Raw genomic sequence first — 115343 nt, 5'->3', positions numbered from 1 at the left:
ACAAGGTTTGCGTGTTCTCGGTGTTAGCTACAAATCACAGCTTAATGAAAATGACGTCTTTAGTGTCGAAGATGAAAGTGATATGATTTTGACGGGATATCTTGCCTTCCTTGACCCACCAAAACCATCAGCAGCACCTGCTATCAAGGCTTTGGCGGAATATGGTGTGACCACAAAAATTTTGACTGGAGACAATGATAAGGTGACACAGGCTGTCTGTGAAAAAGTTGGTCTAGATGTGACGCACATTCTACTTGGAAGTGATCTTGATACCATGTCAGATCAAGATTTGGCTAAGGCTGTGGAAACGACAACAGTCTTTGCTAAGTTATCTCCAGACCAAAAGGCACGAATTATCCTAAGCCTTAAGGAAAATGGGCATAAGGTAGGCTATATGGGTGATGGTATCAACGATGCCCCATCCATGAAGGTGTCAGATGTGGGGATTTCTGTGGATACAGCTGTTGATATCGCCAAAGAAACTGCAGATGCTATCTTGCTTGATAAGGATTTAATGGTCTTGGAAAAAGGTTTGGTTGAAGGACGGAAGGTCTATGCTAATATGACTAAATATATCAAGATGACCGTTTCTTCAAATTTCGGGAATATCTTTTCTCTCCTCTTTGCCAGCATTTTCTTACCATTTCTACCAATGGCACCTGTGCATTTGATTGTCCTAAATCTTGTCTATGATATCTCTTGTATAGCCCTTCCATTTGACAATGTGGACAAGGAATTTCTTAAAGAGCCACATATCTGGGAAGCCAAATCAATCATGCGTTTCATGGCTTGGATAGGACCTATTTCGTCCGTATTTGATATTTTGACATATATCTTGCTCTATTTCATCATTGTGCCAATGATTTTGGGGCATAGCTATGTTCATGGTTCACCAGAAGCGTCAGCATTTATCATTATTTTCCAAACAGGTTGGTTTATTGAATCTATGTGGTCTCAAACCATGGTTATCCACATGTTACGTTCACCAAAACTACCATTTATTCAAAGTCACCCAGCACTATCAGTTGTTGTGACAACCTTATTTGCTGCTTTCTTTGTGACTTCTCTTCCATACAGTCCATTGGCTGGTCTCTTAAAACTCAGCCATCTAAACGGTCTCTATTTCATTCTCTTGTTTATCATCATTACTTTGTATATGCTTAGTGTTACCTTTGTGAAGCATATCTATATTAAGAAATACAAAGAATGGTTATAGGATAACTATACTTAGAAAAAGAGCGTCAGCTCTTTTTTCATTACCTTTCATTCTGCCAAAACCTTTTCATTTATGGTATAATAGGGCGATTATAGATAATCAGAGGCCTTTAGAATGACAGTTCTGGGGACATGTTTTCTAAGAAATAAGAGACTGTGTTTCCAAGGCCCTCTTCTTTCGTTGGCCATCCCAGTGGGAGGTTGAGGTCCTGAGATTTGGGGCTCAAGGCTAAGACCGTCACGAAAGAAATCATCACAAAAAATATTAAGAAGGAAAAAGAAAATGAGTAATTACGCTATTATCCTTGCTGCGGGTAAAGGAACTCGCATGAAATCAGATCTTCCAAAAGTATTGCACAAGGTTTCAGGTATCACCATGCTTGAGCATGTTTTTCGTGCAGTTTCAGCCATCGATCCAGTTAAAAACGTTACTGTTATTGGTCATAAGGCTGAGCTTGTTCGTGAGGTTTTGGATGGTCAATCTGCCTTTACAATGCAAACAGAGCAGTTGGGGACTGGTCATGCTGTTATGATGGCTGAGGCAGAGTTGGCTGGTCTTGAAGGTCAAACCCTTGTCATTGCTGGGGATACGCCTTTGATTACAGGTGAAAGCCTCAAAAATCTTATTGACTTCCACGTTAATCACAAAAATGTTGCCACTATCCTGACAGCGACAGCGGACAATCCATTTGGCTATGGCCGTATCATCCGTAATGAAAATGGCGAAGTGACTAAGATTGTAGAGCAAAAAGATGCCAACAAGTTCGAACAACAAGTCAAAGAAATTAACACAGGGACTTATGTTTTTGACAATAAACGTCTCTTTGAAGCGTTAAAAAATATCAACACTAACAATGCGCAAGGAGAATATTATTTGACAGACGTTATTTCTATTTTCCGTGAGAATGGTGAAAAAGTAGGTGCCTTCACTCTTCGTGACTTTGAAGAAAGTCTTGGGGTTAACGACCGTGTTGCCCTGGCAACAGCGGAAGATGTCATGCGTCGTCGTATTAACAAGGCTCACATGGTCAATGGTGTAACCTTCCAAAATCCAAATGCCACATACATTGATGTGGATGTGGAAATTGCACCGGACGTTGTGGTTGAAGCAAATGTGACACTTAAAGGTCAAACAAAAATTGGTGCAGAGTCAGTGCTTACCAATGGTACCTACATTGTTGACTCTACAATCGGTGCCCACACAGTTATCACCCACTCTATGATTGAGCATTCAGTGGTTGAAGATGGTGTTACTATTGGACCATTTGCTCATGTTCGCCCTGACTCTACGCTTAAGAAAGACGTTCACATTGGGAACTTTGTTGAGGTTAAGGGATCAACTATCGGTGAAAATACCAAGGCTGGACACTTGACTTATATTGGCAATGCGGAAGTTGGATCTAATGTTAACTTTGGTGCAGGTACTATAACAGTCAATTACGATGGTCAACATAAGTTCAAGACACAAATTGCCGATAACGTCTTTATCGGAAGTAATTCAACCTTGATTGCTCCGCTGGAAATCGGAGATAGTGCCCTTACAGCGGCCGGTTCGACCATCACTGAAAATGTGCCAGCGGACTGTGTAGCCATTGGTCGTGGTCGTCAAGTCAATAAAGAGGGTTATGCGGTGAAGAAACCTCATCACCCAAGTCAACGATAAGGCTTTATGAAGGTCACCTAATGGCGACTTTTTAGGCATCACATCAATTAAGTGGTAAGAAAAAAGGAGGAAAGCCATGAAATACGAAGAAAAAACATTAACACGCGATTCAAAATTTAAAGGAAATATTTTTGAGGTAGCTGTAGACAAGGTCCTTTTACCAGATGGTAAGACGTCTCGTCGTGAGCTCATTTTTCATAGAGGAGCTGTGGCCGTTTTAGCGGTTACTCCAGAAGGTAAACTTGTTATTGTTAAGCAATACCGCAAGGCTATTGAAGATGTATCGTATGAAATCCCTGCGGGTAAATTGGAAGTTGGTGAGGCTGGTGATGAAAAGGATGCGGCAGCACGTGAACTTGAAGAGGAAACTCAATATCAGGGTGATTTAGAGTTGATTTATGAATTTTACACTGCCATTGGTTTTTGTAATGAGAAAATTAAACTCTATGTGGCGACTAATCTCAAACCTGTTGAGAATCCTCGTCCACTTGATGATGATGAATTCCTTGAAATTTTTGAGTTGACCTATGATGAGTGTATGGAGTTAGTGAAATCAGGTGAGATTAAAGATGCTAAAACGATTCTTGCACTCCAGTACTATGCACTCCACTTTGGGGGAAAATAAGTTATGGGGAGACCGCTGTTAACTGACGATATCATTGAGCAGGCCAAGCGTGGGGAAATTGATTTAACTGACCACCCTTCTTATCAGGGCTACGATGAAGACTTTTATGATGAGGCCTTTGATGCTGATTATGAGCCTTCTACCTACAAGAGTCGTCGGATTGAAAATGCGAAACGCAACCAGTTTCAGCACAAACTCAATCGTATTCTCTTTTGGGTAGTCGTCCTCTTGATTATCCTCTTCATCGCTGTCTTTTATTTCTAATAATAGTCTAGGCTAGTTAGGCCTAATTCTCTTATGACAAGTGATTCACGCAAGATTACAAGCTAAAAAGGAACTATATGAAAATTGGAATTATCGCTGCCATGGAGCAGGAATTGGTGCTTCTAGTGGAGCAATTGGAAAATAAGGTTGAGGAAACCATTCTTGGAAATACCTACTACACAGGACGTTTGGGCAAACACGATGTGGTTTTGGTTCAATCAGGTGTTGGTAAGGTCATGTCAGCCATGTCTGTGGCTGTTTTGGCGGACCACTTTGAAGTTGAGGCCCTCATTAATACTGGCTCTGCAGGGGCAGTAGCGCCTGGTCTAAAGATTGGTGATGTGGTCGTGGCTTCAAAGTTGGCTTATCACGATGTTGATTTGACAGCCTTTGGCTATGATTACGGCCAAATGTCTATGCAGCCACTATATTTCGAGAGTGATGCAAGCTTCGTGACGACCTTTGAGAAGGTTTTGGCTCAAGCGTCAATTGACAGTAAGATTGGTCTTATCGCTACCGGTGATAGCTTTATTGCTGGTCAGGACAAGATTGATGCCATTAAGGGGCATTTTCCAGAGGTTTTGGCTGTTGAAATGGAAGGGGCGGCTATTGCTCAGGCAGCTCACAGTGTCAAGAAACCTTTTATCGTTGTGCGTGCCATGAGTGATACAGCAGCTCACGATGCCAACCTTACCTTTGACGAATTTATTATTCAGGCAGGGAAACAATCGGCTGCCATCTTGATAGACTTTTTGGAAGAACTTGACTAAATTGTTATCACACAATCCCTAAAAGCTACAGAAATTTAACCTGAGTTTTAGGTAAATTAGAAACTATTTGACAATTATTAATTATTTTCTTCTCATAATTGAATATTTTTGAAAATATTTTATAATATCACGAAAACACTAGCAATTGAGTTTAAAAGCTTTATTGTTAGTGTTTTTTGTGTGTTTTAGAAAAATTTTAGTAAAATTTAGTGCTTTTTTCTTACAAAAACAGGAAAAAGTGTTGCACAATTTACAAAAATGTTAATTAATTGTGACTTACATCTTGCAAAAAATTAGAATAGGAGTATAATGCTGGTTGGGAAAGATAAAAATGTTTTGTAAATGGAGGATATTATGAATAGGTTATTTAGTGATTCGAAGCAACGCTTTTCCATCCGTAAATTTTCAGTCGGTATTGCATCCGTTTTGATTTCAACTGCAATTTTTGGTATTGGTACAGCACAAGCCGATCAGGTGACAGAGGTTTCTAGTCAACCCGCTACAGATGTGGTGAATGTCTCAGCAAATCAGTCATCGTCAGAGGTTACAGTGCCATCAGTACCAACTACAGCAGTAAGTACTGAAAACACAGGTACATCAGTTGATGTTCCAAAGAATGTTAAAGCAGACAGTCCAGCAGCTTCATCTGTCAGTTCAGAACAGATTGAAGCTCCACATGGAAATGTGAGTAGCGAAGCATCAAATAGCTCTACAGCTTCAAATGCCACTGGTGTAACTAGTGAGCGTTCAGCTAGTGATTCAGCAAGTGTTGCTGATCACAAGTCAGCTGAACATGAAGCACCTGTAGAGGCTAAGAAATTGACGAATAGTAGTACTCCTACTAGTACTTCTGATACTCAAATAACCAAAACGGGAACTGAAATTCATGTTCAAAACCCTAATGTTGAGCTTCAATTTCCAGACGGAAATAGTATTTACTCAAGAAGTAAGGTTGTTTATCATGATATTTTATTCCCTAACGATATAGCTATTAATTCAGGTGACAAAGTTGTCTTCACTCTTCCAAGTGAATTGCAATTTAAGACAAGCTATAGTGTAAATGTTTACAACCCTAATAACGAAGTTGTTGGTATTGCTCAGGTAGATCCTAAGAATAACAGCGTTGTAACCACATTTAATCATTATTTCGAAGATCACCCTATTGGGAAATATATGAATTTAGAGTTAGATACACTCTATTCAGAAGCTCTCAAAGATGGCGAAAAATTGCACCTCAATTTCAATGGTCATGTCGTTAATGTGACAGTTGGTTCTGCAAATCCTATCCCTGGTGACGAAGTCATTGCTAAATGGGGTAGTCAGGACAAGAATGATCCAACCCTAATTAACTGGGGAATGCGTCTCAATTATGCAAGACGTGTGTTGAATAATCTTCAATTGATCGATACTTGGTCTGATAATCAAAGATTTGTTGATAATTCTTTAGAGTTGCGTTACATTGATTCTGCTGAGCCATGGGTTGATAAGGGTTCAGCTATGGAATTGATTAAGAGTTTCTCTCACGACGATACTAAATTTGAGTTAAATCTTGGTCGTTTGGACCGTATGGTTTATGTTTGGTATCAGACACGATTGACCAACCCAGCATCAGATTCTAATAATCCTACGAATAAAGTTGACCTTCATGCAGATGTTGAGTCAAAAACATATACTTCTGAAGTACGTTTGGTTGGGGGCCTTGGAAATGTCGGCGGTGAACAAGAAGTACGTTTCAATCTTGAATTAGCCAAAGAGTTGGCAGGTAGAGCCTTGAAAGATAAGGAATTCACCTTCAAATTGGTTGATATGACAGATAATAAGATGGTTGATCTTGGTGAAACAACCAATGATGCCACTGGTAAAATTGTCTTCTCAAATCTTGTTCTTAACCAACCTGGTACCTACCACTATCGTGTGACAGAAGTTCCTGGTAATGATAGTGACGTCGTTTATGATAAGCTTCAAGCTGATGTGACTGTCCAAGTGGCTAGAGAAACCACAGATGGCCGAGAAAAATTAGTGGCCAAAGTGGTTTATCCAGGTGACGTTATCTTCAACAATAAATTGGTCACACCAGCCAAAGCTAAGATTCAATTTAGCAAGGAATTGAGCAAGTCAGGTGTAAATCAAGCTTTGACTGCTAATGAATTCCAATTTGTCCTCAAGGATGAAAAAGGTAATGTTGTCCAAACTGTAGGTAATACAGCAGACGGTCATGTTAACTTTAGCGAATTGACTTTCGACAAGGTTGGTACTTACAACTATACCGTTGAAGAAGTTGCAGGTAAGGATGGCGCTATCGTCTATGATACGATGAAAGCTGCTGTTTCTATCACTGTGACACGTGATGGGGATGCTCTTGTTTCAACAGTTGTTAATCCAAAAGATACTATCTTTAACAACAAGTTTGCGACTCCAGCTCAAGCCTCTATCCAGTTCAGTAAGGAATTGAGCAAAGCAGGTGTTAACCAAGCCTTGACTGCTAATGAATTCCAATTTGTCCTCAAGGATGAAAAAGGTAATGTTGTTCAAACTGTAGGTAATACAGCAGATGGTCGTGTTGCCTTTAGTAACCTTAGCTTTGAAAAACCAGGTACCTACACTTATACTGTTGAAGAAGTCAAAGGTAATAACGAAGACATCATCTATGATGGTATGAAAGCAACGGTATCAATTACCGTGACACGTGACGGAGAAGCCCTAGTATCAACCGTTACAAATCCAAAAGACACTATCTTCAATAACTATGTCAAAGAATTGAAACCAGCTAAAGCTAAATTCGTATTGACTAAAGTTCTTGCAGGTCGTCAACTTCAAGATGGTGAGTTTAGCTTCGTCCTCAAAGATGAAAAAGGTAATGTTGTCCAAACTGTGACTAACGATGCTAAAGGTAACATCAACTTTGACAGTATTAACTATGATAAACCAGGTGTTTATTACTACACTGTCGAAGAAGTCAAAGGTTACGAATCTAATGTGGTTTATGACAGCATGGTAGCTAAACTTAAAGTGACGGTTACTAAGAGTGTTGGTGATAAGGAAAACTTGCTCGTAGCAGCAGTTGTCCTTCCTTTGGATACAGAATTTAACAATAGTTACATTCCACCAAAATCTCCAAAACCACAAACACCACCAACTCCAACAAGACCACCACATGTTCCACAAAAACCATCAGTGGTTTCTACAACTTCATCAGTGAACCCACAACCAGCTAAGCCAGTTCAATCTTCTGTGAAATCAGGACCTCAACTTCCAGAAACTGGTCAAGCCAGTGATAAAGCCTTGCTTGCTCTTGGAGTGGCAGCAGAAGTAGCTGCAGTCATGGGTATAGCCTATAACCGTCGTCGTAAAGACATTTAAGGTGATAACTAAAAACAGCTTGAAACTTTTGTTTCAAGTTGTTTTTGCTTTTTCAAGTTCGCAATTGTTATATTAGGACACGAACTCAATATAGGGAGTCTTAAGGAGTAAAATAAACTGTTTTTTGAAGATGTCAGGTGGCGTTGGAAATTCTTGAGAAATCCACAGTTGGATGATGTTAAGGATATTGAGGAGAAATAATTCTTGTAAGAAAGGCTTTGGTATTTGAAGGTCTAACTCTGTTGGACTTATATTTTCTTTGAGCCATTTTCCATAAGTGATTTGCAAGAAGCTTCGCCAACTTGGATCAGCTGCGGTCGTGTAAAGACATCTTAGCCAGGTTCTTTTAGAGTAAAGTAAGGGAATAATATTATCGCAAAAGAGTGTGATTGGATCTTTAGTGGTTAGATCCTGTTCGATATGAGAATGGATATCGGCATCAATCATTTCATGAATATACTGAATTAATTCATCATAATTGTTAAAATGATTTTGATAAATAGACTGCCTAGATATGCCTGCCTCCTTGGCAATTTGGGTTAAGGTAAAGTGAGTGCTAGAAGGGTGTTTAGAAGCGAGCGAGAAGAAGGCATTGATAATATTTTCTCTAGTTCCTTTAGGCATAAGAATCTCCTTAGTCTTTTATAATTTTATTATATTGAAATGCTTTTCAAAATCAATAGTCGTGCTAGCAAAAGAGGAATAAAAAGCTGACACCGTGTAAATTTGTGAGGCCTATCTATCCGATAAATTGAGAATTTCCTATGAGAAAGAGTAGGTTGGAAATTAGGCTTAGTTGTAGCAGTTACAGATTTAGAGATTACTTTTTTTGGGGAAAGGTCATTGACAGGACGTCATGTTTTTACTATTGATTGCACCGTTCTTGAGGCTTAATATAACTATAATACAAAGGAAAGAAGGTAATTCTGATGTTGGTTTGGCGAGTTGTGACGGTGGTGGAATTGCTTGTGTTTGCCCTTTTGGTAGCCTTTATCTTGCTTAGACCAGCAGATGCAACAGGTGTTGATAATAGCCTGACTATGCAGCTAATCAGTCTTGGTTTGATTGCCTTCTTATACTTGCCATTTCTCATAGGTCAAGTTATCTGGTACATTATCCTAAAAACAAGAAAGTCGTCTACCTCTCTCTGATGGTCAAGAGGAGGACTATTACTTTAATTGAAGAAGTTGATTGACTACTATTGCAATATCATAGAATAAAGAGGCAGAAATTGATTTTCTGTCTCTTTATATCTTTTATCGTCATGAGTTTAGTGTTTTTTCCTTGATTTTGAGAGCTTTTTAAGACTTGAGGAGCCAGCTTCCAGATGAAATTTCGTCCAAATTAGGCTATAATTGTTAATATGAAAGTTCTACTTTATCTTGAAGGAAAATCGGTTCTTGAAAAATCAGGAATTGGTCGGGCTCTCCACCATCAGATGCATGCCTTGGACTTGGCGGGGATTCCCTATACAACAGACATCTTGGGTGATTACGATGTTGTTCATATCAATACTTACGGACCACGCAGTTTGATGTTGTTGCATGCTGCCAAACGTCGTGGCAAGAAGGTCATCATGCATGGTCATTCGACACGTGAGGACTTTGAAAATTCATTCATCGGTTCCAACTTGATGGCCCCTCTTTTTGGGAAATACTTGGCCCACATGTATCAAAAGGCTGACTATGTGATTACGCCATCTGAGTATTCCAAAAAGTTGATTCAGTCTTACGGGGTAACTACGCCGATTATTGCTGTTTCAAATGGTATTGATTTGAAAAAATACGGTAAGGACCCACACAAGGAAAAAGTCTTCCGTGACTATTTTGGCATTAAGGAAGGACAGCCAGTTGTGATTTGTGCTGGCCTTTATTTTCAACGTAAGGGGATCGAAGACTTTGTCAAGGTTGCTGAGAAGATGCCGCATGTTCGATTCATCTGGTTAGGCAGTATCAGTAAGTGGTTGATTCCTAAGAAAATTCGAGACATTGTCAATGGTAAGCATCCTGATAATGTCAGCTTCCCAGGTTATTTTAAGGGGGCGGTTTTTCAGGGGGCTATGAGTGGCGCCAGTGCTTTCTTTTTCCCATCTTACGAGGAAACAGAAGGAATTGTGGTACTTGAAGCCTTTGCTAGTTATCAGCATGTGGTCTTGCGTGACATTCCAGTTTATGAGGGCTGGGTTGACGACACGGCTGCCACATTTGGACATAATGTGGATGAATTTGTAGTGGCCTTGCAAGATATTATTGATGGTAAAGTGGACAAACGTGAAGCAGGGTACAAGGTTGCGGAAAGTCGCTCGATTGATGATGTGGCTCAGAAACTTGTAGAAGCCTACAAAGAAGTATTGGAGATTTAAATGCGTATCGGATTGTTTACAGATACCTATTTTCCACAGGTATCCGGTGTTGCGACGAGCATTCGCACATTGAAGACGCAGTTGGAAAAAATGGGGCATACGGTCTTTATCTTTACAACAACTGATAAGGATGTTGATCGCTATGAGGATTGGCAGATTGTCCGTATTCCTAGTGTGCCTTTCTTTGCCTTTAAGGACCGACGTGTGGCTTATCGTGGCTTTTCTAAGGCACTGGAGATTGCCAAGCAATATAAGCTAGATATTATTCATACGCAGACTGAATTTTCTTTGGGTCTTCTTGGAATTGCGATTGCGCGTGAACTCAAGATTCCTGTCGTGCATACCTATCATACGCAATACGAGGACTACGTTCGCTACATTGCCAAGGGCATGGTGATTCGACCAAGCATGGTTAAGTACATTGTTCGTGGCTTTATGAGTGATTTGGATGGGGTCATTTGTCCGAGTGAAATTGTTTATGACCTTCTCCTTAAGTATAAGATAGCAGCTGAGAAACGTGTTATTCCAACTGGTATTGAACTTGAAAAATTCCAACGCCCAGAAATCACCGAAGAGGATAAGGAGGACTTGAGAGCCAAACTTGGTATTGCTTCTGATGAGATTATGTTGCTGAGCCTTTCTCGTATTTCTTATGAGAAAAACATTCAGGCAATCCTAGCAGCATTACCATCTGTCTTAAAGGAAGAAGAAAAGGTTCGTCTGGTTGTTGCCGGTGCTGGGCCTTATCTGGAAGACCTTAAGTCGCAGACTGCTAAACTTGGTATTGAGGACAAGGTGATTTTCACTGGTATGATTGCGCCTAGTGAAACGGCACTTTATTATAAGGCTGCTGACTTCTTTATTTCAGCATCAACCAGTGAGACTCAGGGCTTGACCTATCTGGAAGCCTTGGCAAGTGGTACCCCAGTTATTGCGCATGGTAATCTTTATTTGGATAATGTGATTACAGACCAAATGTTTGGAACACTTTATTATCATGATAATGACTTGGCGGGTGCTATTTTGGAAGCAGCCATTGCAACACCTCAAAAAGATGAGAATAAGTGGTCTAAAAAGCTCTATGAGATTTCTGCAGAAAACTTTGGAAAACGTGTTTATGAGTACTATTTGGATTTGACCATTTCTAAGGATTTCCACAATGATTTGAATGGTGAAGATAGCACCATGAAACGGTTGACTCGAATGGTGACCTATCTACCTACGAAGGCTATCACCCTGCCTGTTAACGGATCTGTTCGCATCCTCAAAGGGTCTGCCAAGCAGGTCAAGAAAATCCGCAATATTACAAGACTTTTGGATTAAGTAAGTGCTTAGCTTTTCATCGTTTTACAAAAATCTGAGAATTGCTTCATAAAAGAGATAATTAGCTTGAAAAATTACAGTTTCATGCTATAATAACGCATAGAGACATATCAGTCATGGGAAATCTTTTAGAGAGCGTGTGGTGCTGGAAATCACGCAGAGGACATGATTGGGACTACTCGATTAACTTTTTATGCAAACATAAAACGGTGGCCACGTTAGAGCCAATCAGAGGTGTAGGACAAACTCGTTTTTTGTCGTACACGAACTAAGGTGGAACCACGTTGCGACGTCCTTTTGAGGATGTCGTTTTTTATGTTGTATGAGGGTGCTTTAACAATTTTAAACTGTCTAGTTTAGCTAGGAAATTTTACTTTGTGATTCATGCTCTCTCTTTAATTACTGCAAGAGCTGTTTAGAGCACAAGGTGATATTATCTTTTTAGTTGAAGGAGAATATGATGGGGTTCAAATTTGAAGCTATCAAGGCCTACTTGATTGACCACGGTTTGGATGCTAGTCTTGCTGAGACCATGCACGCTATCTATGCTACTAGGAGAATCGGTAAGTCAACCTTTGCTAATTTCCTAATTGTTTTTACAGAAACAGAGGTTTTGATTATTTCTATAACTCTTTTAGGAAAATTAGGAGATATTATCGCCAAATTTCCTGAAGAGACGATTAAGTCTTATCAGTTTAAGAAACGCTTGTTTATTGGTTATAAACTTCGCCTATTTCTAACTGATGGTAAGGAGATAGACTTCAATGTCAACAAGATATTGATTGGAGCAGGTTGGCATAATACGGAATTGCAAAGCATCCTAGAAACAAACTACTACAACAAAAATAATTAATAGAAAGGACGAAGGGGCTCATCCTATAGAGCCCTGACATCTAAATTATGATTCACATTACTTTTCCAGATGGCGCTGTTCGTGAATTCGAATCTGGCGTTACAACTTTTGAAATTGCACAATCTATCAGCAATTCTTTGGCTAAAAAAGCTCTTGCTGGTAAATTCAACGGCAAATTGATTGACACAACTCGTGCCATCACTGAAGACGGGAGTATCGAAATCGTGACACCTGATCATGAAGATGCCCTTCCAATCTTGCGTCACTCAGCGGCTCACTTGTTTGCCCAAGCAGCTCGTCGTCTCTTCCCAGATATCCATTTGGGTGTTGGCCCAGCCATCGAAGATGGTTTCTACTACGATACGGATAATCAAGCGGGGCAAATCTCTAACGAAGACCTTCCTCGTATTGAAGAAGAAATGAAGAAAATCGTGAAAGAAAACTTCCCTTCTATTCGTGAAGAAGTGACTAAGGATGAAGCGCGTGAAATCTTCAAAAACGATCCTTACAAGTTGGAATTGATTGAAGAACACTCAGAAGACGAAGGTGGTTTGACTATCTACCGTCAAGGTGAATACGTTGACCTTTGCCGTGGCCCTCACGTGCCATCAACTGGTCGTATCCAAATCTTCCACCTCTTGAATGTTGCGGGTGCTTACTGGCGTGGAAATAGTGACAATGCCATGATGCAACGTATCTATGGTACAGCTTGGTTCGACAAAAAAGATCTTAAAACATATCTTAAACGTCTCGAAGAAGCTAAAGAACGTGACCACCGTAAACTTGGTAAAGAGCTTGATTTGTTCATGATTTCTCAAGAAGTCGGTCAGGGGCTTCCATTCTGGTTGCCAAATGGTGCGACTATCCGTCGTGAGTTGGAACGTTATATCGTTGATAAAGAAGTAGCAGCAGGCTACCAACACGTTTATACGCCACCAATTGCATCAGTTGAACTTTATAAAACTTCAGGTCACTGGGATCATTACCGTGAAGACATGTTCCCTCCAATGGATATGGGAGATGGGGAAGAATTTGTCCTTCGTCCAATGAACTGCCCACACCACATCGAAGTCTACAAACACCATGTTCACTCTTACCGTGAATTGCCAATCCGTATCGCTGAAATCGGTATGATGCACCGTTATGAAAAATCAGGTGCCCTTACAGGTCTTCAACGTGTTCGTGAAATGTCACTTAACGATGGACATACTTTCGTTGCTCCAGAACAAATCGAAGATGAATTCAAGAAAATCCTTCAATTGATTATTGATGTTTATGAAGACTTTAACTTAACGGATTACCGTTTCCGTTTGTCTTATCGTGACCCTGCAGATAAGCACAAATACTTTGACAATGATGAAATGTGGGAAAATGCGCAACGCATGTTGAAAGCGGCTGTTGATGATATGGGTGTTGAGTACTATGAAGCCGAAGGAGAAGCAGCCTTCTATGGACCAAAATTGGATATCCAAGTTAAAACTGCTCTTGGAAAAGAAGAAACTCTTTCTACTATTCAGTTGGACTTCTTGCTTCCAGAACGTTTTGACCTTCACTACATCGGAGCTGATGGTGAAGAACACCGTCCAGTCATGATTCACCGTGGGGTTATCTCAACTATGGAACGCTTCACAGCTATTCTGATTGAAAACTACAAGGGTGCTTTCCCAACATGGCTTGCCCCTCACCAAGTAACCCTTATTCCAGTATCTAACGAAAAACACGTGGACTACGCATGGGAAGTGGCTAAGGAACTTCGTGATCGTGGTGTCCGTGCCGAAGTAGATGAACGTAATGAAAAAATGCAGTTCAAGATTCGTGCTTCTCAAACGCAAAAAATTCCTTACCAATTGATTGTTGGTGACAAGGAAATGGAAGATGGAACTGTTAACGTTCGTCGTTATGGTCAAAAACAAACACACACTGAGACTGTTTCAGAATTTGTAGAGAATATCCTTGCTGATATCGCTCGCAAATCACGCCCAGATGCCGAATAAATAAAGGGTCGGTTAGCTAAGCTAACTGACTTTTTAGTAGGATAAACCATGCCTGTTTTTATGAAAAGACTTTGCTTTCTGCTGGGGGCATTCCTAGTCTTATTACTAACTAGCTTTACCTATCATAGATTAGCCTTGCAAAGAGAAAAGGCCTCTCTAACACCTAAAGGTCAACTGGTAGCTGTCAATGGACACAAAATGAGCGTCTTGGTAAAAGGAAACGGCCCGCAAACCCTAGTTTTTCTCTCTGGTGCTGGAACGGCTTCACCGATCTTAGATTTTAAAGATGTGTATGATGGGCTTTCAGACAAGTATAGAATAGTCCTTGTTGAAAGAGCTGGTTATGGTTACAGTGAGGACACGTCTCAGTCAAGGGATGTTGCTGTAGTCCTTTCTGAAACACGTCAAGCACTTGCCAAAGCTCATGTGTCAGGTCCCTATATCGTGATCTCTCATTCAATGGCCTCATTAGAAACGCTCCTCTGGCAGGAAAACTACCCGAGTGAAGTAAAAGCTGTTGTTGGTCTTGATTGGGCCTTTCCAGAAAGTTATTCCCATTTGAAGAGGCATCCTCAGATGTTGCGTCTGGCCCGTTGGGGAAGTCAATTAGGTCTGCTAAGATTACTGCCGAGACAATTATATATGCCCAATGAGAATCTAAGTGATAGTGACCGCCGTCTCTATCAAAAAATAGCTTACAGACAACTCTTGTCGCAAGCTATGTTAAATGAGAGCCTGTGTGTTAAAGAAAATGCTAAAAAGGTGAACTCCACTAGCATCAAGTCACAAATGCCCGTGCTACTCATGGTCTCTAATGGAAAAGGGACAGGATTCAGTCAGGAGCAGTGGCGACACTATGCGACCAGTTTTGCGAAGAATCAGGAAAATATCGAACTAGCGTTTTATGATGCTCCTCATTATTTCTACCACTATCAGACCAAAGAAGTGATTAGAAGCATAGAGGATTTCATACAAGAGACAACTGATTAAATGATTGAGGAGAGATGTGATGCTCATTGGTTCAAAAGCCTTTAATTGCTTATGGAAGGAATGGCAGGAAGAACACCAACCATTGCAAGTACTTCAGTTATTGCTGGCTTATATAGAGATGCCAGAAGACCTATCTGGGGAACTTAAAGAAACCCAAGACTTATTATCTTATTTTGATACTGACTTGGCACCTCATGATTCCTTTTGGAAGGATATTGTTAGGTTAGTAGATTTGGCTTTTCCTGGCGATAGCTTGTCTCAGGAAGGCCTTGTAGAGCGCCAAATTCATCAGCTACGTTACCTGATTTCGAGTCAACAGGCCCAGTATGTGCGGAGGCATTATAAAAAGTCAGGGATGACAGACAAAGAGGCTTTGGCTGCCTATCTCAGATGGAAGCCATTTACCATGTTTGATCAGGGGCGTTTGCACCAGAAGATTGCTGTCCGTGATGGGAAGGTGCTTTATCCTGATGGGATTCCAAGTATCAATCTCAAGATTCTCCTTTATAATCGCATAGAGTTTATTTTGGATAGTCAGGGAAATTTTCTCAATGAGGTCGATGCTGAGAAGGTGACGGAGAGTGGCGTGGTTAATGGCGCTAGTTTCAACTATGGCAATTATAAGCGCCATTGGCAACTGGATGTGGAACCAGTTCAACCACATGATCCCGACTATCGTAATCAGATGACAAAGGGTTTTCGATCTCCTAACAAATTGAGAAAGAAGTGGGGACGGAAAGCGCCCGAACAGTTTGATAAATCTTTCTACAATCCAGAAGGTATCTATGCCCAATCTCATAGGTCTTTAGCAAATGATGTCAAACGCCAAGCCAGAGCTTTTCTCGCTATGGTTTATGGCTTCAAACCGTTCCATACAAAGTAATCAAAGGAGTTTAATATGTCTAAACAACCCCAAAATAATAAGGGAACGGCGGTCCTAGGATCGCTAGTCTTTATGGCCTTATACGCCTTAGGTATTTGGCACAATGCTGTCCGAGGAAATATTCCCTTCCTCATTCTTTGGAGTGTCTTACTCCTTGTTAATATCAGCTATCTGATTTTCCGCTTGAAAAAATAAAAAATAAGACAGACCTGAATTATTGTGTATTCAGGTCTGGCTTATTTTTGTATATTCAATTATAGCTTACCACTTGCTTTCTTCTGGGATAATAATCCAGCAAATGATGTAGAAAAGAAAACCTGTTCCGAATAAGAAAATCGCTGCGGCCCAGATGAGGCGAATAATGACAGGGTCAATTTCAAGATAATTGGCGATACCAGAACAAACACCGGCGATGATCTTGTTGTTTGGATCTCGTCTGAGTTCTTTTTTCATATGATTTACCTCCGTATGGCCTTATTATATCATAACTATTTGAAACCTAGTATTAGTTTTAAGGAAGCATGAAATAGACGATTCCCATGTATTGAAGGGCTGAAGCCAACATGATAAAGAGGTGCCAAATCATGTGGAAGTATGGCTTTTTCTTAGCATAGAAAGCTGCGCCAACCGTGTATGACAATCCTCCAGCCAGCATGAGTCCCCAAAAGGCAGGTCCTGTCTTAGTGACGATAGCTGGAATAATGAAGATAACCAACCATCCCATCATCAGATAGAGGAAGAGAGAGAACTTTTCATTGATTTTTTTGGCAAAGATTTTGTAGAGAATACCAAAAATCGTTGTTCCCCATTGGAGGATGATGATGCTGTAACCTAGCCAACCGCCAACTAGCGAGAGGGCAACAGGCGTATAGCTCCCAGCAATGGCAATGTAAATCATGCTGTGGTCAATGATACGTAGGACCATTTTGTGGGGTGAGTTGTAATCCATGGCATGGTAGATGGCTGAGCTCAAAAACATGAGGAAGAGGCTGATGACGAAAACAGACATTCCTACAGCAGCAGTCATGCCATAACCGTTGTTGGCATGGACGGCAGTGATTGGCAATAGGACCAGCATGGCTATAGCTCCGACAGCATGAGTCACGCTATTAGCCACTTCCTCACCAAAGCTAAGTTTTTTACTGAGTTTGAGGTTGGGAGAAGTATTAAAAGTAGCAGTATTAGACATTGTTTCCTCCTTCAAGGTCGTTCAAAAGTTGATGGGTAGCTCGGTAGCACTGTAGGGTCTGACAGGCCGATAAGATGACTTGCGGTGCATCCTGGGGAATTTGACCATTCATGCAGGCGACAAAGTCATTGTAGTAGGCCTTCTGGCTTTCAGCATCTGTTCGTAGAATTTCCAAGGTTTTCGCAATCTCAGAAATCTCAAAAACGGTCTTTAGACTCGTAATCACAATAAGTCTGGCTACTTGAGTAGCATTGTATTTTTTCTTGATAGGTTTTGCGACATGGCCATGCTTGACATAATTATTGACCATAGAGGCGGTTAGCCCCTTGTCGTTTGGTCCCAAAGTGCTCTGGGTGACCTGATTGACATAGAGCAAAACCTGATCCAAATAGAGTTCAATCTCTGGTAATTCCTCCCAGAGAGGGTAGTGTTGTGTTGTCAAATTATAAAAACCTCTTTATCTAGTTTTCATAACTAGATTATAACATTATAGAAATTCAAGTCAAGTCAGAACTCGTGAGACATAAAAAAGATGTTGAAATAATATATCCAACATCTTTATTATTTATTCGATAAGATTATGTGATTTTTTGGACTATTCTTCTATCACTTTTATGAGTTTCTAAGTTTCTCTAGAATTGCTTGAGCAGTTTCCTGATTCATATGTTTGGCCTTGAGAAGCTCAGTCAAAACTTGAGGCATTTCTTCGGGACTAGCTCCGGCTAACAGGGCCAGAGATTTAGCTTGGAGTTTCATATGCCCTGCTTGGATTCCTGTTGAGGTCAATGCTTTCAGGGCAGCCAGATTTTGGGCCAGTCCAAGAGAGACGATGATACTGGCAAGGGTTCTGGCATCTGGATGGTTAAGTAAGTCGTGGGCGATAGAAACACTAGGGTTAAGTCCGATTGAACCGCCACGGGTTGCAATTGGCATGGGGAGGGTTAATTCTCCCACCAGTTCCTTAGCCTCCTGATCATAGGTCCATGTAGATAGGCCACGATAGCTACCATCCTTGCTAGCATAGGCATGGCTTCCCGCCTCAACTGCTCGCCAATCATTTCCGGTTGCGATAACTAGGGCATCGATACCATTGAAAATTCCCTTATTATGGGTAGCTGCTCGGTAAGGGTCCACCTGAGCCAGTTGGCTGGCTAGTTCTATCTTCTTGGCTAGGTCATGGGCTTCTTCCTTATTTCGACTGAGGAAGCGTGTGCTAAGACGGCAAGTCGCTGTCACAAGGCTTTCGGTAGCTAGATTTGAGAGAATGGCCATGAGGCTTTGACCTTGGGAGAGATTTTCCAATTCTGGTACCAGCGCTTCCATCATGGTGTTAACCATATTAGCTCCCATGGCTTCTTGGGTATCAACGGCTAGATAGACAATGAGGAAGTCACCCTTGGTGTCAGTCCAGAGCTTGCGTGGCCCTCCCCCACGTTTAACGATAGAAGGGTGGGCTTCTTTAGCAATCTCTATAAGCTCTTGACTAGCTGCATGAATTTTACTTGAAGCAGTGGCTTTATCGGGGACATCAAAGAGGGCGACTTGCCCAATCATCTGACGGTTATGAATCGTTGTTGTGAAACCGCCAGAGCGCTTAATGAGCTTATTGGCATAAGAAGCAGCAGCTACAACAGAAGGCTCCTCGGTAACCATGGGAACCTGATAGGTCACGCCATCAACCAACACATCTGGGCAAATGGCAAAGGGAAGTGTAAAGCGACCAATGACATTTTCAGCCATTTGATTGGCGGTTTCAAGAGAAAGTTGGTGATCATTATCCAGAAGGTTTTGCTTTTCCTGAGACAAAAGAGCATTATTTTTCAAATGCTCTTTGCGTTCTTGCGGTGTCTTCTTGGAAAAACCTGTCCAAGAGAGTTTAGTCATATTAATTTCCTTTATAGATACGTTGGTGTTCAGAGATTTCAGTCAGTCGGAAAGGGCCAGTTTGATATTCAGCGAATTGGGTAGAACCAGTGTCATCTAACTGAGCTTCTTCATAGAAAAGTTTTTCATAGTCGGCAACACTTAACTTTTGACGTTTAGCAAAGGTATCCAGACGATTGGAATGAAGCAGGTCTTTGTAGCCTTCAACCAGATATCCTGAGAAAATTTCAGAGACAGCTCCAGAACCATAAGAGAAGAAGCCAATCTTGTCTCCAGATTTAAGGTCTTGCGACTGTTCAAGCAAGGAAAGAAGTCCAAGATAAAGTGACCCTGTATAGATATTCCCGATTTGACGACTATAGGTAATAGAAGCTTCGAAGTTACTTGTGAGACGCTCTTTATTCTCTGGGTTCAAATCTTTTGGAATAATTTTATTAAGTCCCTTAAGAGCCAATTTGGGATAAGGAAGGTGGAGGCAGAAAGCTGCAAAATCAGCGAAATCTGCTTGATGACGTTCCTGATAAGCTGACCAAGTGGTTTTCAAACTGTCAAGGTACTGTTTGGTTGAGTAAATACCTTGAACATAAGGCGTTGAACTATAGTTGGGACGCCAGAAGTCCATGACATCACGAGTTTGTGCGACATTGTCATCAGCAAGCTCCAAGATACAAGGATCCTGACTGACTAGCATAGCTATAGCCCCAGCCCCCTGAGTAGACTCCCCAGAGGAACCTACGCCATAACGGGCGATGTCACTAGCGATAACCAGAACCTTGCTATCTGGATGGGCTGCTACATGTAATTTAGCGTAGTTCAGTCCGGCAGTTGCCGCATAGCAGGCTTCCTTCATTTCAAAAGAACGGGCAAAAGGTTGAATATTGAGAAGACTGTGGACATAAACTGCAGCAGCCTTTGATTGGTCAATGGAAGACTCGGTCGCCACAATGACCATATCAATGGCTTTCTTGTCTTCGTCACTTAAAATGTCAGCGACTGCATCAGAAGCAAGTGTCACGATATCTTCTGTAATCGGTGTAATGCTAGTTGCATCAAGCATCAACCCCTTGCTGAATTTTTCCGGCTCTGCCCCACGGGCAAGAGCTAGATCCGCCATGTTTAGAACATATTGACTGGTCGCAAAACCAATCTTGTCAATTCCAATAGACATATGATGTTTCCTTTTTTCTTCATTGTAGAGCACCCAGAGGATACTAATCTATAGTGATTTTACCATAAAAGAGCGCTTTCGCCTTGAAAAAACTTTGATAGTTAGTAATATCTTATTTTTTGATAAGGGCTAGAGGATTTTACAAGACTTTCCTTGGGGGAACTTGACCCTTTTGTTTCTCATTTGAAGTAGAATAAGGTAAAATTGAAATGGTACTCTACTATTTTTTAGCTATGTTAGAAAAGTAAAATTGTTGTTAGAGATTGAAATCATTGCGAACGTTAAGTGAGACTTTCCGCTGTGAGAGCAGTGTCTGTAAATAAAGTGTTTTGTTTACAGACACTCGGAATTTTTGAGACCATAGGCTTAAAAATTAGTCTTGGAACTTCGAAGAAGTTCCAAGACTTCCGTAAACACTTAAGGAAAGTCTCAAAAAATACTTTGTTTTTAAATAGAATAAAGAGGATAATCATGACAAAAGCAGATACTATTTTTAAAGAAAATATCACTAAAATCATGGAAGAAGGTGTTTGGTCGGAGCAAGCACGTCCCAAATACAAGGATGGTACTACGGCCAATTCCAAATACATCACAGGTTCTTTTGCAGAATATGATTTAAGTAAGGGAGAGTTTCCAATTACGACTCTTCGTCCTATCGCTATCAAATCTGCCATCAAAGAAGTGTTCTGGATTTATCAAGACCAGACAAACAGCTTAGATATCCTTGAAGATAAGTATAATGTCCACTATTGGAATGATTGGGAAGTTGAAGACGTGCCTGCTAATAATGGGGACAAGCGTTCAATTGGTCAGCGTTATGGGGCGGTTGTTAAGAAACACGACATCATTAATCGGTTACTAGCCCAGTTAGAGGCCAATCCTTGGAATCGCCGTAATGTCATTTCTCTTTGGGATTATGAAGCCTTCGAGGAGACAGCGGGGCTTCAGCCTTGTGCCTTTCAGACCATGTTTGACGTTCGTCGTGTGGGTGAGGACATTTATTTGGATGCGACCTTGACGCAACGTTCTAACGATATGTTGGTGGCTCATCATATTAATGCCATGCAGTATGTGGCCCTTCAGATGATGATTGCCAAGCACTTTGGTTGGAAAGTTGGTAAGTTCTTTTATTTTGTCAATAACCTCCATATTTATGACAATCAATTTGAGCAAGCCGAGGAACTTCTCAAGCGTCAACCGTCTGACTGCCAACCACGCTTGGTCCTTAATGTTCCTGATGGAACTAATTTTTTCGATATCAAACCAGAAGATTTTGAATTGGTGGACTATGATCCTGTTAAACCCCAACTCAAATTTGACTTAGCAATTTAATAAATGCTTATGATTTAAGCCCATAAAAAGCTGGCAAAGTTTTTCCAAGCTCTTTTTCTCTTTTTTTGTTAGAATGGATTGTAAACGTAAAAAGAAAAGGAAATACTGTGTCTAAACAACTCATTGCTATTTGGGCGGAAGCTCATAACCATGTTATTGGGAAGAATCACACCATGCCTTGGCACTTGCCTGCTGAACTGGCACATTTCAAAAAAACAACCATGGGTTCAGCTATTCTTATGGGGCGTGTGACCTTTGATGGCATGAATCGCCGTTGTCTACCAGGACGTGAAACCTTGATTTTGACACGAGACAAGGACTTTAGCTGTGAGGGTGTGAGAGTGGTGACTAGTGTTGAGGAAGCTCTAGCTTGGTTTGAACAGCAAGATAAGGACCTCTATATTGCTGGCGGTGCTGGTGTCTACAAGGCTTTTGATGGTCACTATGATGCACTCGTTAAGACAACTATCGAGGCTGATTTAGAGGGAGACACGTATTTTCCACAACTAGATATGACGGCATTTAATGAGGTATCACGACATCTAGTGGTTAAGGATGATAAAAATGCCTATGATTTTAGCGTAAGTCGCTATGAAAAAGAAGGAGACTAGGTTCATGCAACGTAGTGTTTTTGGATTATTTACTGCATTATTGGGAGTACTATGTGTATTGTCCGCCATCCCTGCCTTTCGTAAGAAACGTTATGGTTTAGCAGTTTTTCTCTTATTAAATGCTTTTACTAACCTTGTCAATACTATTCACGCCTTCTATGGCACCCTATTTTAGAAAAGAGTGAGGAATAAATGGCTGGAAATCGTAATGAAGAAATGGTTTATTGTTCGTTTTGCGGCAAAAACCAAGAAGAAGTAAAGAAAATTATCGCCGGCAATGGCGTTTTCATCTGTAATGAATGTGTGGCTTTGTCACAAGAAATTATTCGTGAAGAAATGGCAGAGGAAGTTTTGGCTGACTTGGCTGAAACACCAAAGCCAAAAGAACTTTTGGATATTTTGAACAACTATGTCGTAGGGCAAGATCGTGCTAAACGTGCCTTGGCAGTAGCTGTTTACAACCACTATAAACGTATCAACTTCACCGAAAGTCGTGAAGACAACGAAGTGGAACTGCAAAAATCAAATATTCTTATGATTGGACCAACAGGTTCAGGGAAGACTTTCTTAGCTCAGACTTTGGCTCGTAGTTTGAATGTACCTTTTGCAATTGCTGATGCCACTTCATTGACAGAGGCAGGTTATGTGGGTGAGGATGTGGAAAATATCCTCCTCAAACTCATTCAAGCCGCAGATTTCAATATTGAACGTGCGGAACGTGGTATCATCTATGTTGATGAGATTGATAAAATTGCCAAAAAAGGTGAGAATGTTTCCATCACTCGTGACGTTTCAGGTGAAGGGGTTCAACAAGCCCTCTTGAAAATTATTGAAGGAACAGTGGCCAGTGTTCCCCCTCAAGGTGGTCGTAAACACCCTAACCAAGAGATGATTCAAATCGATACGAAGAATATTCTCTTCATCGTGGGTGGTGCTTTTGATGGTATCGAAGATATCGTTAAGCAACGTCTGGGCGAGAAAATCATTGGTTTTGGTCAAAATAATAAGGCAATTGATGATGATTCATCCTATATGCAAGAAATCGTCGCTGAAGATATCCAAAAATTCGGCCTTATCCCTGAGTTTATCGGACGTTTGCCAGTCCTCGCTGCCCTTGAACAGTTAACGGTTGATGACTTGGTTCGTATCTTGACAGAGCCAAGAAATGCCTTAGTTAAACAGTATCAAACTCTCTTGTCTTATGATGGTGTTGAACTTGAGTTTGATCAGGAGGCGCTTGGGGCTATTGCAAGCAAGGCAATCGAACGTAAGACAGGTGCTCGTGGACTTCGCTCTATCATTGAAGAAGTCATGATGGATGTCATGTTTGAAATTCCGAGTCAGGAAGATGTCACAAAGGTTCGCATCACCAAAGAAGCTGTTGATGGCACTGCTTCACCTATTATGGAAACGGTGTAAAGGGGGATGTATGGCTGAAGAACAAGTCCTAAATACCCATAATGCTGAGATTCTGCTCAGTGCAGCAAATAAGAGCCATTACCCGCAAGATGACCTGCCTGAAGTTGCCCTTGCAGGACGTTCAAATGTTGGTAAATCAAGCTTTATCAACACACTTCTTGGTCGTAAAAACCTAGCCCGTATTTCTGGAAAACCTGGAAAAACACAATTGCTCAATTTCTACAATATTGACGACAAGTTACGCTTTGTGGATGTTCCAGGCTACGGTTATGCCCGTGTTTCCAAAAAAGAACGTGCCAAATGGGGGAAAATGATTGAGGAGTATCTCGTGACTCGAGACAATCTTCGTGTGGTTGTTAGCTTGGTTGACCTTCGACATGAACCAACCCAGGACGATATCCAAATGTATGAATTTCTCAAGTATTATGAAATTCCAGTTATTGTCGTAGCGACTAAGGCCGACAAGATTCCTCGTGGAAAATGGAACAAGCACGAATCCGTCATAAAGAAAAAACTTAATTTCGATAAAAATGACCATTTCATCGTCTTTTCATCTGTCACACGTGACGGTTATGATGAAGCATGGGATACGATTTTGTCAGAATTGTAAGAAGAGCTCGGAGAAATCCGAGTTTTTTTGTGATAGTTTGTGTCTATCTCTTTGATAGTTTCCACCTATTATCCAAGGGGGTAATATTGTGATAAGCTTGTTTTATTACATTTTTGGAGGAATTTATGGAAAACCATAATTATGAAAATGAAGGTCAGTTCCAACGAAAGATGACTTCACGCCACCTCTTTATGCTATCGTTGGGTGGTGTCATTGGTACTGGTCTCTTCTTGAGCTCAGGCTATACGATTGCACAAGCGGGTCCCCTCGGTGCTATCCTATCTTATCTTGTGGGAGCTATCGTTGTTTACTTGGTCATGCTTTCATTGGGGGAGTTAGCAGTAGCTATGCCAGTGACGGGGTCCTTCCACACCTATGCTACTAAGTTTATTAGTCCGGGAACCGGCTTTACAGTAGCCTGGCTTTATTGGATTTGTTGGACGGTTGCCTTGGGAACAGAATTTTTGGGTGCTGCTATGTTGATGCAACGTTGGTTTCCATCAGTTCCGGCTTGGATTTTTGCAGCCTTCTTTGCCTTAGTGATTTTTGGGATTAATGCTTTGAGCGTGAGGTCTTTTGCGGAAGCGGAATCCTTCTTCTCGTCAATAAAAGTCATTGCTATCTTGGTCTTCATCATTCTCGGTCTTGGAGCAATGTTTGGTTTGGTGAGTTTTGATGGTCACCATGAGGCTATTATGTTTAAGCATTTGACGGCTAATGGTCTCTTTCCAAATGGTGGTCTTGCCATTGTGTCAGTCATGTTGGCGGTTAATTATGCCTTTTCGGGAACAGAGTTAATCGGTATTGCAGCTGGTGAGACAGATAATCCTAAAGAGGCTGTTCCACGTGCTATTAAAACGACCATTGGACGCTTGGTTATCTTCTTTGTTTTGACCATTGTGGTCTTGGCTTCGCTTCTTCCCATGAAAGAAGCAGGGGTATCCTCAGCCCCTTTCGTTGATGTTTTTGACAAGATGGGGATTCCATTTGCGGCAGACATCATGAACTTTGTTATCCTGACAGCTATTCTTTCTGCTGGGAATTCGGGACTCTACGCTTCAAGCCGTATGCTTTGGTCTTTGGCCAATGAGGGAATGCTCAATAAAAAGCTAGTGAAAATTAATAAGCATGGTGTTCCAATGACAGCTCTTTTGATTTCCATGGCCGGAGCAGTTTTATCACTCTTTTCAAGTATCTATGCTGCAGATACGGTTTATCTAGCTTTGGTATCAATCGCTGGTTTTGCAGTTGTAGTTGTTTGGCTTTCTATTCCTATGGCACAGCTTAATTTCCGTAAACAGTGGAAGCTAGAACATTCTGAAGACGAACTGGACTATAAAACACCGTTTAATCCTGTCCTTCCTTATATCACAATCGTTCTATTGGCTATTTCTGTGCTTGGGATTGCTTGGGATAGTTCACAACGTGCGGGGCTCTACTTTGGTATTCCCTTCATGATTTTCTGTTACCTTTATCACTACCTTCGCTTTAAAAAATGGTAAGGAGGTCTTTTATGGCTATATTTAAAGATTATTTGGAAAATAAATCCCCCCTCATTCTTCATGGTGCACTAGGAACAGAGATGGAGAGCTTGGGTTATGATATTTCAGGCAAGCTCTGGTCAGCCAAGTACCTTCTTGAAAAGCCAGAAGTTATTCAAGAAATTCACGAAACCTATATAGCTGCTGGGGCTGACTTGATTACCACATCATCTTATCAAGCGACCTTACCGGGCTTGATGGAGGCAGGGCTTACTGAAAGAGAAGCGGAGCAGGTTATTGCCCTAACGGTCCAGTTGGCAAAGGCTGCACGAGATAAGATATGGGCAACCTTGGATGAGACTGAGAAAGCCAAACGCCCCTATCCTTTGATTTCTGGAGATGTTGGTCCTTACGCAGCCTATTTGGCCAATGGTTCTGAGTATACTGGAGATTATGGTCAGGTTACCGTTGAAACACTTAAGGATTTTCATCGCCCTCGAATTCATGTTCTCCTAGATCAGGGTGTCGATTTGTTGGCTTTGGAAACCATTCCTAATCATCTGGAAGCACAAGCCTTGGTTGAGCTTTTGGCTGAAGAATTTCCTGAGGTAGAAGCTTATATCAGTTTTACCATTCAAGTTCCAGATGCCATCAGCGATGGGACTTCTCTAGATGAAATTGCCAAGCTTATTTCTCATTCTGATCAAATCTTGGCAGTGGGAATCAATTGCAGTTCGCCGATTCTTTATGAACAAGCTCTACCTGTTCTCAAGAAGGCAGACAAGGCCCTTATTACTTACCCTAATTCGGGTGAAGTTTATGATGGTGACAGTCAAACTTGGAAACCTAAAGACAAGGATGCCCTCACCCTGCTCGAACATAGTAAAGATTGGCATGCTCATTTTGGGGTTCAGATTTTAGGGGGGTGCTGTCGTACACGTCCAAATGACATCAAGGCCTTATATCAAGAATTTAGAACCTAGTCAAATTTCTAATTATTTGTTATAATATGTGATTGTAAGGCCAAACGGCCTACATACTATCTGTAAAAATAAATCCAGCGTTAAGCTGGTTTTTAAAATGAAGAGGAAAATATGACCTACGAACAAGAATTTCTAAAAGACTTTGAAGCATGGGTTGTTACCCAAGTTAAAGTAAACGAAAAGGCCTTAGCCGCTAGTAAGAAAATTTGGGAAGAAGATGGTGATGAACGTGCCCGTGACGCAAGTTTCCGTTATGAAGCTAAATTAGATGCCTACAATTTCCTAATTGGTAAGTTTACCAATTATCGTGCCGGTAAAGGTTTCCATGATATGCCAGAAGGCTTGTTCGGGGAACGTCACTATTAATAGAAAATGATAAAGAAATGAGCGACGACCTTCTATAGGAAGAAGTCGTCTTTCAAAATGGGAGAAAAAACACATGGCAAAAGTAAAAAATAAAAAGAAGGCTTTTAAACACCGTTTGAAAAAACAAGGACTTTTCAATAATCTGAAAGCCCCTGTTCCACCAGTAGCCCCACAAGCGGTTGCTGAAACGCAGCCAGTTGCTAAAGAGGAAGTGGTCGCTAAAGACCTTAGTCTTGAAGCCTTTTCAGAACTTCCAGAAGTGGAAGGCCTTCGTTCAAACCTTGTAGAGACTCTTTACAATGAAGGTTTGACGTCAGCAGCAGCCTTTGCAGGTGTGACTGAAGAAGAAGTCCTAGCCCTTAAAGGTGTAGGACCTGCAACTGTTAAAAAATTGAAAGAAAATGGTGTCAGCTTTAAAGCCTAATCCTTAAAAAGATCCGAGGTGAAAACTTCGGATCTTTATTGTTTGCCTTATTAGCTATTTTGGTGATTGTCAGAACAGAAAACCACTAGCTTTTTGCTAGTGGTTGATAGATCTGAATTATTTATTTCTTTGGATTTTGTTTGGTTAAATTAAGTCCAAAAGGGACCAAGTTTTCTTGATGCTTGCGAATACGGGCCATATTCTCCGTGTGACGGAAAGTAATCACTAAAGCCATGATGATAAGAACAGCACTAAAGATTGGATCATACCCATCTAGTAAAAAATGGATAGCCGGGAAAGTAGCCAAGGTAATCAGCCCTACAACTGCAGCAGTGACACTTGAAAATGAAATCATGCTGGTTAGATAGAGCGTTAAAGCAAAGACCAAGAGCAGGAAGACGCAGTAGAGGGGGGCAAAACCAAGAAGCACCCCAGCACTTGTTGCAACTGCCTTTCCACCCTTAAAACTAGCGAAGATTGGGAAAACATGTCCAATGATGGCAAAGAAACCAATGATTAGAGGAGATACAGCTGTGACACCCAACCAAACCGGTAGGAGCACTGCCAAAGTCCCCTTAAGCATGTCCACTAAGAAAGTGATTGTGCCAGCCGTCTTACCAAGAACACGGAAGGTATTAGTTGTTCCAGTATTTCCAGATCCGTGCTCCCGAAGATTCGTATGAAAGAAAACTTTTCCAATCCAGAGACCAGTCTGAATGGAACCCAGCAGGTAGGCGATAAGAATTAATAATAAGATTTTCATGAGATAATTATAGCATACAGCTTAGTAATTGACAAAGTTGGTCAGATTTAAGATAAGCTAACAGCTTTCCTGATTTCCTTTGCAAATTCTTCTGAAAACCTATAAAATAATAAGGATGAAAATTTTGGAGGTCACTCTTGGCTAAAAAAGAAATAAATGTAAATAATTATAATGATGATGCCATTCAGGTACTGGAAGGGTTAGATGCGGTTCGCAAGCGCCCAGGAATGTACATTGGCTCAACGGATGGGACAGGTCTTCATCACCTGGTTTGGGAGATTGTCGATAATGCCGTCGACGAAGCTCTCTCAGGCTTTGGTGATGTCATCGCTGTCACCCTAAATAAGGATGGTTCCGTTTCTGTTTCTGACTCTGGACGTGGGATGCCGACAGGGATGCATGCCATGGGTAAACCAACAGTCGAAGTTATTTTCACCGTCCTCCACGCAGGTGGTAAATTTGGACAAGGTGGTTATAAGACTTCTGGAGGTCTTCACGGTGTGGGTTCCTCAGTTGTTAATGCACTGTCTAGCTGGCTTGAGGTAGAGATTACCCGTGATGGTAGCGTCTATCGTCAGCGTTTTGAAAATGGGGGTCACCCTGTAACAGGACTTGAAAAAATCGGCAAGGCACCTAAATCTAAGACAGGTACAAAAGTTACCTTTATGCCTGATGCTAGTATCTTTTCAACGACTGACTTCAAATTTAACACCATTTCAGAACGTCTCAAAGAATCGGCCTTCCTTCTTAAGAATGTCACTATGACATTGACAGACTTGCGTGGCGAAGAAGAAGTTCGTGAAGAATTCCACTATGAAAATGGGGTTCAAGACTTTGTAACTTACTTGAATGAGGACAAGGAAACGCTGACACCAGTCATCTATATTGATGGAGACCAGCAGGAATTTCGCCTAGAAGTAGCCCTTCAGTACAATGACGGTTACTCTGATAATATCCTTTCCTTTGTCAATAATGTCCGTACTAAGGATGGCGGTACTCACGAGACAGGCTTTAAATCTGCGATTACCAAGGCCTTTAACGATTATGCCCGTAAGACAGGCCTTCTCAAAGAAAAAGATAAGAACCTTGAAGGGTCAGATTACCGTGAGGGCTTGTCAGCAGTTATCTCGCTCTTGGTTCCTGAAGAACACCTTCAGTTTGAAGGACAAACCAAGGATAAATTGGGATCTCCTTTAGCTCGTCCTATTGTGGATAGCATCGTTTCAGAGCATTTGACCTACTTCCTTATGGAAAATGGAGATTTGGCTTCGAACTTGGTGCGTAAGGCTATCAAGGCCCGTGATGCCCGTGAAGCTGCCAGAAAAGCTCGTGATGCTAGTCGAAATGGCAAGAAAATAAAAAAGACAAGGGACTCTTGTCAGGGAAATTGACGCCAGCCCAGTCTAAAAATGCTAAGAAAAATGAGCTTTATCTGGTCGAAGGGGATTCTGCCGGCGGTTCAGCCAAACAAGGCCGTGATCGTAAATTTCAGGCCATTCTTCCTCTTCGAGGGAAGGTCCTCAACACTGAGAAAGCCAAAATGGCAGACATTCTCAAAAACGAAGAAATCAATACCATGATTTATACTATCGGTGCAGGAGTTGGAGCTGATTTTAACCTTGATGATATCAACTACGACAAGATTATCATCATGACCGATGCCGATACCGATGGGGCTCACATCCAAACCTTGCTTCTTACTTTCTTCTATCGTTATATGCGTCCACTGGTGGAAGCAGGACACGTTTATATCGCTCTGCCTCCTCTTTACAAGATGTCCAAAGGTAAAGGCAAGAAGGAAGTTGTCGAATACGCTTGGACGGACGGCGAACTTGAAGAACTTCGTCAAAAATTTGGTCGTGGCGCTCTTCTTCAACGTTACAAGGGGCTTGGTGAAATGAATGCTGACCAACTGTGGGAAACAACCATGGATCCAGAGACAAGAACCCTTATCCGAGTGACGATTGACGACCTTGCGCGTGCTGAACGTCGTGTCTCAGTCCTTATGGGAGATAAACCAGCACCACGCCGTCAATGGATTGAAGATAACGTTAAATTTACGCTTGAGGAAAGCGGCGTATTTTAGGTTGCAAGCCAGAAGGGAAAATTATAAGATAGAGTTAGGGAGAGCGCTTACTATCAATAGATACCTGAGTTTATAAAGAAATAAGTTAATTATTTTCTACATAGTTTATTAACTATTTGCAGTGTCATTGACTAGAAATCAATGGAGGTAGAAAAATGAATTTTAATGTTATCGATTACCTACTTTACCATGCAGATGTAGCTTTTCCTGCTATTATTCTTATGGTTATTGTTTCTACCATATACTTAATTTTTTATGGCATACGACCTATAAAAACACGCTTTTTTATCCTTTTTCTCTTATCTATAGTTTCCCTCCTAATCTTCGTGGTGGATAATCCCCTCTATTCTTATTTTGGTAGTACATTCTCAGGTTTATTATTTGTTTTTTACTATATGATGGTCTTTTCAGTGTTTTATGTGCCATTCTCGCTAATAGCTTTTATAAAAAGTCTTCTACATTTAATACGCTTTCAAACCAAATATTCAATCTTATTAGTTATTAATAGTTTCTTTGCCACATTACTGGCTTTCCTCAACCTGCTCTTTTTACAAGGGTCTTTGGGATTTCTCCCTGCTTCATCTATGTACCTTATTTTTCTTCTCCTAGCGATAATTGGTATTGTTCAAACTATAATAGGAGGAAAGGAAAATGAAAAAATAAAGACTATATTGCTAAGTCAGGAAAAGACAGTGTGAGGTAGACCTATGTTATCTAAGATATTAAGTTTTTTACTTTACTATCCTCAAGTGGTGTTTCCTGCATGTGGAGGGGCAATAGCTTATTTAAGCGTTTATAAAAAGAGACCACTAAAAACACACTTTTTGATCTTGCCTATACTAGTAGTGATAACCTTCCTTCTATCTTTGATAGATAATCCCTTCTCACAGAGGACCTACACGGGGTTGTTATTGACTTTCTACTATATCTATGTTTTTTCTCCCCTAAGTGTTGCTTGTAGTATCACATCACTTTTAAAAAGTATCTATCATTATAGGTTATTTCGTATCCCGCTAGCTACTGTTCTCGTAATCAACGCCTCTATAATGACTTGTTTAACACTTTTAAACTTTATCTTATTCTTTGGGGAACTTTCTACTTCATTGACTCTATCTTGTGTACTTTTCATTTTAATTGCGATAAGTACAGTGGTTCAATTTGTGATTGGTGAAATAGAAACTAGGAAGGTGAAAACCATTCTTCTACAGTTACAAAGTCAAGGAACAACATTGTAATTAGAGGTGTTGCAGTGAAGTAGGGGGTCTACTATTTGTCTTTTATATTATTTCAAATCATTACTTAAACTAAAAAATAAAGAGAAATCTTATGTCTAATATTCAAAACATGTCCCTTGAGGACATCATGGGGGAGCGTTTTGGTCGCTACTCCAAATACATTATTCAGGAGCGTGCGCTTCCTGATATTCGTGACGGTCTGAAACCCGTTCAACGTCGTATTCTTTATTCCATGAATAAGGATGGCAATACGTATGACAAGGGCTATCGTAAATCTGCCAAGTCTGTGGGTAACATTATGGGTAATTTCCACCCCCATGGTGACAGTTCCATTTATGATGCCATGGTTCGTATGTCTCAGGATTGGAAGAATCGTGAAATCTTGGTTGAGATGCACGGTAACAACGGTTCTATGGACGGTGATCCACCAGCGGCCATGCGTTATACAGAGGCACGCTTGTCAGAGATTGCGGGCTACCTTCTTCAAGATATCGATAAAAACACAGTCCCATGGGCTTGGAATTTTGATGATACAGAGAAGGAACCAACCGTTTTACCCGCCGCCTTTCCAAACCTCTTGGTTAATGGGGCTACAGGGATTTCTGCTGGTTATGCCACAGACATTCCACCGCATAATCTGTCAGAGGTCATTGATGCTGTTGTCTACATGATTGATCACCCATCTGCTAAACTGGATAAATTGATGGAATTCTTGCCTGGCCCAGATTTTCCTACAGGGGCTATCATCCAGGGTAAAGACGAGATTCGCAAGGCCTACGAAACCGGTAAGGGCCGTGTAGTTGTGCGTTCACGTACTGAAATCGAACAACTCAAAGGTGGCAAGGAACAAATCATCGTTACTGAGATTCCTTACGATGTCAATAAGGCTGTCTTGGTTAAAAAAATCGATGATGTTCGAGTCAATAACAAGGTTCCAGGCATTGCGGAAGTTCGTGACGAGTCTGACCGTACTGGTCTGCGTATTGCTATTGAACTTAAGAAGGATGCTGACAGCCAAACCATTCTTAACTACCTGTTGAAATATACGGATCTTCAGGTCAACTATAATTTCAACATGGTGGCCATCGACAATTTTACCCCACGTCAGGTGGGCTTGCAAAAGATTTTGTCTAGCTACATTGCCCACCGTCGCGATATTATCGTTGCTCGTTCAAAATTTGACAAGGATAAGGCTGAAAAACGTCTTCATATTGTGGAAGGACTCATCCGTGTCATCTCTATTTTGGATGAGGTTATTGCCCTTATCCGAGCTTCTGAAAATAAGGCTGATGCCAAGGAAAATCTTAAGGTCAGCTATGATTTTTCAGAAGAACAAGCTGAAGCTATCGTGACCTTGCAACTCTATCGTTTGACCAATACAGATATTGTCACTCTCCAAAATGAGGAAGCCGATTTACGTGAACAAATTGCGACCTTGGCTGCCATCATCGGTGACGAGCGCACCATGTTTAATGTCATGAAGCGTGAGCTCCGTGACATTAAGAAGAAATTTGGAAATGACCGTCGTTCAGAGTTGCAAGCAGAAACTAAGACCATTGAAATTGATACCGCAAGTTTGATTGTTGAAGAAGAAACCTATGTCAGCATCACTCGTGGTGGTTATGTCAAACGTACAAGCCCACGTTCTTTCAATGCTTCAACGATTGAAGAAGTTGGAAAACGTGATGATGATGACTTGATTCTGGTTCAGCAGGCTAAGACGACACAACATCTCTTGATTTTTACCAATCAGGCCAATGTGATTTATCGTCCAATTCATGAGTTGCCAGATATTCGTTGGAAGGATTTGGGAGAACATTTGTCACAAACCATCACTAATTTATCTAAGGATGAAGAAGTGCTTTATGCTGAAATTCTGGATGATTTTGAAGCTGGTACTTACCTAGCAGCCACTAAACTTGGTCAGATTAAACGTTTCGAACGCAAGGAATTTACTCCATGGCGTACCTACAAGTCTAAGTCGGTTAAATATGCTAAACTCAAGGATGCTAGTGATTGTATTGTCACAGTCACCCCAATTCAATTGGATGATGTCATGATTATCACGCAAAAAGGCTATGCCCTTCGTTTCAATGCTGACGAGGTACCAGTTGTTGGTGCCAAGGCAGCAGGTGTTAAGGCAATCAACCTTAAGGATGATGATACCGTTCAGGCCGTTTTTGTGGCAAATACCCAAAGTTTCTATCTTCTTACACAAAGAGCTAGTCTCAAAAGGGTAGCTACAGCAGATATTCCACAGGCTAAGCGAGCTGGTCGAGGTCTCCAAGTTCTTCGTGAGCTTAAGACTAAACCGCACCGTGTCTTTACGGCTGGTCCAGTCTTTACAGAAAATTCTGGTGGTGAGATAGATCTTCTAGCAACACCAGCGGAAGAGGCCCCTCAGACCTTGCTTGTCACAGCTACGACTGGTGAAACAGCAGAAGTTGATTTGGCCCTTCTTAATCTTTCAGAGCGTACTAGCAATGGAAGTTTCATTGAAGGACTAGCAGACAAGGAAGTCTTCGCTGCCAAGATTATTGAAAAATAAAGATAAGAAAGCTTTGTTCTCTTATTTGAGAACAGAGTTTTTTTATCGTTCAATCCTCCCAAAAAGAATTGTCAGAATTTTGCAACATAAACTTGAAATTTTCAATGAAAAGGACTATACTATAAAGCACATAGTAACAGAAAAGAGGACATACACATGACAGTTGATTTAGACTGGGAAAATTTAGGATTTAATTACCATAAACTTCCATTCCGTTATATTTCACATTACAAAGACGGAAAATGGGATGAAGGTCATTTGACTGAGGATGCGACTTTGCACATCTCAGAAGCATCCCCAGCTCTTCACTATGGTCAAGAAGCTTTCGAAGGACTCAAGGCTTACCGTACCAAAGATGGTTCAGTTCAATTGTTTCGTCCAGATGAAAATGCCAAACGTTTGCAACGTACAGCCGATCGTCTTTTGATGCCACAGGTTCCCGTTGACAAATTCGTAGATGCTTGTAAACAAGTAGTCCGTGCCAATGAAGAATATGTTCCACCATATGGAACAGGCGCAACACTCTATCTTCGCCCACTTTTGATTGGGGTAGGAGATATTATTGGTGTTCACCCTGCTGATGAATACGTCTTTACTATTTTTGCCATGCCAGTAGGGAACTATTTCAAAGGTGGTTTGGCTCCAACAAACTTCCTTATTCAAGACGAATACGACCGTGCTGCTCCACATGGTACGGGTGCTGCTAAAGTTGGTGGTAACTATGCAGCAAGTATGTTGCCAGGTAAGATTGCACATGACCGTAAATTCTCAGATGTTATCTATCTTGATCCTGCAACTCACACTAAAATTGAAGAGGTTGGTTCTGCAAACTTCTTCGGTATTACAGCTGATAACGAGTTCATCACTCCACTTAGCCCATCTATCTTGCCATCAATTACGAAATTCTCTTTGCTTTATTTGGCCGAAAAACGCTTTGGCATGAAAGCTATTCAAGGTGATGTTAAGATTGCTGAGTTGGACAAATTTGTTGAAGCTGGTGCCTGTGGTACAGCTGCTGTTATCTCACCAATTGGTGGTGTACAACACGGTGACGACTTCCATGTCTTCTATTCAGAAACAGAAGTAGGACCTGTTACACATAAACTTTATGATGAGTTGACTGGTATTCAATTTGGTGATGTTGAAGCGCCAGAAGGATGGATTTTCAAAGTTGACTAAATCATAAGAAATTAACGCTTATTTTAAGGCTTGCTCTTGCAAGCTTTTTTCTTTTCGGTAAAATTAAAGAGATACATTAAGAAAGGATGACTTGAGCCAAGTCTCAAGTGTAAATCTATGAGCAAAAAAGACAAAAAAATTGAAATTCAAGTTAAAGATGCCAAAGTAACTGTTAACAAGGCAATTATTGAAGGGTTTGAGCTTGTTGTTGGTAAAAAAGTTATCGGCCAAATTGTAGAAATTGATGGTAAATTTGCCGTTGTCGATAAAGAAAACGTCGCAGGCTTCCACAAGAAAATGGATCAAGCAGTAGCTGCCATTATTGAAGCCTATAATCTTAATCATTAAAATCCAAAGTAAAGGCTTGCTTTGGTCAAGAAACTGTGATATACTATTTCTTGTTCTTAAAAGGAGAGATAGCGAAGAGGCTAAACGCGGCGGACTGTAAATCCGCTCCTTCGGGTTCGGGGGTTCGAATCCCTCTCTCTCCATATCTAAGAGACTGAGTCGAATAGTCGATGTCAAGTACTTAGATGTTTTTTATGGCATTTTGCTATTGGGGTATAGCCAAGCGGTAAGGCAAGGGACTTTGACTCCCTCATGCGTTGGTTCGAATCCAGCTACCCCAGTCAAAGGTATCGGGTGCTTCGGCACCGCCTATGTCAACAATTGTCTTTGCGGGTACCTTGAAAAATATATTGTTATCAAGAGTCAGAATTGGCTGTCTCTTGTTGGAGGATCTTTTTAGAATGAACGAATTTGAAGAATTGCTAAACAGTGTTAGCGAAGTTAACACAGGTGACGTTGTAACAGCTGAAGTTATCTCAGTAGATAATGATCAAGCAAATGTTGTTATCGAAGGAACTGGTATCGAAGGTGTTTTGACACGTCGTGAATTGACAAACGACCGTGACGCAAACGTTGCAGACCTTGTTAAAGTTGGTGAAACACTTGAAGTGCTTGTTCTTCGTCAAGTTGTTGGTAAAGATACTGATACTGTAACTTACCTTGTATCTAAAAAACGCTTGGAAGCTCGCAAAGCTTGGGATAAACTTGTTGGTCGTGAAGAAGAAGTTGTTACTGTTAAAGGAACACGCGCTGTTAAAGGTGGACTTTCAGTTGAATTTGAAGGTCTTCGTGGATTTATTCCAGCTTCAATGATTGATACTCGTTTTGTTCGTAACACTGAACAATTTGTAGGTCAAGAATTTGACGCTAAAATCAAAGAAGTTGATCCAGCTGAAAACCGTTTCATCCTTTCACGTCGTGAAGTTGTTGAAGCCGAAGCTGCAGAAGCTCGTAAAGAAGTCTTCTCTAAACTTGAAGTTGGTTCAATCGTAACTGGTAAAGTTGCTCGTTTGACAAGCTTCGGTGCTTTCATCGACCTTGGTGGTGTTGATGGACTTGTTCACGTGACTGAATTGTCTCACGAACGTAACGTTTCACCTAAATCAGTTGTTTCTGTTGGTGACGAAGTTGATGTTAAAGTTCTTGCTATCGACGAAGAAGCAGGTCGTGTATCACTTTCACTTAAAGCAACAACACCTGGACCATGGGATGGCGTTGAACAAAAACTTGCTGCTGGAGATGTTATCGAAGGTAAAGTTAAACGCTTGACTGACTTCGGTGCTTTCGTTGAAGTATTGCCAGGTATCGATGGACTTGTTCACATCTCACAAATCTCACACAAACGTGTTGAAAATCCAAAAGATGTTCTTTCAGTAGGTCAAGATGTTACTGTTAAAGTTCTTGAAGTAAACGCTGATGCAGAACGTGTATCACTTTCTATCAAAGCTCTTGAAGAACGCCCAGCTAATGCTGAAGGTGAAAACAACGAAAAACGTCAATCACGTCCACGTCGTCCTAAACGTCAAGAAAAACGTGACTACGAACTTCCAGAAACTCAATCTGGATTCTCAATGGCGGATCTTTTCGGAGATATCGAATTGTAATATAGAAAAGAGGCATGGAAACATGTCTTTTTTATATTTTAGAGTATGCTATAATAGTATACTGTTAGCACCCTTAGTGTAATGGATATCACGTAAGATTCCGGTTCTTGAGATAGGGGTTCGATTCCCTTAGGGTGCAAAAAGACAAGAGCGTTGAGAGATTTATTCTTTCAACGTTTTTTAATCTGAGTCATATTTAGGTGCCATAAGATTTGTAGACTTTGAGCTTATGGTGTTTACAGTAGGTAATATTTTGCTATTTATTAAAAATTTTGCTATAATACTCAATATCTCATATTGGGGTCGTTACGGATTCGACAGGCATTATGAGGCATATTCTGCGACTCGTGTGGCGACGTAAACGCTCAGTTAAATATAACTGCAAAAAATACAAATTCTTACGCTGTAGCAGCCTAAACACCTGCTCGCGTGACTTCTAGCAGATTGCTTATGTTTGCTTAGAGGTTTTATTGATTTATAAGCTACGTTTGACCATTGCCTAGCTGGTCGAAAAGAGATTTATAGGCTCGCATATAGAAGGCTTGAGTTATGTGTCGCCTATCTGTTAAATGAAAGACATAACCTATGGTTGTAGACGAATATGTTGGCAGGTGTTTGGACGTGGGTTCGACTCCCACCGGCTCCATAAATACTTGAGGCGTCAGCCTTTTATTTGTGTATAGGAATTTATTATGAAAAAACTTTTGTCTTTGGCCGTTTTAGGTCTTTCACTTTTTACCTTAGCTGCTTGTGGACATTCTTCGTCTAAGACTGAGACAAAGGGGTCTGTGGATAATGAAGCTTCAAAGATTCTAACAGTTAAACATGGCAATGTTCGTCAGAACTTTGATAAAATTTCCATGGCAAATGCCTCTCAGGAATTTTCAGGGGGATCAAATCTTGATACTTTGAAAGGTTTGTTTGGGGAACCGTCATCGACTAGCCAAGAGCAGGCAGGAGATGCTAAACTGGATGTCTACAATTGGCAGTTTGATAATGTCGTTGTTACGGCTAAACTTTTCAATAATAGTACTGTTGTTAAGTCACTCTCAAACTTTTCTTTTGTCCGTGATCCTAAAATCACCTTGAAAATGTATGAAAACCTTAAAAATGGAACGAGCTATGATGATGCCGTTAAAACACTTGGTACACCAGATGTTTATTCTATTGCAGTATCTTCTGATGCTACAATGACACAGGCTCTTTGGTCATCAAATCTTGTCGCTAAAAAGGGTGAAACAGGTAGTCTTACTCTTAACTTCAAGAATGGTGCCTTGGAAAACAAATCTCAAGCAAATTTGATTAACAAGTAATAATAGGAAATGATGCCTTTCTAAATCAATGAAGGCATTTTTTTGTTATAATAAAAAGAGTGATTAAAACGATGGAGATGCAATGACCCGAAAAAGGATTTTTTTGTCGGAATTACTGTATTAATTCTGCTATTTTTATTACTTCTCTTACATAACATTTTCCCTTTAATCAGGTTTTGGGCCAATGCTAAGCATGACCAAGACTTCTTAAGAGAAGCTTTTAAGCAGGCAAATGTCCAGAATGCTCTTATCCTTATGGATCTTATGATTTTATCATCAGCTATTCTTGGAGTTTCAAGTTCGTTTTTTTGTATTTTCGTTGGTCTGCTTTACGGTCCCTTCTTGGGCATTCCTATGAATATCCTTGGGAATACTTTTGGAAATTTAACTAGTTTTGAAATCCTAAGAAGATTTGAAAAGCCCGGAGGTCTAAACGTATGGAGAAACTCCTAACCTATATTGAAAACTTTAATCATCGTTTTATTGGCATTTCTCTGGCTTTCTCTATTCCCTTTATCCCATCGGCTTTGGTCAATTATGCTTGTGTTCAGATGAAATTACCCACAAGGACAAGGATTTTAGCGACACTAATTGGAGTGACGCCACTCTCCGTTGTTTATGCCGTCAGTGGGGATTTGTTGCTAAATAGTCGCCCAATTCGAATACCATTAGTGGCAATACTTGCCCTTTTGTTGTTTATCTCACTCGTAATTTACGTTATCCATTTTAGGAAGGAAAAAAATGAGCTTCATTCAAGTAACTAAGGAAGAATTTAACACACATGCTCAACAGGTTTCAGAGCGTTCTTTTATGCAAACAGAGGAAATGGCTAAGCTTCTTGAAAAACGTGGATTTAGCATTAGCTATGTCGCTTGGAAAGAAGACAATCAGCTAGAAATCTCAGCAATTGTCTATAGTATGCCTATGACTGGTGGGCTTCGTATGGAAGTGAATTGTGGACCTATTCACTTCCATACGACTCATCTGAGCGACTTTTACCAAGGATTGAAGGACTACGCTAAAGCAAATGGTGCGCTTGAGCTGTTAATCAAACCTTATGATACTTATCAAACCTTTGATAGTAATGGGGAGCCAACTGGTGATGAGCAAAAGCAGCTGATTAGCCAATTGACTAACTTAGGTTATAGCTTTGATGGTCTGCAAACAGGTTATCCTGGTGGTGAGCCTGACTGGCATTATGTGAAGGATTTATCAGGGATTACAGAAAAAGATTTGATTAAGTCTTTCAGCAAAAAAGGGAAACCATTAGTTAAAAAAGCTAAAACCTTTGGTATCAAACTGAAAAAACTGAAGCGTGACGAGTTATCCATTTTTAAAGAAATCACTTCAGCGACTTCTGATCGTCGAGAATATAGTGATAAATCGCTGGATTACTACCAAGATTTTTATGATGCCTTTGGTGATAATGCTGATTTTATGGTTGCTACTTTGAATTTCCAAGATTACCTTGAACATTTAGAGAAGGATCAGGCTAAATTGGGAGCTAGAATTGTCAAATTGCAAGCTGATTTGGAAACTAATCCTAAGTCTGAGAAAAAACAAAACCAATTGCGAGAGCTATCAAGTCAGTTTGAAACTTTTGATGTTCGCAAGGGAGAAGCAACAGCCTTTATTGACAAGTACGGTCAGGAAGACATTGTTCTAGCCGGAAGTCTTTTCGTTTACACCCCTCAAGAAGCAGTCTATCTTTTTAGTGGTTCTTATCCTGAATTTAATAAGTTTTATGCTCCAGCACTCTTGCAAGAGTATGTGATGACACAGGCTATTAAACGTGGTATCAGTTTCTATAACTTCCTTGGTATCATGGGCATTTTTGATGGTTCAGATGGGGTTTTGCGTTTTAAACAAAACTTTAATGGTTATATCGTTCGTAAAATGGGAACTTTCCGTTATTATCCACAACCGTTTAAATATAAGGCCATTCAAGGAATTAAGAAACTGCTTGGACGTTCTTAAGATGTAGAGGGCTTCTATTGGAGTCCTCTTTTTTATAAGTCTTTCTTTGGAATGAGAAATAGAATAGAAATTAAGGAGGTAGGTTGATGAAACTGGCACTATTAGGTACAGGAATGATTGTTACAGAGGTCCTTCCTGTGTTAACGACTATTGAGGGAATTGAGCTGGAGGCTATAATGTCGACACCACGATCACTTGATAAGGCTCAAGCTTTAGCTAAGCAATATGGTCTAACTCAGGCGACAAGTGACTATGAAGCAATCTTGTCCAATCCAGATGTTGATACCATTTATGTTGGAACACCTAATCATACCCACTATGACTATGCCAAACAAGCACTTCTAGCTGGCAAGCATGTCATCTGTGAGAAACCTTTTACCATGCATTTGGAAGAGTTTGAAGAGCTGACTAAGCTTGCCCAAGAAAAAAAGCTTCTCTTGATAGAAGCTATAACCAATCAATATCTAGCTAATTTCACAGCGATTAAGAATTCTCTAGCAGAAATCGGTGATATCAAGATTGTGAATATCAATTATTCTCAATATTCATCACGCTACGATGCCTTTAAACGTGGTGAGATTGCTCCTGCCTTTAACCCTGAAATGGGTGGGGGAGCGCTTAGAGATCTGAATATCTACAATATCCATCTTTTGGTCGGACTTTTTGGAAAGCCTATTCGTGTGGAATACCTACCTAATGTGGAGAGAGGAGTGGATACGTCAGGAATTCTAGTTTTGGACTATGGTAACTTTAAGGCTGTTGCCATTGGAGCTAAAGACTGTAGTGCTGACATTCGTTCAACCATTCAAGGAGATAAGGGAGCTATCACCATTTTGGGTGCAACCAACACTCTCCCTGAGATTGGCGTCACCCTCAATGGTCAGAAAGAGAGAGTCGTCAATCTCAATAGTCTACAACATCGTATGCATGATGAATTTGTGGCTTTTGAAAAGATGGTGGCGACCAAGGATTTTGACAGTGTTGCCAAGCAGTTGGAGCATAGTCGTCAGGTTATGCAAGTCTTGGATCAGGCCTCTAAAGTTTTGTAAGATACTAAAAAACAAGCAGTGGCATTAGCCATTGCTTGTTTTGGATTTATACAGTTGTTGGGAATGAAATCTCAATCAATTTTTCGGTGTGTACTGTTTGGAGTTTGTCCATCAAAACGATGTCTTTGTCAATTTTGCGTTTGAGGAAGAATTCACGGATGATTTCTAATTCGTTATCCTTAACAGCACGGTGTTTATTTGAAATCAATAGTTCGTAATGTTTAGGTGCTTGTGTAAAGACAACATCTGTATTTCCAGCAGAATAGGTTTCTACGAGGAAGGCATCTGTATTATCAAGTTGGTTTTGTACAAGTTCTTGGTGTGTTTGCGTCGTGTTAATAAGTTTCATAGTTACCTCCTAGGATTTGGCAGTTCTTGTATGGCTAGCTTTCCATTGTTCGATTCCCCACTTATGGCTGCCGCGTTTAAGCTTGGAAATCGCTTCATCAATTGGGAACCATGCCAGCTTGTTGAAATCTTCTAGAGGGTTACCAATTTCTGAAAAATCTACAACTTCATAAATGTAGGCTGGATTGTAAAAGTAAGTGTCACGGTGGCTTGAATAGAAGTATTCGTCAGCCTGTCCATAGTACTGTCCTAAAGTGGCTGTATACCCAAGTTCTTCAATTAACTCGCGTTTTAAGGCACTAAAGTGATCCTCGCCTGCTTCGATTTCTCCACCTGGGAGAAACCAAGCCCCGTTAGGAGCTTGAACTAAAATAATCTTCGTCTTGTCTTGGTTAGGAATCACAGCATAAACACCGTAACGTGTCTGATAATGAGCTCCCTCAACCTTATCACCAAATGTTGGATTCATAAGTTGCTCCTTAGGTTTATTTGCCTATATTATACTAAAAAAATCCTCATTTTCCTATTGATTTAGGCAGAATTACAGAGAATTTTGAAAATGGAAAATTGAAAAGTGTGAAAAAAGGAGTAAGATAGAAGAAATTTTAAATGACGTTTCTTCTGTCTTACTCCCCTTAGGGTCAAACAAGCCTAGAAGCCTGTTTGAGATAGTAGATATGGAAAATGTTACCCCATACCTTGAGTTTTTCTGATTTGAAAATTATAGCACCTTGTCCTACTTCTAGACGATTTAGTCAGATTCTTTGGTCGTTTCAGTTTCTTGTGCAGTTTTTTCAACTTTTTTAGCAGATTTAATAGTGATATGACCCTTGGATGTCATGACTGCCTTGAGATCTTTTTCATTTGGATTTTCAAGGTAGAAGTCGGTAATGGCATCCTCAATATAATCTTGGATGGTACGGCGAAGTGGTCGAGCACCCATCTTAGGGTCGTAACCAAGGTCAACCAATTTTTCTTTGACTTTTTCAGTCACACTAAAGTGGATACCGTTATTGGCCAAGCGCTGGTTGACGCTATCAAGCATGAGGTCCACAATAGTTAGGAGGTTTTCCTTACTGAGGGCAGAAAATTCAACAATACCGTCAAAACGGTTCATAAATTCAGGACTAAAGAAGTCTCCGAGTTGGTTCAACACAGAGTTAGTGCGATTCTCACGAGCAGCTCCAAAACCAACACTAGCTTCAACTTTACCAGTACCGGCATTTGATGTCATGATAATAATGGTATCTTTGAAGCTTACAGTGCGACCTTGTCCATCAGTCAAACGACCATCATCAAGAACTTGAAGGAACATGTGAAGCACGTCTGGGTGAGCTTTTTCAACCTCATCAAGAAGAATCAGTGAATAAGGATTACGGCGGACTTTTTCAGTTAACTGACCAGCTTCGTCATAACCTACATATCCTGGAGGGGCACCGACCAACTTAGCAACAGCGTGTTTCTCCATGTATTCGGACATGTCGAATCGAATCATACTATCTGCTGATCCAAAGAGTTCAATGGCCAATTGTTTAGAGAGCTCAGTTTTACCGACCCCAGTAGGACCTACGAAGAGGAAACTACCAATTGGGCGATTTGGTGCGCCAAGACCAACACGATTACGACGGATAGCTTTGGCAATCTTATCAACTGCGGCATCTTGTCCAATAACATGTGACTTAAGGTCATCAGCAAGGCTAAGAAGTTGTGATTGTTCTTTTCTTTAAGGTCACCGACAGGAATGTTTGTTTTTTGTTCTACAATGGCTTCGATATGTTTTTCAGTGATGACAGGCATATCTTGGTCACTGATGGTTTGTTTTTGCATTTCCTTGTATTTGGCAATTTGATCACGGAAATAAGCAGCCTTTTCAAAGTCTTCGTCACGAGTGGCTTGAGCTTTGAGATTTTCCGCTTCAATCAAACGTTTATCAATATCTTTAGGATCAACAAAGTTAAGTGTCAAGTTCATCTTAGAACCAGCTTCATCAAGAAGGTCAATGGCCTTGTCTGGCAAGAAGCGGTCTTGAATGTATCGATTGGACAATTCTGCAGCTGCCCTGATAGCTTCGTCCGTATATTTGACATGGTGGTAGTCTTGGTATTTAGGTTGAATACCATGCAAAATTGTAATGGTTTCTTCAACGGTTGGTTCATCAACCTTAACCGGTTGCATACGGCGTTCGAGGGCAGCATCCTTTTCGATAATGCGATATTCGTTAAGGGTTGTTGCTCCGACAAGTTGAAGCTCGCCACGAGCAAGAGCAGGTTTTAGGATATTTCCAGCGTCCATATTGCCATCACCAGCATTACCAGCTCCTACAATTTCATGGATTTCATCGATAAAGAGGATAACATCCTGACGTTGACGAATTTCTTCCATAAGTTTTTGCATGCGTTCTTCGAATTGACCACGGATACCAGTACCTTGGACTAGGCTGACGACATCAAGACGGATAACTTGTTTGCCTTGGAGTTTTTGAGGTACACTACCATCAACGATTTTTTGAGCAAGACCTTCAACAACGGCTGTTTTACCAACACCAGGTTCACCAATAAGAACAGGGTTGTTCTTGGTACGTCGGTTAAGAATTTCTATAACACGAATGATTTCTTCATCACGACCAATGACAGGGTCAATATCTCCACGACGGGCAATGTCTGTGATATTAATTCCAAATTCCTCAAGTAAACCTTGTGGTTGTTGAGGCGCCTGTTGGCGAGGTCCTCCTGGACGTCCTGGCCCCTGTGTATTGCCACCGTTTCCTCGGTTTCCACCTTCCTGTGTTGGTGGTGTATTTGGAAGGTCTCCGTTTGAAGAACGGAAGTTGTTTAGGTCGCTGAAGAAATCATCAAAGAAGCTGGAACCCCCTGTTTGATTGAATTGATTGAGGGGGTTCTCTGGGTCAGATTTCATGATTTTATAACAATTTTGACAGAGGTCAACTTGTTGCTGATTACCATTTACGTTGGTATACAAATGGATACTAGCTTCATTTAGGTTACAGTTTTGGCAGAGCATATCAGTACCTCTTTCTATCTGGATTTGAAAGGACTCTTTTTTGAAGATAGCTTGGTCAAAAAAGGTCAAATCTATGTCTCCATTATAGCATGCAGTAGTAATATTGCAAGCAAAAAGCATTAGGGTTTGGCACTCTGTATAATCAAGTGCTAATTTTGAATTAAAATACAAAAATACTTGCATATTATACAAAAATAGACTATAATACCTTTTATATTATTCAGAATGAAAGTGAGAGCCCTATGACATTAGCAACATCCTTTTTGAAAGAAATTGACTTCACTAAACAGGAACTGGAAGAATTAATTGCGCTATCTCTTAAATTTAAAGAGTTGAAGAAAAATAGAATTCCTCATAAGTATCTAGAAGGGTTAAATATTGCCCTACTTTTCGAAAAGACATCAACAAGAACACGTTCAGCCTTTACTGTAGCTGGTCAGGATCTAGGGATGAATGTGACCTACCTTGGTGCAGGTGATATTCAGCTTGGTAAGAAGGAATCTGTAATTGATACAGCTAAGGTGCTTGGATCAATGTTTGACGGGATTGAGTACCGTGGTTTTAAACAAGAGGATGTTGAAGACTTGGCTAAATACTCTGGTGTTCCGGTCTGGAATGGTTTGACAGATACTTGGCATCCGACTCAGATGATTGCGGATTTCATGACCTTGAAGGAGCACTTTGGTAGTCTAGAGGGCTTGACCATTGCTTATATTGGAGATGGTCGTAATAATATGGCAAATTCACTTTTGGTGACATCGGCTATCTTGGGCGTTAATGTTAAGATTATCGCTCCAGAGGGTTTGCAGCCTGAGGATGATATTGTTGCCCTAGCTCATAAACATAATAATGGTGCTGATTTAACCATTACAGATGATATTTCAGAAGTTAAGGGAGTGGATATGCTCTACACTGATGTCTGGGTTTCTATGGGAGAAGAAGTGGACTTTAAATCTCGTATTGATTTGCTTCTACCTTATCAGATAAATGCAGACTTACTTGCCAAAACGGAAAATCCAGATGTCATCGTTATGCATTGCCTTCCAGCCTTCCATGACCTTAATACTCAAATTGGACAGGAAATGTATGACAAATATGGTTTGGCAGAGTTAGAAATTACAGATGAGGTCTTCCAAAAATACAGTGACATCATCTTCCAAGAAGCTGAGAACCGTATGCATTCTATCAAGGCTATCATGTACAATTCCTTGAAAAATATTTAAAATTCCCCCATTTTTTCCGTAAGTGTGATAAAATAAGTAAGAAATACACAATTAATAGGAGAAATAACATGGAATCACATTTGGTGAGAATCATTAACCGTCTTGAAATGATGGCGGCTGATGGTGGTAATTTAAAACGTAATTTTGAACGTGAAGGAGTGGTTGTTGCCGAAGTATCTTTCAGCAATGATCCAGAAAATGGTCCAGTTTTCACATTGCGTGACGTTGAAGCTCGTGAATCTTATTCATTTGATAGCATTGACTTGATTGCAATGGAAATCTACGACTTGCTTTACTAATCAATAACTTGAAACCGACTCTTTTTAGACTAGGGGTTTCAAAATCGTTAATGGGAGTGGGAAAGAGCATGTAAAATTGTTCTTACTCACTCTTTTTTGATTTTTATGTCTTTAAGCTACTTTTTATACTGAAATATCGCATTTATAAGAAAATACTTTATTATTATGCATCCTTCTGATATAATAATGAGGAATATTAATAAGGAGTATCTTGATGAACTTTTCATTTTTGCCACAGTTCTGGTCTTACTTTAACTATGGTGTCTTAGTAACAATTATGATTTCAGTCTGCGTGGTCTTCTTTGGGACCATTCTTGGGGTTTTGGTATCCCTGATTAAGCGTTCTGGAATCAAGCCATTAGAGTGGCTCGTAAGCCTTTATGTTTGGGTTTTCCGTGGAACGCCTATGGTTGTGCAAATCATGATTGCTTTCAACCTCATTCATATGAACCTTCCAACGGTTCAGTTCGGAATTTTGAACCTTGATTTGTCACGTATCGTTCCTGGTATTATCGTCCTTTCTTTAAATAGTGGTGCCTATATCTCTGAAAGTGTGCGTGCAGGGATTGAGTCTATTCCGAAAGGACAGGTCGAAGCAGCCTATTCACTTGGTATTCGTCCATGGAATACCATGCGTTATGTGGTCTTGCCTCAGGCTATTAAAAATATTTTGCCGGCCTTGGGTAACGAGTTCGTAACGATTATCAAAGATAGCTCGCTCTTGCAAACCATCGGCGTTATGGAATTGTGGAATGGTGCACAGACTGTTGCGACAACAACTTACTTGACCTTGACACCGCTTCTGTTCGCAGCCTTCTACTATTTGATTGTGACAACGGCTATGACAGCGCTTTTGAAACAAATGGAAAAACGACTTGGGGAGGGAAGTAAATAATGGCAAAAACAATTATTGAGATTAAAAATCTTCACAAGTATTTTGGTAAAAACGAAGTTCTCAAGGGGATTGATCTAGATATTAAAAAAGGTGAGGTAGTGGTTATCATTGGTCCTTCAGGATCTGGTAAATCAACCTTCCTACGCTCAATGAACTTGCTTGAAACGCCTACAAAAGGTGTAATTTCCTTTGAAGGTGTGGATATTACAGACAAGAATAACGATATTTTCAAAATGCGTGAAAAAATGGGAATGGTTTTCCAACAGTTTAACCTCTTCCCAAATATGACGGTTAAAGAAAATATTACCCTCTCTCCGATTAAAACTAAGGGAATTTCTAAAGCTGATGCTGAAGCTAAAGCCTTGGAACTTTTAGATAAGGTTGGCTTGAGAGAAAAGGCGGATGCTTATCCAAGTAGCCTATCAGGTGGTCAGCAGCAACGTATTGCGATTGCGCGTGGTTTGGCTATGGATCCAGATGTTCTCTTGTTTGACGAACCAACTTCTGCCCTTGACCCTGAGATGGTTGGTGAAGTACTTGCGGTTATGCAGGACCTTGCCAAGTCTGGGATGACTATGGCTATCGTTACGCATGAAATGGGCTTTGCCTATGAGGTGGCCGACCGTGTTATCTTCATGGATGGCGGTGTTATCGTAGAAGAAGGAACACCACAAGAGATTTTTGACCATACGAAAGAAGAACGTACAAAGGATTTCTTGAGTAAGGTATTGTAAGACTGAGATTAAATCTTGTTTGTGAAGGCTGGAATTATTCCAGTCTTTTTTGCTGTTTTACTTTTCTAGAATCATTCTTGTTTAGGGCGATTTTACGGAAACAATGGATAATTATGCTATAATGATGCCATACCAAAAATAATATAGAAGGTCAAGAAATATGCTTATATATGACACGGCCTTAAAAACCCCTTATAGGATTCTTGGAATTAACCTTCCTAAAGATAGTCTTTTGCACCTATCTAACTTAGGGTTAGCTCCTGGTGAAACCATTGAGGTGGTAACTAAGACCAAAAACAGTGCTATTATTATAGTGAAAGGGAGTCGCTTAGCCTTTGATGCATCGATTCTAGATAAGATTGATTTGACACCTGCTGAGGAAAATGAGGAGAAAATACCTCTTTCTGAACTACCAGTTGGGCGTTCTGCCATCGTCACTGATATTTTCGCAGCTAATGAAACCAAGCGTCGTCTCATGGATATGGGAATTACAAAGCGCACACGGCTTTTATTACGTAAAGTAGCTCCCTTAGGAGACCCTTTAGAAATTAGTTTGAGAGGCTATGAATTAACGCTACGCAAGTCGGAAGCGCAAATGATTAGTGTAGTCATGCTGGATGAGGGAGAGGAAAAATGATAGAAGTTGCTTTAATTGGTAATCCTAATAGTGGTAAGACTAGCTTATTCAACTTGATGACAGGGCATAATCAGCGTGTTGGTAACTGGCCAGGTGTTACAGTTGAACGAAAAAGTGGGCTGGTTAAAAAGCATAAAGATATCGAAATTCAGGATTTACCTGGGATTTACTCTATGTCACCCTATAGTCCTGAGGAAAAGGTGGCGCGTGACTATTTACTCAGCAAAAAGGCTGATAGCATCTTAAATGTGGTTGATGCGACAAACTTGGAACGTAACCTTTATCTGACAACACAGTTGATTGAAACAGGTATTCCTGTGACCTTGGCTCTTAACATGAGTGATGTTTTAGAAGCTCAGGGAAAAACAATTAATATCGATAAATTGTCTTATCATCTGGGTGTCCCGGTGGTTGCGACTAGCGCTCTCAAACAGACTGGTGTGGATAAGGTTGTGAAAAAGGCAGCTCATACGACGATCGCTAGTGTAGGAGACATCGCTTTTCCAATTTATGATGATAAATTAGAAGCTGCCATCTCACAAATTTTGGATGTTTTGGGAAATTCTGTGCCACAAAGGTCCGCACGTTTTTATGCCATTAAGCTCTTTGAACACGATGCTTTGGTTGAGGATGAACTAGATTTGTCAGCTTTCCAACGTAAAGAAATCAAAGACATCATACGTATCACTGAGGAAGTTTTCACAGAGGATGCCGAATCTATTGTCATTAATGAGCGTTACGCCTTTATTGAACGTGTTTGTAAGATGGCTCAGAGTCAGACAAAAGATTTTGCCTTAACCTTGTCAGACAAGATTGATAAATTAGTAACCAACCGTATTTTGGCTCTCCCAATTTTTGCGGTAGTTATGTATTCGGTCTATTATCTTTCTCTTCAGGGAAAGATGTGGACTGACTGGGCCAGTGATGTTCTCTTTGGCAAGTATGTTCCTGATTTGATTACCTCTGGGCTCACCTATCTTCATGTCCAAGATTGGCTTAAGTCTTTGATTGTTGATGGCGTTGTGGCTGGGATCGGGACGGTACTTGGCTTCCTTCCCCAAATCTTCGTGCTATTTATCTGCTTAGGTGTGCTTGAAGATATTGGTTATATGAGTCGTATCGCCTTTGTTATGGACCGTATTTTCCGTCGTTTCGGACTCTCAGGGAAATCTTTTATTCCGATGTTGATTTCAACAGGATGTGGTGTCCCAGCAGTTATGTCTAGCCGGACTATTGAAAATGAAAGAGATCGTCGGATTACTATTATGACGGCAACCTTTATGCCTTGCTCGGCTAAATTGGAAATTATCGCTTTGATTGCTGGGGCCTTCTTTCCTCACAATCCTCTGGTGGCTCCAAGTACTTATTTTATTGGGATGGCTGCCATCATTTTATCAGGTATTGCCCTTAAAAAGACGAGCTTTTTGGGTGGCTTGACCAGTCCTTTCATTATGGAGTTACCTTCTTATCATTGGCCTAAGGCTATGTCGGTCTTGCGTTATGCTTTTGGTAAGGCTATGAGTTTTGTGAAACGTGCAGGAACCATTATTTTCAGTTTGACTGTCCTGATTTGGTTCATGTCCAACTATAACTTTATGTTACAGACCGTTGATACAGAAGTGAGTATCTTAGCTACTTTAGGTAAAGGCTTGTCTTGGATTTTTACACCTCTGGGCTTTGGAAATTGGAAGGCAACGGTTGCTGCTCTCACAGGTTTAGCAGCCAAGGAGACCGTGGTGGCTACCTTCGGAATTCTCTATCATAACAGTAGTGAAGCTGGTTTGGCTACGGCCCTGCAAGCAGATTATTCAGCTCTAGCTGCTTATTCTTTCTTGATTTTTAACCTGCTTTGTGCACCATGTTTTGCAGCTATTGGGGCTATCAAACGTGAAATGGCTAATCTGAGATGGACGGTTGGAGCGATTGGTTTTCAAACAGGTTTGGCCTATTGTGTCAGCTTGATTCTATATCAATTTGGTCAAGTTCTCCTTTATGGTAAGCCGATAACTCCTTGGACACTTGTAGCAGTCTTGCTTTTAGTGACTATGATTTACTTCGTTGTTCGTAAACCGCGTCAAATTAAGGATAAGATTATTACCTTGGAAAATCTTCAAGAAGCTAATAGTTAGGAGAAGTTGTTATGTCTACATTTATTATTGCCTTTATTATTTTCGCTTTGGCTGGTTTAGGCATCCGTCACTATATCAAAGGAAAAGGATCTTGTGGTGATTGTGAGTGCTCTTGCGCGGTCAAAGAAGAAATGCATAAAGCTAATCATTAATAGAATATAAGAAAATGATCTCTTATTTGGATAAGAGGTCATTTTTACTTACAATTGTAAGGAATGTATAAAGATTGCCTAAGAGAAAGTGTGATATGATGACATTGAAAAAATCTAGCTTGATTTAACAAAGGAGAAATGAAAGGAATGGCATTGAACAGAGAGATTGTCCTAATTCACGGTACCTGGTGTGACGGTAATGTTTGGGGAGAATTCGCTTCAGGTTTGCGTCAAATGGGATATAAGGTGCATACTCCTAGCTTTCGTTATCATGATTTACCCTACCAAGATTGTCTAGCAAAGGTTGGGACAGTGACCTTGCAGAATTACCGAGATGATTTGGTGGACTTGATTGAAAGTCTAGATCAACCGCCACTTATTTTGGGACACTCTTTAGGATGTTTGGTGGCACAGATGGTTGCCGAAAAGACGGAAGTAGCTGGTATGATTCTTATGGGACCAGCACCTACGGCAGATATTTTTGCCTTTTACCCAACCATGCTGGCTTGTTTTGGTAAGCATTTTCTACGCTGGGGATTTTGGAAAAAGGCTATGCCTCCTTATAAAAAGGAGTTTTTCAAGTATTGTATGAATGAACAAGAAGAGTCCTTGAAAGAAGAAGTTTTTGCGACATTAGTTCCAGAATCAGGCAAGGTTTACACCCAGATGGCTCTTCCTTGGTTTGATAAAACGAAGGCAGCTTACGTGGACTTTAGCCAAATATCTTGTCCTGTTCTCGTGATTTCTGGAACCAGGGACAAGATGACTCACCCTAATATTGCAAGAAGAACGGCAAAGAACTACCATGATTCGGTGCTCATTTCACTAACTGGTGCTGATCATATGTATGAGAGTGGCAAATTCCAACAAAAGACCTTATGTGCCATTAAAGGATGGAGCCAGCAAAATAGTTTTGTCAATTAATAGCGAAAACGAATCAAAAAGTTGAAACAGTGTTTCGGCTTTTTTAGTACTCAAATGTGAACTGTTTTTTTGAAAATTTTGAAAATTAATTCACAAAGAGTCTTCCCTATGGTATAATTGAAAAAAAGTATGTATTGGAGAACACACATGGTGATAATGATGGACGGTAAAGCCTTAGCTCTTAAAATGCAAAATCAATTGCAAGAAAAGGTGGCTCGTCTTAAAGAAAGTGAATGGATTGTACCAGGATTGGTCGTTATTATGGTTGGCGACAACCCTGCTAGTCAGGTTTATGTCCGTAATAAGGAACGTGCGGCTATTAAGGCAGGTTTCCATAGCAAGACGGTCAATCTTTCAGAGAGAATAAGTGAAGAAGAATTGATTGAGGTCATTGAAAAGTACAATCAAGATCCGCTATTCCATGGTATCTTGGTACAATTACCACTACCTAACCATATCAATGAAATGCGTATTCTCTTGGCAATTGATCCTAAAAAGGATGTTGATGGATTCCACCCTATGAATACGGGGAATCTTTGGAATGGACGTCCTCAAATGGTGCCGTGTACTCCTGCAGGTATTATGGAAATTCTTCGTGAGTACAATGTTGAATTGGAAGGTAAGACAGCAGTTATTATTGGACGTAGTAATATCGTCGGCAAGCCCATGGCTCAGCTTCTTTTGGAAAAAAATGCCACAGTTACTTTGACCCACTCAAGAACACCACATTTGGCGAATGTTTGTAACAAGGCAGACGTTTTGATTGTGGCTATTGGACGTGCAAAATTTGTCACAGAAGACTTTGTCAAAGAAGGTGCCGTTGTCATTGATGTGGGAATTAACCGTGATGAAGAAGGCAAACTTTGTGGCGATGTTGATTTTGAAGGTGTGAAAGATAAAGTTGGCATGATTACGCCTGTTCCAGGTGGTGTAGGCCCTATGACTATTACCATGCTTATGGAACAGACCTATCAAGCTGCTCTTCGTAGTGCGAAAGGATAGCTTATGAAAGTAGATGGCGATTTAGCTAGGCAGGTGATTAGACCTCGTTTGAGAGAGTCTCATAAGGGATCTTACGGTCGTGTGCTTTTAATTGGTGGCCTCTATCCATATGGTGGTGCCATCATTATGGCTGCTATTGCCTGTGTCAATAGTGGGGCTGGCTTGGTTACGGTAGCGACTGATCGTGACAATATTCCAGCACTTCATGCCCATCTTCCTGAGGCTATGGCTTTTGATTTTGGAGAAAGGGACAGGCTTCTTGATAATCTTAGGGTTGCAAATGTGGTTTTAATCGGTTCAGGTTTAGGTGAGAGTGATGCAGCGAATCAAGTCTTGAATTTGGTCCTGGCAAATATCAGGCCAGATCAGAACGTGGTTGTTGATGGTTCAGCCCTTAACCTTCTTGCTAAGAAAATAAGGCGGATTTGCCAGAGTGTCACCTCATTCTTACCCCTCATCAGAAAGAATGGGAACGTCTTTCTGGCTTAGCTATTTTGGAGCAGACTGTTTCTAATACACAGAAAGCTCTGGCGGACTTTCCAGCTGAAACCATACTAGTAGCTAAGAGCCACCGAACGTCTGTCTACCAGAGTAAAGAAGTAGCTCATTTAGAGGTTGGTGGTCCCTATCAGGCAACTGGGGGCATGGGAGATACCTTGGCCGGTATGGTAACGGGTTTTCTTGCTCAATTTGCTTCAAATGACCGCTATAAAGCTGTTACGGTTGCCAGCTGGCTTCACTCAGTCATTGCTGATGACCTCGCAAAAAATGCCTATGTGGTTTTGCCGACACGCATCAGTAAAGCCATTCCAAGTTGGATGAGAAAATTGTCATTATAATCTAAAAAAACATGTCTCAGATTGAGGCAAGTTTTTTTAGATTTCGACATTTTTTTAAGTTTGCCTAGGCTGATTTATGATAAAATAAAAGAGAATTTTTATGAGAACATAGAGGAAAAAAAGTGACATCATTTTCAAAAAAACTCAATCAAAATTGGAAAAAATGGCGCCAAAAACAAAAAGACAAACGAGCCAATAAACCTAAGAAGCCAGTTAATATCTCACGTCGTGTTTACTTGCTTTTTGGTGTCGTTCTTGTTCTTTTTTTATTACTTTTTGCACGCCTTGCTTATATGCAAATTTCTAACAAATCCTTTTATGCAAAGAAATTAGAGGATAATTCCAAGTATACTGTTAGAATTGCTAGCGAGCGAGGTCAAATTTTTGATGCCAAGGGGGTTGCTCTGACGACCAACCAAAGTAAGGACGTCATTACCTTTACACGTAGTAATCTGGTCTCATCTGATACCATGAAAAAGGTTGCAGAGAAGTTGGCAACCATGGTAACTCTTACTGAAACTAAGGTAACTGCCCGTCAAAAACGTGATTTTTACCTTGCGGATTCTGCAACCTATAAGCGTGTGGTCAATAATCTTCCAAATGACAAGAAAACAGACAAATTTGGTAACAAACTTGCCGAAGCCACTATTTACAATAATGCTGTTGATGCAGTGCCTGATGAAGCCGTTGATTATTCTGAGAATGAACTTAAGATTGTCTACATTTATTCTCAGATGAATGCTGTGTCTAATTTCTCAACAGTCACATTAAAGACAGGAGAATTAAGACCTGATCAGATTGCGATTGTAGCGGCTAAACAAAAGGAACTTAATGGTATCACGGTTGCTAAGGATTGGGAACGTCATACAGCTGATTCGGCCTTATCTCCTCTGATTGGTAAGGTTTCAAGCTCAGAAGCAGGCTTACCTCAGGAAGATGCCAAAGAATACCTTAAAAAAGGCTATGCCCTCAATGACCGTGTAGGAACCTCTTATCTAGAAAAAGAATATGAGGAAAAACTGCAAGGAAAACATACGGTTCGTGAAATTACTGTAGATAAAGAAGGAAAGGTCGACAGTGATAAAATCACGCAAAAAGGTAGCAAGGGTAACAACCTGCAGTTAACTATTGACCTTAATTTTCAAAAGGGTGTTGAAGACATCCTAAGTCAACAACTTTCTTCAGAAATTGCTGAGAATAAGGCGACTTATTCTGAGGGAATGTATGCGGTGGTACTAAATGCAGACACCGGTGCTGTACTTGCAATGGCAGGACAAAAGCATGAGAAAGGGGCACAAGATTTTAAGGCGGATGCCCTAGGAACGATTACGGATGTCTTCATTCCAGGATCTGTTGTTAAGGGGGCTACCTTGACGGCAGGTTGGCGTTCGGGTGTCATCTACGGTAACCAAGTTTTGACTGACCAGCCTATTAATATTGCTGGTTCAGCTCCTATTACATCTTGGTTTACGGATCAAGGTAGTCGTGCCATTACGGCTACTCAGGCCTTAGAGTATTCATCAAATACTTATATGGTTCAGATTGCAATCAAACTCCTCGGCCAACAATATTATCCAGGTATGGCTTTGTCAACGGATAATATGGATAAGGCTATGAAAACTCTCCGTGATACTTATGGCGAGTTTGGTATGGGAGTTTCGACTGGTCTTGATTTACCTGGAGAATCTGAAGGCTATATTTCCAAGAAATACAATGTTGCCAATGTGCTGACAGAAGCCTTTGGTCAGTATGACTCCTATACAACCATTCAACTAGCTCAATATGTTGCTTCAATTGCTAATGGTGGTAAACGTGTGGCTCCCCATATTGTTGGAGGCATTTACGATGCTGGTGCAAATGGTAGTCTAGGTACCCTCTCTTCAACGGTTGATACCCGTGTGCTCAATACCCTTTCTTTAGATTCTGAGCAACTTGGTCTTGTCCAACAAGGGTTCAATGACGTTGTCAATTCAGGTTCTAGCCTTGCAACAGGTAAAGGAATGGCAAGTTCTATCATTCCAATTAGTGGGAAAACAGGAACAGCCGAAACCTATGCGACAGATAGTTCTGGTAATTCTGTAACCACAGTTAATCTTAATGCTGTAGCTTATGCAACAGCCAAAGATGGAACCAAATTAGCTGTTGGAATTATGTACCCACATGCGCTTGACTGGAAGAGTAAGGCCCATCAAGGTGCAGTCAAGGCCATTATGGAACTTTACCAAAACACTCACTAAAGTCTAAAATCTCTTGTGCCTTGCATGAGAGATTTTTCTATGATATAGTGTTTGGGTGTTTGTCCTTGGGGCAGCGGTTATCATGTCATAAGATAAAAAGTTAGAAATAGATTAAGAATAAAAAGAAATGGAGGCCTTCATGCTTTATCCTACTCCGATTGCTAAACTGATTGATAGTTTTTCAAAACTCCCTGGAATTGGGGCTAAAACGGCGACACGATTGGCTTTTTATACCATTAGCATGTCTGATGAGGATGTCAATGATTTTGCTAAAAACCTTTTGGCTGCTAAGCGTGAATTGACTTATTGCTCAGTTTGTGGGCGTTTAACGGATGACGATCCCTGTAATATCTGTACCGATGAGACTAGAGACCGTACTAAGATTTTGGTTGTCGAGGACTCAAAAGATGTTTCAGCTATGGAAAAGATTCAGGAATATCATGGCCTTTACCATGTGCTTCAAGGTCTTATTTCACCTATGAACGGTATAGGGCCTGATGATATTAATTTGAAGAGTTTGATTACTCGTTTGATGGATAGTGAGGTTGAAGAAGTCATTATTGCAACCAATGCTACAGCCGATGGTGAAGCAACAGCCATGTATATTTCCCGTGTCCTCAAACCAGCCGGCATTAAGGTAACCCGTTTAGCACGTGGTTTGGCTGTTGGTTCTGACATTGAATATGCTGATGAGGTGACCTTGTTGCGAGCAATTGAGAATCGTACAGAACTTTAAAAAGTCATTTAACGATGGCTTTTTTTCGCTATTTGTCGGATTTTGATACTGAAAGTTTTTAATAGTAAGGTGCTGATGAAGAAATGTAGGGACAGAGAAGTTAAAGGATTCTTTGGAAAAACGGTTTTTCTCATGGTTTAAATCGATAAAGGCTTGCTATATCATATTCTTAATAAAAGAAGCAGACTATTAGGCTTAAGTCTGCTTTTTCTGTATCCTTGTGATATAATGAAGTGATTGATATTGGACTGGAGTTAATCTGGGGCGATATTAACTGTGATTAAGTATTTGTAATAAAAAGCTAATTTGTTAGTGAAAGGAAACGAACGGTTCTGTCCTAAAACTGGAATCAATCGTTCGGAAAGATATGCTATGTACGTTGAAATGATTGACGAGACTGGACAGGTCTCTGAAGAAATAAAAAAACAAACCTTGGAGTTGCTTGATTTTGCAGCGCAAAAACTTGGTAAGGAAGACAAGGAGATGGCAGTTACTTTTGTAACTAACGAACGTAGTCACGAATTGAATTTAGAGTATCGTGATACGGACCGCCCCACTGATGTCATTAGTTTGGAGTATAAGCCAGAGGTAGATATCACTTTTGATGAGGAAGATTTAGCGGAAAATCCAGAATTGGCTGAAATGATGGGAGAATTTGATAGTTATATCGGTGAACTCTTTATTTCCGTTGATAAGGCTCACGAACAGGCTGAAGAATATGGACATAGCTATGAGCGTGAGATGGGCTTCTTAGCTGTTCATGGCTTTCTTCACATCAATGGCTATGACCATTACACCCCTGAAGAAGAAGCGGAAATGTTTGGATTACAGGAAGAAATTTTAACTGCTTATGGACTTACGCGACAATAATCCACAGAAAAAGTGGAAAAATAGAGAATTTACAGCAAGTTTTGAGTTTGCTCTGACAGGTATAATTACGGCTATTAAAGAAGAACGTAACATGCGCAAGCATTTGGTTTCTGCTGTTTTAGTGGTACTAGCTGGCTTGATTTTTCGTGTATCTGCGATAGAATGGCTTTTTCTCCTGCAGGCGGTTTTTCTAGTAATTGCTCTTGAAATTGTCAATTCTGCCATTGAAAATGTGGTTGATCTGGCTAGTAATTATCACTTTTCTATGTTAGCCAAAAATGCTAAAGACATGGCAGCGGGAGCTGTCCTTGTCGTATCTTGTTACGCACTCATCACTGGTATGATTGTTTTCATACCTAAGATTTGGAACTTAATTTTTAACTAGAACTAAAGAGAAAGAAAGTAAATGACATTTAAATCAGGTTTTGTGGCCATTCTTGGCCGTCCTAATGTAGGAAAATCTACCTTTTTGAACCATGTTATGGGGCAAAAAATTGCAATCATGAGCGATAAAGCTCAAACAACCCGTAATAAAATTATGGGAATTTACACAACAGACAAGGAACAGATTGTCTTTATAGATACACCGGGTATCCACAAGCCTAAGACGGCTTTAGGGGATTTCATGGTAGAATCTGCTTATTCAACCCTTCGTGAAGTGGATACGGTCCTTTTTATGGTTACAGCCGATGAACCTCGTGGTAAGGGTGATGATATGATTATCGAACGCCTTAAGCAAGCCAAGGTACCCGTTATTTTGGTGGTTAATAAGATTGACAAGGTCCATCCCGACCAACTCCTTGAGCAGATTGACGATTTCCGTACCCAAATGGATTTCAAGGAGATTATTCCAATCTCAGCCCTTCAAGGAAACAATGTCTCTCACCTTGTGGATGTTTTGAGTGACAATCTTGAAGAAGGTTTCCAATATTTTCCATCAGATCAGATTACAGATCACCCAGAACGTTTCTTGGTGTCTGAAATGATTCGTGAAAAAGTGCTACTCTTGACTCGTGAAGAAATTCCGCACTCAGTTGCTGTTGTTATTGATTCTATGAAGCGTGATGAAGAGACGGATAAGGTTCACATTCGTGCGACGATCATGGTTGAGCGTGATAGCCAAAAAGGTATTGTCATCGGTAAAAAAGGTGCCATGCTCAAGAAAATTGGTACCCTTGCTCGCAAAGATATTGAACTCATGCTTGGGGATAAGGTCTTTCTCGAAACTTGGGTTAAGGTTAAGAAAAATTGGCGTGATAAAAAACTTGATTTGGCCGATTTTGGTTATAACGAAAAAGAATACTAAGAAAAGCTGGGCACTTGCTCGGCTTTCTTGCTAGAAGGAGGAAGAGATGCCTGAGTTGCCTGAAGTAGAAACGGTTAGACGTGGTTTAGAAAGACTGGTCCTAGGGCGAACTATTTTGTCGGTTGAGGTCAAGGTCCCAAAGATGGTAAAAACGTCCTATCAAAGCTTTCTAAATGAATTACCTGGTCAAAGGATTCAAGCCATGCGACGTAGGGGAAAGTATCTCATTTTTGATTTTGGTCAGTTGATTATGATTTCCCACTTGCGTATGGAGGGGAAATACCTGCTGTTTACAGACCAAGTTCCTACCAACAAACACTTTCACTTATTTTTTAAGTTAGATGATAGCTCTACACTTGTCTATCAGGATGTTCGCAAGTTTGGAACTTTTGATTTACTATCTAAAAATCAAGAGGAAGCTTATTTTATGAAGAAAAAGCTTGGTCCTGAACCTACTAAGAAGGCCTTTAAATATGCATCGTTTGAGAGAGCTTTAATGCGTTCCGACAAGCCTATTAAGCCCTTACTCTTGGACCAGAAATTAGTGGCTGGACTAGGAAATATCTACGTTGATGAGGTGCTTTGGGCAGCCAAGGTTCATCCAGAGACGCCAGCAAGGGAACTCAGCAAGGCAGCCATGAAACGAGTTCACGATCAAACGATTGCCATATTACAGTTGGGGATTGAAAAAGGTGGTTCCACTATAAGGACCTATCGTAATGCCCTCGGTGAAGACGGGACCATGCAGGATTATTTGCAGGTTTACGGAAAGACAGGGCAACGTTGCGCAAGCACGATTGAGAAAATCAAGTTAGGAGGAAGAGGAACGCATTTGTGTCCTCATTGTCAAAAACGATGATTATAGGATTAACAGGAGGCATTGCTTCGGGAAAATCAACCGTTGTTGAAATGATTAAAGAGGCAGGTTACAAGGTCATTGATGCCGATCAACTGGTGCACGACATGCAGACCAAAGGGGGCAGGTTGTATCAAGCCTTGCTTGATTGGTTGGGAGAGGCTATCCTTCTTTCTGATGGAGAATTAAATCGTCCTAAGTTAGGGCAATTAATCTTTTCAAGTGAAGAGATGCGGCATCAATCTGATGAAATTCAGGGAAAAATTATCCGAGAAGAGTTGGCAGCCCAAAGAGATGGCTTGGCCAAGGAAGAGGACGTCTTTTTTATGGATATTCCCTTACTGATTGAAAATGATTATCAGGATTGGTTTGACCAGATTTGGTTGGTGGCGGTGTCTCCTGAGGTCCAGCGCCAACGCTTGATGAAAAGGAATCACTTAAGTGCTGAGGAAGCAGACATGCGTATTGCTAGTCAAATGCCTTTATCCGAAAAACTGCCGTATGCTAGTTTAGTTATTGATAACAACGGGAGCATTGATGATTTGAAGGAAAAGGTGAAGAGTGCCATCAAAGATTTAGCTAACCTCCTATAGTTAGCCATTGTGTTATAATGGATAGTGAATTTTAGAAAGAAGATGATGATTTGCGCCAAAAAGAGCTTAAAACCGCTGATTGGCAACGAAATCTTAAAATTGCTTGGATAGGAACTTTTTTTACTGGGGCTAGCTTTTCTATTGTCATGCCTTTCATGGCTCTCTATGTTGAAGAATTAGGGGTTAAAGGCGCTATGGTAGAATGGTATGCTGGTTTATCTGTCGCTCTGTCTGCCCTAGCTTCAGCCTTGGTTTCACCAGTTTGGGGACGCTTGGCGGACCGTTATGGCCGAAAACCCATGATGATAAGAGCCAGTATGGTTATGACCTTTACAATGGGAGGCTTAGCCTTTGTGCCTAATGTCTTCTGGATGCTTTTCTTGAGAATCTTGAATGGCTTGTTTGCAGGTTATGTGCCAAATGCAACAGCCTTGATTGCTAGTCAGGCTCCTCAGCAACGTTCTGGCTATGCCCTGGGGACCTTGTCCACGGGTCTCACGGCAGGTGTCTTGATTGGCCCCTTGCTAGGGGGTGCCTTATCTGAGGCCTTTGGAATGAGGGGGACCTTTTTATTGGTTGGACTCATTTTGTTTATTTGCTGCCTCTTGACTATCTTTGGTTTGCGCGAGGACTTCCAACCGATTGAAAAGGGAGAGATGATGAGTCTTTCGCAAGTATTTGCTAAAATTCCTAGCAAATCACTTTTAATTGGGCTCTTTGTGACTAGTATGATTATCCAAATTTCTGCCCAATCAATTGCCCCAATCTTGGCGCTTTACATTCGTTATTTGGGTCAAAGTGATAATATCCTCTTTTACTCAGGGTTAATTGTGTCCGCTATGGGCTTTTCAAGTCTTTTAAGCACTCCTTATTTAGGCCGACTGGGTGATTGCATTGGGAATCATCGTTTGCTCTTGATGGGGTTATTCTATAGTTTTCTCTTGTATTTCCTTTGTGGTTTTGCAGGTTCAGCCTTGCAACTGGGCCTTTTACGCTTTGCCTATGGTTTTGGTGTAGGTGCCCTGATGCCGAGTGTCAATTCTTTATTGACCAAGATGACCCCCAAAGAAGGAATTTCAAGAATATTTAGCTTTAATCAAAGTTTTTCATACATTGGACAAGTTTTAGGTCCTTTTGTGGGTTCAGCGGTTGCTACAGGACTGGGCTATCGTTGGGTTTTCTTTGTGACAGCAGCCATCGTCTTTGGAAATTTTGTTTGGTCCTTAATCATCTTTAGAAAATCGCTAGGAGTTAAGAATATAGGTGAGAGTTAAAATCAATTTAAAGTGTAGTGAGTGTGGGAGTATCAATTACCTCACAAGTAAAAATAAACAGAATCATCCTGAAAAAATTCAGGTTCCAAAATTCTGTCCAAAGGATAGAAAAGTAACCTTACATGTTGAATCTTAAAGGGTTCTATGGTAGAATAATAAGGACATTTTCGGAGGAATAACTATGTACGACTTATTATTAACGCTGCTCTTGGTGATGTCAGCTATTATTGTGATTGCGATTTTCATGCAGCCACAAAAAACCCAAGTAGCAATGTCTTTGATGGTGGTGGGTCAGAAGCACTATTTGAACGTAGTAAACCACGTGGTTTCGAAGCCTTTATGCAACGCTTTACAGGAATCTTGGTTTTTCTATGGATTGTAGATGCAATCGTCCTTTCCATTCTCTCAAGTAAGTAATGAGCTGACTGAGGTTGGCTCATTTTTTGCGTTATAGTCACTAGAAAAAAGGAAATCATGAAAGAAACTATTATAAATTACTTGAAAGAGCATGGAAAATCCAGTGTTAATGACATTGCCCATGCTCTTAATCAGGCTGGGGGAGAAAAGTTTCCACAGCTCATCAAGGCTATTTCAGCCATGGAAAGTAAGGGCCAGCTACGTTTTAACAAAGACGGTTCGGTGTCCTTGCGACCAAAGAAAGAGCATCCCAATCAAGTTACTGTCGAGGGTGTTTTTCGTGCCAATAAAAATGGTTTTGGCTTCCTACATGTTGATGACAATGAAGATGATATGTTCATCGGACGTAATGATGTTGGCCATGCCATTGACGGTGACACTGTTGCTGTAGTCATTAAAAAGCCAGCAGACCGTTTGCGTGGGACAGCAGCTGAAGCACGTGTTGTTGAAATTGTAGAACGCTCGCTCAAGACTGTTGTAGGGAAATTTATCCTTAGCGACGAGAAAGAACCTTATGCTGGTTACATTAAGTCTAAGAACCAAAAGATTCAGCAACCAATCTATATCAAGAAAGAACCGGTTGCCCTTGATGGGACCGAAATTATTAAGGTTGATATTGAAAAATACCCTAACCGTCACTACGATTATTTTGTAGGAAGTGTTCGTGACATTATTGGTCACCAGGGAGATACCGGTATTGATGTCTTGGAAGTCTTGGAATCAATGGATATTGTTTCAGAGTTTCCAGAGGATGTCATGGCTGAAGCAGAAGCTGTGCCAGATGCACCTAGTCAGGAAGACCTAGTTGGTCGTGTTGACCTTCGTCAAGAAGTGACCTTCACTATTGATGGAGCCGATGCCAAGGACTTGGATGATGCGGTCCATATTAAGCGTTTGCCAAATGGTAATTTTGAGCTTGGTGTTCATATTGCTGATGTGTCCTACTATGTCACTGAAGGTTCAGCTCTTAACCGTGAGGCCGTAGCACGTGGGACTTCAGTTTATGTGACAGACCGTGTGGTGCCAATGTTGCCTGAGCGTCTGTCAAATGGTATTTGTTCACTAAATCCCAACGTTGATCGTTTGACTCAGTCAGCCATTATGGAGATTACTCCAAAAGGTAAGGTGGTTAATCATAAGATTTGTCAATCTGTTATTAACACAACCTTCCGTATGACCTATAGTGATGTCAATGACATGTTGGCTGGAAATCCAGAAAAAATTGAGCAGTTTAAGCCAATCATGGATTCTGTATCAGCTATGGCAGAACTCCATAAGATTTTAGAAGACATGCGTGAGCGTCGTGGTGCCCTTAACTTTGATACGTCTGAAGCTCGTATCTTGGTTAATGAGAAAGGGATGCCAGTGGATATCGTGGTGCGTGAACGTGGAACAGCCGAGCGAATGATTGAATCCTTCATGTTGGCTGCCAATGAATGTGTGGCTGAGCACTTCGCTAAAGCCAAGTTGCCATTTATCTACCGTATCCACGAGGAACCTAAAGCCGAGAAATTGCAACGCTTCATGGACTATGCTTCTATTTTTGGTGTTCAAATCAAGGGAACTGCCAATAAGATGGATCAGCTAGACTTGCAAGAGTTCATGGCTCGAGTGCAGGGTAAACCTGGGGCGGAAGTTATGAACATGATGTTGCTTCGTTCAATGCAACAGGCCCGTTATTCAGAACACAACCACGGGCACTATGGCTTGGCAGCTCAATATTATACTCACTTTACTAGTCCAATCCGTCGTTACCCGGACCTCTTGGTTCACCGAATGATTCGTGAATACACCAACAATTTGTCTCAAGAAACACGTGAACATTTTGATGAGGTAATTCCTGAATTAGCGTCATCATCTTCAACGCTTGAACGTCGTGCTATTGATGCTGAACGTGTCGTTGAAGCTATGAAAAAAGCAGAATACATGGAAGAGTATGTTGGACAAGAATTCGACGGTATTGTCGGAAGTGTGGTTAAATTCGGTATGTTTGTGGAATTGCCAAACACCATCGAAGGTTTGGTTCACATCACGACCTTGCCAGAATTTTACAATTACAATGAACGTACCATGACGCTTCAAGGAGAGAAAACAGGTAAGACTTTCCGTGTTGGACAACCTATCCGTGTTAAATTGACACGTGCGGATAAGGAAACTGGAGATATTGATTTTCAATACCTTCCAAGTGAGTATGATATTATCGAAAAAGTGGATCATAAGGCCCGTCAAGAACGTGAAGAAAAGGCTAAAGCCTTCCGTCACAGAGGCCCTCGTCGTGACCGTCAAAATGGAGACTTCGAACGTCGTGGTAAACGTGGGGATAACCGTAACCGTCAAGATGGTAATGGTCGTAAAGGCTCTTATGACGAAAAACGTAAGTCATCTAAGAAACCAGACAAACGTAAAAATCAAAACCGTCCTCATAATGATAACAAGGGACGTGAGAGTGGTCGTCGTAAGAAAAAAGGGAACAAACCTTTTTACAAGGACGTTGCTAAAAAACGAAAATAGGATGAGAATGGAGGGACTGCTATGCCAAAGGGTGAAGGCAATGTTGTTGCTCAGAATAAAAAGGCTAGACATGACTATAGTATCGTTGATACTATTGAAGCGGGTATCGTACTGACAGGGACAGAGATTAAGTCTGTTCGTGCGGCCCGCATCCAACTTAAAGATGGCTATGCCCAAATCAAAAATGGTGAGGCCTGGTTACTCAATGTTCATATTGCCCCTTTCGAACAAGGAAATATTTGGAACCAGGATCCAGACCGTATCCGAAAATTATTGCTTAAGAAAAAGCAAATCGCCAAACTTGCAAACGACCTTAAGGGAACAGGTATGACCTTGGTTCCTCTTAAGGTTTACCTAAAAAATGGTTTTGCCAAGGTCTTGCTTGGTATTGCCAAAGGGAAGCACGACTACGATAAACGTGAATCTATCAAACGTCGTGAACAAGAGCGTGATATCAAACGTGTTATCAAGAGTGTTAACCGTTAAGACAGCGATCATCTAGGACCATTCAAGTCTTAGATGATTTTTTGCTTTTTAGCTTTAAGAAATGATATAATGAAAATGCCGTATGGTCTTTTTGTTAGGGTGTCTTTTGATGAGCACCTAACAATAGACTTGATCTTATGTAAGGAGATTAGCAATGCCAGTAAATGCAAAAATAAAATACAAGGCAAAGAAAACTAAGATTGTTTTCTTTGATATTGATGATACGCTTCGTGTCAAGAAGACAGGTTACATACCTGAATCTATAAAGGCTGTTTTCAAGGGTCTTAAAGAAAAAGGAATCTTGACAGGGATTGCTACGGGACGTGGCTATTATGGTGTGGTTGAGGAAATCCGTGACCTAGAGCCAGATTATTTTGTAACCATTAATGGAACCTATGTGATTAATCGAAAAACGATGAAATTTACAATCATCCCCTTCCACGTGAGATTACAGAAGCCTTCGTTGCATGGTGCAAAGAGATTGGGATTGCCTGGGGGTTTGCAGGTAAGGATAAGCCAGTTGTTTCAGAGCGTTCAGACTTGATTGATAATGCTATGAAACCAGTCTATGGTCTTTGTGATGTGGAGCCAGACTTTCACTTGTCGAATGATGTTTACCATATGTGGACTTTTGCGGAAAATGATGGTGACCTTGAATTACCAGAAGAACTGGCTGAACACGTGCGTTTGGTTCCTTGGCACGAACACTCATCAGATGTGGTGGCCAATGGTATCTCAAAAGCTTCTGGTGTTGGTCATGTCTTGGAACATGAAAATCTCAAACCAGAAAATGCTATGATGTTTGGTGATGGTCCAAATGATATGGAAATCTTTGACTATGTTGGTCTTAAGATTGCCATGGGTAATGCCACACCAGAACTGAAAGAAAAAGCAGATTACGTTACAAAAACAGTAGAAGAAGATGGCATTTTCCATGCCTTGGAGGAACTCGGATTGGTAGAAAAAGAACTTCATTTCCCACAACTTGACTTGGATTCAGTAGAAGGGCCAGTCGCAACGATTAAAACAAATCACGGCGATTTGGTCATCAAACTTTTCCCTGACCATGCGCCACTAACCGTTACTAACTTTGTCAATTTGGCTAAAAGTGGTTACTATGATGGTGTGATTTTCCACCGTATCATCAAGAATTTTATGATTCAAGGTGGTGACCCAACTGGTACTGGTATGGGTGGCGAATCGAGCTTCGGTGGTAGCTTCCAGGATGAATTCTCTAAAGAACTCTACAACCTTCGTGGGGCGCTCTCTATGGCCAATGCTGGACCAGATACTAATGGTAGTCAATTCTTTATCGTTCAAACACCAGAAATCCCATATTCAAAAAAGAATTGGAGCGAGGTGGTTGGCCAGCACCAATCGCTGAAGCTTATGCTGAAAATGGGGGAACACCTCACCTTGATCATCGCCACACAGTTTTTGGTCAATTGGTAGATGAAGCTTCTTATAAGGTACTTGATGAGATTGCGAGTGTCGAAGTTGGGGCTCAAGATAAGCCACTTGAAGATGTTGTCATTGAAACAGTTGAGGTAGCAGACTAAGATGAAAATTGGAGACAAGCTTAAGGGTGTTATCACAGGCATCAAGCCTTACGGAGCCTTTGTTTCCTTGGAAAATGGTACCACAGGCTTGATTCACATCTCAGAGATTAAGACAGGTTATATTGACAACATCTACAATACCCTAAAGGTAGACCAGGATGTCTTGGTTCAGGTCGTTGACTTTGATGAGTTTACACAAAAGGCCAGTCTTTCTTTGAGAACACTTGAGGAAGAAAAAATAAAATTCCTCATCGCCACCGTTTCTCAGATAGTCGATTGAACTATGGTTTTAAGCCCTTAGCTGCAGCCATGCCAGAATGGATTGAAGAAGGCCTTGACTATCTTCGACAAGAGCATGAGGAGAAATAGCAAAAGCTGACTCACGATGAGTCAGCTTTTTATATGGCTTTTGAATTTGAGTGCAAACGAAAAGGTCCTCAACTTAATTGAAGACCCTTGTGTTTTCATTAAACATCAAAATAGAGCAATTCTTTTGGTGTGTGTGTGAAGACTTCAAAGCCGTCTTTTGTAACATAACCACAGTCCTCGATACGGACACCGACTCTTTCAGGAATATAGATACCAGGTTCCACAGAGAAGCACATGCCTTCTTCGATGACCAAGTCATTGCCATCCATGATGGAAGGAAATTCGTGGACATCCATACCAAGACCGTGTCCCAGACGGTGATTGAAGTATTCACCGTAACCAGCCTTTTCAATAACCTGACGAGCAGCAGCATCAATTTCACTGGCTGTTACACCTGGTTTGATAAAATCAAGGGCTGTCAATTGAGCTTCCAAACAGATATTGTAGATATCTTTCTTGAATTGGTCGGGTTGACCGACAGCTACGGTACGAGTCATATCTGAGACGTAGCCTTGACTGACAACACCCAAGTCAAAGAGAAGAAGGCTGTTGTTTTCAATACGGTTAGTTCCAGGAATACCATGAGGGTTTGCGGCATTATTACCTGTAAGAACCATGGTTTCGAAGGACATTTGATTAATACCGATTTTTTTCATACCAAATTCAATTTGGGCAATGATGTCAGTTTCAGTCACATCAAGAGAAATATTGTCGAAACCGATATTTACAGCTTTATCTGCATAATCTCCAGCGCCAATCATTTTTTGAATTTCATCAGCTGACTTGATGACACGCATTTTTTGGATGAATGGTGTCAAGTTTTCAAAGCGACCTTCAAAGACTGTTTGCAATCCTTGGAACTTAGTCACATTGAGATTGTCAAACTCTGCATAAATAATAGAGCTGTCTGTACTTGCTAGACCAGCTTTGATTTTTTGCCATGGATTTTCAGAATCCACATAACCAAAGACTGGGAAGTCGAGTACAGCAGAGGCACGTGCAACCTCAAGAGCAGGAACAAAGAGGGCAGGTTCACGATTTTCGTAGACGAAGAGGAACATTTGGCGTTCATGTGGGTCACAATCAAAACCAGTAAGATAATTGACAGTTACAGGATCTGAAACAATAGCTAGCCCTGCTTTATTTTCATTCAAAAAATGACGAATGCGATCAAGTTTAGACATAGAAAAAACTCCTTTGTATTTCTTACACTCATTCTGTCACTTTTATAGGGAAAATGCAAGTTGTTTTTTGGCTTTTCATTAAATCATTTACTTTCATTGAGACTTTTTTAGGCTAGTTTTGTAAGCGATGGATAGTCTTGGAAACACGAAATGAGAGGCCTTTTTCTGAAATGGCTTTCTTCCTCGTAACCATAAAGAAGGAATCCCTTTCATTTTTTTGTAAAAAATCAGTCAAAATAATTGAAAGTGTTTTCAGAATCTGATACAATTAGCATGAATAAGTGAGCGTAAAATGAGAAAGGAAGTGTTTTTATGAATACTGATGAAACAATTACTATATACGACGTTGCGCGTGAAGCAGGTGTTTCGATGGCGACTGTGTCTCGTGTGGTAAATGGAAATAAAAATGTAAAAGAAAACACCCGAAAAAAAGTGCTTGAGGTCATTGATCGTTTGGATTACCGTCCAAATGCGGTTGCGCGTGGCTTGGCGAGTAAGAAAACCACTACTGTAGGAGTTGTTATTCCAAATATTGCTAATAGTTATTTTGCTACTTTAGCAAGGGGGATTGATGATATTGCAACCATGTACAAGTATAATATTGTTCTTGCATCTAGTGATGAAAATGACGATCACGAAGTTACCGTGATTAACTCTCTATTTGCCAAACAAGTAGACGGTATCATCTTCATGGGTTACCACTTGACGGAAAAAATTCGTGCAGAATTTTCCCGTACTCGTACGCCGATTGTCCTAGCAGGAACAGTGGACCTCGAACACCAATTACCGAGTGTTAACATCGACTATAAAGCTGCCGTTGAGGATTCTATAACACAGCTTGCCAAGAATAATGAAAAGGTTGCCTTTGTATCAGGGCCACTAATTGATGATATTAATGGCAAGCTCCGTCTAGCTGGTTATAAGGCTGGACTTGAAAAGAATAATTTGCGCTACAATGAAGGACTAGTCTTTGAAGCTAAATATAGCTATAAAGATGGCTTTGATCTAGCACAACGTGTCTTGAACTCTGGTGCCACTGCTGCCTATGTTGGAGAAGATGAATTGGCTGCAGGTCTCTTGAATGGCCTCTTTGCTGCAGGTAAATCAGTTCCAGAAGACTTCGAAATCATCACAAGCAATGACTCACCAATTACAAGCTACACACGTCCAAACCTTTCTAGTATTAATCATCCTCTCTATGATTTAGGGGCAGTTAGCATGCGTATGTTGACTAAAATCATGAATAAGGAAGAGCTTGAAGAAAAAGATGTTATTCTTAATCACGGTATTACCTTACGTCAGTCAACAAAATAAAAAAGGAGTTGGGACATAAGTTTGTCTCAACTTCTCTTTTTTAGAAAAAGGGAGAACCAATGACTTTTGAGGATGCTTATTTTAAAAAGAAAGTCCTAAAACCTGATAGCCTAGAGCCTTTTGGTTTTACAGCTACCGAGCAAGGCTATGAGTTCAGAAAAACACTGATAGCTGAAGAACTTGAAGCTCGATTGTTTATTGATTTAGAAGGTAAGCTGACGGGACAGGTTGTCGATAGTGATTTTGATGAGCCTTATGATATCTTCAGGAGTCCTCAGGCTACTGGAACTTACGTTGGTCAAGTCAGAGAAGCTTATGGAGAACTTCTGTCACAGGTAGCTGATTCTTGTTATGAAGATCAATTATTCTCATTTCCACAAGCTAATCGCCTGGCTAAATTTTTAGCTCAAGAATTTTCAGACCAAGCAGACCAACCTTTCGAGAAGGAACCAAGCTATCTATCTTTTAGAGTTGATGGTAAATGGTATGCCTTGTTTTTTCCTCTTAAGGGAGAAAAACTAGGGCTTGATGGAGAAAAGGCAGAATTAACATATGATGTGGTTAACCTCAAGGTTAATCCGACGCAAATGGATAAGCTCTTGAAAATGGATGGCGTTTTTCCTAGCTACCATATGTCCAAGAAGACCTGGGTTAGTCTTGTTTTAGATGAGACCTTGCCGGACCAGACCATTTTTGAGCTTCTTAGTGAAAGTCGTTCCCTAGTGGCTCCCAAACATCTTAGAAAGGCTTCGGAGCCTCATTATTGGATTATCCCGGTAAATTTGAAATACTACGATATTGGGGATGAGTTTTCCGCAAATGAGGAGATTCTTTGGACACAGAAAGCTAGTATGCAAAAGGGAGATTTTGTGGCTATCTATATTACGGCACCTACCAAGGCCATCCGTTACGTCTGTCAGGTTTTAGAGGCAAATATCCCTAATCAAGGTTATCGTGAAGAGGAGAGTATTAAAGAGTTGATGCGGATTAAGCCCTTATACACTTTTAATGACACTGACTTTGATAGTGATAGACTAAAGAGTTTAGGTATTAAAACTGTTCGGGGTCCTAGACATATGACGGAAGAGTTAGTTCAGGCCTTATCCCCTTACCTAAAAGAAAAATAGAAGGAGGACATCATGCGAATTTTGATTGCACCTGATTCATTTAAGGAAAGTTTATCTGCAAAAGAGGTCGCCTTAGCTCTCAAATCGGGCTTTGAAAATGCCTTACCCGACGCTGATTTTGACCTTATGCCAATAGGCGATGGTGGTGAAGGGACCTTAGATGCTCTTGCTGAAAATCTAAATCTTGAGAAGAAAAGTATCAAGATTCCTCATGCCTATACAAGTGATGGAAGTGTTTCTTTTGCCAGTAATGGTCAGACTGCCATTTTTGAAATGGCTGCGATTTGTGGCTTAGAGCATATTTCTAAGGAAAAACGAAATCCTCTAGCTCTAACGACACAAGGCGTAGGTGAACTAATTGTTCATTTGGTTCAATCTGGCATCCGAGAGTTTATTATAGGCGTAGGTGGATCTGCTACCAATGATGGTGGTATTGGTATGGCATATGGATTGGGTTATCGTTTTTATGATTCTGAAGGACAGGAGCTTGAGCCAATAGGTGCTAATCTTAGCCTTATCAAAAGGGTATCGTCGCAAGGCAAGATTGATTTGTCAGCCACGACCATTCGTCTAATCACTGACGTAGATAACCCTTTGTGTGGACTAAATGGGGCCACCTATATTTTTGGTGGGCAAAAGGGGTTAGATCCTTTGCAATTTGAAAGGGTTGATCAGTCTATGAAACAATTCTACAAGGCCTTTGCTCCTGAAGTCTTACATCTTACTGGTTCAGGTGCCGGAGGGGGTATGGCTGCAGGTTTAGTGGCCTTTGCTGGTGCTGAAATTAAATCAGGTATTGACTTTGTACTTGATTGTGTTAATTTTAACCAACGGGTTAAGTCAGCCGATTTGGTCATCGTAGGAGAAGGGCGTATGGACAGACAGTCTCTATCTGGTAAGGCGCCAGTTGGTGTAGCTAAACGAACACCATCAGGTATCCCTGTCATCGCAATATGTGGTAGTCTGAAAGATGACTTACCGGATTTTCCAGTAGCTGGGATTTCAGCTGCATTCCCTATTATTGGACAAGTAGCAGCTTTAGACCAAGTCCTAGCTTCAGCCAAGGAGAATCTCTATCGAACAGGACTCAATATTGGCAACCTCATCAAGTTGAGTCAAACCTTGTGACATAAGAAAAAAGCCGACCTAGTGTCAGCTTTTATTTTCCAAAAAGTTTAGCAAAAAATCCTTTTTTGGTAATAGCTTGCTGTGTTTTTTGAGGAGCAAGAATATCGGGATGAATCTCCGAGAAGAGGACCTTATCAAGATTTTCTGCCTTATCACTATGCACGATGATTCCATATGGTGAGTGTGCTTTGGCTTCATCCACAATAGTAGCGGAAATATTGAGTGCTTGAGCAGTTTTAATATAGGTGAATTGTGTCTGGTCGGCTAGATTGGGTGAAAGCTTGAGACTTAGATGAGGGTAAGCTAATGAAAGATCTTTTAAAATCTTTGGAAATTTCTCCATTACAGTTTTCTTTTCAGCATTTTCCAATAGAATAGCTAAGACGACACGTTCTGCATAGGTTCCAAAATAGTGACGTAATTCATCAGGTTTTAAGCGCTTCTCACCACTAGCCCATTGGAGCACCTTTTTTTCAAGTGAAGTCATAGAGTTCTCCTGTTTATTTTCTTGCTAGTATTATACAATATTTTGAATTCCTTTTCATCAAGATCTTTTTCTGATATTTTCAAAATTAATTGAAAATATTAAAAAATAGAAAATCGCTAGAAAATTCTGGTTTTAATTTGCTTAACCCTTGATATTGTGGTACTATAAAGGTGTAAAAAAATTTAACTCATAAGGAGAGTATTGTAATGTCAATTATTACTGATGTTTACGCTCGCGAAGTCCTTGACTCACGCGGTAACCCAACACTTGAAGTAGAAGTTTACACTGAATCTGGTGCATTCGGACGCGGTATGGTTCCTTCAGGAGCTTCAACTGGTGAACACGAAGCAGTAGAACTTCGTGATGGTGACAAAGCTCGTTACGGTGGTCTTGGTACTCAAAAAGCAGTTGATAACGTAAACAACGTTATTGCTGAACACATCATCGGATTCGACGTACGTGATCAACAAGGTATTGACCGCGCCATGATCGCTCTTGACGGTACTCCAAACAAAGGTAAACTTGGTGCCAACGCTATTCTTGGTGTGTCTATCGCTGTAGCACGCGCAGCTGCTGACTACCTTGAAGTTCCACTTTACAGCTACCTTGGCGGATTCAACACTAAAGTTCTTCCAACTCCAATGATGAACATCATCAACGGTGGTTCTCACTCAGATGCTCCAATCGCTTTCCAAGAATTCATGATTGTACCTGCTGGTGCACCAACATTCAAAGAAGCTCTTCGTTGGGGTGCTGAAATCTTCCACACTCTTAAGAAAATCCTTAAAGAACGTGGTCTTGAAACAGCCGTAGGTGACGAAGGTGGTTTCGCACCAGCATTTGACGGTACTGAAGATGCTGTTGAAACTATCATCAAAGCTATCGAAACTGCTGGTTACAAACCAGGTGAAGATGTATTCCTTGGTTTCGACTGTGCATCATCTGAGTTCTACGAAAACGGTGTATATGACTACACTAAATTCGAAGGTGAAGGTGGAGCTAAACGTACTGCCGCAGAACAAATCGATTATATCGAAGAATTGGTTAACAAATACCCAATTATCACAATCGAAGATGCTATGGATGAAAACGACTGGGACGGTTGGAAAGCTCTTACTGAACGTCTTGGTGGTAAAGTTCAATTGGTTGGTGACGACTTCTTCGTAACTAACACAGCTTACCTTGAAAAAGGTATTGCAGAACACGCTGCTAACTCAATCCTTATCAAAGTTAACCAAATCGGTACTTTGACTGAAACTTTCGACGCTATCGAAATGGCGAAAGAAGCTGGATACACTGCAGTAGTATCACACCGTTCAGGTGAAACTGAAGATTCAACAATCGCAGACATCGCAGTTGCAACTAACGCTGGTCAAATCAAGACAGGTTCATTGTCACGTACTGACCGTATTGCTAAATACAATCAATTGCTTCGTATCGAAGATCAACTTGGTGAAGTTGCAGAATACCGTGGTTTGAAATCATTCTACAACTTGAAAAAATAATCTCTTTACGAGATTAGGGGCTGTAAAGCCTTTAGATTAAGCACTTTGGGGCGCCTCCCCTTAGTGCTTTTTCTAATTTAATACCCTTTTTACTACCCCTAACTAATTTTAGGTATAGTAAGAGGGTAGCCCAGAAATGGGTCACCCTTATTTTTTATAAATTACTGATAGCTGTTTCATAATTTGAGACAGCTTTTTTTGCGTTTTCTTGGTTAGTATGCCAGTAAGTGTTTTCAGTCATCATTAAGCTAGAGTGTCCTAGTCTGTATTGCACATCTTTAGGGCTAGCTTGAGCGTAGAGCATCATAGTTGTATGTGTATGACGGAAACCATGAAATGATACATTAGGCACGTCAGCAGCCTTAAAATGCTTATCTAGGCGCTTTCTCAAATTACAAGCGAAAGCATACTTTGCTGTAAATACAGAGAATACAATCGTTTCAGAACGCCCTAACTGCCACGCTTGGGCTTGTTGCCTATTTTTGTACTGCTTTAGCATGAGTAACGTAGCCTTGTCAATCGGTATATCACGATAACCAGCGCTTGATTTAGGGGTGTTTATCTCTTGGTATCTGTTGAGTGTTTTATTGATACTGATAATACCATTGTCTAGGTCAATATCAGCCCATTCAAGAGCTAAAGCCTCACCAATACGGCAACCAGTAGCTAATAAAGTCTTATAAAGGACAACATCAAATAGGTTTTCATAGTTTGATTGATCTAGCGTATCGAGATAATCAAGAAACTTTTTTAATTCTTTGTTGTCTAAGTATTTTACAGATGCCTTTTCTTTTTGCTTTTTGCGTGGAACAATGACATCATTGGCAGGGTTGTATTGTATAACTTGAATAGCTACGCCATATTTTAAAATACGCTTATTCATGTTGTGAAGCAAGGAGTAGTTAGCAAATGCCCCTTTTTCGCCCTTATTCGCCTTGTTAGCCCATTTATTCACTTGCTGTTGAATAATAGGCGTAGTGAGTTTTGATAGCTTGTAATCGCCAAATACAGGCAATAAATGCACTCTAACCAAACCCTCCATAGATTGGCGAGTGTTTGGCTTAACTGTATTCTTGTAACTATCCCACCAAACTTTTGCAAGCTCTTTGTATGTTGTAATTGTTGGTTTGTCTTTAACTGTATAACCGTTTGCTACAAAAGCATTGATAACCTCTCTAGCTTTAATTTTGACACCCTTTTTAGTGGATGCTGTCACAGTTGTACGGGCTTTTTTGCCAGTTAGTTGATCAACGCCTAAATAAACGCTAGCACGGTATACAGTAGTACCGTTTTTCTTTTTGACTTCATTTATTTTCATGATATGAACCTTTCCATCAGCAGGCAAGCCGTTATTAAAAGGATTTTAGATTGAATTAGGTTTATATCATGCTGAGCGTTACGAGAACGCTTCTATTTTTGATTTTAAGTAGTCAGGTGGTAAATAATACTAGAGTAGGAAACAAGGCGGATACGGGGCTTATATGGGGAATAGAAAAAGTGTATCAACTAAAAAGCTGATACACTTATTTTCTTGTTGTAACCCTGACCTATATAGAGATACAGGCATAGAGCAGTGTAACCCAAAAGGGTTTCTTTTACGATTGGAAAATATAATATCACTTTTTAGAAATTTTTACAAGTGTTTTAACAAAATTTTTGTACATTTCTATAATTTTTGTATTTTGTTTGTAGTAATCTTCATGTTTTTTAGTACGTTTTGCAATTTTGATAAATTCTTTAAAACGCTGTTTTCCTAGTGCTTTACTACAATATTCACGATGCAATACTACGAGGGAAAATATATCATGTATTTTACGATATTTTATAATATCCCTAGAGATATTAAGCATAGAAGCAAGAGAAGTAATAGAACTTGAAGGGGATAGTGTTTGCTCTAACACATCCACCAGTATAACATTGCTATGGGCGCAAGCGTTACGAATATGGCGAGCATATTTCCCTAACTGCTTCGCTTTTTTTAGCCGTTTATTACTTGGATATTTATCACAATACATTTCAACCAAGTAGCATAGATTCCCAAAGTCCATGACTTCAATCAATACCCATATAGGGATATCATTTTTATGTTTGATATAAACGTTTTTTAGGTAATGATTATTTGATAAAGCGTTTTTAGTATTTGTAAATCCTATAGGATTATAGACAGCATAATCCTTTACTATATCGTATCCATCAACTTTTGGATTTTTCGTTATAACATCCATTAAAGCAGTTTTGATACTATGTTCAACGTCCAGACAAACATCCATTAGGAAGTAACGTATCTGCATATCAATTACAGCCAGGTCAGCTAACGTCGCAAATTCTATATTATATTTACCATCTACTTTATTGAAAAGTTTTCGATAGCTCGATATTTTATAGTAGTAGTTCCGTGTTTGTAATATGTTTTTGGCTGTGTTCTGATCAAAAATATTGAACAGAATACCATTTGCGACCATCTTATCTATCAATGCTTGGTAGCTTAAGAGTTGCTTTCTTTTATCGCTCATTATTCTCCTTTCTATTTGTCACTTTCGCTCATTTTTGCGCTTTAGTTTGTAAAATCGGCTTTCTATTCTTCAATTTCCCCTGTTTTTGCACAATAGAGAGTGGGAGAGTTATTTAATATTATTCTTCTCATTGTATTCCATTGTGGAATATTCCTCTTGCCATGTTTTACTGTATTTAAACAATTCCTTGAACTCAGTTTCTTTCTCATCTTTCATTTGTCCAAAGTATCTACCAGCCGTTATTACATTTAAATATTTGGTATTGATACTTGACATTGACTTCATTAGATCTTTGATTTGATTAATTTGATTATCTGAAAGATAGATAGAATATTTCTCTATAAATTTTATAAAATCTTTATCGAATTCTTTATCCTGTTGTTGCAACTGCGCTAATTGTTCATCACGCATTCTCCAACTCACTAGGTCTAGATAGTAATTTTTTGCTTCTGGACGTGCTTTTAATTCCTCTTTTTCTTCATCTGTTAAGTAGTGATCTGCTTGTTCCTCTAACTCCTTAAGAAAAATCTTTGATGGGCTATTATCGTAGCCAAGAAGATAGCCAACCGATACTCCAAAGTGTTTAGCTAGTAGCTGGGCTTTTTCTGGTTTGATTTGGCGTTCATCATTTTCCCAAGCTATAATGGTACGCTTTGAAACTCCTATTTCATTTGCTAATTTGGTTTGAGTCAACCCTTTTTCTTTTCTGAGGATTTTAAGCCTATTTTCTTGTTTTTCCATGTTTTACCTATTTTCTTTATCTTACGATGAAATTATAACATATTTCAAAGTGAAATAAAACAGCACTTTTTTGTTGACAAATAAAATAAAGTGCTATATAATGACACCATAAAATAAAAGTGACGAAAAACAGCACTTTTTTAGAAAGGAGGTCTTTTATGCAAATTACAAAAGACCAAGCGAAAGCCGTCCGCAGAAAGCAGGCGGATAATATGTTGACGGCTAAGGCAACGGCTGAAGCCATTGGTGTAACTGCTGTAACTTATCGCCGTATTATCAAAGGCGGAGAGTTTAAGAATAGAGTTTATGCTAAAGTCATGGAATGGCTAGCAAAAGATTATTAAGGAGGCGGTGAATGGAAAAAAATGAACAATGGAACGGACATAGTATCCGTTTTGTAGAACACAACGGCGAATGGTGGGCGGTATTGGCTGACATTGCTAAAGTGTTAGAGTTAGAACAAAGGTTTATAAAAAGACGTTTAGAAGATGACGTGTTTTCAAAACACCCCATCACAGATAATTTAGGACGTCAGCAAGAAATGCTTATCGTAAATGAGTTTGGTATTTATGAGACTATATTTTCTAGTCGTAAATCCGAGGCAAAAGCTTTTAAATTATGGGTGTTTGAAACCATCAGACAGCTAAGACAAGTAACTGGTTTAGAAGGTTTTGAAGTATTTAGAATGCTGGATAAGGAACACCAAAAGCAAGCGATGGCAAGGCTAAGTGAAGGGCTGGAACAAGTTTCCTCGAAAGACCTTATCAAAGCTAACACCATAGCTAATAAAGCCGTTTCTAACAAGTACGGTCTACCAAAGATGGTAGGTAAGTCTCAAATGACCGAGCCGATGTTGAAAGACAGAGAACCCCTACTGGAGGACACTGTTGAACTTATGTTGGTCAAAGAAAAATACGACTTAAACATCAGTATCTCAGACATTATTTATAGCAAAGCAAACTAAAAAAACGCACCACAAGGAGCGTGAGAGCAACAAAAAAAGGCTTTGAGAGCGACCAAACTATCAAGCCTTTCACACACTAACTAAAACACAATTAAGAGGCAGGCAAGCCGTTATTAAAAGGGTTTTAGTATATATTTGATACCTAGATTATACCATGATTTGGGGATCTTGACCATACGGAGGGACTATCCCTTAAAAATAGCAAGACGTAAGAAAGAGGATTATCAGGATGACACCGAACATAAACAAGACGACACAATCAGAGTTTGATAACTTCATGGTTAATTTAAAAGAAAACGAACCTAATCTATTCCAGTTTATCGTTGATTTTATCAATAAAAAAGTATCTATCCAGGAAGTAGTAGCTTTCCAAAAGATGGAACATGAAGAGCGACAGTTATATATTAAAAACTACAAAGCGAGGGCATAACATGAATGAGTTAAACCTAACACCAATACAAGCTCTAATACTCATCCCAATCTTACTTTATCTAGTTTGGAAGTTATGGCGCTATGAGAGCCCCATAGAGCTTGATATTAGCCCACAAATTGACAAGGTAGAGGAAAACACCACTGACCACGTGCAAGAGCGCTACGGTGCTTATATACATCTTGCCAACAAGCATTATAACTAGGAGGGCAGAACATGGGAACATTTTCAGTTGAATTTGAGCAGGGGCTACTTGATAAAGTGGATGAACTTGCTCAAAAGAAGTTGGAGCTAGAACGACAGCTACAAAATAAAACGGGCTTGATAAGCGCCAAGGTTTTAAAAGAAGAGCTTGGCATCACAGGAACAACGCTTGGCAATTGGATAAAAGCAGACTTGAAAGTCTATCAGTCACCGTTTGAAAGTAGTAAAAAGCAGTATTTTAGAGTTTCAGACGTGATCAACTTTCTGTCTGTACGCTAGAAAGAGGGTGCTAAAAATGCCTATTTATGAAAGCAAAGGGTTTGGGAATGACTTAAATTTATTTGATAAAAAAGCACCCTTTGACTATATAGCAGATTTTAGACCTTTCGGAGTCCCTAAAGGTGTAAATATTGACGATTTTAAGCGCAATTCAGCCCCCTACTGTATTGCTGGCATGGTGAAACAAGACGAGAACGGCAACTACAAACGCAATAACGCTAGTTTGGTTTACCGTAATTTGATTTTCTTAGACTATGACGAGCTAGAGGCTAATATAGACTTTCCTACCGTGGTCGATAAAGCTTTACACGGGTATTCTTATATAGTTTACCCAACTATTAAGCACACGGCTAATAAACCACGTTATAGGCTTGTGGTGAAGCCTAGTTTCGTAATGAACGAGCAAACCTATAGGCAGACTGTCCAAGAGATAGCAGACAAAATCGGGCTACCTTTTGACAGTACAAGCCTAACATGGTCGCAGTTACAAGGCTTACCAGTAACTACTGGTGACCCTGCTGACTATAAAAAGATTGTAAATAGAGGGCGTGATTATCCCGTAGCAAATACAGTTACGGCTAGTCAGAAACCACACTATCACACACCATGCCAAAGCGGTAATAAAACAATTACCATGCGTGTGCTTGATACCCTATTACATGGCTTTGGTGACGAGGGTGGGCGAAATGTTGCGGTAACTAGGTTTGTAGGGTTATTGTTGTCAAAGTGGGTTAATGCAGACGTAGCCACTGCCTATGAGCTAACAACCATAGCAAATAGCGTTACTAATAACCCTTTACCAGTCGAGGAACTAGCAAGGACTTTCGACAGTATTGTTAGGTCAGAAATCAGAAAGAGAGGTGTCCATGGAAATTGATATTGATGATTTGCAAAAAAAACTAGATGAAAGCAAGGCTATTGAGCCACCTAAAAAAATGAGGGAACTATACAACCTACTATGGGAACTTGGTGAGGTATGGCGTAACGAGCACAAAGAGGAAAAAGAAATCACTAGCGGCAAGAGAAAAGGCGAGGTAGAAACCAAAATACCACGCCCCAGCGTTGCTGAAGTTGCTAATATTTTACTTAGAAATTGCTACTTTACCTTTATTGGATACAGCAAGCTAACAGACAGTAGCCAGCTATATTTTTACCATTTGGATCTAGGCTATTACATTGCTAGCCGTGATATAGTCAATAAACTAATTCTAAAATTTGACAGCAGGCTAACATCTAAGCGTTTTACCGAAGAAGTGATTATATTTCTAAGGACAGAAACAAAAATCAAGCCTCCTATGCAGGAAAGCCATTTAATCCCTGTTAGAAATGGTATTTTTAATTTACATACCAAAGAACTTGAACCATTTAGCCCTAAGAATATCATCACCACTAAGATAGCAACAGCATACAACCCAGAGGCTCAAAAATCTTTACTTGGTAGCTGGTTTGATTTTGATGAGTGGTTAGAAGGTCTTGCTTGTGGAGATAAAGAAATCATTACCCTGCTTTGGCAAGTCATGAATGAGGCTATCAATCCTAACCGCACTCGCAAAAAGATGGTTATTTTAACTGGAGATGGGAACAACGGGAAAGGGACTTTTCAAGCCTTATTAGAAAATCTGATAGGCAAGGAAAACATCAGCAACCTTAAGCCCAACCAATTCCAAGAAAAGCACCTACTTTCAGCGCTTAATGGTAAGGTTTGTAATATTGGTGATGATATTTCTGATAAATACCTAGACAGTGTTTCCGACCTAATGAGTATTGTCACAGGCGACACAATACAAGTAAACCCTAAACATTTACAGCCCTATGAGGCTAGCTATCGCCTATTATGTATCTTTTCTGGTAATGGTATTCCTAGAAGTCGAAATAAGTCGCAAGGCTGGTACAGGCGTTTATGTATCGTCCCCTTTAACGCTGATTTTAATGGCACGGTTGAGCGCCCAGAAATCAAGGACGAGTTTATCAAGTCTAAAGAGTTGCTGGAGTGGGTGCTTTTCAAAATTCTAAACATGGCTGAGTTTGATAGATTTATAGAACCTAAAGCGGTCAAGGATATGTTAGATGAATACAAAGAAGATAACGACTTTTATTATTCTTTTGTAGTTGGTACATATATCCCTAACGGCTACCATGAGTTACGACATGTACCCTTACCCATCATCAAACAATGGCTTAAGGAATATACCGAAGATGAGGGGATCCAAAACGCTAATCTATACAGGTTTGGCAAGAAAGTGCTTGCTGTACTGAACAAGGAAAGTGATGGAACATATACCATAAAGACTGGTCGAGTACCACTAGAAGATTATAAAACATTAGATCCAAACGATTTCTATGACAGAAAGCTGAGGGGAGTCCCAAAAGGAATACATAGAGATGACAAAAAATAGTAAGAGGAATCAAAAGTTTGTGACCGTGTGACCAAGTTGTGACCAAGATTTTTTAAAGACAGTCACACGCTGAAACCTTTGATAATACTGAATTTTTTCCTTTTGTTTTTTATAAATGTGACCGTGTGACTATCTTTTTTATTTATATATATAAGGGTTAACAAGTTGTTATCTTTCTATATAAATAAATTTTTCAAAAGACGGTCACAAGATTTTGATACCCCCTAAAAACCTTGGTACTACTGACTTAAAAGGTGTGACCAAGATTTTTAAAAAGATGGTCACAATGGCAACTGTTAATGTAATTGATGTAAGACATTCAGAGGTTTGTTTGAGTGATGGTAAAAGATTTAAGGCATTTACCAATGTGAAGGTATTATACAAGTAGCAACACAGATGAAAGGGCAAGTAAATGGAGATACTAGATGGCTTTATTTATTTTAGAAATTATGGTAAAATAAAAATGTTAGAGATCCCGAAGTTTGGAAGCGTAACGCTAAAAACACAAGATGGCAAGATTGTCTCAAGCGTGGAATCTAAAACAACACAATATAAAAAAGAATACTGACTGAAAAAATCAGAGGTATAGCATAAAGTAGAGTAATCTATTTTGGCTATGCCTCTTTTGTTTTTGGAAAGATTGGAGGAAAAAAGAAATGCCAACATTGCAAGAAGTAAAAAACCAGATGGACAAAGTACGGACACAATTAGAGATTTTTGATCGCTTTGATGAGGAAATTGAGAAAGCAGAGAAAGAAGTCAAGGCTATTAAATCCAAGAATGCGGATGTACAAACATTTGAAGATTTTCAAGCTATTGATGCAAAAGAAAAGTATATTGCTGATATGAAAGCCCAAAGAACAAAACTTGAGAAAGAACGGATTGACTCAATCGTAGCAGACGCTAGAAAAATCGATGCCCCAGGTTATTTAGAAACAGCATTAGAGCAAGATGAAACCGTTAAGCGTCAGCGTCAAGAAATCAAGCAGAAATCTATTGAGCTTTTGGAATTGATTGCGAATTATAACGAAAACTACAAAAATACTGCTAAAAGATTGGCGGATGAGGTAAGAGAAACAGGGATTGAAGAATTATTTAACCGCCTGAATACGTCGCCAGAATATAGCGGAGCAAGTAAGCCTTATATCTCCAGTGGTGTAACCGGTTACATGGGTAATCAATACCGCTATTTAGATCCAAAAGCTGATTTGGCGTTTTTTGTGAATCGTGTTAACCATTTTGAAGGAGAATAATAAATATGATTGATAAAGAACTAATTTACAAACCTAAACGAAAATAGACACTTTCCAAGGGGGTGAGAAATCGCCCCCTTTATGAAGTTAAAAACCATGCTTGTCTTGACCAAATTTTCTAAGCGTGGTGATTAAAACAATTTGAAAAAACAGCCACAAGGGTAACAAAAAGGGTAGTATTTTAGAGAATACAACCTAAAAACCTAGTAAAATCAACGTACTAGGGGCATTCAGATTATAATAAATTCAAATAAAGGAGTAAAAACATGACTGACACCCCCCTTTATTTTTGTTTGGAGGTAACAGATGGCGAGAAACGATAAAAACAGCCTTACAACAAAGCAGATCAAGTTTATAGATGCCATGCTGACCGAGCCGACTATTGAAAAAGCGTGCTAAAAAGCAGGGGTATCAAGGGCAACAGGTCATAAGTATCTTAAAGTTGCAGCAGTTAAAAAGACATTGAGAATAAAGCAAGATGAGATGATGGATAAAACAACTCAAATGCTATATCTAGCATCGTCTAATGCCGTTACTGTACTTAGTGACATTATGCTAAATACCAAGGTTAACCCGTTCATAAGAACTCAAGCAGCAAAGGCAATACTTGAACAATCTTATAAAACCCATGAAATTTTTGGAGTAGTTAGACAAATTGAAGAATTGAGGTTGGAAATTGAGGAAGTATCTAAAGGAAATTGAAGAGTTACGAGAACTCAAGGAATTGTTAAGTAATAGGAGTATGCCAGAGTGTATTATTGTTGAAGGAAACGATGACCTGGGAGAATTTTTCCAAATTGATGGCGAGTTATTTAGTGATAATGAGCTTTTAGAAAACTTTAAAAAATGGCATGAGTGGGAAGTGCCAGTTATTATTGATGATTGGTGTAATCGTACCCTGAATGAAGATGAAACAGAGGTTTTATACTTTCCTACTCATGAGGATAAAATGGACTATATCCGATTTAACAAAGGTTTAGAACCTCTATGTCACACACTAGATAAACCTTATACAACAATCTCAAAAAGTGAATGGTTAAAGCTATTGGATTGATAGTCTAGGAGGTATCAATGACCGAGAAAAAAATTGAGCGTATTTCTGTAATACACCGAGAAAAGATTTTATGGCTCAAGTGGTACTTTATGAGAGATAAAGAGAAACCTAAGTATAGTGTCCTTGAACGTGAAATGTTTGATGCTGCTAAAAATCAAGATATGCTAGCCTATCAAAAATACGTTACTATCAAGCAGATAACAGATATTAGGGTACAGACAAGCCCAGAGGACGTGCTAGAGACCGTAAAAGAGGTTTACGTCTATAATCGTATGAATGTAATCGGAGCTTGTCAGAGGATACTATTTCTTACTCAATCATCTGCCTATGCTAAGCTGAATAAGTGGTTTGAGACTTATTCGGATTTGTATTTCAGTATTATACCTTTGCTTGATATGGAGGTATATCATAGGCTTGTTGATTAGTAATACAAAACAATCGCTTTAGGATAAAACTAGGGCGATTTTTTGATATTTTAGAAATCTTTTACGAATAGATAAGTAAGGAGGAAATAAAATGAGTGAAGTAAAATATATCTTTGATGAGGCAATTGAAAAAGGTTGGTTTGGTGACACGGTAAAAGTTGTAAGAAGAAATGGCAAGGTCTTTGATTTTGTGCTAGAAGGTGAGAAAGTACAGCCTCATGAGGTGGTTAGTATCGAGAGTTTGGGCAGTGTTATCCATGAAATTTCTTCTTATTAAATCTAAGAGTTTTAGATACGCTACTTTAATCGAGCCGCTAAACCATTTTTACTTACCAGATTGGCGTGAGATAAATCAGTTAATTCGATATAAAAATAGCACCTCATTGGGTGCTAATTTCTTGCCTGCTGAACTCATAAATTTAATACCTTTTTTACTACCCCTCAAAAATACCCTACTTGTTTGTACCTTGTCACTTTTACTAGATTAGACAAAATAAGCTCTTTAAAATTGTGCATTTTTTGGGGTACTATATAATAGGTAGATAACTTGAAAAAATAAAACGTTGATTTAACAACGTTTCTAAGGACTCTAGTTTAAAACTAGGGTTCTTTTTTGCTATCCGAGGGTCAAGAAAGGGGTAAGGTTGATAAACTCATAAAACGTCAGATATCCAACACTTTTCAATAAGTCTTCTGAATAAAAAATCCCCTCAACCCTAATGTGATTGAGGGGATTTAGGCTTAGAATAAGCCTTTAATCTTGTCTAAAGCACCACTAATCATTTCATTCCCAGAAACAAGAGCTTTTGCTTGGTCGAAGTACTCGCCTAAATTATCTTTATTGTCCTCGAAAAATGTTTTTGCAGCTTCGAAATCTTTTTTCTCGATCATTTCTTTCACTTGGTTAAATAATTCCAATGGATTCATGTCTGTTCTCCTCTAAAAGTTTTCTTATAAATCCTATTTAATCATGCTTGTAGAAAACTAGCAAGAAATATGTTTGAGGGGATTATCTAAAGAATCAGCATTTCATCTAAGTGTTGGTAAACTAAAAAAGGCAGTCCCAATTGGACTGCCTTAATGGCCTATTCTTGTACAGTGGATGAGCTTTGTTCGGAAGAACTAGAACTTGAACCAGAATTTTCGGGTTCTGTTGGGTGAAGCTCTTTGTAAGACGGTGTCTTGAATAGGTCAGCTGTTGAGTGATTGCCTTTTTCTTTATAAAGGCTAGTCGATTTGTCTTTCAGTTTTTTATTGATTTCTCTTAGTTGTTCCATTTGTTTGGTATAAGAGATGGTGCTTGGGTCAGTATGTTTTAAGCCATTAGGTGTGTAGAAACGAAGGAGGTCACCGGTCTGGACAGCGTCACTCATAGAAAGCTGAGTTGCCACTGCCTTTCGAATGGCTTCGTTGTTTTTCCTTGTCGTCTCATCAGGATTGGTGATTTCCTCACCTGTTTGAGTGTTATAAAGTCTACCAGAATAGCTAGTGTATTGAGGAGTCACATACTGTCCAGATGTTCTAAATGCGACGGTTTGCTTATTATCAGGTGATAAGAGGTCTTGCCCCATCTGAATGTATGAGCTAGTGTCGACACCGAGAATATGAAGAAGTGTTGGTAGGGCATCCACTTCGCCACCAAAGGTGTTAGAGATGCCACCACCGGTATATCCAGGAATATGGATCATATAAGGGACACGTTGAAGCATAGCTTTGTCATAGTTAGACCATGTTTCAGAATTTTTTCCAAGAAGATCAGCTAGATTACTGCTTCGTGTATCAGAGATACCGTAGTGGTCACCGTACATCACAATAATGGAGTTATCATAAAGACCAGTAGCCTTGAGGTAATCGAAGAAGTCCTTGACAGCTGAGTCAAGGTAGTTAGCTGTTGCAAAATATCCGTTAACGGTTTCATCTTTTGTTTCAGCAAGTGGGAAACCTTGTTCCTTTTCATCGCCTGACAACGAAGTGTATGGGTAATGGTTAGATACGGTTAGGTATTTAACGTAGAAAGGTTGTTGCATTTGTTCCAAGTATTTGATAGAACCTGGAAACATATACTTATCGTTTAGGCCATATTGGAAGGAGTTTTCCTCGGTTTTCTCAGTGAAGGCTGAGGAATCGAAGAAATAGTTATAACCCCACTGTTTGTAGGTGTTATTTCGATTCCAGAAGGAACCGGTGTTTCCATGGAATACAGCGGATGTATAACCACCTGTTTGAGCAAGAATAGATGGAGCAGCATAGGCAGTGTTTGTACCACCATAGTTTACCATATATGACCCTGTACTTAGTCCAAAGAGAGACGTTTCCATCAAGGTTTCGGCATCAGAGGTTTTCCCTGACTTGACTTGGTGGAAGAAGTTTGAAAAGGCAAGGGTCTCGTTTGAATGATAAATGGAATTGAGGAATGGGGTAACTTCATAAGACTTACCATCGACTTGGAGCTTGTAATCAATCAGGAACTGTTGGAAGCTTTCCAAGTGAATGACAATGACATTTTTTCCCTTGGCAATTCCGAAATACTTAGGATCTGGTGCAACGTAGTGTTCTTTGACATAGGCTTGAACCTTTTTCATATCCTCAGCTGTTGCAGAAGAACGAGCTTGCGAAGCCTGATAAGTCAGGTTACCAGAATAAGCGGTAAAGAAGGGAATACCCATAGCACGAACAATATAGTTGTTTGAGAAACCACGTGTTAGCAACTCACCCCGGTTAACTTCTGCTAAGAAAAGGTTAACCGATAGAAGGAGTGTCGCCAGTGCTGTAACGGCAAAACTAGCTCGTTTATTAAAGGGTTTACTGTCTGTTTGGAGTTTCTTTCTGAAACCAGCGTAAATGAAGAAAGGAATATCGATTAAGTAAAAGATATAACTTGGTTCAAAAAGGTTCTTGGCTGAGTCTCCAAGTCCTGCTGCTGAGCTGGAGCTCGCTAGTATGGTATTTACCGTGATGAAGTCCGTAAACTCTCCAAAGTAGACCACATTGGCAATGAGCAGAAGGTTAAGGATGACATAAATAGCAATCGTGATGCTATAAAAGAATCGTCGTTTCTTGAAGTAAAGCCCCAATCCTAGAAGCATTAACCCTAGCGGAATGGGATTAATCAGCGAAAGCATAACCTGATACTTGCTTTCCAACTCAAGATTAATATTGACGTAATAAGCGAATATGGTTTTTAGCCAGTAGAAAAAGAGCAACAAGAGGATGAATCCAAGTCTTGATGACACTCCTTTCCAAAAGGCGTCAATTAATTTTTTCAAAGCAATACTTCCTTTGATTCTGTATTATCCTAACTATTATACCAAATAACAAAATGACTCTCAAAAATTTACTGCCATCTGGTGTGATATTCCTTGACATATAATTGGTAAAATCTAGTTATGAAACGGAAATACGAGGATTTTTTGGTATAATAGTAACATGAGTATATTGACGGTAAGTCCCATTGCGGAGAAAAAAATCAAACAAGGAAAGCAATTGCTTTTGGCTGAAGATTTTCCAAATGTAAGTGAAAACAATCAGTTGATTTATCTTTATAACCAGTCTAAGACTTTTTTAGGAACGGGCTATTTGTCTAGCCAAAATAAAGGTATAGGTTGGTTTCTCTCTAATAAAAAGCAAAAATTGACTCTGGCTTATTTTCAGAGGCTTTTTGAACAGGCTAAGCTTAAACGCCAGACTTACTATGACAATGAGTTGACGACGGCTTTTCGTCTCTTTAATCAAGATGGAGATGACTTTGGTGGCCTCACCATTGATTTATATGGAGATTATGCCCTCTTTTCATGGTACAATGCCTTTGTTTATTCCTTGAAGGATGTTATTGTAGAGGCTTTTCAAACGGTCTTTCCTGAGGTTTTGGGAGGCTATGAAAAAATCCGTTTTAAGGGTCTTGATTTTGAATCGGACCATCTTTTTGGAAAAGAGGCGACTGATACTTTTACCATTTTGGAAAATGGAGTAACTTATGAAGTTTTCCTCAACGATGGGTTGATGACAGGGATTTTCCTTGATCAGCATGAAGTTCGCGATGGTTTAGTTAATGGTTTGGCTCTTGGCAAATCTGTCTTAAATATGTTTTCTTATACAGCAGCTTTTTCAGTTGCTGCTGCTATGGGAGGTGCAATTGAGACCACTTCAGTCGATTTAGCAAAGCGGTCACGTGAATTGTCCACAGCACATTTTAAGGCTAATGGTTTTAGTATGGACAATCATCGCCTCGTCGTAATGGATGTTTTTGATTATTTCAAATATGCCAAGAAAAAAGGTTTGACCTATGATCTTATCGTTATTGATCCACCAAGTTTTGCTCGTAACAAGAAACGCACCTTCTCAGCAAGTAAGGATTATCATAAGTTGATTGCGCAGAGTCTTGATATCCTGACAGAGCGTGGAACAATCATTGCAAGTACTAATGCAGCTAATATGACTGTGCAACAGTTTAAAAAGCAACTGCGTAAGGGTTTGGGTGATGTTTCGGCGGATTTTGTTAACCTGCAACAATTGCCAGCGGATTTCACCGTCAATCCTAATGATCCGGCATCAAACTATTTGAAAGTATATACAATAAGGGTAAATAAATGAAAATTGTAGTTCCAATTATGCCTACTAGCTTAGAGGAGGCACAAGCGCTTGAATTGTCTCGTTTTGCTGGGGCAGATATCATTGAATGGCGTGCAGATTTTTTGGATAAGGATAGTATTTTAACGGTTGCACCGGCCATTTTCGAGAAATTTGCCGGTTTTGAAATTATCTTTACCATTCGTACAACACGTGAAGGTGGAAACATTGAATTGACCGATGCAGAGTATGTGGCGCTTATCAATGATGTGTCTGCTATCTATTCGCCAGACTATATTGATTTTGAGTACTTTACACACAAGGCGCTCTTTGATCAGATGCTTGGGTATTCAAATTTGGTGTTGTCTTATCATAATTTCAACGAGACCCCAGAAAATCTTATGGAGCTCCTGTCTGAAATGACGAATTTGACGCCACGAGTCGTTAAGGTGGCTGTTATGCCACAACATGAGCAAGATGTTCTTGACCTTCTGAATTTCACACGTGGTTTTAAGGCCTACAATCCTAATCAGGAGTTTGCTACCATGTCAATGGGTAAACTTGGTCGTTTGTCTCGCTTGGCGGGTGATTTGGTAGGGTCATCATGGACCTTTGCTAGTCTTGACAATGCCAGTGCACCGGGCCAAGTTAGTTTGGCAGATATGCGAAAGGTTAGGGAGGTTTTGAATGCAGATTGATGGATATACACGCTTAGCTGCTGTCGTTGCCAATCCAATCAAACATTCCATTTCTCCTTTTATTCATAATTTAGCTTTTGAAAAGACACAAGTGAATGGTGTCTATCTTGCTTGGGAAATTCCAGAGTCAGATCTGGCTGAGACTGTTGAAAATATTAGACGTTATGATATGTTCGGTATCAATCTGTCTATGCCCTATAAGCAGAAGGTTATTCCTTTTTTGGATGAGCTTAGTCCTGCAGCACAATTGATTGGTGCGGTTAATACGGTTGTTAACCGTGATGGCCATTTGATTGGTCATAATACAGATGGTTTTGGTTTTTTTGCCAGCCTCAAGAATTTCAGTCCTAAAGGTGCTCATCTAATGATTTTGGGTGCTGGTGGAGCAGCTAAGGCTATTGTGACGCAAGCTGTTCTTGACGGTGCCAAAAAGGTCAGTATCTATGTTCGTCCCCAGTCATTGGATAAGGCAAAAAACAGTTTTAAGACCTTGATGGACCAAACGGATGGTCACTTGGAATTTCATGCTTTAAGTGATGTTGACTATTTTCAAGAAGAACTAGGCCAGGCCGATTTATTGGTGAATGCGACAAGTGTAGGTATGGATGGAAAATCCTTGCCAATCGCCAAAGATACTATATTTCCTAAGGGGCTTTTGATTGCGGATATTATTTATCAGCCTTTTGAAACGCCTTTCTTGGCCTTGGCTAGACAACAGGGGCTGGAAGCCGTAAATGGTTTGGGCATGTTACTGCATCAAGCAGCAGGTGCCTTTAAACTATGGACGGGTAAGGACATGCCAACAGATGCTATTTGGCAGGAATTAGAAAAGATATACAATAGCTAGGAGGGGACAGCGATGAAACTAGAGGTAAATTTAACACATAACCCTTATGACATTATCATTGAAAAGGGAGCTCTTAAGATGGTAGGTCAATGGGTCAAGTCACTTTGGAAACCACAAAAGATTGCACTTATTACAGACAACCATGTGGGTGGCTTATACGCTGAAAGAGTTAAGCTTAGCTTGGAGCATGAGGGCTTTGAGGTTGTCGTTTTTGATTTCCTAGAAGGTGAAGCAAGTAAAAATCTTAGGACTGCTAACAAGGCTTATGAATTTTTGATTAAGAATGGCATGACACGTAGTGATGGGATTGTCGCTCTTGGTGGTGGCGTTGTTGGCGACCTAGCAGGCTTTGTCGCTTCAACTTATATGCGTGGGATTCATTTTGTTCAGGTCCCAACTAGTCTAACTGCCCAGGTGGATTCATCTATTGGTGGTAAGACAGGTGTGAACACGCCTTTCGCTAAGAATATTGTGGGAACCTTTGCTCAACCTGATGGGGTCTTGATTGATCCTAATGTCCTTGAGACACTTGGTAAACGTGAATTGATTGAAGGTATGGGTGAGGTTGTCAAATACGGTTTGATTGACGATCCTGAACTTTGGCACCTCCTTGAGAGCATTGATGGTTCAGTTCACAGTATTTTAGAAAACTCAGAAACTATCATTTATCGTTCATGTAATGTGAAGCGTAAAATTGTCGTTGAAGACGAGTTTGAAGGTGGGGTTCGTATGTACCTAAACTTTGGTCATACGATTGGGCACGCTGTTGAACAAACCGCTGGTTACGGTAAGGTTATGCATGGTGAAGCGGTTGCTATCGGAATGGTTCAGATTTCACGTGTGGCTGAGGAAAAAGGACTAATGCCTCAGGGTATCACTCGTCAAATTGCCGAGATGTGTGCCAAATTTGGTTTGCCAGTGGATTATGAGCCATGGCGTGTTGAGGAGCTCTATACTGCTCTCACACATGATAAAAAGGCTCGTGGTAATAGCATTAAGACTGTTATCGTTCCAGAAATCGGTAAGGCAGCTATCAATCAGATTCCTTTGGTTGAAATGAAAGAATACTTGGAGAAATAAATGAGATATTTAACAGCAGGTGAGTCTCACGGACCACGTCTAACAGCAATTATCGAGGGTGTTCCAGCTGGTCTTCCCTTGACGGCTGAAGATATCAATGGTGATTTGAAACGCCGCCAAGGTGGTTATGGTCGTGGTGGCCGTATGAAAATTGAGTCTGATAAGGTTGAAATCACTTCTGGTGTTCGTCATGGGAAAACTACAGGGGCTCCAATTACCCTCCATGTCATCAATAAGGACCATCAAAAATGGTTGGATATCATGGCTGTGGAAGACATTGAGGACCGTTTGAAAACCAAACGTAAAATCACTCACCCACGTCCTGGTCATGCTGACTTGGTTGGTGGTATGAAATACCGTTTCGATGATTTACGTAATTCTTTGGAACGTTCTAGTGCGCGTGAAACAACTATGCGTGTGGCGGTTGGTGCTGTCGCTAAACGTATCTTGGCTGAGCTTGATATTGAAATTGCTAACCATGTGGTGGTCTTTGGTGGTAAGGAAATTGATGTGCCTGAGAATTTGACGGTCGCTCAAATCAAGGAATTGGCTCAACAGTCAGATATTTCAGTTGTTAACCAAGAGCGTGAACAAGAAATTAAAGATTACATTGACCAAATCAAAAAAGAAGGTGATACCATTGGTGGTGTCGTTGAAACGGTCGTTGGGGGTGTCCCTGTGGGTCTTGGCTCTTATGTGCAATGGGATACAAAACTTGATGCCAAGATTGCCCAAGCAGTTGTTTCCATCAATGCCTTCAAGGGTGTCGAGTTTGGTCTTGGTTTCAAGGATGGCTACCTCAAGGGTTCTCAAGTCATGGATGAGATTCTTTGGAATGAAGAAGACGGCTATACGCGTCGCACCAACAACCTTGGTGGGTTTGAAGGTGGTATGACCAATGGCCAACCAATTGTAGTCCGTGGGGTTATGAAACCCATTCCAACCCTTTACAAGCCTTTGATGTCAGTAGATATCGAAACACACGAACCTTACAAGGCAACAGTTGAGCGTTCAGATCCAACGGCCTTGCCGGCAGCAGGTGTTGTTATGGAATCCGTAGTTGCTACAGTCGTAGCTAATGAAATCTTGGACAAATTCTCTTCCGATAACATGGAAGAATTGAAAGAAGCGGTGGCACGTCACCGTGATTATGTGAAAAACTTTTAAGCAGCATCAATGAAAAGATGGGAGTAGTAATGAGTAAGAAAACGATTTATATCGCAGGCTTGGGTCTGATTGGAGGTTCTTTGGGTCTCGGAATTAAAAGAGATCATCCCGATTATGAGATTCTTGGATATAATCGCTCTGACTATTCTCGAAATATTGCGCTGGAGCGTGGGATTGTTGACCGAGCAACAAATGATTTCAAGGAGTTTGCTCCGTTGGCGGATGTGATTATCTTGGCTGTGCCTATCAAGCAAACAGTGTCCTACTTGAAAGAGTTGGCCAACTTGAACTTGAAAGATAATGTCATCATCACAGACGCCGGCTCAACCAAGCTTGATATTGTTGAGGCAGCTGAGCATTACCTAGCAGGAAAAAATGTTCAGTTTGTAGGTTCCCATCCTATGGCTGGTTCCCATAAATCAGGGGCTATTGCAGCCGACGTGACGCTTTTTGAAAATGCCTATTATATTTTCACACCGACAAGTCTGACAAGAGAGACAACTATCCCAGAGCTTAAGGACATCTTGTCTGGGCTTAAGTCACGTTTTGTGGAGATTGATGCGGCTGAACACGACCGTGTAACCAGTCAAATCAGTCACTTTCCCCACCTTTTAGCTTCTGGTCTTATGGAGCAGGCGGCTGATTATGCTCAGGCTCACGAGATGACTAATCACTTTGCGGCTGGGGGGTTCCGAGATATGACCCGTATTGCTGAGAGTGAACCTGGTATGTGGGCTTCCATTCTCATGACTAATGGGCCTGCCGTTTTGGATCGTATTGAAGATTTCAAAAAGCGTTTGGACCATATTGCTGATTTGATTAAGGCTGAGGATGAGAATGCTATTTGGGAGTTCTTTGACAACGGTCGCAAGAAACGCAAAGAGATGGAAATCCACAAAAAGGGTGGCGTGGAAAGTGCCTTCGATATTTTTGTGGATGTTCCTGACCGTGAGGACGTTATCCTCAGCATTATGGAATTGTTGCGGGGAACGTCTTTGGTTAACCTTCGGATCAATGAAGAAAATCGTGAAGATATTCACGGTATCCTTCAAATTACTTTTAAAAATGAAAAAGATCGCACGCATGCTAAGACTGTTATTGAAGCCAATACAGACTATCATGTGGTGATCGCCTAGGAGAATACAATGACAAATATTTATGATTTAGCAAATGAGTTGGAACGTGGCATTCGTGCCCTTCCTGAGTACAAAACTTTGGTAGAGAAAAAAGAAGCCATTGCAGCTGATGCTGAAGCTAGTGCGCTTTTCAAAGAGTTCACTGACTTCCAAGAGGATTTCTATGCCAAAATGCAAGCTGGCAAAATGCCAACGGCTGAAGAACAAGCATCTGTTCAAGAACTCGGACAAAAAGTGGAAGCTAACGCCCTCTTGAAAGAATACTTGGCTGCACAACAAGGTTTGTCAGTTTATTTGAATGATATTGAAGGTATCATCTTCAAACCTTTGCAAGAATTGAATAGTTAATAAGTGAAGCTTTGTCGATTGACAGGGCTCTTTCTGCATTAAAGGAGGTAAATTATGGCTCGTAAAATTGGAATTATTGGAATGGGAAATGTTGGTGCTGCGGTAGCTCATGGGGCAATCGCTCAAGGATTAGCCGATAGTTATGTCTTTATTGATACCAATGATAAAAAGGCTGAAGCAGATGCTCAGGATTTTAAGGATGCCATGGCTAATCTGCCTAGCTATGCTAAGATTGTTGTCAATGATTATGCAGCCCTTGAAGATGCTGATGTGATTATTTCATCGCTTGGTAATATTCAGTTGCAGCATAATGCTGGTGAAGATCGTTTTGCTGAATTTCCATTTACCCGAGAAGCAGTCTATCAAGTTTCTCAAGAACTCAAAAAGTTGGATTTTAAAGGTGTCCTTGTGGTTATTTCAAATCCTGTTGATGCCGTATCAGCTCTTTACCAAAAATTCACTGGTTGGCCAAGAGAACGTGTGATTGGGACAGGGACTTTACTCGATACGGCGAGAATGAAGGCAGCGGTAGGAGATGATTTATCAGTCAATCCCAAATCAGTATCTGGCTACAATCTTGGCGAACATGGGAATTCCCAATTTACAGCCTGGAGTCAGGTTAAGGTGAAAGGCCAAGATATTACAGCTTTAACAAGCCAAGAAGAACGTCAAGCACTCTTTATGACTTCCATGAAGGGTGGTCACAAGGTCTTTTATGGTAAGGGCTATACCTCTTACGGCATTGCCAGTGCGGCTCTTCGTTTGGTGTCTATTATCCTTTCGGATGCTCAAGAAGAAGTGGCAGTATCAAGCTATCAAGAAGCATATCAAACCTATCTTGGCTATCCAGTCATCCTAGGGCGTCATGGGGTGGCTGCTCCAGTTCGCTTGTCTTTGTCGGCTGAGGAAAAAAATCTTTTGCAGGAGTCTGCTAACTTGATTCGGAACCGTGTTCAAGAGGCGGTTGCCTTCTTGAAAGAAAAGTATGGCAATACAAACGAGTGAATATTTTGACAATTCAGTCTATGGTTGGGCTTTCGATTATGGTATAATGAGAGTAACTATAAAATTTTCAGGAGTAACCTATGAAACTAGAAACCAAGGCCCAAGGTCTTCATGGCAGCTTGCGTATCCCTGGTGACAAGTCAATCAGTCACCGTTCGATTATGTTCGGAAGTCTTGCCAAAGGTGTGACAACTGTTCGTGATATTTTACGAGGTGAGGATGTCCTCTCAACTATGCAGGTCTTCCGTGATTTGGGTGTGACTATCGAGGATGATGGTGATGTGGTACGCATTCACGGTGTTGGTTTTGATGGTCTCAAGGCTCCTCAAAACAAGTTGGATATGGGTAACTCTGGGACATCTATTCGCTTGATTTCAGGTGTGCTTGCAGGTCAAGATTTCGATGTAGAGATGTTTGGAGATGATTCCCTTTCAAAACGTCCGATGGACCGTGTGACCATTCCATTGCGTCAGATGGGTGTAGAGGTTTCTGGTCAAACAGACCGTGATTTGCCACCATTGAAAATGCACGGTAGCAAGTCCCTTAAACCTATTCATTACCAATTGCCTGTGGCCTCTGCTCAGGTAAAATCTGCTCTTATTTTTGCAGCGCTTCAAGCTGATGGCGAATCTGTCATCCTTGAAAAGGAAAAAACACGTAATCATACGGAAGATATGATTCAGCAGTTTGGTGGTCAGCTTCAGGTAGATGGCAAGGAAATTCGTATTTCTGGTGGCCAAACTTTCACTGCTCAAGAAGTTGTGGTTCCAGGTGACATTTCTTCAGCGGCCTTTTGGTTGGTAGCAGGACTTGTGGTACCTAACTCTAAGATTGTCTTGGAAAATGTTGGTATCAACGAGACGCGTACGGGTATCATTGATGTGATCAAAGACATGGGTGGTAAGATTACCCTTTCAGATATTGACCAGGTTGCTAAATCTGCGACCATTACGGTTGAAACTTCAGAACTTAAAGGAACTGAAATTGGTGGAGATATCATTCCACGTTTGATTGATGAACTTCCAATTATCACACTCTTGGCGACACAAGCCCAAGGTAAGACTGTGATTCGTGATGCTGAAGAACTTAAGGTCAAAGAGACTGACCGTATTCAGGTGGTAGCGGATGCCTTGAATGCTATGGGTGCTGATATTGTACCAACTGAGGATGGTATGATTATCACTGGTAAGACGGTTCTTCATGGGGCAGAGGTTAATACCTTGGGTGACCACCGTATTGGTATGATGACAGCTATTGCTGCCCTTTTGGTTCAAGATGGTGAGGTTGACTTGCAACGTGCGGAAGCTATCAATACAAGTTACCCAAGCTTCTTTAGTGACTTGGAAGGATTGCTCAATGGCTAAAGTTTTATTGGGCTTTATGGGAGTTGGTAAGAGTTCCGTCGCTCCATACCTGGATGGTCGTTTCGTGGATATGGATCAGGTCATCGAGGAGAAAATCGGCATGTCCATTGCTGATTTTTTTGCAAAAGAAGGTGAGGCAGCCTTTCGTCAGATTGAGTCTGAGACTTTGGAAGAACTTCTCCAAGAGGGAGATGATGTCATCATCTCTACTGGAGGTGGTGTCGTTGTAACGGAGCATAATCGTCAGCTCTTGGCCAAAAATCGTAAGCATAATGTTTGGCTCCACGCTTCTTTTGATGTGGTCTATGATCGCATTCAAAAGGATACCAAAAATCAACGCCCCCTCTTTCTCAATCATTCAAAAGAGGATTTTAAGGCTATTTACGACGGTCGAATGGCACTCTATCAAGATTTAGCAGATTTGGTTGTCACAGTTGATAACCGAACGCCAGAAGAAGTAGCAAGGTTTATCAAATGTATGTAGGTTATTTGGGCCCAAGTGGGTCGTTTACACATAATGCAGCCTTAAAGGCTTTTCCTGAGGCAGAATTGGTTTCATTAGGCACCATTACTGAGGTTATCAAGTCTTATGAAGAGGGACGTGTGGATTATGCGGTCATTCCGGTGGAAAATTCCATTGAGGGCTCTGTTCATGAGAGTTTAGACTATCTCTTCCATCAGGCTGATATTCGTGCTGTGGCAGAGATTGTTCAGCCCATCAAGCAGCAGTTGATGGCGACTAAGCATCATGAGAAAATTCAGAAAATCTTCTCACACCCACAGGCCATTGCTCAAGGGAAAAAGTATATTAAACAGCATTTTCCACATGCCAAGATTGAGACAACAGCAAGTACAGCCTTTGCGGCTCGCTTTGTCGCTGATAATCCAGATCAGCCTTATGCAGCAATCGCTCCGCATGCAGCTGCTAAGGAATACGGTCTTCAAATATTGGCTAAGGATATCCAGGAGATTGAAAAGAATTATACCCGTTTTTGGGTGCTGGGGAACACTGTTCCTGAGATTCCGCTCAATCAGATTGATTGTAAATTAACGCTGGCCTTGACCCTGCCTGACAATATGCCAGGGGCACTTTACAAGGCCCTATCGACCTTTGCCTGGCGAGGCATTGACTTGACCAAGATTGAAAGCCGTCCGTTGAAGACGGTACTTGGCGAGTATTTCTTCATTATTGATTGTGATTATACAAAGGAAAAGTTGGCTCAGTTCGCTCTTGAAGAGCTAACTGCAGTTGGAATTGGATATAAAATCTTGGGTGCTTACCAAGTCTATGAAATTTAAAGGGAAATCTTATGACCAAATCTAACAATGGGCCGTTTACGCATCATGAACGGTTACGTTACAGCTATCTTTTAAAAAATCTTGCTCACCTGAATGGACAGCAGGCTTCAGAATTCAATTATCTACAAGGAAAGTTAGATGCTTATGAAGCTGAGCGGAGGTATCAAGCGCAAAGAGAGGACTATCAAGCAGCATGGCGCCAGCCTTATGACAATCGTTATGACTACTATCAAGAGCGTGATTATGAGGCTGCCAATCAGCTGACAGAGGAAGGGCTTCCCATCTATCGAGAGGAAGTTGCTCAAAGTAAACCTAAACGTAAAAAGGTTCAAAGACAAGCAGCACCTTCATCAACGTCGGCTCCAAAGTCCAAGTCGCAAGTAGCCCAGAAGAAGCGGCCAAAGAAAAAGAGAAGGCTCAAGAAGGTTGTCAAGCTAGTACTTAGTTGCTTGAGTCTAGGAGTTGTGTTCCTGGTGCTAGCCATGGCTTATCAATTTTACAAGGGAACAGACCTTTCTGCTGCGGGTAATAATGGTAAATCCTACCAGCCTGCTATAGTTGAGACCTTTAATGGCAAGGATACTAAGGATGGGGTTAATATCCTTATTCTAGGTTCTGACCAACGCGTTAGCCAAGAATCTACCGATGCCAGAACAGACTCCATTATGGTGGTCAATGTGGGCAATAAAGAAGGTAAGGTTAAGATGGTTAGCTTTATGCGAGACACCTTGGTCAATATCAAGGGGGCCTCAGAAACCGACTATTCTCAGGACTTGAAACTCAATACGGCCTTCAATATTGGTGAGCAAAATAATCATCAAGGGGCAGAGCTCATGCGTGAGACACTCAAACGCAACTTTGACATTGATATCAAGTACTATGCCATGGTTGACTTTGAAACCTTTGCGACAGGGGTTGATACCCTGTTTCCAAATGGTGTGGAAATCAATGCGAAGTTTGCGACCATTGATGGTAAAAAAGTGTCTTCGGTCCAAGTTCCAGATGATTTGAAGATGGACAAGAACGGTCACGTGCCAAATCAAACCATTAAAGTTGGTAAGCAAGATATGGATGGCCGTACCCTTCTGAATTATGCCCGTTTCCGTAAGGATGACGAGGGAGATTATGGCCGTACCAAGCGCCAGCAACAAGTGATGCAGGCTGTCATGAAACAGCTTAAGAATCCACTTAGCCTCTTCAAAGGGCCTGAGGCTTTGGGGAAGGTTTACTCTCTAACCTCAACCAATATGAGTATGACAGACATGTTGGACTTGGGGCTTTCAAATGCTGGTAGTTTCAAAAAAGGTATTAATTCGCAAACCATTCCTTCGGATGGTGATTGGATTGACAGCTATGATTTGTATGGCGGTCAAGGGATTGAAATTGATTTTGACAGTTACCAGGATAAATTAAAGGAACTAGGATTTAGATAAGAAAAGAAGCAGGTTCACACTGAACCTGCTTCTTTTTTGGTATGAAGAGCTTGTATAAGCGCCTTGTATAAGAGTTTTAGAAAATGATAGAGCAAATAGGTCATGATAATAAGAACGATGACGAACTCTACCTTATAAATCAATTGGGTAGCTGGATTAATTAAACCAAGACTGGTGGTAGCTGCCTTAAAAGCATTGACACTATTGACCAAGGGAAAGCTAAAAGCTGCAAAAAGTGGCATAAAGCCTTTTCTAACTAGCTTTGCGAAGAGACCAAGAGCGTAGAAAAAGAATGCTTGTGAGAATAAAAGTAGGGCAAGTAAAATGATAGTTGCAGGTCTTTGATTACTCTTGATTGAGCTGGTAATGAGAAGGGCCAGAGGTGCTGCTAAAATGGCAAGAATAGGCTGATATAGGTGAGGGATGGCTATCTGTTTCATTCTCCATAAAACAAGTGGAAAGAGGGCTAAAGTCGCAAATCCCGTTACTCCCAGAATAAGTCCCTTGATGCTAGTTGGAAGACTAGCGGGTACTGTCATAAGACTGATAGCTGGGCCAACATAGACCACGAACCAGCTTGGATAAACTTGATTCAAAGAGAGTGGGCGTAAAAAACGCAGACTGAAAAAAATAATATAGGCAATATAAAGTCCAAGGAGTCCAATCCAAGTCACACTTAAGCCTGTCTGAGCTAGTGGGAGGCGGCTGGCAAATAGAAAGGCAGCCATAAAGAAACTAGCAAAGGCTGATGCAACGACTGGGTTTCGCAAATCTTCTCTTATTTGTTCAAATCCAAGAATCAAGCGTCCCAGTATAAGTATAAAACCTATACTGGCTAAACACCAAATACCCTGAGCAATCAGGGTATAGTGGCTTATTTGATTGGATAAACTAAAGAGGGCAAGAACTAGACTAGATAGGGCCAAGGGAATTTTCTTAAAAAATACCTTCATTGGTCCACCGGCCTTTCTAGCTAGCCGCAAGAATGTGACGAAGCTGAACCGCACTCGGAGATACAATTGGAAGGAAGACGCCTTCATTCCAACGACGGATAAAGCTTGACTCTGATTCTTTCAAATAGCCACGACCACCACTAGCTTGAAGTTCGAGGAGCAAGCTGTTGGCTACGACATCGACAATATCGATACGCAATTGGAAAAGTTCACGTGGTTTTTCAATGAAATAATCGGCATCATTAAGCCCTGCAAAGAGTTGCTCTTGGATAGCAAGAAGATTTTCACGTGTAGCTTCAAATTCTTCACGAAGAACGCTACGGTTACTGTTTAGACTAGCTTCAACCTCATCAAGAGAACGTTTGGCCAAACCAAAGGCAAGACCAAATTGGAAACCAAGGAAGTTCGGACGTGTTTTGGCAATATAGTCCGTACCTTCTTTTGAAAGGATCCAATTAGGATTTAACTTAACGTGATCGAAAGTAAGAGAGGCAGTGTTAGCACCTTGAAGGGAAACAAATTCCAAATCTTCAGAACGGCTGAGACCCTCAGCTTCAGATGGAATGGTGATAATCCAAGGTTGGCTACCATCTTTAAAGTCAGCAGCAAAGAGAGCAGCGAATTTATCAGAACGTAGGTTAGTTACCCAAGGCAAACGACCATCAAGATAGTAGTCATCGCCTTCTTGACTGATGGTAACATTCAATTCTTCAATATCTGACAAGAATTTGACCGCATTTGACAAGCCAGTTCCACCAGCACGCTCACCGGTATACAATTCTTTCAACCATGTTTCACGAGGGTAAGCATTATCACTCGCAAGGATATACTCGATGAAAGTACGGTGCCCCCAAGAAATAAAGGAAGCTGTCAAAGAGTGTTGTGCCAATTCATCAAGTACATCAACGACTTGAGTAGGACCACCACCTAGGCCATCAAACTCAGCAGGTACGCCGATTTTAAAGACGTCGTTTTCAGCAATTTTTTCAAGAAGTTGGTCCGCAATGGGTCCAGACTCTTGGTCAATATGGTCAGCGTTGGTGTCCAACCAAGTAAGGAATTCTTTTGAAAAATGTGACATAGGCTTAGGTCCTCCTCTAGTTTATCCTTTGGTTTTGAATTAAGCGAATTCTTGAAGTTCAGGGTTAATCGGTGTTTGTGCGAGATTGTTAGCGTAGTTACACAAGCTAGCAAGGCTGACACCCAAGATAACGTCAAGGGCATTTTGAGCAGTGTAACCAGCTTCCAAGAAGTCATTGTAGGCTTCGTCACCAACAGCACCTTTGGTATTGATCACGGCAATAGTGAATTTAGCAAGGGTATCAAGTTTTGGATCGTCTTCGATTGGTGTACGGTTACGAAGGGCTTCCAAGAGTTGTGGTGTCATTTGGATTTGCTTGATTGAAAAGGCTGTGTGACCTGCCACACAGAAAGCACATCCGTTAGTAACAGCAGCTGTAATTTGAACAACCTCACGTTCAGTTGGTGTCAATGAATTGCGACGGTTGATTTCACCGACAGTACGGTAAGTTTCAAGCGCAGTTGGCGCATTAGCAAGGAGACCAATCAAATTTGGAATGAATCCCCCATTGGCATCTTTGACTGTTTGAAGGACGTCTTTGACTTCTTCTGGTGCAGTTTCGATTGTATGAATGGTAATATCTGGCATGATTATTCTCCTTTAGATAGAAACGACATCTAGCCAAGTTGCTGAGTCGTTTAATTTTTTGTCATGGACCTATGATAGCACTGTATGACTTTTCTGAAAAATCTATATTATTTATGGCCAGCCATAAATTTAATTTATATGTGCTATAATGGAGGGTAGTAAAAGGCTTTAGAAGATATGTTTAAGCCCTATAAAGAGTAAAGAAAGTTGAATTATGTTAAATAAAAACGATATTGTAGAAGTTGAAATTGTCGATTTGACACATGAAGGAGCAGGCGTTGCCAAGGTGGATGGCTTTGTCTTTTTCGTGGATAATGCCCTCCCAGGTGAAGTCATCAAGATGCGCGTGCTTAAGCTCAAGAAAAATATCGGCTTTGGAAAGGTTGAGGAGTATGTGACCCTTTCACCAAACCGCAATCAGGACATTGATGCAACCTATCTCCGTTCAGGGATTGCTGATTTTGGACATATGACCTACGAGGAGCAGCTCAAGTTCAAGCGTAAACAAGTTGTGGACAACCTCTATAAGACAGCAGGCATCTCAGACGTAGAGGTCACTGAAACATTGGGGATGGAGACGCCTTACGCCTACCGTAACAAGGCTCAGGTACCTGTTCGCCGTGTTAAAGGTCAGCTTGAAACAGGTTTCTACCGCAAGAATTCGCACGACTTGATTCCAATTGAAGATTTCCTTATCCAAGACAAGGAAATTGATAAACTCATTGTCTTTGTCCGTGACCTTCTCCGTCGCTATGACCTCAAACCATACGACGAGAAGGAGCAGACAGGTTTGATTCGTCACTTGGTGGTTCGTCGTGGCCATTATTCAGGTCAGATGATGTTGGTCTTTGTAACGACCAGACCAAAAGTCTTCCGTATTGACCAAGTCATTGCTAAAATTACAGAAGCTTTCCCAAGTGTCGTTTCTATCATCCAAAACATCAACGATAAGAACACTAACGCCATCTTTGGTAAGGAGTTCCGAACTCTTTATGGTCAAGACACCATCACAGACAGTATGTTGGGTAATGACTATGAGATTTCTGCCCAGTCTTTCTATCAGGTTAACACCGAGATGGCTGAAAAACTCTACCAAACAGCCATTGACTTCTCAGACCTAAACAGCGATAGCATTGTTATTGATGCCTACTCAGGAATCGGGACAATCGGTTTGTCATTTGCAAAACAGGTCAAGGAAGTCTACGGCGTTGAAGTCATCGAAACAGCCGTCGAAGATGCCAAGAAAAATGCAGAACGCAACGGCATTACTAACGCCCACTATGTGGCTGACTCAGCTGAAAATGCCATGGCCAAGTGGAGTAAGAATGGCATCAAACCAGACGTCATCATTGTGGATCCACCACGTAAGGGCTTGACTGAAAGCTTCATCAAAGCCAGCGTCGCCATGCAACCTGAGAAGATTACTTATGTCTCATGTAACCCAGCAACCATGGCGCGTGATATCAAACTCTACCAAGAGTTGGGCTATGAATTGAAGAAAGTACAGCCGGTGGATCTTTTTCCGCAAACGCATCATGTGGAGGCAGTATCACTACTTGTACGAGCTGAGACATCAGCGAAGTAGAAGTAGATGATCTGCCCATGCGACAAGGTGAGACCGAAGGTCGAGAAGGTGCCCTGGGGTATAGCTGTCGTAGAGTAAGGAGTTTACGACGAAACGATACGGTAACAGCGAACCGCTGAGTGTGTGAGTTTGTTAGTAAAACGCAGTTAAACGTCTCGCATCTTTCATTCTAGGCGAGACGCTTCAAAGCTTCACTGGAGCTTTGAACTCCCACAAACGCATCATGTTGAGGCGGTATCACTGCTTGTAAAATCTGAAAAATAAATTTGCGTAGCGCTCGCTGTAAAGTTTAAATGGAGGGTTATCGATGGTTATATTGGAATTTTATCAAGGTGATTATCAAAAGGATTTAGCCACGTTTGATTCTTTAGAAGAGGGGAGAGCCTTTGTAGCTCAAATCCCTGGGTATACTTTAGAAACAGAAGATGGGTTTGAAGTGGAGTATGTGAACCCAAAATACTTGCCGGATTATATGGAAATTGTCTTTAACGGAAATATTGTCCCTCTATCTAGATTTTCGTTCAATTCTGAGGAAAATGTGGACATTATTTGGAAAGAGATTTCGAATCTATCCGTTAAAAACGATAAAGTGATCGAAGGCTATTCAAAAATCGACGCGTATGTCGTTAACAACGATGAAGTGAAAGCCTATGTCGAAGCCAGAGAAGCAAACTATGGCAAGGCAAAAGACTTCTTAGAGCGCAACGGATATGAAGCCGACAGAAGTTTTTTCGGAAGTGAAGACGGCGAAGCGATTCTCTACAGAAAACGCGGTGCCGAAGATTGGCACTTCTTGTGTCACTTAGACCCGCTGTTTGTAGAGATTGAAGATGTAGAAGGATATGTGAAAGAAGAGATTCAATCGTTAAACTAAATAACGTTGCAAAGGCGTGGCGTGAGTTATATTTAAACAGACTTCTATTTTGCTAGATGATGGAATTAAGGAGAAATTTATGACCTTAAAACAAATTAAATTTAATCCTTTTAAACATTGGGAAATCATCAGCGACTTGTATAAGCAGTCCTTGTGTCCTTATCTCATTCATGAATTAGGCGTTGACTTTGCTGTTATGAGCCAGACAGGGCAACTAGTTCCATTCGACTATCAGGATATCTTTGACTCTTTTTCTTTTGGACTCGGAGATGTATCGATTCGTCCGATAAATCAATAGAACATACCTTACCAAAATTGTACTGAACTAAAAATGTTATCTAATTGAGTAAAGAACAAAAGTTTTGTTCAATAATATAGATATTTTCTAGCACCACATGTGGAGGCAGTCTCACTGCTTGTACGAGCTGAGAAATCAGCGAAGTAGAAGCAGATGTTCCACCCATGCGACAAGGTGAGACCGAAGGTCGAGAAGGTTCCCTGGGGTATAGGACTCGTAGAATGAGGAGGGATACCGACGAGATGATACGCCAAGTCAGAACCGTTGAGTGAGTAGGATTGCTTATAAAAGGATAAAAGATTTGTAACGAAAAAATTATGAAAAGCCTTGAAACCAAGGTTTTTTGTCATATAGTGGGGAAGTATCATAGTGTGAACTAGTCTTCAGTAGCTGAATTTTCAGTTTAGGAAAAATAGAACTTATTGAAATAGTTATGTGGATTATTTCATTACTTCTTTAATCATTTTAAAATCTTTAAATTAAGCTTTGGAGAATTCAAATAATATTTGCATTTGAAAATGAAATGATTAATAAAACAGCTTCCGATAAGATATTTGACATTATTAGTTTCGTGCACTACAATAGAAGTTACATACCACTGGTATGATAGAAAGGGACTATAATGGCAAGGAATAGAAACTCACATGAAACTAGAAAAAAATACTAGAAGTTTCTAAAGATTTATTTTTAGAAAAAGGATTTGATAATACGTCAATACAAGATATCATAGATGGCTTAGGTGGATTAACGAAAGGTGTTATTTATCATCATTTTGAGTCCAAACATGATATACTGCAAACGATCATTAGCGAAAATAATCAAGAAATTTTAAATTATAATTGGAGAGGAAATACTGGATTAGAAAAGATACAAAATTCTTTGATGGACTCTTTCTCTAATTTTGAACACCAAAGGCTCGTTTATTCTGCCTCAATCATGCTAAGAAGTCCACGTTTGTTAGGAGAGCAGTATCTAGGTCTATTTTCTGATTTTTTACCCGAAATTAGAGAAAAAGTTTACGAAGGTGTTGAGGATGGGTCTATTAAAACAGAATATCCAGAAGAGCTAGCAGATTTAATTGTTTTAACTCTAAATATTTGGATTGGTTTTCAAATTTCAGTTTTTTCATTAGTGGAATTAAAACGTAAAATGAATTTCATTAAACTTACTTTTGAAGGTCTAGGGGTACAGTTGATTTCTGATGAAATGATGGATGTGATTTTCAAGTTATTTGATCACTTAAAAAAATAGTAAATAAGTAGTCACATGAAATACTTGTTAATAATAATTTTTATCGATGTATTATCAATTAAATAAATCATTCTACATATTTGATATTTTGAAAATAACATACTTTAAGTGTGTTATTAAAATCCCACTATACATACCATAGGTATGTTTGTTTTTTGGCATTTACATACCGATAGTATGTCTAGTGCGATTGTCTGTTAAATAAGCTTATTTTTAAATATTTGTTTAGATTAGTTTGAATAATTTATTCTATATTTACATTTTGGAGGAAAGAATCTATGTTGTCGCTTATTAAAATTGAATTAAATAAAATTTCTAAATTTAAATTATTTTTAGCCTGGTTGTGTACTATATTTATAGTGTTAGGTATTACAGTAATAATCATTATGGGGTTAGGTACTGACAATAAACTAGGAGAATTCACTGGACAGGATTCTAATCTTATTAGAATCACTGGTAAATGGGAAGGTTGGGCAATTGTAGCATCATTGTTTTCATCTTTATTTACTAAAGCAGCATTTTTGATTTTCGAATCTTATTTATTATCTAGGATTATTATTGATGAATTTAAACGAAGAACAATTTTTCAGTTGTTTTCTTACCCTGTTTCTAAAATAAAGTTACTATGGGGAAAAATTCTTTCAGTCATTCTAATGTCATTTATTGCCCATTTTTCTGCGCATTTAGTTATTCAATTAATTATTAAATTAGTAGCAGTTTTAACTGTATCAAATTATATCCCTGTAGCTAAACAATTAATTAACTTAGCTGGAATTACGTTTGGAACAGTACTAATAGGGTTACTACCATTTGTTTTAGGTATGATTAAGCATTCAACAGCTATAACAATGCTTACAGGACTTGGTTTAGCAGCATTACTTTCGAATGTAAGTCCAGGAAGTTTATCTAATAATATTGTTGATAACTTATTCTTTTTGATATTTGCAAGTTTCATAAGTTTAATGATTACTTCATTTTCAATTTATAATATTTCAAGACAAGATATTAGTATCAAGTAGCATAGCTGAGTTTAATTGAAGGAATGTGATAATTCCTTGATGATTTCTATAAAAAAGAGACTGTATAAGTTGGTATTTATGTTCCGGAAGAAAAATTCCTGCATTTAAAGCTGGTTATAGAAAGAGAGAAATAGAAATGGGAAATATTGTTGAAATAAAAGATCTTTTTAAAACAATTAATAAGGAAGAAATTTTGAGTGGTATCAACCTTCAAATTGCTGAAGGAGAAATTTATGGTTTTTTAGGACCAAATGGTGCTGGGAAAACAACGTTAATGAAATGCATGTTATCCTTATCAACCATTTCATCAGGCAGTGTTGAAATTTTTGGAAAAGATTTACAAGAACATAGAGAGGAAATTCTAAGCCAGATTGGTAGTATTATTGAAACACCAATTTTTTATGATAATTGCACTGCAAAAGAAATTTTGGTAATTCACGCTCAGTATATGGGGAAAAATATTACTGAATCAGATGTAATAAGAGTCTTAAGAATGGTCGGATTAAAAAATACGACTAAAAAGTAAAAGAGTTTTCGTTAGGAATGAGACAAAGGCTTGGTTTAGCTCGAGCTTTCTTAACGAAACCTAGATTGTTGATTTTAGATGAGCCAATCAATGGTTTAGATCCTGTAGGAATTCAAGAAGTTCGAAATCTTTTGTTGTCGCTTTCTAAGGAATATGGAATTACAATATTAATCTCAAGCCATATTTTGTCGGAAATTTCACAGATAGCAGACAAGATTGGTGTTATCAAAAATGGAGAAATGATTGAGCAGGTCTCTATGAAGGAACTTATGAGAGAGAATATTGATCTAGAAGAATATTTTATGTCACATTTTCTAAATAAAAGTCAAGAATTATGAGGTAGATTAAGAATGAAACAATTGATAGAGAACTATCAGAAGACTTTTTATGCTTTCATGATATTTAATATACTGGTCCCTTTAACTAATATTGCTTTTGCTTATTCTATTAAAGGTATTATTGATAGTGGCATGTCCCAAAATAGAGAAGCCTTAACTCAAGCGGTACTAGTGGGAGCAGCTGTTATTTTTATCTATGCGGGCCTCAACTTTATTTCTCTACGATTGAGAAATAAACTTGTTAGGCAAATCATGTCAAAATACAAAAACAAGGTGTTCCAATCTATTTTAGATAGGGATTATAGAGACTTTTCTAAGGAAAAATCAGGGAAATTTATTTCCGTATTAACCGAAAATATGAAGAAAATTGAGCAAGATTATCTGCACCAGTATTTTAATATTTCAAAAAACCTTTCCTTAATGATTTTTTCACTCCTAGCTATGTTTATAGGTAATTGGTTTTTGACCTTATTGGTTATCATTGCTAGCATCATTCCGATGATGATTTCAGGATTTATTGGACACAAATCAGCTTATCTTCAAAAGAGAGCTATGATTGCCGATCAGAAGTATTTAGCGAAGGTTAAAGATATTTTAGCAGGGTTTCTTGTTATTAAGAGTTTTAATGTGAAAGAGGCTATCCGTCAGGATTATAGTCATGAAAGTGAAAAATTGGATGAGATATATTTTATAAAAGGAAAATTTGATGTTTTAGCAAATGTTATTTCCCAGCTTTCAGGGATGATTGTTTTTTTGGTAGCTTTTGGTGGAGGGATGTATTTAGTATTTAATGGCTATACCACAATTGGAAGTGTGACAGCTATTGTTCAACTAGTCAATTTTGTAGTAATGCCACTAAATGAAATTGGTATGGGAATGAGTAAATTTCGTGAAGGTCAGGCAACACTAGATGCATTTGAGGTAAAAGATGTAACCGAATTTCAGACTGGTGAAACGAAAGAATATTTCGATGATGTTATTTCTTTTTCAAATATAGACTTTTCTTACCCTAATACTGAAGAAAAAATTTTTAATCATTTATCTTTGAAGATTCAAAAAGGGGAAAAAATTGCAATTGTAGGAATGTCAGGGAGTGGGAAATCAACTTTGTTCAATCTATTACTGCGTTTTTACGATGTAACAAGTGGGCACATCTCCATTGATAATAAAGATTTGCAAGCTATTTCAGCAGAGAGCCTTTATAACTTAATGACAATTGTTCAACAAGACGTTTATATCTTTGATGATACTTTAAGAGCAAATATTACTCTTAATCAATCCTTCACTGATGAGGAAATAAAGCAAGCTGTACAGCAGTCAGGTTTAGAAAGTTATGTTTTAGAAAATGAATCTGGTCTACAAACTTTATGTGGAGAGAATGGCTCAAATCTATCTGGCGGACAAAAACAAAGACTTAGTATTGCGCGTGCCTTAATTCGAAAAACACCAATCTTATTATTGGATGAGGCTACCTCATCTTTGGATAATCAAGTAACTACTGAAATTGAAAATTCAATCTTGGATATTCAAGATTTGACGGCACTTGTAGTAACCCACAAGTTGAACGAGACCATTTTGAAAAAATACGATAGAATTCTCTTTATGAAAGGTGGCGTCATTGTTGAAGATGGTTCTTTTGGTGACTTGATGGATAGGAGAGGTGAGTTTTATAAGTTGTTTGAGTTGAGTGTGTAATTCTCTTTCGTTTTAATATTACAAAACACTCTATCACTTTCGTTCTATAATATAGGAGTATACTAGCACGACATGTTGAGGCGGTATTACTGCTTGTAAAAGCGTAGAAAATGTATAGAAGGAAAAGCCTTGGTGTCGAGGCTTTTTATCGTAAGTAAATTGAAATTTTTATCTGAATCATATTTCTTCTTCATGTTACAATAAATACATACAAAATAGAACGCATAGAAAAACGGAAAATATAATGGTTAACCAAAGAAAATATGTGTCTAGTGATTTGCAAGACATACAGTACCAAGTGGCTTTTGAGGATTTGAAAAAGGAAATTTTAGTCGGCCATCAGGAAATTACTAAAGGTAAAGTCTCTTCTCTAGTTGATGTGAAAAAGGAATTTGGTCTTGACTAGGTTTCGATATTATCACTATTATCTGTAAATAGGGCTAAGCAGAATTAATAGTAGAAAAAAGATAAATATAGCTTTCAAGACAAGTATGGTAGTGTCTATATGAGACATTTTAGAGGGTATCAAATATGAAATTTCATGAATTTGGTGATAAAAATTTGCCTCCCGTTTTATTGATACACGGTGGGGGGAGTTCCTGGTGGAATTACCTTAGGCAAGCTCGTATCTTGTCTCATAAGTACCATGTCATTCTACCAACACTCAATGGTCACGGAGAGGAGTATCAAAAGGATTATATATCAACGGAAGATTCGGCACAGAAAATTCTGAACTATGTCCGACAGAACTGCGGTGGGAAATTATTTGCTGTGGGTGGAGTCTCACTTGGTGGTCAAATTGCCATGGAGCTTTTGTCATTAGACAGCGATATAGCTGAGAAGGCAATCATAGACGGGAGCCTCTGTATTCCTCAACCAAGGTTATCGAGATTTTGCATCCTACTGGTATCATTATTCGGTAAACTGATGTTCAGTAAACTCTCTTGCAAACTTCAATTAAGCATGATGAACAAACTCTATCCTAAACTGGCTTATCCAGACGAAATAAAAATCTATTATATGGAAGATATGTCAAGGATGCCTATCAAAACATTAGTGACCATTTATAAAACTTATATGGGTCATTATAAGTTAAAGAGTAGGATTTCCAAAAGTAAGGCGCAGGTTCTGTATATCTACGGTGAAAAAGAATTGAACTGTGTGAAAGCATCAGCGAAATTATTTCAGCAGTTGCATCTCAACACTATCCTGTATGAAGCAAAGGGATATAATCACGGCTATTTATCAGCCTACCTACCTCAAGAGTGGATTGATTTGGTTGTTCCATTTTTGGAGAATAATAATTGATTACACTTTATTAATTTAGAAAGTAGAGTCTCATGGAAGTCAAAAAATATAGTCCGCTCAATTCCTTAAAAAAGATAGCAGATAACCTATGGATTGTAGATGGGGAAGAAGTACTGATGAATTTCAAACTCTTCAAAGTGCCTTTTTCAACTAGAATGACAGTTATCCGTCTGCAGAATGGTGGTCTTTGGGTGCATTCACCGATTAAGCCTAGTGACAATTTACTTTTTGAAATCAAGCAATTAGGTGAGGTAAAACACCTTATCGCACCAAATGTCTTACATTATAGTTATATAAATGAGTGGCATGAACTATTTCCGGAAGCAGAAGTATGGCTAGCTCGTGGTGTTCAAAAGCGTGCCAGAAAATCGGGAATGAATTTAGATTATGGTCATGAACTAGAGAAGGCCAATTGGAACGAAGAAATTCTTTTTACAACATTTGAGGGAAGTTTTTATGTGAAAGAGGTTGTTTTTTTCCATACTGAAAGTTCAACTTTGATTTTAACGGATCTTATTGAAAATATAGAAGCTGAGAATTTATCGCTTTTTGAAAAGCTACTTTTTAAAATAGGTGATAATCACTATCCAAATGGTAAAACACCAAGAGATTTAAGAATGAGTTTCTTATTTGGTAAAAAACAAGCTTTGAGGAGTTATCATAAAATAAAGAAATGGGAACCTAAGAATATTATTATTTCTCATGGACCGTGTATTGTTGGTCAAGCAAAAGAGATGTTAAAGCAGGCATTCTTTTGGTTAGAGAAATAGGGTTATATTGTTAAGAAACCTTCTCGAAATACAAATACCAAGATTTCAAATTTCGTATTTATAAGTAGTATTCATTTGCTACACACAAAAACCACCCCACAAGCTACAACTTGTGGGGCATTTTCTTATATTATTTTTTCACTTATAAAATAACGTCTGTTTTTTCAACTTTGTATAGGGCTATTCCCATGATTAGGGTCAAGACGAGAAGAATTAAAACAGCAGGGGTCCAAGAGTTAAAGAGTTGTTTACTTGAACCAAACAAGACTGGTCCAAGGGCCGCAAAGATATAGCCTCCGGTTTGGGCTAAGCCTGATAGTTGGGCTGTTTTTTCAGGGGTGCTAGCCTTCATTGAAAAGGCAACCATCATGTAAGGGAATAGGACACTAGCAGAACTTCCGATTAAGAGGTTAAGGACTAACCAATACACAAAGCTGTCTGTATTGACTAGGAGCATGGCAACTCCGATGAATCCTGCTAGGACGGTAATCACTAGCATCAAATGGCGGTTACGATCAGAAAGTTTAGTGATTAGGCTAGGAACAATCATAGAGAATGGAATACTTGTCAGTGTGAAAACGGAAGCTAGAATTCCGGCATTGGCTTCGCCGACACCGGCTTGAGTGGCCATGGTTGGAAGCCAAGTGATAGTGGTGTAGAAGAAGAGTGACTGTAATCCACCGAAAATCATGATGGCCCAGACTTTGCCGCTCTTATACCAACTGCCTGAATTATCGTTAGTAGAAGTATCTTGTTCTAAATAATGATTGTGACGGACATTAGGAAGCCAAACCACAAGAGCCAAGGCACAGACTGCTGTCAATACCCAGACCAAACCTTGCCATGAGGTTGCCTTAGTGATTGGAACGGCTACCGATGAAGCCACGGCTGTGGACAAGCCCATGGCTGTAATGTAGAGTGTGGTTAAGAATCCTAACTGATTTGGCTCATTAGCCTGAATTAGGCTTGGGAGAAGGACGTTGATAAAGGCAATTCCAGCTCCGACTAAAAGCGTTCCCGTATAAAGAAGAGGGAGATTGACGGTGCGCAGAGCCGAACCAAGAGTCATCACAATTAAAACACCGAGGAAGAGTCTTTCGATACCAAAGCGTTTGGCCCAGCTAGCCGCAAAAGGCGAGAATATGGCAAAGGTCAAGAGAGGCAGACTTGTCAAGAGACCGAGAGAACTGACCTCAACTCCTAGACCAGAAGCAATATCCGATAAGACAGTGGACAAAGTTGTGAACGGAGCCCGCAAAACGATCCCTAGAAGAAGGATTCCAGGGATTAGAAAATGTGAATGTGTCTGTTTCATAAAGCATCTCCATGTTTAATAAGGGTATTCAAATTGATAAGAATATGACACTAATGCGTCACTTCCATCTTACCATAAAAGATGAAGGTAATGAAAGCGATTACGCTAGATTGTCGCAAAGAAAAAGAAAGAATCTTTAGTTTTAAAATCTTATTCTGCTGATTATCAAATAGCATAGTCTGATTTTAAAAAGACCGAACATCTAGTCCAGCCTCTTTTCGATATTTCTTAAATTTCATACCCCATAAGGAGTCCGCCTTCTTCAGCATAAAAACTACAAAGTCCAGAAGTTGGAAGGGTTTCGATGCTTGCATGGGCAAATTTTTCACGAACCAATTCAGAGAATTGTTCGATAAATTTGTCATTGTTGCGGTGGGCAATCGTAATATGTCCACCTGTATAACCTGCCTTGATCAGTTCATCAAAGGCAGCTTTGATAGCTTTCTTTTGCCCTCGAGCTTTTTGAAGTAACTCAAGGGTACCAGTTTTGCTAGCTTCTCCAACCATACGGATATTGAGGAGTCCAACAACGGTACCAACCAGTTTGCTTAGACGACCATTCTTCACCAAATTATCAACTTTGGCTAAAACAAAGAGCAACTTAGTTTTGGCTTGGTAAGCTGTGATGGCATCAAGGATTTGGTCAAACTCAAGGCCTTCAGCGACTAAGTGATTGAGCTTACGAACGAGCAGGTCGACCTCGCCACCAGCTGATAGACTATCAATCACGTGAATCTTGGCATCAGGATGCTCTTCCAGATAAATCTTCTTAGCGATTTCAGCACTATTATAGCTACCAGAAAGGGTTCCGGTAATCGTCACAACGATGATATTGTCCGCCCCTTCAAAGGACTTCATGTAGTCATCAGGACTTGGACAAGCAGATTTGGAAGCAGTTGTAGTCGCATACATCTCCTCCATCATTTGATCAATATTGAGTTGGGCATCATCCCTGTAAATGGTTTCGCCCACTTGGATAGTCAAAGGAACACTGACAAACTCCGTATCTGGTGCCAGATTGTCTAAAGAACGGTAGTCACAACCTGAATCCGCAATAATTTTCCATTTCATAGGTTTATACCTCATATCTGCTTAATGTACATTGACAAGTGTTTTGTCTTCTTTTACAATTTTATCATGAAGCGTATTGCTATCATAGTAGATCTCATCAGGTGTGACAGATAGAAAGTGAATGTTATGGCAGAAAGAAAAATCTCAGAGAAATCCTTGGAAAATCTGAAACGATTTAACCAAGAAAACAAGGCAATTACACGAGAATCCATCGAAATTTCTCTCCTGCAATTGTTGGAGAAAAAAGACTTGAAAAAGATTACCATATCAGAACTGGTTGAGCGTGCAGGTGTATCCCGTGCTGCCTTTTACCGCAATTATGGGTCCAAGGAAGAGATTTTGAAGTCTATTTTTGAGTCTAGCATTGCAAAGATAACCAAATCTTTAGATGGCTATAATCTCAAGACAGATCTTTACCAAGTCTGGGTTTATCTCCTTAAGGAAGTCAAAAAAGAAGCCAAAATCATCAGTCTTGCCATTGATTACAATTTTGAGCAAGTATTGACCAAGGCTGTTTATGATTTTTTGGAAAAACGAAATGGTAGCTCATCAAATGGTGCTGGTAGCTACCTTAATTCCTTCTGGAGCTCGGCTATTGTTTCAGTAATTTCCAAATGGGTCAAGGATGGTATGAAGACCCCGGCGGAAAAAATCGCCAAGCTCGGCCTTCCCCTTTTTCCACATAAAAAGAAGTAGTAATCGCTGAGAGGCGGTTAAAATCAAGAAAAATTCCTCTTAGAAACTTTCCTTAGGTGAGTACGGACGTCAGCGAACTTCGAAGAAGTTCCATGACTTAGTTTTGAACCTAAGGTTTCAAAACTCCCGAATGCTAGAAACAATAGTGTTCCTAGCACTTTTCTCACGGCGGAAAGTTTCAGTGTATGATTGAATGAGCCTATATAGTATAGTTCGGTTTAATTTTTTCAGCATCATTTAGGTTGTTTTATGGAAAAAACAGTTTGTCTAGCATCTAACCACCGTGATATAGTCCTACTTAAGTAGACAGTAAAAATACATAAAGTACTGTTTACGAAAGTAGGATTTTTATTATGTCTAGAAAAAGTAAGGTTTCTTTTGAAGGCAAGCTGAGGGCTGTTACCTGGTATCTTGAAGGTAAAGCCTCCTGTTCTCAACTAGCTCGTCAGTTTGGGGTCAATCCTTGTACTATTAAAGACTGGGCTACAGCCTATCAATATCAAGGGCACGAGGGGCTAAAGTCTCTAAAGCATAACCAAAATTATTCTACAGAGTTTAAGCTAAAATGCATTGAAGCCTATTTAACAGGAGAAGGTTCCCTTCAAGAATTAGCTAGAAAATTTGGGCTAAGAAGTCATGAACAAATCAGACAATGGGTTTTCAGGTATAATAGTCATAAAGAACTAAAGGATTACAATCCTATTCCGGAGGTTTATCATATGACTAGCAGAAAAACAACG

The 115343-nt window shown here is 40.0% G+C and carries 108 protein-coding genes, 3 tRNA genes, 1 other RNA gene and 11 pseudogenes (1 of these 123 only partly in view); 101 read left to right on the top strand and 22 right to left on the bottom strand.

All coding sequences use genetic code 11. The features are described from left to right. The 6 genes from mgtA to HSISS3_RS06855 all read left to right on the top strand — a co-directional run. A protein-coding gene (gene mgtA / locus HSISS3_RS06880) for a magnesium-translocating P-type ATPase (protein WP_021152182.1) crosses the window boundary here: on the top strand, nucleotides 1–1216 show its end. 1445 nt of this gene lie to the left of the window's left edge; 1216 of the gene's 2661 nt are visible here — the last part of the coding sequence; the start codon falls outside the window, past its left edge; the stop codon is at nucleotides 1214–1216. A 282-nt stretch (nucleotides 1217–1498) separates the two neighbouring features. Continuing rightward, the gene (glmU, locus tag HSISS3_RS06875) at nucleotides 1499–2878 is read left to right on the top strand and encodes a bifunctional UDP-N-acetylglucosamine diphosphorylase/glucosamine-1-phosphate N-acetyltransferase GlmU (protein ID WP_021152181.1); all 1380 of its coding nucleotides are present in this window, start codon (nucleotides 1499–1501) and stop codon (nucleotides 2876–2878) included. A 76-nt stretch (nucleotides 2879–2954) separates the two neighbouring features. Further along, nucleotides 2955–3503: an NUDIX hydrolase gene (locus HSISS3_RS06870; RefSeq protein ID WP_021145813.1), complete on the top strand. Its 549-nt coding sequence runs from the start codon at nucleotides 2955–2957 to the stop codon at nucleotides 3501–3503. 3 nt (nucleotides 3504–3506) lie between these two features. Beyond that, a complete protein-coding gene (gene macP / locus HSISS3_RS06865) occupies nucleotides 3507–3767 on the top strand; it encodes a cell wall synthase accessory phosphoprotein MacP (RefSeq protein WP_002889099.1) in 261 nt (86 codons plus the stop codon). Between the two features lie 77 nt (nucleotides 3768–3844). After that, nucleotides 3845–4537, top strand: coding sequence for a 5'-methylthioadenosine/adenosylhomocysteine nucleosidase (locus HSISS3_RS06860; protein ID WP_021145811.1), 693 nt, complete (start codon nucleotides 3845–3847; stop codon nucleotides 4535–4537). 354 nt (nucleotides 4538–4891) lie between these two features. Next, the gene (locus tag HSISS3_RS06855; protein ID WP_021145810.1) at nucleotides 4892–7897 is read left to right on the top strand and encodes a Spy0128 family protein; all 3006 of its coding nucleotides are present in this window, start codon (nucleotides 4892–4894) and stop codon (nucleotides 7895–7897) included. A gap of 72 nt (nucleotides 7898–7969) precedes the next feature. On the opposite strand, the gene HSISS3_RS06850 is transcribed toward HSISS3_RS06855, so the two are convergent. After that, a complete protein-coding gene (locus HSISS3_RS06850; RefSeq protein ID WP_021145809.1) occupies nucleotides 7970–8521 on the bottom strand; it encodes a TetR/AcrR family transcriptional regulator in 552 nt (183 codons plus the stop codon). Between the two features lie 305 nt (nucleotides 8522–8826). On the opposite strand from HSISS3_RS06850, the gene HSISS3_RS06845 reads away from it, so the two are divergent. The 8 genes from HSISS3_RS06845 (at nucleotide 8827) to HSISS3_RS06810 (ending at nucleotide 16497) form a co-directional block, all read left to right on the top strand. Beyond that, nucleotides 8827–9048 carry a DUF3923 family protein gene (locus HSISS3_RS06845; protein ID WP_021152180.1) on the top strand — a complete coding sequence of 74 codons (222 nt, stop codon included), beginning with the start codon at nucleotides 8827–8829 and terminating at the stop codon, nucleotides 9046–9048. A gap of 212 nt (nucleotides 9049–9260) precedes the next feature. Continuing rightward, nucleotides 9261–10259, top strand: coding sequence for a glycosyltransferase family 4 protein (locus HSISS3_RS06840; protein ID WP_021152179.1), 999 nt, complete (start codon nucleotides 9261–9263; stop codon nucleotides 10257–10259). Beyond that, nucleotides 10260–11582 (top strand): glycosyltransferase family 4 protein, encoded by a 1323-nt coding sequence (locus HSISS3_RS06835; protein ID WP_021152178.1) that lies wholly within the window; start codon nucleotides 10260–10262, stop codon nucleotides 11580–11582. Between the two features lie 460 nt (nucleotides 11583–12042). Continuing rightward, on the top strand, nucleotides 12043–12435 hold the full coding sequence (locus HSISS3_RS06830) for a hypothetical protein (protein ID WP_021152177.1): 393 nt from the start codon (nucleotides 12043–12045) through the stop codon (nucleotides 12433–12435). 47 nt (nucleotides 12436–12482) lie between these two features. Continuing rightward, nucleotides 12483–14429 (top strand): threonine--tRNA ligase, encoded by a 1947-nt coding sequence (thrS, locus tag HSISS3_RS06825; protein ID WP_021145805.1) that lies wholly within the window; start codon nucleotides 12483–12485, stop codon nucleotides 14427–14429. Nucleotides 14430–14477: 48 nt separating this feature from the next. After that, a complete protein-coding gene (locus tag HSISS3_RS06820) occupies nucleotides 14478–15419 on the top strand; it encodes an alpha/beta fold hydrolase (RefSeq protein ID WP_021152176.1) in 942 nt (313 codons plus the stop codon). A 19-nt stretch (nucleotides 15420–15438) separates the two neighbouring features. After that, nucleotides 15439–16302, top strand: coding sequence for a DUF3114 domain-containing protein (locus HSISS3_RS06815; protein WP_021152175.1), 864 nt, complete (start codon nucleotides 15439–15441; stop codon nucleotides 16300–16302). A 15-nt stretch (nucleotides 16303–16317) separates the two neighbouring features. Beyond that, complete coding sequence (locus HSISS3_RS06810; RefSeq protein ID WP_008534060.1) at nucleotides 16318–16497, top strand: hypothetical protein; 180 nt, start codon at nucleotides 16318–16320, stop codon at nucleotides 16495–16497. 66 nt (nucleotides 16498–16563) lie between these two features. On the opposite strand, the gene HSISS3_RS06805 is transcribed toward HSISS3_RS06810, so the two are convergent. From HSISS3_RS06805 to HSISS3_RS06785, 5 genes are all read right to left on the bottom strand, one after another. Further along, complete coding sequence (locus tag HSISS3_RS06805; RefSeq protein ID WP_008534062.1) at nucleotides 16564–16755, bottom strand: PspC domain-containing protein; 192 nt, start codon at nucleotides 16753–16755, stop codon at nucleotides 16564–16566. Nucleotides 16756–16813: 58 nt separating this feature from the next. Further along, nucleotides 16814–17491, bottom strand: a complete 678-nt coding sequence (locus tag HSISS3_RS06800; RefSeq protein ID WP_021152174.1) for a PAQR family membrane homeostasis protein TrhA — start codon at nucleotides 17489–17491, stop codon at nucleotides 16814–16816. Then, entirely contained in the window at nucleotides 17484–17933 is a 450-nt protein-coding gene (locus HSISS3_RS06795; protein WP_021152173.1) for a DUF1836 domain-containing protein, read from the bottom strand. Before HSISS3_RS06795 ends, HSISS3_RS06800 begins: the two co-directional genes overlap by 8 nt. 170 nt (nucleotides 17934–18103) lie before the next feature. Beyond that, nucleotides 18104–19375, bottom strand: coding sequence for a hydroxymethylglutaryl-CoA reductase, degradative (locus tag HSISS3_RS06790; protein ID WP_021152172.1), 1272 nt, complete (start codon nucleotides 19373–19375; stop codon nucleotides 18104–18106). 1 nt (nucleotide 19376) lies between these two features. Next, on the bottom strand, nucleotides 19377–20543 hold the full coding sequence (locus tag HSISS3_RS06785; protein ID WP_021152171.1) for a hydroxymethylglutaryl-CoA synthase: 1167 nt from the start codon (nucleotides 20541–20543) through the stop codon (nucleotides 19377–19379). 471 nt (nucleotides 20544–21014) lie between these two features. Between HSISS3_RS06785 and HSISS3_RS06780 the strand changes: the two genes are divergently transcribed. The 9 genes from HSISS3_RS06780 to HSISS3_RS06740 all read left to right on the top strand — a co-directional run bounded on the left by HSISS3_RS06780 (nucleotide 21015) and on the right by HSISS3_RS06740 (nucleotide 27769). Beyond that, nucleotides 21015–21875 carry a thymidylate synthase gene (locus HSISS3_RS06780; RefSeq protein WP_021152170.1) on the top strand — a complete coding sequence of 287 codons (861 nt, stop codon included), beginning with the start codon at nucleotides 21015–21017 and terminating at the stop codon, nucleotides 21873–21875. 107 nt (nucleotides 21876–21982) lie between these two features. Next, on the top strand, nucleotides 21983–22486 hold the full coding sequence (locus HSISS3_RS06775) for a dihydrofolate reductase (RefSeq protein WP_021152169.1): 504 nt from the start codon (nucleotides 21983–21985) through the stop codon (nucleotides 22484–22486). Between the two features lie 4 nt (nucleotides 22487–22490). Further along, complete coding sequence (locus tag HSISS3_RS11715) at nucleotides 22491–22661, top strand: hypothetical protein (RefSeq protein ID WP_008534072.1); 171 nt, start codon at nucleotides 22491–22493, stop codon at nucleotides 22659–22661. A 17-nt stretch (nucleotides 22662–22678) separates the two neighbouring features. After that, nucleotides 22679–23905: an ATP-dependent Clp protease ATP-binding subunit ClpX gene (gene clpX / locus HSISS3_RS06765; protein ID WP_008534073.1), complete on the top strand. Its 1227-nt coding sequence runs from the start codon at nucleotides 22679–22681 to the stop codon at nucleotides 23903–23905. A 10-nt stretch (nucleotides 23906–23915) separates the two neighbouring features. Then, nucleotides 23916–24515, top strand: coding sequence for a ribosome biogenesis GTP-binding protein YihA/YsxC (yihA, locus tag HSISS3_RS06760; protein WP_021152168.1), 600 nt, complete (start codon nucleotides 23916–23918; stop codon nucleotides 24513–24515). Between the two features lie 125 nt (nucleotides 24516–24640). Further along, complete coding sequence (locus tag HSISS3_RS06755) at nucleotides 24641–26017, top strand: amino acid permease (protein WP_021145795.1); 1377 nt, start codon at nucleotides 24641–24643, stop codon at nucleotides 26015–26017. An 11-nt stretch (nucleotides 26018–26028) separates the two neighbouring features. After that, a complete protein-coding gene (mmuM, locus tag HSISS3_RS06750; protein WP_021152167.1) occupies nucleotides 26029–26979 on the top strand; it encodes a homocysteine S-methyltransferase in 951 nt (316 codons plus the stop codon). Nucleotides 26980–27090: 111 nt separating this feature from the next. Next, nucleotides 27091–27345: a DUF1912 family protein gene (locus HSISS3_RS06745; RefSeq protein WP_002889075.1), complete on the top strand. Its 255-nt coding sequence runs from the start codon at nucleotides 27091–27093 to the stop codon at nucleotides 27343–27345. Between the two features lie 73 nt (nucleotides 27346–27418). Next, nucleotides 27419–27769 (top strand): helix-hairpin-helix domain-containing protein, encoded by a 351-nt coding sequence (locus tag HSISS3_RS06740; RefSeq protein ID WP_021152166.1) that lies wholly within the window; start codon nucleotides 27419–27421, stop codon nucleotides 27767–27769. Nucleotides 27770–27890: 121 nt separating this feature from the next. Here the strand turns inward: HSISS3_RS06740 and plsY are convergent, their stop codons facing one another. Further along, nucleotides 27891–28532: a glycerol-3-phosphate 1-O-acyltransferase PlsY gene (plsY, locus tag HSISS3_RS06735; RefSeq protein WP_021145792.1), complete on the bottom strand. Its 642-nt coding sequence runs from the start codon at nucleotides 28530–28532 to the stop codon at nucleotides 27891–27893. A 137-nt stretch (nucleotides 28533–28669) separates the two neighbouring features. On the opposite strand from plsY, the pseudogene parE reads away from it, so the two are divergent. The 14 genes and pseudogenes from parE to HSISS3_RS06675 all read left to right on the top strand — a co-directional run bounded on the left by parE (nucleotide 28670) and on the right by HSISS3_RS06675 (nucleotide 41871). Then, nucleotides 28670–30618: pseudogene (parE, locus tag HSISS3_RS06730) on the top strand (DNA topoisomerase IV subunit B). A gap of 155 nt (nucleotides 30619–30773) precedes the next feature. Beyond that, nucleotides 30774–31316 carry a hypothetical protein gene (locus HSISS3_RS06725; RefSeq protein WP_021152163.1) on the top strand — a complete coding sequence of 181 codons (543 nt, stop codon included), beginning with the start codon at nucleotides 30774–30776 and terminating at the stop codon, nucleotides 31314–31316. Between the two features lie 628 nt (nucleotides 31317–31944). Further along, nucleotides 31945–34401, top strand: coding sequence for a DNA topoisomerase IV subunit A (gene parC / locus HSISS3_RS06720; RefSeq protein WP_021152162.1), 2457 nt, complete (start codon nucleotides 31945–31947; stop codon nucleotides 34399–34401). 144 nt (nucleotides 34402–34545) lie between these two features. Further along, nucleotides 34546–35580 (top strand): annotated as a pseudogene (locus HSISS3_RS06715) (branched-chain amino acid aminotransferase); the annotation flags it as partial. Nucleotides 35581–35697: 117 nt separating this feature from the next. Beyond that, nucleotides 35698–35928: a DUF2969 domain-containing protein gene (locus HSISS3_RS06710; protein ID WP_002889065.1), complete on the top strand. Its 231-nt coding sequence runs from the start codon at nucleotides 35698–35700 to the stop codon at nucleotides 35926–35928. 62 nt (nucleotides 35929–35990) lie between these two features. Beyond that, a tRNA-Tyr gene (locus tag HSISS3_RS06705) sits at nucleotides 35991–36071 on the top strand. A gap of 66 nt (nucleotides 36072–36137) precedes the next feature. Beyond that, nucleotides 36138–36209, top strand: a tRNA-Gln gene (locus HSISS3_RS06700). 120 nt (nucleotides 36210–36329) lie between these two features. Beyond that, on the top strand, nucleotides 36330–37532 hold the full coding sequence (gene rpsA, locus HSISS3_RS06695; protein WP_002889064.1) for a 30S ribosomal protein S1: 1203 nt from the start codon (nucleotides 36330–36332) through the stop codon (nucleotides 37530–37532). A gap of 67 nt (nucleotides 37533–37599) precedes the next feature. Beyond that, a tRNA-Arg gene (locus tag HSISS3_RS06690) sits at nucleotides 37600–37671 on the top strand. A 160-nt stretch (nucleotides 37672–37831) separates the two neighbouring features. Then, nucleotides 37832–38181: a transfer-messenger RNA gene (ssrA, locus tag HSISS3_RS11705) on the top strand. Nucleotides 38182–38224: 43 nt separating this feature from the next. Continuing rightward, nucleotides 38225–38845, top strand: a complete 621-nt coding sequence (locus tag HSISS3_RS06685; RefSeq protein WP_008534087.1) for a DUF3862 domain-containing protein — start codon at nucleotides 38225–38227, stop codon at nucleotides 38843–38845. A gap of 437 nt (nucleotides 38846–39282) precedes the next feature. Next, nucleotides 39283–39609 (top strand): VTT domain-containing protein, encoded by a 327-nt coding sequence (locus HSISS3_RS12330; protein ID WP_240472080.1) that lies wholly within the window; start codon nucleotides 39283–39285, stop codon nucleotides 39607–39609. Then, nucleotides 39587–40822 (top strand): aminoacyltransferase, encoded by a 1236-nt coding sequence (locus tag HSISS3_RS06680; protein ID WP_021152161.1) that lies wholly within the window; start codon nucleotides 39587–39589, stop codon nucleotides 40820–40822. Before HSISS3_RS12330 ends, HSISS3_RS06680 begins: the two co-directional genes overlap by 23 nt. 86 nt (nucleotides 40823–40908) lie before the next feature. Beyond that, a complete protein-coding gene (locus tag HSISS3_RS06675; protein ID WP_021152160.1) occupies nucleotides 40909–41871 on the top strand; it encodes a Gfo/Idh/MocA family protein in 963 nt (320 codons plus the stop codon). A gap of 46 nt (nucleotides 41872–41917) precedes the next feature. Here the strand turns inward: HSISS3_RS06675 and HSISS3_RS06670 are convergent, their stop codons facing one another. From HSISS3_RS06670 to HSISS3_RS06660, 3 genes and pseudogenes are all read right to left on the bottom strand, one after another. Continuing rightward, nucleotides 41918–42220 carry a DUF1827 family protein gene (locus tag HSISS3_RS06670; protein ID WP_002889059.1) on the bottom strand — a complete coding sequence of 101 codons (303 nt, stop codon included), beginning with the start codon at nucleotides 42218–42220 and terminating at the stop codon, nucleotides 41918–41920. Nucleotides 42221–42229: 9 nt separating this feature from the next. Next, nucleotides 42230–42688 (bottom strand): NUDIX hydrolase, encoded by a 459-nt coding sequence (locus tag HSISS3_RS06665; protein ID WP_002889057.1) that lies wholly within the window; start codon nucleotides 42686–42688, stop codon nucleotides 42230–42232. Between the two features lie 282 nt (nucleotides 42689–42970). Beyond that, nucleotides 42971–45240 (bottom strand): annotated as a pseudogene (locus HSISS3_RS06660) (ATP-dependent Clp protease ATP-binding subunit). A gap of 242 nt (nucleotides 45241–45482) precedes the next feature. On the opposite strand from HSISS3_RS06660, the gene argF reads away from it, so the two are divergent. The 24 genes and pseudogenes from argF to HSISS3_RS06540 all read left to right on the top strand — a co-directional run bounded on the left by argF (nucleotide 45483) and on the right by HSISS3_RS06540 (nucleotide 67288). Beyond that, the gene (gene argF, locus HSISS3_RS06655) at nucleotides 45483–46463 is read left to right on the top strand and encodes an ornithine carbamoyltransferase (RefSeq protein WP_021145782.1); all 981 of its coding nucleotides are present in this window, start codon (nucleotides 45483–45485) and stop codon (nucleotides 46461–46463) included. Nucleotides 46464–46531: 68 nt separating this feature from the next. Beyond that, nucleotides 46532–46762 (top strand): DUF1797 family protein, encoded by a 231-nt coding sequence (locus HSISS3_RS06650; RefSeq protein WP_002885970.1) that lies wholly within the window; start codon nucleotides 46532–46534, stop codon nucleotides 46760–46762. 214 nt (nucleotides 46763–46976) lie between these two features. Continuing rightward, nucleotides 46977–47657, top strand: a complete 681-nt coding sequence (locus HSISS3_RS06645; protein WP_021145781.1) for an amino acid ABC transporter permease — start codon at nucleotides 46977–46979, stop codon at nucleotides 47655–47657. After that, on the top strand, nucleotides 47657–48391 hold the full coding sequence (locus tag HSISS3_RS06640) for an amino acid ABC transporter ATP-binding protein (RefSeq protein WP_002889049.1): 735 nt from the start codon (nucleotides 47657–47659) through the stop codon (nucleotides 48389–48391). The genes HSISS3_RS06645 and HSISS3_RS06640 overlap by 1 nt, the downstream gene beginning before the upstream one ends. A 160-nt stretch (nucleotides 48392–48551) precedes the next feature. Further along, nucleotides 48552–49028: a ferrous iron transport protein A gene (locus HSISS3_RS06635; protein ID WP_021145779.1), complete on the top strand. Its 477-nt coding sequence runs from the start codon at nucleotides 48552–48554 to the stop codon at nucleotides 49026–49028. Beyond that, nucleotides 49025–51157 carry a ferrous iron transport protein B gene (feoB, locus tag HSISS3_RS06630; RefSeq protein ID WP_021152156.1) on the top strand — a complete coding sequence of 711 codons (2133 nt, stop codon included), beginning with the start codon at nucleotides 49025–49027 and terminating at the stop codon, nucleotides 51155–51157. Before HSISS3_RS06635 ends, feoB begins: the two co-directional genes overlap by 4 nt. 11 nt (nucleotides 51158–51168) lie before the next feature. Then, nucleotides 51169–51309, top strand: coding sequence for a FeoB-associated Cys-rich membrane protein (locus HSISS3_RS11695; protein ID WP_021145777.1), 141 nt, complete (start codon nucleotides 51169–51171; stop codon nucleotides 51307–51309). 147 nt (nucleotides 51310–51456) lie between these two features. After that, nucleotides 51457–52233 (top strand): alpha/beta fold hydrolase, encoded by a 777-nt coding sequence (locus HSISS3_RS06620; protein WP_021152155.1) that lies wholly within the window; start codon nucleotides 51457–51459, stop codon nucleotides 52231–52233. 147 nt (nucleotides 52234–52380) lie between these two features. Continuing rightward, on the top strand, nucleotides 52381–53235 hold the full coding sequence (locus HSISS3_RS06615; protein ID WP_008534097.1) for a bifunctional methylenetetrahydrofolate dehydrogenase/methenyltetrahydrofolate cyclohydrolase: 855 nt from the start codon (nucleotides 52381–52383) through the stop codon (nucleotides 53233–53235). A 3-nt stretch (nucleotides 53236–53238) separates the two neighbouring features. After that, a pseudogene (locus tag HSISS3_RS06610) lies at nucleotides 53239–54074 on the top strand (NAD(P)H-hydrate dehydratase). A gap of 122 nt (nucleotides 54075–54196) precedes the next feature. Beyond that, nucleotides 54197–56311 carry a penicillin-binding protein PBP2B gene (gene pbp2b, locus HSISS3_RS06605; RefSeq protein ID WP_021152152.1) on the top strand — a complete coding sequence of 705 codons (2115 nt, stop codon included), beginning with the start codon at nucleotides 54197–54199 and terminating at the stop codon, nucleotides 56309–56311. 139 nt (nucleotides 56312–56450) lie between these two features. Next, nucleotides 56451–57047, top strand: coding sequence for a recombination mediator RecR (gene recR, locus HSISS3_RS06600; RefSeq protein ID WP_008534102.1), 597 nt, complete (start codon nucleotides 56451–56453; stop codon nucleotides 57045–57047). A 372-nt stretch (nucleotides 57048–57419) separates the two neighbouring features. Next, the gene (ybeY, locus tag HSISS3_RS06595; protein ID WP_002889029.1) at nucleotides 57420–57917 is read left to right on the top strand and encodes an rRNA maturation RNase YbeY; all 498 of its coding nucleotides are present in this window, start codon (nucleotides 57420–57422) and stop codon (nucleotides 57915–57917) included. After that, nucleotides 57898–58302, top strand: coding sequence for a diacylglycerol kinase family protein (locus tag HSISS3_RS12325; RefSeq protein ID WP_002889028.1), 405 nt, complete (start codon nucleotides 57898–57900; stop codon nucleotides 58300–58302). Before ybeY ends, HSISS3_RS12325 begins: the two co-directional genes overlap by 20 nt. Before the next feature lie 21 nt (nucleotides 58303–58323). Beyond that, nucleotides 58324–59223, top strand: coding sequence for a GTPase Era (era, locus tag HSISS3_RS06585; RefSeq protein ID WP_002889026.1), 900 nt, complete (start codon nucleotides 58324–58326; stop codon nucleotides 59221–59223). Nucleotides 59224–59269: 46 nt separating this feature from the next. After that, nucleotides 59270–60082 (top strand): DNA-formamidopyrimidine glycosylase, encoded by an 813-nt coding sequence (gene mutM / locus HSISS3_RS06580; protein WP_021152151.1) that lies wholly within the window; start codon nucleotides 59270–59272, stop codon nucleotides 60080–60082. Next, a complete protein-coding gene (gene coaE, locus HSISS3_RS06575; protein WP_037613323.1) occupies nucleotides 60079–60672 on the top strand; it encodes a dephospho-CoA kinase in 594 nt (197 codons plus the stop codon). Before mutM ends, coaE begins: the two co-directional genes overlap by 4 nt. 98 nt (nucleotides 60673–60770) lie before the next feature. Further along, nucleotides 60771–61946 carry a multidrug efflux MFS transporter gene (locus tag HSISS3_RS06570; RefSeq protein ID WP_298820647.1) on the top strand — a complete coding sequence of 392 codons (1176 nt, stop codon included), beginning with the start codon at nucleotides 60771–60773 and terminating at the stop codon, nucleotides 61944–61946. Next, complete coding sequence (rpmG, locus tag HSISS3_RS11690; RefSeq protein ID WP_002890443.1) at nucleotides 61936–62082, top strand: 50S ribosomal protein L33; 147 nt, start codon at nucleotides 61936–61938, stop codon at nucleotides 62080–62082. Before HSISS3_RS06570 ends, rpmG begins: the two co-directional genes overlap by 11 nt. A 45-nt stretch (nucleotides 62083–62127) precedes the next feature. Beyond that, a pseudogene (gene secG / locus HSISS3_RS06565) lies at nucleotides 62128–62363 on the top strand (preprotein translocase subunit SecG). A 57-nt stretch (nucleotides 62364–62420) separates the two neighbouring features. Beyond that, nucleotides 62421–64874, top strand: coding sequence for a ribonuclease R (gene rnr / locus HSISS3_RS06560; protein WP_021152150.1), 2454 nt, complete (start codon nucleotides 62421–62423; stop codon nucleotides 64872–64874). 21 nt (nucleotides 64875–64895) lie between these two features. Further along, nucleotides 64896–65360, top strand: a complete 465-nt coding sequence (gene smpB, locus HSISS3_RS06555) for an SsrA-binding protein SmpB (protein ID WP_021152149.1) — start codon at nucleotides 64896–64898, stop codon at nucleotides 65358–65360. Between the two features lie 154 nt (nucleotides 65361–65514). After that, nucleotides 65515–66919 (top strand): annotated as a pseudogene (locus HSISS3_RS11685) (Cof-type HAD-IIB family hydrolase). A gap of 1 nt (nucleotide 66920) precedes the next feature. Then, nucleotides 66921–67288: pseudogene (locus HSISS3_RS06540) on the top strand (S1 RNA-binding domain-containing protein). 98 nt (nucleotides 67289–67386) lie between these two features. On the opposite strand, the gene HSISS3_RS06535 reads toward HSISS3_RS06540, so the two are convergent. After that, nucleotides 67387–68472 (bottom strand): M24 family metallopeptidase, encoded by a 1086-nt coding sequence (locus tag HSISS3_RS06535; protein ID WP_021152146.1) that lies wholly within the window; start codon nucleotides 68470–68472, stop codon nucleotides 67387–67389. 312 nt (nucleotides 68473–68784) lie between these two features. Between HSISS3_RS06535 and ccpA the strand changes: the two genes are divergently transcribed. Genes ccpA through HSISS3_RS06520 form a run of 3 tightly spaced genes read left to right on the top strand, consistent with a single transcriptional unit; the run spans nucleotide 68785 to nucleotide 72041 of the window. Beyond that, a complete protein-coding gene (ccpA, locus tag HSISS3_RS06530) occupies nucleotides 68785–69786 on the top strand; it encodes a catabolite control protein A (protein ID WP_002886078.1) in 1002 nt (333 codons plus the stop codon). 59 nt (nucleotides 69787–69845) lie between these two features. Further along, nucleotides 69846–70913: an MmcQ/YjbR family DNA-binding protein gene (locus tag HSISS3_RS06525; protein ID WP_021152145.1), complete on the top strand. Its 1068-nt coding sequence runs from the start codon at nucleotides 69846–69848 to the stop codon at nucleotides 70911–70913. Nucleotides 70914–70925: 12 nt separating this feature from the next. After that, nucleotides 70926–72041 (top strand): glycerate kinase, encoded by a 1116-nt coding sequence (locus HSISS3_RS06520; protein ID WP_021152144.1) that lies wholly within the window; start codon nucleotides 70926–70928, stop codon nucleotides 72039–72041. Between the two features lie 31 nt (nucleotides 72042–72072). Here HSISS3_RS06520 and HSISS3_RS06515 read toward each other — a convergent pair whose 3' ends face one another. Continuing rightward, nucleotides 72073–72528: a YueI family protein gene (locus HSISS3_RS06515; protein WP_021152143.1), complete on the bottom strand. Its 456-nt coding sequence runs from the start codon at nucleotides 72526–72528 to the stop codon at nucleotides 72073–72075. A gap of 206 nt (nucleotides 72529–72734) precedes the next feature. Between HSISS3_RS06515 and eno the strand changes: the two genes are divergently transcribed. Then, nucleotides 72735–74033, top strand: coding sequence for a surface-displayed alpha-enolase (gene eno / locus HSISS3_RS06510; protein WP_002889001.1), 1299 nt, complete (start codon nucleotides 72735–72737; stop codon nucleotides 74031–74033). Nucleotides 74034–74187: 154 nt separating this feature from the next. Here eno and HSISS3_RS06505 read toward each other — a convergent pair whose 3' ends face one another. The 3 genes from HSISS3_RS06505 to HSISS3_RS11680 form a co-directional block, all read right to left on the bottom strand. After that, nucleotides 74188–75351: a tyrosine-type recombinase/integrase gene (locus tag HSISS3_RS06505; RefSeq protein WP_021152142.1), complete on the bottom strand. Its 1164-nt coding sequence runs from the start codon at nucleotides 75349–75351 to the stop codon at nucleotides 74188–74190. A gap of 298 nt (nucleotides 75352–75649) precedes the next feature. Next, nucleotides 75650–76546: an Abi family protein gene (locus tag HSISS3_RS06500; RefSeq protein WP_021152141.1), complete on the bottom strand. Its 897-nt coding sequence runs from the start codon at nucleotides 76544–76546 to the stop codon at nucleotides 75650–75652. Between the two features lie 108 nt (nucleotides 76547–76654). Continuing rightward, complete coding sequence (locus HSISS3_RS11680; RefSeq protein WP_021152140.1) at nucleotides 76655–77287, bottom strand: helix-turn-helix domain-containing protein; 633 nt, start codon at nucleotides 77285–77287, stop codon at nucleotides 76655–76657. Nucleotides 77288–77445: 158 nt separating this feature from the next. On the opposite strand from HSISS3_RS11680, the gene HSISS3_RS06490 reads away from it, so the two are divergent. From HSISS3_RS06490 to HSISS3_RS06435, 12 genes and pseudogenes are all read left to right on the top strand, one after another. After that, on the top strand, nucleotides 77446–77631 hold the full coding sequence (locus HSISS3_RS06490; RefSeq protein ID WP_021152139.1) for a hypothetical protein: 186 nt from the start codon (nucleotides 77446–77448) through the stop codon (nucleotides 77629–77631). Between the two features lie 11 nt (nucleotides 77632–77642). After that, a complete protein-coding gene (locus HSISS3_RS06485; RefSeq protein ID WP_021152138.1) occupies nucleotides 77643–78251 on the top strand; it encodes a BRO-N domain-containing protein in 609 nt (202 codons plus the stop codon). Nucleotides 78252–78480: 229 nt separating this feature from the next. Beyond that, entirely contained in the window at nucleotides 78481–78681 is a 201-nt protein-coding gene (locus HSISS3_RS06480; protein ID WP_021152137.1) for a hypothetical protein, read from the top strand. Between the two features lies 1 nt (nucleotide 78682). Next, entirely contained in the window at nucleotides 78683–78886 is a 204-nt protein-coding gene (locus HSISS3_RS06475) for a hypothetical protein (RefSeq protein ID WP_042771913.1), read from the top strand. Between the two features lie 11 nt (nucleotides 78887–78897). After that, nucleotides 78898–79164: a hypothetical protein gene (locus tag HSISS3_RS06470; RefSeq protein WP_021152136.1), complete on the top strand. Its 267-nt coding sequence runs from the start codon at nucleotides 78898–78900 to the stop codon at nucleotides 79162–79164. Nucleotides 79165–79180: 16 nt separating this feature from the next. Beyond that, nucleotides 79181–80041, top strand: a complete 861-nt coding sequence (locus HSISS3_RS06465; RefSeq protein WP_021152135.1) for a primase alpha helix C-terminal domain-containing protein — start codon at nucleotides 79181–79183, stop codon at nucleotides 80039–80041. Beyond that, nucleotides 80031–81560, top strand: a complete 1530-nt coding sequence (locus HSISS3_RS06460) for a DNA primase family protein (protein ID WP_021152134.1) — start codon at nucleotides 80031–80033, stop codon at nucleotides 81558–81560. Before HSISS3_RS06465 ends, HSISS3_RS06460 begins: the two co-directional genes overlap by 11 nt. Before the next feature lie 656 nt (nucleotides 81561–82216). After that, entirely contained in the window at nucleotides 82217–82813 is a 597-nt protein-coding gene (locus HSISS3_RS06455) for a hypothetical protein (protein ID WP_021152133.1), read from the top strand. 306 nt (nucleotides 82814–83119) lie between these two features. After that, a pseudogene (locus HSISS3_RS12590) lies at nucleotides 83120–83515 on the top strand (replication protein). Nucleotides 83516–83555: 40 nt separating this feature from the next. Next, nucleotides 83556–83867, top strand: coding sequence for a hypothetical protein (locus HSISS3_RS06445; protein WP_021152131.1), 312 nt, complete (start codon nucleotides 83556–83558; stop codon nucleotides 83865–83867). 17 nt (nucleotides 83868–83884) lie between these two features. Further along, nucleotides 83885–84292, top strand: a complete 408-nt coding sequence (locus HSISS3_RS06440; protein WP_042771911.1) for a hypothetical protein — start codon at nucleotides 83885–83887, stop codon at nucleotides 84290–84292. Nucleotides 84293–84383: 91 nt separating this feature from the next. Further along, nucleotides 84384–84569 carry a competence regulator inhibitor paratox gene (locus tag HSISS3_RS06435; RefSeq protein ID WP_021152130.1) on the top strand — a complete coding sequence of 62 codons (186 nt, stop codon included), beginning with the start codon at nucleotides 84384–84386 and terminating at the stop codon, nucleotides 84567–84569. Between the two features lie 464 nt (nucleotides 84570–85033). On the opposite strand, the gene HSISS3_RS06425 is transcribed toward HSISS3_RS06435, so the two are convergent. Then, on the bottom strand, nucleotides 85034–85219 hold the full coding sequence (locus tag HSISS3_RS06425; protein WP_021145752.1) for a hypothetical protein: 186 nt from the start codon (nucleotides 85217–85219) through the stop codon (nucleotides 85034–85036). Between the two features lie 158 nt (nucleotides 85220–85377). Beyond that, nucleotides 85378–87558, bottom strand: a complete 2181-nt coding sequence (locus tag HSISS3_RS06420; protein WP_021145751.1) for an LTA synthase family protein — start codon at nucleotides 87556–87558, stop codon at nucleotides 85378–85380. Nucleotides 87559–87718: 160 nt separating this feature from the next. Between HSISS3_RS06420 and HSISS3_RS06415 the strand changes: the two genes are divergently transcribed. The 12 genes from HSISS3_RS06415 (at nucleotide 87719) to HSISS3_RS06360 (ending at nucleotide 99235) form a co-directional block, all read left to right on the top strand. Continuing rightward, on the top strand, nucleotides 87719–88882 hold the full coding sequence (locus tag HSISS3_RS06415; protein WP_037608756.1) for a class I SAM-dependent rRNA methyltransferase: 1164 nt from the start codon (nucleotides 87719–87721) through the stop codon (nucleotides 88880–88882). Continuing rightward, nucleotides 88879–89556, top strand: coding sequence for a type I 3-dehydroquinate dehydratase (aroD, locus tag HSISS3_RS06410; RefSeq protein ID WP_021152129.1), 678 nt, complete (start codon nucleotides 88879–88881; stop codon nucleotides 89554–89556). Before HSISS3_RS06415 ends, aroD begins: the two co-directional genes overlap by 4 nt. Further along, on the top strand, nucleotides 89546–90403 hold the full coding sequence (locus HSISS3_RS06405; RefSeq protein ID WP_021152128.1) for a shikimate dehydrogenase: 858 nt from the start codon (nucleotides 89546–89548) through the stop codon (nucleotides 90401–90403). Before aroD ends, HSISS3_RS06405 begins: the two co-directional genes overlap by 11 nt. A gap of 12 nt (nucleotides 90404–90415) precedes the next feature. Then, nucleotides 90416–91483 carry a 3-dehydroquinate synthase gene (gene aroB, locus HSISS3_RS06400; protein ID WP_021152127.1) on the top strand — a complete coding sequence of 356 codons (1068 nt, stop codon included), beginning with the start codon at nucleotides 90416–90418 and terminating at the stop codon, nucleotides 91481–91483. Further along, nucleotides 91484–92650: a chorismate synthase gene (gene aroC / locus HSISS3_RS06395; protein WP_021152126.1), complete on the top strand. Its 1167-nt coding sequence runs from the start codon at nucleotides 91484–91486 to the stop codon at nucleotides 92648–92650. A 29-nt stretch (nucleotides 92651–92679) separates the two neighbouring features. Continuing rightward, nucleotides 92680–93786, top strand: a complete 1107-nt coding sequence (locus tag HSISS3_RS06390) for a prephenate dehydrogenase (protein WP_021145741.1) — start codon at nucleotides 92680–92682, stop codon at nucleotides 93784–93786. A 9-nt stretch (nucleotides 93787–93795) separates the two neighbouring features. Continuing rightward, entirely contained in the window at nucleotides 93796–94134 is a 339-nt protein-coding gene (locus HSISS3_RS06385) for a YlbF/YmcA family competence regulator (RefSeq protein WP_002888994.1), read from the top strand. Between the two features lie 54 nt (nucleotides 94135–94188). Beyond that, nucleotides 94189–95139, top strand: coding sequence for an L-lactate dehydrogenase (locus tag HSISS3_RS06380; RefSeq protein ID WP_021152125.1), 951 nt, complete (start codon nucleotides 94189–94191; stop codon nucleotides 95137–95139). 80 nt (nucleotides 95140–95219) lie between these two features. Beyond that, a complete protein-coding gene (gene aroA, locus HSISS3_RS06375; protein WP_021152124.1) occupies nucleotides 95220–96503 on the top strand; it encodes a 3-phosphoshikimate 1-carboxyvinyltransferase in 1284 nt (427 codons plus the stop codon). Next, a complete protein-coding gene (locus HSISS3_RS06370; protein WP_021152123.1) occupies nucleotides 96496–96987 on the top strand; it encodes a shikimate kinase in 492 nt (163 codons plus the stop codon). Before aroA ends, HSISS3_RS06370 begins: the two co-directional genes overlap by 8 nt. Beyond that, entirely contained in the window at nucleotides 96978–97802 is an 825-nt protein-coding gene (gene pheA / locus HSISS3_RS06365; protein WP_021152122.1) for a prephenate dehydratase, read from the top strand. The genes HSISS3_RS06370 and pheA overlap by 10 nt, the downstream gene beginning before the upstream one ends. Before the next feature lie 11 nt (nucleotides 97803–97813). Continuing rightward, on the top strand, nucleotides 97814–99235 hold the full coding sequence (locus HSISS3_RS06360) for an LCP family protein (RefSeq protein ID WP_021152121.1): 1422 nt from the start codon (nucleotides 97814–97816) through the stop codon (nucleotides 99233–99235). A 14-nt stretch (nucleotides 99236–99249) separates the two neighbouring features. Here the strand turns inward: HSISS3_RS06360 and HSISS3_RS06355 are convergent, their stop codons facing one another. Genes HSISS3_RS06355 through HSISS3_RS06345 form a run of 3 tightly spaced genes read right to left on the bottom strand, consistent with a single transcriptional unit; the run spans nucleotide 99250 to nucleotide 101857 of the window. Then, nucleotides 99250–100188 carry an SLAC1 family transporter gene (locus tag HSISS3_RS06355; protein WP_021152120.1) on the bottom strand — a complete coding sequence of 313 codons (939 nt, stop codon included), beginning with the start codon at nucleotides 100186–100188 and terminating at the stop codon, nucleotides 99250–99252. Nucleotides 100189–100204: 16 nt separating this feature from the next. Further along, a complete protein-coding gene (locus HSISS3_RS06350; RefSeq protein WP_021152119.1) occupies nucleotides 100205–101269 on the bottom strand; it encodes an acyl-CoA dehydrogenase family protein in 1065 nt (354 codons plus the stop codon). Nucleotides 101270–101308: 39 nt separating this feature from the next. Continuing rightward, a complete protein-coding gene (locus HSISS3_RS06345) occupies nucleotides 101309–101857 on the bottom strand; it encodes a carboxymuconolactone decarboxylase family protein (protein WP_002888987.1) in 549 nt (182 codons plus the stop codon). 214 nt (nucleotides 101858–102071) lie between these two features. On the opposite strand from HSISS3_RS06345, the gene rlmD reads away from it, so the two are divergent. The 10 genes and pseudogenes from rlmD to HSISS3_RS06295 all read left to right on the top strand — a co-directional run bounded on the left by rlmD (nucleotide 102072) and on the right by HSISS3_RS06295 (nucleotide 111521). Continuing rightward, nucleotides 102072–103442, top strand: a complete 1371-nt coding sequence (gene rlmD, locus HSISS3_RS06340) for a 23S rRNA (uracil(1939)-C(5))-methyltransferase RlmD (RefSeq protein WP_021152118.1) — start codon at nucleotides 102072–102074, stop codon at nucleotides 103440–103442. Nucleotides 103443–103749: 307 nt separating this feature from the next. Continuing rightward, nucleotides 103750–104316, top strand: a complete 567-nt coding sequence (locus HSISS3_RS06335; protein ID WP_021152117.1) for a hypothetical protein — start codon at nucleotides 103750–103752, stop codon at nucleotides 104314–104316. A gap of 79 nt (nucleotides 104317–104395) precedes the next feature. Next, nucleotides 104396–104614: a hypothetical protein gene (locus tag HSISS3_RS06330; RefSeq protein WP_021152116.1), complete on the top strand. Its 219-nt coding sequence runs from the start codon at nucleotides 104396–104398 to the stop codon at nucleotides 104612–104614. A 622-nt stretch (nucleotides 104615–105236) separates the two neighbouring features. Then, a pseudogene (locus tag HSISS3_RS06325) lies at nucleotides 105237–105865 on the top strand (TetR/AcrR family transcriptional regulator). Between the two features lie 278 nt (nucleotides 105866–106143). Beyond that, nucleotides 106144–106884 carry a hypothetical protein gene (locus tag HSISS3_RS06320; RefSeq protein WP_021152114.1) on the top strand — a complete coding sequence of 247 codons (741 nt, stop codon included), beginning with the start codon at nucleotides 106144–106146 and terminating at the stop codon, nucleotides 106882–106884. 136 nt (nucleotides 106885–107020) lie between these two features. Next, a pseudogene (locus tag HSISS3_RS12585) lies at nucleotides 107021–107748 on the top strand (ATP-binding cassette domain-containing protein). A gap of 12 nt (nucleotides 107749–107760) precedes the next feature. Further along, a complete protein-coding gene (locus tag HSISS3_RS06310; RefSeq protein WP_021152111.1) occupies nucleotides 107761–109443 on the top strand; it encodes an ABC transporter ATP-binding protein in 1683 nt (560 codons plus the stop codon). A 247-nt stretch (nucleotides 109444–109690) separates the two neighbouring features. Beyond that, a pseudogene (locus HSISS3_RS11965) lies at nucleotides 109691–109849 on the top strand (antitoxin); the annotation flags it as partial. A 125-nt stretch (nucleotides 109850–109974) separates the two neighbouring features. Continuing rightward, entirely contained in the window at nucleotides 109975–110751 is a 777-nt protein-coding gene (locus HSISS3_RS06300; protein ID WP_021152109.1) for an alpha/beta fold hydrolase, read from the top strand. Nucleotides 110752–110783: 32 nt separating this feature from the next. Next, nucleotides 110784–111521 carry a DUF4336 domain-containing protein gene (locus HSISS3_RS06295; protein ID WP_021152108.1) on the top strand — a complete coding sequence of 246 codons (738 nt, stop codon included), beginning with the start codon at nucleotides 110784–110786 and terminating at the stop codon, nucleotides 111519–111521. A 142-nt stretch (nucleotides 111522–111663) separates the two neighbouring features. Here the strand turns inward: HSISS3_RS06295 and HSISS3_RS06290 are convergent, their stop codons facing one another. Continuing rightward, nucleotides 111664–112836, bottom strand: coding sequence for an MFS transporter (locus tag HSISS3_RS06290; RefSeq protein ID WP_021152107.1), 1173 nt, complete (start codon nucleotides 112834–112836; stop codon nucleotides 111664–111666). A 228-nt stretch (nucleotides 112837–113064) separates the two neighbouring features. After that, nucleotides 113065–113907: a DegV family protein gene (locus HSISS3_RS06285; RefSeq protein ID WP_021152106.1), complete on the bottom strand. Its 843-nt coding sequence runs from the start codon at nucleotides 113905–113907 to the stop codon at nucleotides 113065–113067. Between the two features lie 126 nt (nucleotides 113908–114033). Between HSISS3_RS06285 and HSISS3_RS06280 the strand changes: the two genes are divergently transcribed. Both HSISS3_RS06280 and HSISS3_RS06275 read left to right on the top strand, forming a co-directional pair. Next, on the top strand, nucleotides 114034–114603 hold the full coding sequence (locus HSISS3_RS06280; RefSeq protein WP_021152105.1) for a TetR/AcrR family transcriptional regulator: 570 nt from the start codon (nucleotides 114034–114036) through the stop codon (nucleotides 114601–114603). Nucleotides 114604–114956: 353 nt separating this feature from the next. Then, a partial coding sequence (locus HSISS3_RS06275; RefSeq protein WP_167546247.1) for a helix-turn-helix domain-containing protein occupies nucleotides 114957–115343 on the top strand: 387 nt, incomplete at its 3' end.

Origin of the sequence: Streptococcus sp. HSISS3 (genome assembly GCF_000448605.1) — a bacterium.
Taxonomy (GTDB): domain Bacteria; phylum Bacillota; class Bacilli; order Lactobacillales; family Streptococcaceae; genus Streptococcus; species Streptococcus raffinosi.
This window is presented reverse-complemented; position numbering and strand designations above follow the sequence as displayed.

Bases quoted from the DNA above. Each gene is read 5' to 3' on its own strand.
- glmU (WP_021152181.1), top strand. From the start codon at position 1,499: ATGAGTAATTACGCTATTATCCTTGCTGCGGGTAAAGGAACTCGCATG.
- HSISS3_RS06870 (WP_021145813.1), top strand. From the start codon at position 2,955: ATGAAATACGAAGAAAAAACATTAACACGCGATTCAAAATTTAAAGGA.
- macP (WP_002889099.1), top strand. From the start codon at position 3,507: ATGGGGAGACCGCTGTTAACTGACGATATCATTGAGCAGGCCAAGCGT.
- HSISS3_RS06860 (WP_021145811.1), top strand. From the start codon at position 3,845: ATGAAAATTGGAATTATCGCTGCCATGGAGCAGGAATTGGTGCTTCTA.
- HSISS3_RS06855 (WP_021145810.1), top strand. From the start codon at position 4,892: ATGAATAGGTTATTTAGTGATTCGAAGCAACGCTTTTCCATCCGTAAA.
- HSISS3_RS06850 (WP_021145809.1), bottom strand. From the start codon at position 8,521: ATGCCTAAAGGAACTAGAGAAAATATTATCAATGCCTTCTTCTCGCTC.
- HSISS3_RS06845 (WP_021152180.1), top strand. From the start codon at position 8,827: ATGTTGGTTTGGCGAGTTGTGACGGTGGTGGAATTGCTTGTGTTTGCC.
- HSISS3_RS06840 (WP_021152179.1), top strand. From the start codon at position 9,261: ATGAAAGTTCTACTTTATCTTGAAGGAAAATCGGTTCTTGAAAAATCA.
- HSISS3_RS06835 (WP_021152178.1), top strand. From the start codon at position 10,260: ATGCGTATCGGATTGTTTACAGATACCTATTTTCCACAGGTATCCGGT.
- HSISS3_RS06830 (WP_021152177.1), top strand. From the start codon at position 12,043: ATGGGGTTCAAATTTGAAGCTATCAAGGCCTACTTGATTGACCACGGT.
- thrS (WP_021145805.1), top strand. From the start codon at position 12,483: ATGATTCACATTACTTTTCCAGATGGCGCTGTTCGTGAATTCGAATCT.
- HSISS3_RS06820 (WP_021152176.1), top strand. From the start codon at position 14,478: ATGCCTGTTTTTATGAAAAGACTTTGCTTTCTGCTGGGGGCATTCCTA.
- HSISS3_RS06815 (WP_021152175.1), top strand. From the start codon at position 15,439: ATGCTCATTGGTTCAAAAGCCTTTAATTGCTTATGGAAGGAATGGCAG.
- HSISS3_RS06810 (WP_008534060.1), top strand. From the start codon at position 16,318: ATGTCTAAACAACCCCAAAATAATAAGGGAACGGCGGTCCTAGGATCG.
- HSISS3_RS06805 (WP_008534062.1), bottom strand. From the start codon at position 16,755: ATGAAAAAAGAACTCAGACGAGATCCAAACAACAAGATCATCGCCGGT.
- HSISS3_RS06800 (WP_021152174.1), bottom strand. From the start codon at position 17,491: ATGTCTAATACTGCTACTTTTAATACTTCTCCCAACCTCAAACTCAGT.
- HSISS3_RS06790 (WP_021152172.1), bottom strand. From the start codon at position 19,375: ATGACTAAACTCTCTTGGACAGGTTTTTCCAAGAAGACACCGCAAGAA.
- HSISS3_RS06785 (WP_021152171.1), bottom strand. From the start codon at position 20,543: ATGTCTATTGGAATTGACAAGATTGGTTTTGCGACCAGTCAATATGTT.
- HSISS3_RS06780 (WP_021152170.1), top strand. From the start codon at position 21,015: ATGACAAAAGCAGATACTATTTTTAAAGAAAATATCACTAAAATCATG.
- HSISS3_RS11715 (WP_008534072.1), top strand. From the start codon at position 22,491: ATGCAACGTAGTGTTTTTGGATTATTTACTGCATTATTGGGAGTACTA.
- clpX (WP_008534073.1), top strand. From the start codon at position 22,679: ATGGCTGGAAATCGTAATGAAGAAATGGTTTATTGTTCGTTTTGCGGC.
- yihA (WP_021152168.1), top strand. From the start codon at position 23,916: ATGGCTGAAGAACAAGTCCTAAATACCCATAATGCTGAGATTCTGCTC.
- HSISS3_RS06755 (WP_021145795.1), top strand. From the start codon at position 24,641: ATGGAAAACCATAATTATGAAAATGAAGGTCAGTTCCAACGAAAGATG.
- mmuM (WP_021152167.1), top strand. From the start codon at position 26,029: ATGGCTATATTTAAAGATTATTTGGAAAATAAATCCCCCCTCATTCTT.
- HSISS3_RS06745 (WP_002889075.1), top strand. From the start codon at position 27,091: ATGACCTACGAACAAGAATTTCTAAAAGACTTTGAAGCATGGGTTGTT.
- HSISS3_RS06740 (WP_021152166.1), top strand. From the start codon at position 27,419: ATGGCAAAAGTAAAAAATAAAAAGAAGGCTTTTAAACACCGTTTGAAA.
- plsY (WP_021145792.1), bottom strand. From the start codon at position 28,532: ATGAAAATCTTATTATTAATTCTTATCGCCTACCTGCTGGGTTCCATT.
- HSISS3_RS06725 (WP_021152163.1), top strand. From the start codon at position 30,774: ATGAATTTTAATGTTATCGATTACCTACTTTACCATGCAGATGTAGCT.
- parC (WP_021152162.1), top strand. From the start codon at position 31,945: ATGTCTAATATTCAAAACATGTCCCTTGAGGACATCATGGGGGAGCGT.
- HSISS3_RS06710 (WP_002889065.1), top strand. From the start codon at position 35,698: ATGAGCAAAAAAGACAAAAAAATTGAAATTCAAGTTAAAGATGCCAAA.
- rpsA (WP_002889064.1), top strand. From the start codon at position 36,330: ATGAACGAATTTGAAGAATTGCTAAACAGTGTTAGCGAAGTTAACACA.
- HSISS3_RS06685 (WP_008534087.1), top strand. From the start codon at position 38,225: ATGAAAAAACTTTTGTCTTTGGCCGTTTTAGGTCTTTCACTTTTTACC.
- HSISS3_RS12330 (WP_240472080.1), top strand. From the start codon at position 39,283: ATGGAGAAACTCCTAACCTATATTGAAAACTTTAATCATCGTTTTATT.
- HSISS3_RS06680 (WP_021152161.1), top strand. From the start codon at position 39,587: ATGAGCTTCATTCAAGTAACTAAGGAAGAATTTAACACACATGCTCAA.
- HSISS3_RS06675 (WP_021152160.1), top strand. From the start codon at position 40,909: ATGAAACTGGCACTATTAGGTACAGGAATGATTGTTACAGAGGTCCTT.
- HSISS3_RS06670 (WP_002889059.1), bottom strand. From the start codon at position 42,220: ATGAAACTTATTAACACGACGCAAACACACCAAGAACTTGTACAAAAC.
- HSISS3_RS06665 (WP_002889057.1), bottom strand. From the start codon at position 42,688: ATGAATCCAACATTTGGTGATAAGGTTGAGGGAGCTCATTATCAGACA.
- argF (WP_021145782.1), top strand. From the start codon at position 45,483: ATGACATTAGCAACATCCTTTTTGAAAGAAATTGACTTCACTAAACAG.
- HSISS3_RS06650 (WP_002885970.1), top strand. From the start codon at position 46,532: ATGGAATCACATTTGGTGAGAATCATTAACCGTCTTGAAATGATGGCG.
- HSISS3_RS06645 (WP_021145781.1), top strand. From the start codon at position 46,977: ATGAACTTTTCATTTTTGCCACAGTTCTGGTCTTACTTTAACTATGGT.
- HSISS3_RS06640 (WP_002889049.1), top strand. From the start codon at position 47,657: ATGGCAAAAACAATTATTGAGATTAAAAATCTTCACAAGTATTTTGGT.
- HSISS3_RS06635 (WP_021145779.1), top strand. From the start codon at position 48,552: ATGCTTATATATGACACGGCCTTAAAAACCCCTTATAGGATTCTTGGA.
- feoB (WP_021152156.1), top strand. From the start codon at position 49,025: ATGATAGAAGTTGCTTTAATTGGTAATCCTAATAGTGGTAAGACTAGC.
- HSISS3_RS11695 (WP_021145777.1), top strand. From the start codon at position 51,169: ATGTCTACATTTATTATTGCCTTTATTATTTTCGCTTTGGCTGGTTTA.
- HSISS3_RS06620 (WP_021152155.1), top strand. From the start codon at position 51,457: ATGGCATTGAACAGAGAGATTGTCCTAATTCACGGTACCTGGTGTGAC.
- HSISS3_RS06615 (WP_008534097.1), top strand. From the start codon at position 52,381: ATGGTGATAATGATGGACGGTAAAGCCTTAGCTCTTAAAATGCAAAAT.
- recR (WP_008534102.1), top strand. From the start codon at position 56,451: ATGCTTTATCCTACTCCGATTGCTAAACTGATTGATAGTTTTTCAAAA.
- ybeY (WP_002889029.1), top strand. From the start codon at position 57,420: ATGTACGTTGAAATGATTGACGAGACTGGACAGGTCTCTGAAGAAATA.
- HSISS3_RS12325 (WP_002889028.1), top strand. From the start codon at position 57,898: ATGGACTTACGCGACAATAATCCACAGAAAAAGTGGAAAAATAGAGAA.
- era (WP_002889026.1), top strand. From the start codon at position 58,324: ATGACATTTAAATCAGGTTTTGTGGCCATTCTTGGCCGTCCTAATGTA.
- mutM (WP_021152151.1), top strand. From the start codon at position 59,270: ATGCCTGAGTTGCCTGAAGTAGAAACGGTTAGACGTGGTTTAGAAAGA.
- coaE (WP_037613323.1), top strand. From the start codon at position 60,079: ATGATTATAGGATTAACAGGAGGCATTGCTTCGGGAAAATCAACCGTT.
- rnr (WP_021152150.1), top strand. From the start codon at position 62,421: ATGAAAGAAACTATTATAAATTACTTGAAAGAGCATGGAAAATCCAGT.
- smpB (WP_021152149.1), top strand. From the start codon at position 64,896: ATGCCAAAGGGTGAAGGCAATGTTGTTGCTCAGAATAAAAAGGCTAGA.
- HSISS3_RS06535 (WP_021152146.1), bottom strand. From the start codon at position 68,472: ATGTCTAAACTTGATCGCATTCGTCATTTTTTGAATGAAAATAAAGCA.
- ccpA (WP_002886078.1), top strand. From the start codon at position 68,785: ATGAATACTGATGAAACAATTACTATATACGACGTTGCGCGTGAAGCA.
- HSISS3_RS06525 (WP_021152145.1), top strand. From the start codon at position 69,846: ATGACTTTTGAGGATGCTTATTTTAAAAAGAAAGTCCTAAAACCTGAT.
- HSISS3_RS06520 (WP_021152144.1), top strand. From the start codon at position 70,926: ATGCGAATTTTGATTGCACCTGATTCATTTAAGGAAAGTTTATCTGCA.
- HSISS3_RS06515 (WP_021152143.1), bottom strand. From the start codon at position 72,528: ATGACTTCACTTGAAAAAAAGGTGCTCCAATGGGCTAGTGGTGAGAAG.
- eno (WP_002889001.1), top strand. From the start codon at position 72,735: ATGTCAATTATTACTGATGTTTACGCTCGCGAAGTCCTTGACTCACGC.
- HSISS3_RS06505 (WP_021152142.1), bottom strand. From the start codon at position 75,351: ATGAAAATAAATGAAGTCAAAAAGAAAAACGGTACTACTGTATACCGT.
- HSISS3_RS06500 (WP_021152141.1), bottom strand. From the start codon at position 76,546: ATGAGCGATAAAAGAAAGCAACTCTTAAGCTACCAAGCATTGATAGAT.
- HSISS3_RS11680 (WP_021152140.1), bottom strand. From the start codon at position 77,287: ATGGAAAAACAAGAAAATAGGCTTAAAATCCTCAGAAAAGAAAAAGGG.
- HSISS3_RS06490 (WP_021152139.1), top strand. From the start codon at position 77,446: ATGCAAATTACAAAAGACCAAGCGAAAGCCGTCCGCAGAAAGCAGGCG.
- HSISS3_RS06485 (WP_021152138.1), top strand. From the start codon at position 77,643: ATGGAAAAAAATGAACAATGGAACGGACATAGTATCCGTTTTGTAGAA.
- HSISS3_RS06480 (WP_021152137.1), top strand. From the start codon at position 78,481: ATGACACCGAACATAAACAAGACGACACAATCAGAGTTTGATAACTTC.
- HSISS3_RS06475 (WP_042771913.1), top strand. From the start codon at position 78,683: ATGAATGAGTTAAACCTAACACCAATACAAGCTCTAATACTCATCCCA.
- HSISS3_RS06470 (WP_021152136.1), top strand. From the start codon at position 78,898: ATGGGAACATTTTCAGTTGAATTTGAGCAGGGGCTACTTGATAAAGTG.
- HSISS3_RS06465 (WP_021152135.1), top strand. From the start codon at position 79,181: ATGCCTATTTATGAAAGCAAAGGGTTTGGGAATGACTTAAATTTATTT.
- HSISS3_RS06460 (WP_021152134.1), top strand. From the start codon at position 80,031: ATGGAAATTGATATTGATGATTTGCAAAAAAAACTAGATGAAAGCAAG.
- HSISS3_RS06455 (WP_021152133.1), top strand. From the start codon at position 82,217: ATGCCAACATTGCAAGAAGTAAAAAACCAGATGGACAAAGTACGGACA.
- HSISS3_RS06445 (WP_021152131.1), top strand. From the start codon at position 83,556: ATGCCAGAGTGTATTATTGTTGAAGGAAACGATGACCTGGGAGAATTT.
- HSISS3_RS06440 (WP_042771911.1), top strand. From the start codon at position 83,885: ATGACCGAGAAAAAAATTGAGCGTATTTCTGTAATACACCGAGAAAAG.
- HSISS3_RS06435 (WP_021152130.1), top strand. From the start codon at position 84,384: ATGAGTGAAGTAAAATATATCTTTGATGAGGCAATTGAAAAAGGTTGG.
- HSISS3_RS06425 (WP_021145752.1), bottom strand. From the start codon at position 85,219: ATGAATCCATTGGAATTATTTAACCAAGTGAAAGAAATGATCGAGAAA.
- HSISS3_RS06415 (WP_037608756.1), top strand. From the start codon at position 87,719: ATGAGTATATTGACGGTAAGTCCCATTGCGGAGAAAAAAATCAAACAA.
- aroD (WP_021152129.1), top strand. From the start codon at position 88,879: ATGAAAATTGTAGTTCCAATTATGCCTACTAGCTTAGAGGAGGCACAA.
- HSISS3_RS06405 (WP_021152128.1), top strand. From the start codon at position 89,546: ATGCAGATTGATGGATATACACGCTTAGCTGCTGTCGTTGCCAATCCA.
- aroB (WP_021152127.1), top strand. From the start codon at position 90,416: ATGAAACTAGAGGTAAATTTAACACATAACCCTTATGACATTATCATT.
- aroC (WP_021152126.1), top strand. From the start codon at position 91,484: ATGAGATATTTAACAGCAGGTGAGTCTCACGGACCACGTCTAACAGCA.
- HSISS3_RS06390 (WP_021145741.1), top strand. From the start codon at position 92,680: ATGAGTAAGAAAACGATTTATATCGCAGGCTTGGGTCTGATTGGAGGT.
- HSISS3_RS06385 (WP_002888994.1), top strand. From the start codon at position 93,796: ATGACAAATATTTATGATTTAGCAAATGAGTTGGAACGTGGCATTCGT.
- HSISS3_RS06380 (WP_021152125.1), top strand. From the start codon at position 94,189: ATGGCTCGTAAAATTGGAATTATTGGAATGGGAAATGTTGGTGCTGCG.
- aroA (WP_021152124.1), top strand. From the start codon at position 95,220: ATGAAACTAGAAACCAAGGCCCAAGGTCTTCATGGCAGCTTGCGTATC.
- HSISS3_RS06370 (WP_021152123.1), top strand. From the start codon at position 96,496: ATGGCTAAAGTTTTATTGGGCTTTATGGGAGTTGGTAAGAGTTCCGTC.
- pheA (WP_021152122.1), top strand. From the start codon at position 96,978: ATGTATGTAGGTTATTTGGGCCCAAGTGGGTCGTTTACACATAATGCA.
- HSISS3_RS06360 (WP_021152121.1), top strand. From the start codon at position 97,814: ATGACCAAATCTAACAATGGGCCGTTTACGCATCATGAACGGTTACGT.
- HSISS3_RS06355 (WP_021152120.1), bottom strand. From the start codon at position 100,188: ATGAAGGTATTTTTTAAGAAAATTCCCTTGGCCCTATCTAGTCTAGTT.
- HSISS3_RS06350 (WP_021152119.1), bottom strand. From the start codon at position 101,269: ATGTCACATTTTTCAAAAGAATTCCTTACTTGGTTGGACACCAACGCT.
- HSISS3_RS06345 (WP_002888987.1), bottom strand. From the start codon at position 101,857: ATGCCAGATATTACCATTCATACAATCGAAACTGCACCAGAAGAAGTC.
- rlmD (WP_021152118.1), top strand. From the start codon at position 102,072: ATGTTAAATAAAAACGATATTGTAGAAGTTGAAATTGTCGATTTGACA.
- HSISS3_RS06335 (WP_021152117.1), top strand. From the start codon at position 103,750: ATGGTTATATTGGAATTTTATCAAGGTGATTATCAAAAGGATTTAGCC.
- HSISS3_RS06330 (WP_021152116.1), top strand. From the start codon at position 104,396: ATGACCTTAAAACAAATTAAATTTAATCCTTTTAAACATTGGGAAATC.
- HSISS3_RS06320 (WP_021152114.1), top strand. From the start codon at position 106,144: ATGTTGTCGCTTATTAAAATTGAATTAAATAAAATTTCTAAATTTAAA.
- HSISS3_RS06310 (WP_021152111.1), top strand. From the start codon at position 107,761: ATGAAACAATTGATAGAGAACTATCAGAAGACTTTTTATGCTTTCATG.
- HSISS3_RS06300 (WP_021152109.1), top strand. From the start codon at position 109,975: ATGAAATTTCATGAATTTGGTGATAAAAATTTGCCTCCCGTTTTATTG.
- HSISS3_RS06295 (WP_021152108.1), top strand. From the start codon at position 110,784: ATGGAAGTCAAAAAATATAGTCCGCTCAATTCCTTAAAAAAGATAGCA.
- HSISS3_RS06290 (WP_021152107.1), bottom strand. From the start codon at position 112,836: ATGAAACAGACACATTCACATTTTCTAATCCCTGGAATCCTTCTTCTA.
- HSISS3_RS06285 (WP_021152106.1), bottom strand. From the start codon at position 113,907: ATGAAATGGAAAATTATTGCGGATTCAGGTTGTGACTACCGTTCTTTA.
- HSISS3_RS06280 (WP_021152105.1), top strand. From the start codon at position 114,034: ATGGCAGAAAGAAAAATCTCAGAGAAATCCTTGGAAAATCTGAAACGA.